Origin of the sequence: Kitasatospora sp. NPDC058048, from assembly GCF_042885555.1 — a bacterium.
Classification (GTDB): domain Bacteria; phylum Actinomycetota; class Actinomycetes; order Streptomycetales; family Streptomycetaceae; genus Kitasatospora; species Kitasatospora lactacystinica.
On sequence record NZ_JBHVRT010000007.1, the window covers coordinates 54,147 to 169,489 of the forward strand.

Consider the following 115,343-nt stretch of genomic DNA (forward strand, 5'->3'; position numbering starts at 1 on the left):
GCCGGCCACTCCTACGAGGAACTGGCCGCCGGAGTGCTCCGCGAGGCGCTCGCCGAGGACGAGCCGGCCGACCTGCTGATCCTGGCCTTCGACACCCCGGACGTCCGGCCCGGCGCGCCGTCCTCGCTGGCGCTCAGCCGGTCCGTCCCGGGCGGCCCGCTCGCCTTCGCGGTCTGCGACCAGGGCGGCGCGGCGGCCTTCACCGCACTGCGGCTGGCCGCCGGCCACCAGCGCACCGGCGGCTGCCGTCGGGCCGTGGTGGTGCTGGCCGAACAGACCGCGCTGCACTACGAGCCGCCCGGACCGGTGTCGCTGCCGGAGCGGCACGCGGTGGTGGTGCTGGTCTGCGAGGAGGCCCCCGGCGAGGGCCTGGCCGTCCGGCAGACCAGGGGCGCGGTCTCCCCGGCCGAGTCGGTCCGGGCCGCGGCCGGGGAACTCGGGCCCGAGACGGCACTGCTGCTCGGCCCCGGCTTCGGCCCGCCGGAGCCCCCGCCGGCCCAGCCGTTCACCGGGCTCTGGGCGGAGCTGGCCGAACACCTCCCGCAGTGGCGGGCGGCCGGCCGGCCCGCGCTGCTGGCCGGGTTCGACCGCCGGCTCGGGGTGCTGAGCACGCTGACCCTGCCGTGACGGCGATCGACCTCTGGCTGATCGACACGCGTCAACCGGCCGTTCCGGCCGGGGAGCTGTGGCAGTCGCTCGACCGGGGCGAGCGCGCCCGGGCCTCCGGGATGGACCCCGGGGCGCGCGAGCGTTTCACCGTGGTGCGCGGTGCGGTCCGGCAGCTGGTCGCCGCCCGGCTCGGGGTGCACCCGGCCGACGTGGTCTGGCGGTACGGGCCGAACGGCAAGCCCGAGCCGGCGGGGGACGGCGCGCTGCGGGTCAGCTGGTCGGCCTCGGACGCCGTCGCGGTGCTGGCCCTCGCCGAGGGGCGGGCGGTAGGTGTCGACGTCGAACGGCTCCACGACCCGCGGACGGCCGAGCGGATGGCCGCCCGCTGGTTCCCGGTCGAGGAGGCGCGGTTCGTCGCCGAGCCCGTCGAACCGGCCGAGCGGGCGGCGCGGTTCACCGCGCTGTGGTGCCGCCGGGAGGCCTGCGTCAAGGCGTACGGCGGGCGCGTCGTGCAGTCCTTCGGCGTGCCCGTCGCCGGTCCGTCGCCGGTGCTGGTGGCCGACCCGGGCGCGCTCGGCGCCGGCCCGGCCCGGCTCTGCGACGTCCCCGTCGCGGAGCCGTTCCGGGCTGCCGTCGCCGCCCTCGGGGGATCGCCAATACATGTCAACTCGCATGACTGGCAGGGGAATTGACGAAACGCTCGATCAGGTTCGGTTTGGTCTGGACCAGCTGACGAGGGCGCTGGTAGCGTCCCGATCACACCCCCTGCCGAGCCCACCCCGGCCCTCCCCGGCAAGCCGAAAGGCGTGTACGACGTGGCACCGCACGACGCTCCACCGCAGGACCCGGCGTCACTCGGCGCTCCATCGCACGACCCGGCGTCGCTCGGCGCTCCATCGCAGGACCCGACGCTACTCGGCGCGACACCGTGCGGCACGAACCCGGCCACCAGGCGGGTCACCGTGCGGTACGCCACCGAGAGCAGCGGCTCCGGACCGCTCACCCGCGGCCAGGACAACATGATCCGCTGCATCCGGGCCAGTGCCCCCGAGGCGATCAACAAGGAGTCCGTCTGGCCGGTGCCCGACGGCATCTCGGTCCCCTCCGGGCTGGTCGCCCTCCGCCGGCTGGTCGAGCGGCACGAGTCGTTGCGGACCTCCTTTCCCGCGGGTCCCGGTCCGGACGGATTCCCGGACCGCCAGGTGGTGCACCGGCAGGGCCGGTTCGCCGTCTCCGTGGTCGAGGCCGGCTGCCGCTCGGACGCCGAACTGAACGCGATGGCCGAGGAGTTGGGCCGGGTCGATGTCGCCGTTCCGGTCGGCCTCGACCTGCCGCCGAGGATCCGGTTCACGCTGATCGCCGCGGGCGAGCGGCTGCTGCGGCTGGTCGCCGTGGTCTGCCACGCGGGCGCCGACGGCGCCGCCACCGCGGTGCTGATCGAGGACTGGTGCGCCCTCGCCGCAGGGAAGGAGCTGCCGCCGGTCACCGCGCCGACCCCGCTGGGGATCGCCGTGGCGGAGCAGAGCGCCCAGGGCCGCCGCAGGTCGGCGGCCGCCCTGCGGCACTGGGCCCGGATCCTGGCCGCCGGTCCGGTGGGCGTCTTCTCCGACGCGCGGATCAGCGGCCCGCCCCGCGACCACAGCGCCCTGCTGGTCCGCTCGCGCACCGCCGCCGACGACCTCGCCGCGGTCTGCCGGCGCACCGGTGCCAGCCCCTCGGTCGTCCTGCTCGCCGCCTTCGCCGCGCTGGTCGCCCACCGCGCGGGCCGCTCCGAGCTGGTGTTTTCGGCGCTGTCCGCCAACCGTCAGCGCGCCGCCCTGATCGACCACGTCGGGACCCTCGCGCAGGACGCCCTGATCCTGCTCGACGCCGGCGCGGCCGACCTCGACCAGCTGATCGGCCGCGCCAAGTCGGCCTCGCTGAGCGCCTACTGGCACAGCACCCTGGACGCCGAGAAGGTCTGGCAGCTGGTGGACGACGCGGCCCATGTGCGCGGCGCCCGGTTCGCCCGCCAGGTGGTCGTCAACGACCTGAGCCTCACCATCCCGGCCTCCGTCGCCGCCGTCCAGCCGCCCTCGGCCGCCGACCCCGAACTCACCGTGCTGCCCGCCCCGCCGCTGCCGGTCCGGCTGATGCTCACCGTCCTGCGGATCACCGGCAGCCTGGACTTCGCCCTGATCGCCTGTCCCCAGGTGCTCGACCCCGAGGAGGCCGAGAGCTTCGCCCGGGCGCTGCCGGCCGTGCTCGCGGCCGCCGCCGAGGGCCCGGTGCTGCTGGCCGACCTGCCCGCGGCGCTCGGTCCGCCGGGGGCCGGCCGGGGCGGTGAATGGAGGCTGGTCGACGACTCCTGGATCGATCTCGCGGCCGTCCGCGAACTCCTGCACGCCGCGCTCGGGGACCACCGGCTCTCGGTGAGCGAAGGAAGGCTGGTGGCCGAGGTGGCTGCCGTCGACCCCTCGTTCGGCCCCGCCGAGGCCCACCGCGCCGTGGTCGCCGCCCTGGCCGGACGCGACACCGCGATGGCACCGCACCGGTACGTCGTCCGGCACACCACGCCGACGGGGGAGCGGACCGAGACCGGGAGCGGGCGCGACCGGGCCGTCGTCGCCCGGCTGTCGGCGCTCACCTGAACGGATGATCACGGCAGCCCGCGGGACACTCACTCCCACGGGGCGCCCTGATCGTCCCCGGCTCCCAACGGAAGGTCCGTCCAGGAGCAGCCGGAGGTCGCCCCCGAGGTGAGCCCCCACGGGCTCGGCACCTCCTCCTCGTCCCTGTCCTGCACCGGCAGCCGGTCGATCACCGCGACCAGCGCCGGCGGCAGCTGCGGGGCGAGTCCCCGGTGCACCCGGGACAGGATGTCCCGCCGTACGTCGTCCGGCAGCAGCGGCCGGTTCATCCGCAACACCCGTGGTCCGGGCGGTCGTTCGACCGTCGCCAGCTGGTCCGACCAGGCCCGCCAGTAGTCGGCGTCGTCCGTCTCGCCGAGCATCAGGTGGTGCAGGTGCAGGCAGTAGGCGGCCGTCCCGCTGCCCGAGCCCGCCGCGAAGCGCCACCAGAACTCGGCGCCCTCCTCCTTGCCGGTGGCGTACAGCAGCGCGCCGAACACCTCGGCCCCCTCCGGCTCGATCCGGCGCGCGTTCACCAGCAGGTCGAGTCCGCGCGAGGCGTCCGGCGCACCCAGCACCAGGGCCACCACCAGGCCGAGTTCGAACGCCGCCTGCTCGTGCTCCGACGGCAGGTGGGCGGGCGCGGCGGTGATCCTGGCCCGGCGCAGCGCAGCGATCCGCTCCGCATGGGCGCGTTCGGGCCGGGGAACGCGGAACACCGTCCGGCCGCTGTTCGCCGGTTCCGCGCCGGCCGGGGCGCCGTCCGCCGGTTCCGCGCCGGCCGGGGCGCCCTCCTCCGGTCTCCCCGTCACAGCTCGCCCTCGTCGTCCGGGAGTTCGCCCACCCCGAGCCGGCGGGCCAGCCGTTCCCGGGCGTGCCGGAGGTTGGAGTGCACTGTCGCCACCGGCCGCCCCAGGTACGCCGCGATCACCTTGACGTGCAGGCCGAGCAGGTACCGCAGGATCACCACGTCCCGCTGCCGGTCCGGCAGTTCGAGGATCGCCGCGTACAGCCGCACCTCGTCGGCCTCGCTGTGCAGCAGCCCCTTCGCCACCTGCTTGAAGGCCCCGATCACCGCCGCGAAGGTGACCGCCTCCACCTCCACCGGCTCCTCGGCGGCCACCCAGTCGGAGACGTGCCGGTTGGCCAACCGCCAGGCGTAGGCGGCCGGTTCCTCGAACCGCAGGACCTGCGGCCAGCAGCGGGCCAGGTCGGACTTCACCGCCCCGACGACCAGCTCCGCGTCGGACCGGTTGCCTATCCGGGTCAACGCGAGCGCGTGCCAGGCGGGTTCGTGCGTCTCGCAGAAGGCGGCGTAGGCGAGGCCCAGGCGGAGTTCGGGGTCGGACCGGGGAGCGCGGTCGGAGCCGGCCGCCGGCGCCGTCTCCGCTCCGTGAAGGTGCGCCACGGCCGTTCCGCCCCGGAACCTGCGCGCCGGGGCACCCCTGTCGATCGTCATCGAGCCTGCTTTCCGTGGCCGTCGGCTGCTCACCCGGCCACCCGAGGGTCGGGCTGTCGGTGCCCATCCTCATTCCATCAGGCCCGTCACTCCAGGATGCAATCCGAATACAGATGGTCATCTCATGGGCGCCGTCGGTTGGTTGGAATGCTCCGAAGCTGTTCGGAACGCGACCGGTCCCGCCTATCGTGGTCAGGGGCGATCGGTCGGGAATGATCGGTCGGGAGCGGAACCGGGGAGAGCGCGATGGGTCTCTACGACGGGGTGGACCTGCGGCTGAACGTGCCGCACTCGGCCCGGATGTACGACTACTTCCTCGGTGGCTTCACCAACTTCGCCGCCGACCGCGAGGCCGCCGGACAGGCCCTCGCCGTCGCGCCGTGGCTGCGCGCCGCCGCCCGGGTCAACCGCGCCTTCATGCAGCGCTCGACCCGGGCGCTCGCCGAGGCCGGCTTCGACCAGTTCATCGACATCGGCACCGGCATCCCCACCTCGCCCAACCTGCACGAGGTCGCCCAGGGCGTCCGGCCGAACGCCCGCGTGGTCTACGCCGACAACGATCCGATCGTGCTCTCGCACGCCCAGGCCCTGCTCACCGGCACCCCCGAGGGCCGCACCGCGTACGTCGAGGCGGACGTCACCGACCCGCTCGGACTGCTCGCCGCCCCGGGCCTGCGGGAGACCCTCGATCTGGCCCGCCCGGTCGCGCTCTCCCTCAACGCCCTGCTCCACTTCGTCCCCGACACCCACGGCGCGTACGAGCTGGTCGAGCGCCTCAAATCCGCCCTCGTCCCCGGCAGCGCCCTGGTGCTGACCCACGTCAGCCCCGAGTTCGCGCCCGAGGACATCGCCCGGCTGACCCGGATCTACGAGGCCGCCGGCACCGCCGCCCAGGCCCGCACCCGGTCGGAGATCGTCCGCTTCTTCGACGGCTGGACGCTCCTCGACCCGGGGCTCGTCCCCATCGCGCAGTGGCGGCCCGCGCCGGACGAGAAGCCCGGGGCCGCCGAGGAGGTCTCGCTGTACGCCGCGGTGGCCGTCCGGCCTTGAACCACCGGCCTGCGCCCGGCCCGGCCCCTGGTGGCCCGCGTCCGTCGGTGCGGGCCACCAGGTCCGCGGAGTCCTCCCGGCGCTGCCGCTCGCTCCCCTCGTCCCACCCGTGCGCCCCCGTTCCCCCGGGCACAGACTGGTGGGGGACCGAATGCTGCCCCGCGAGGCAGGGAGAGGCATGCTGCTGGGACTCACCACCGCGTTGGCCGCGACCGTCTGCTTCGGCTTCGGGGCGGTCTTCCAGGCGCGCGGCGCGCGGTCGGCCCCGCGCGCCGACCGGGTGCGGGCGGGCCTGCTGGCCGCGCTGGTGCGGTCCTGGCAGTTCGTCCTCGGCACGCTGCTGGACATCGTCGGCTTCGTGCTGAGCATCGTGGCCCTGCGCACCCTCCCGCTCTTCCTCGTCCAGGCCGTCACCAACGCCAGCCTGGCCGTCACCGCCCTGGCGGCCGTCTGGCTGCTGGGCGCCCGGCTGCGCCGGGGCGATCTCGCGGGCATCCTCGCGGTGGTCCTCGGCCTGACCCTGCTGGCGCTCGGCTCCGGACAGGAGGGCCGCGACCACGCCGCGACCGTCTTCCACTGGGCGCTGCTCGCCACCACCGCCGCCATGGTGCTCGCCACCGTGGTCCTGGTGCGCCGGGAGGGCAATGCGGCCGCGGCCGGCCTGGGCATGCTGGCCGGGGTCGGCTTCGGCGTGACCAGCCTGGCCGTGCGGGTCCTGGACGTCTCCGGCCCGGTCGCCGTGCTCACCGATCCGGCCGCCTACGCCCTCGCCGTCGGTGGCCTCGGCGGCTACCTCGCCTACGCCCTGGCGCTGCAGCGCGGGACGGTGACGGCCGCGACCGCCGCCGGGACGGTGACCGAGACCTTCGGTCCGGCGCTGATCGGCGTGACGGTGCTCGGGGACGCCGCCCGGCCCGGGTTCGAGTGGTGCGCGCTGACCGGCTTCGTGGTCGCGGTGGGCGGCACCTTCGTGCTCTCCCGCTTCGGTGAGCTGGAGGGCGAGTCCGCCGAACTGGTCGCTCCGCACCGGGACACCGAGGCGGAGCCCGCCGCCCCGCCCCGGTAGCCCGGACGGCTCCGCCGTGCGAAGGTGACTTGCCGGACAAATCGGACGGCGACACGGCCACAGAGCGGCAGGTGCCCGATGGCGGAGGAGTCCCACTCCCGACCCCGGCGGTCAGGCCCGAAGGCCCGCACGGACCCCTCGGACTCCTCGGACCCCAAGGAGCCCTCGGCCCCGGAGGCCCCGGAGACCCCGGAGGACCGGACCGCCCCGGCCGCCCCGGCCGACCGCCCGGTCGCGCTGATCACCGGCGCCTCCTCCGGGATCGGCCTCGCCACCGCCATCCGCCTGGCCGACGCCGGCTGGCACACCCTGCTCTCCGGCACCGACCGTGCCCGCCTCGACGAACTCGCCGACCGCACCGGCGGCCGCGCCCTGCCCGAGGACCTGAGCAAGCCGGACGGCCCGGCCCGCCTCGCGGACGCCGCCCTGGCCGCGGCCGGCCGGGTGGACGCCCTGATCGCGAGCGCCGGCCTGGGCTGGCGCGGCCCGTACGCGCAGACGCCCTCCGACACCCTGGACCGGATGATCGAGGTCAATCTCGCCGCCCCGCTGCGCCTCGTCCGCCTGCTGCTGCCCGGCATGCTGGAACGCCGCCGCGGCCGGATCGTGCTGCTCGGCTCGATGGCCGGCCAGGTCGGCGTGCGGGACGAGTCGGGGTACGCCGCCACCAAGGGCGGGCTGACGATGTTCGCGGAGAGCCTCTGGTACGAGCTGCGCGGCACCGGGGTGGGGGTACGCCTGGTGCTGCCGGGGGCCGTGGACACCCCGTTCTTCGACCGGCGCGGCACGCCGTACCAGCGCGAGCGCCCGCGCCCGGTCCCGGCGGAGCGGGTCGCGGACGTCGTGGTCGCGACCATCACCACCGAGCGCGACCGGCTCTACGTCCCGCACTGGCTCGGCTTCCCGGCCCGCGTCCACGGGGTGGCCCCGGGCGTGTTCCGCCGGATGGCCTCCCGCTTCGGGTGAGCGCCGCCGCCCGGCGCCCGGGGGCGCTCACCGCCGGGGCCCTCGCCGTCGCCGCCGGGGCCGAGTTCCTGCACCTGGCCCCGGCCGCCGTCCGGCTGCCGCCGCTGCGCCGCACCCTGGCACGCCGCACCGCCGGCCACGGCACCGCGCCCGGCCACGTCGCCCTGACCTTCGACGACGGCCCCGATCCGCGCAGCACCCCGTACGTCCTCGACGCGCTGGACGAACTCGGTGCGCGCGCCACCTTCTTCCTGCTCGGCGCGATGCTGGAGCGGGCCCCCGCGCTCGGCCGGGAGCTGGTGCTGCGCGGCCACGAGGTGGCCGTCCACGGCTGGCACCACCGGCGGCAGTGGTACCCGGCCCCCGTCCGCGACCTGCGCGAACTGCGCCGCGCCGCCGAGGCGGTGACCGGACTCTGCGGCGCCCGTCCGCTCTGGTACCGCCCGCCGTACGGCGTCCTGACCGCGGGCCCAGCCCTGGCCGCCCGCCGCCTCGGCCTGCGCAGCGTGCTGTGGACCGCCTGGGGCCGCGACTGGACGGCCGAGGCCACCGGCGCGTCCGTCTACGCGACCGCCTGCCCGGGCCTCACCGGCGGTGCCACCCTCCTGCTGCACGATTCCGACTGCACCTCCGCCCCCGGCTCCTGGCGCGCCACCCTCGCCGCGCTCCCCCTGATCGCCGCGCACTGCCGCACCCGCCGCCTCACCCTCGGCCCCCTCCGCGACCACCGGGTGCCGCCGCCCGCCGGCCGGAACCGCCCGGTGTGACCGGCACGCCGGCCGACCCCCGTTCCCGCCCCCGCGGCTACCCCAGCCCCATCCGCCGCAGCGCCGCCCCGAACCCCGCCTGCCACGCCTCCGGTGTGGCGCCGGCGGACGGTGCGGGCTCCGGGCGGTGGAGCGCGGCCAGGGCGTTGCGGACCACCTCGGCCGGGTGGGCGGTGGCGACGTCGGCGTGTCCCAGTTCCAGCTCGTGCTGGAGGTTGTCGCGCCCGTGCCCCTGCACCACGTCGAGGAGCAGCAGCCGCCGGCCCAGCGCCCGGGCCTCGCTGCAGGTGTCGCCCGAGCTGGTGACCACCAGGTCGGCGGCGGCCATCAGCGCGGGGACGCGGTCGGTGTAGCCGAAGGGGTGCAGCCGGGGCTCCCGGCGCGCGGCGGTCCGCAGCCGGCGCTCCAGTTCCCGGTTGCGTCCGGCCACCGCGAGGACGTGCGGCCCGGCGGCGGCCAGCGAGGCGGCGGTGCGGGCGAGCGGACCGAGCCCCCAGGAGCCGGACATCAGCAGGACGCACGCGGCGCCCGCCGGCACGCCCAGCTCCGCCCGCGCCGCGGCCCGTCGCGGCGGCCGGTAGAACGGCCGGCGCAACGGTGCCGGCAGGACGGCGATGTCGGCCTCCGGCCGGTACCGCCGGACCGCGCACGCGGCGACCTCGGAGGTGACCAGGAACAGGTCCGTCCCCTCCTGCACCCAGAGCCGGTGCGGCGTCACGTCGGTGCAGAACACGAAGTGCCGGAACTCCCGCTCCGGCGCCTGCCGCAGCAGCCGGTTGACGGCCGAGGTCGCGGTGGCGAACACCGAGACCACCAGCTGGGGCCGCAGCGCCTCGATCAGTTCCCGCAGCGCCGGGACCAGCCGGCCGCGGGCCGCCGCGTCGGCGAGCAGGGCGATCCGGGCACCGGGCCGCAGCGCCGAGAAGTGGAAGGCGTCGTACACCCCGGGCAGGTCGAGCAGCCGGCGGAACACCGCCTCCCCGGCCGCGCCCGAGCGCGGCCCGAGCAGGGCCATGGCGTCGACGGTGCTGGTGGTCCAGCCGCGTTCCCGCAGGGTGTCGGCGCAGGCCTGGGCCATCACGTCGTGGCCCTGTCCGAGCGAGCCGGAGACCAGCAGGGCGTGCGGCATCGGGCGGCCCGTCAGGCGCCGGCGGCGGTGCCGACGGTGGCCCGGTACCAGTCCGCGTACCGCCGCACGCCGTCGGTGAAGTTGGTGCTCGGCGACCAGCCCAGCAGTCGTTTGGCCTGCGCCGAGGAGATCCGCCGCCCCGCGTAGTCGGCCTTCCGCCCGTCGATGTGCTCGATGGTGACGGGTCCCAGCAGGCCGTCCACCGTGTCGGCGATGTCCCGCACCGAGACGGCCGTCGAGCCCTCCAGCGCGAAGGTCTGGTCCTCGGCGGCGGGGGACAGGGCCCGGACGTGGGCGTCGGCGAGGTCCTCGACGTAGACGAAGTTGCGGCTCTGCCGGCCGTCCCCGGCGATGGTGATCGGCCGGCCGGCCAGCGCGGCCTGGACGAACCGGGCGACGACCAGCTCGTCCCGCATCCGGGGGCCGTACGGGATGCCGTAGCGCAGGATGGTGAAGTGCTGCCCGTAGAGCTCGCGGTAGCTGTGCACCAGCATTTCGGCGGCGAGCTTGGTGGCCACGTACAGATGGCCGCTGTGCTCCAGCTCGATCGGTACGTGCTCGTCCAACTCCTGCTCACTGCTGTCGAGTTGCTCGTCGGTGAGGGCGGCGCCGTAGACCCAGACGGTGCTTGCCAGCACCGTGCGGCTCAGGCCGCTGCGCCGGGCGGCCTCCAGGACGGCCTCGGTGCCGTCGATGTTGGTCCGCACCGCGCGGACCGGGTCGGCGGTGACCTGCTCGACGTCGGCCATGGCGGCCAGGTGGTAGACCACCTCGCTGCCGGCCAGCGCCGCGGTGAGGGCCTTGAGGTCGAGGACGTCGAGCCGCGCGTGCTCGGCGTCCGGGTTGAGGTACTTGTCGGTGGTGTCCACCGCGAGGACGTCGTGGCCGGCCGCGATCAGGTGGTCCACGACGTGTGAGCCGATGAACCCGCAGCCCCCGGTGACGGCTATCCGCACGATCTTGCTCCCTTCGCTCCGGCTACCCGGCCAGTCGCCGGTACACCGCGGAGACGGCGTCGACCACCTGCTCCGTCTCGTCCTCGGTCATGTCGGAGTGCACCGGCAGGCAGACCTGCCGGGCGCAGACGTCCTCGGCCACCGGCAGCGGCCCGCGCCGGTAGGGGGCGAACACCGGCTGGAGGTGCAGCGGCAGGTCGTAGACCTCGCCGGACAGCCGCACCGCGTGCTCCTCAGCCACCGCCCGCTTGAACTCGGCGCGGTCGACCCCGGCCGGCAGCAGCGCCACGTACTTGTAGTAGTTGCCGCGGCAGCCGGGCGGTTCGGGCACCGGGTCGAGCCCGTCCAGCCCGGCGAGCGCCGTGTCGTAGCGGCGGGCGACGGCCCGGCGGGTCTCGATGAACTCCTTCAGCCGGCGCAGGTGCACCGCGCCGATCGCGGCGTGCGGTTCGCTCATCCGCCAGGAGTAGCCGGGCTTCACGTGGTGGTTGGTGGTGAAGGAGCCCTTGCCCTGGTCGCGGTAGATCCGGGCCCCGTCGCGCAGCTCGGGCGACTCGGTGAGGATCATCCCGCCCTCGCCGCTGGTGGTGACCTTGGTCGGGTAGAAGGAGAAGGCCCCGGCCAGGCCGAAGGTGCCGGCGGCGCGCCCGTCGAAGCTGCTGCCGTGGGCGTGGGCGGCGTCCTCGACCAGCGGGACGCCGCGCCGGTCGCACAGCGCCCGCAGGGCGTCGACCTGCGGGCCGACCAGCCCGCCGATGTGCACCAGGACGACGGCGGCGGTGTCCGGGGTGAGCGCCGCCTCCAGGGTCTCGGGGGAGAGCGCGAGGGTGGCCGGATCGACGTCGGCGAAGACCGGCCGCCCGCCCGCGTGCACCACCGCCCCGGCGGTCGCGTAGAACGTGACGGCGGGGACGACCACGTCGCGGCCCCGGACGCCGACGCTGCGCAGGATCACCTCCAGCGCCGCCGTGCCGCTGCTCACCGCGATCGCGTGCGAGGCGCCGTGCTCGGCGGCGAAGGCCTGCTCGAAGCGCTCTGTCCACGGGCCGAGGGTCAGCGCGCCGGTGGTGAGCATCTCGGTCACCGCTTCGGCGACGGCCGCGCGGTCGCTCTCGTCGAACACGATGCGGGCGGCTGGAACGCCCATGGGCACCTCCGGCGGCGGGCTGCCGGAGCAGCACCGATCGGGTCGAATCCTCCCGAACCGCACGTCAGCGGACGGGTCAGGCACATCACGCTACTTCGCCCACCGGCCCCCGGCCCGCCGTCGCCGACCGCACGGGTGACCGGATCTACTGCCGTCGCAGGTCCGGGGGCTGCGTCCGGCGCAGGGCGTGCGCTCCTCCGTGCGGGGGACGGCACTACTGCGTCCGCAGTACGCAAACGGCCTGCACAGGGACGACGACGGAGCAGGGGTCGGCGATCAAGGATGGGTCATGCTGCGGGGGACCGCGTCCACCAGGACGTCCGGTCGGCCGCGGCGCTTCCTGTTCCCGAGAACCGCATCCGAAGGAGTCCGCTCTCCCGTGGCCACGTTCCTGTACCGCCTGGGCCGATGGACCTTCGTCCGGCGCCGGCTGGTGACCTTCCTCTGGGTCGCCGTGCTGGCAGCCGTCGGAGTCCTGGCGGCCAAGGCGCCCGCCGCACCCGACGACGGCTTCGCGATGCCCGGCACGGAAGCGCAGAAGGCGTTCGACCTGATGAACGAGCGCTTCCCCGGCGGCCACGCCGACGGGGCCTCGGCGCGCCTGGTGTTCGTCGCCCCCTCCGGCCAGAAGATCACCGCCGCGCCCAACCAGCAGGCGGTCGAGCGGACGGTCGGCGAGCTCGCCGGCTCCGAGCAGGTCACCGGCGCGGTGAGCCCGTTCAAGATGCCGGGCGCCGTCTCCTCGGACGGCACCACCGCCTACGCGACGGTGAGCTACTCCGCCAAGGCCGGAGAGGTGTCCAAGACCGCCACCGACACCCTGGAGCGGGCCGCCCAGCACGGCCGGGACGCCGGGCTCAAGGTCGAGATCGGCGGCACCGCGCTGATGGCCAAGGCCGACGCCGGGGGCAGCAGCGAGGCGATCGGCATGGCGCTGTCCGCCGTCGTGCTGGTGATCACCTTCGGCTCGCTGGTCGCGGCCGGCCTGCCGCTGCTCACCGCGGTCGTCGGCGTGGGCCTCGGCATGGCGCTGATCACCGCGCTCGGCAGCACGCTCGGGCTCTCCACCACCACCGGCACCCTCGCCATGATGCTCGGCCTCGCGGTCGGCATCGACTACGCGGTGTTCATCGTCTCCCGCTACCGCGCCGAACTCGCCGAGGGCCGCGCGCCCCAGGAGGCGGCGGGCCGGGCGGTCGGCACCGCCGGGTCCGCGGTGGTCTTCGCGGGCCTCACCGTGGTGATCGCGCTCGCCGGCCTCTCCGTGGTCGGCATCCCGATCCTGGCCAAGATGGGCATGGCCGCCGCCGGGACGGTCGTCATCGCCGTGCTGGTCGCCCTCACCCTGGTGCCCGCCCTGCTCGGCTTCCTCGGCCGCAAGGTGCTGCCGCGCAAGGCCCGCAAGGCCCGCGGCGGGGCGGCCCCGGCCGCGAAGGAGAACGGCGGAGCCCGCTGGGCCCGCTTCATCCTGCGCCGCCCGCTCGCGGTGCTGCTCGGCGGTGTGATCGGCCTCGGCGTGCTCGCCGCCCCCGCGCTCGACCTGCGGCTCGGCCTGCCGGGTGACGAGTCGAAGCCCACCTCCACCACCCAGCGACGCGCCTACGACCTGCTCTCCGAGGGCTTCGGCCCCGGCTTCAACGGCCCGCTGACAGTCATGGTGGACGTCAAGGGCGTCGCCGACCCGAAGGCCGCCGCGAACGAGGTCGCCAAGAAGGTCTCCGGGCTGCCGGGGGTCGTCGCGGTGACGCCGCCGATGTTCAACCAGGCGGGCGACACGGCGCTGCTCAACGCCGTCCCGGCGACCGGTCCGAGCGAGGCCGAGACCAAGGACATCGTGCACGCCATCCGCCACGACGCGGCCGGCCTGAAGACGGCCACCGGGGCGACGGTCCTGGTCAGCGGCACCACGGCGATGAACATCGACGTCTCGCAGAAGATGTCCGACGCGCTGCTGCCCTACCTCGCCGTGGTCGTCGGCCTCGCCGTCGTCCTGCTGATGGTGGTCTTCCGCTCGATCCTCGTGCCGCTGAAGGCGGCCCTCGGCTTCCTGCTGTCGGTGGTCGCCGCGCTCGGCGCCGTGGTCGCGGTCTTCCAGTGGGGCTGGCTGGCCGATCTGATCGGCGTGGAGCAGACCGGCCCGGTGATGAGCATGATGCCGATCTTCATGATCGGTGTGGTCTTCGGCCTTGCCATGGACTACGAGGTGTTCCTGGTCACCCGCATCCGCGAGGGCTACGTCCACGGTGAGGAGCCCGGCGAGGCGATCGTCACCGGCTTCCGGCACAACGCCCGGGTGGTCACCGCCGCCGCGTTCATCATGATCGCCGTCTTCGCCGGCTTCATCGGGATGAGCGAGCCGATGATCAAGATGATGGGTCTGGGCCTCGCCACCGCCGTCGCCTTCGACGCCTTCATCGTCCGGATGACCATCGTCCCGGCCGTCCTCGCCCTGCTCGGCCGCCGTGCCTGGTGGCTGCCGCGCTGGCTCGACCGCCTGATACCCGACGTGGACGTCGAGGGCAGCAAGCTGGAGACCCCCGCCCCCGAGCAGGCCCCGGTCCGGGAGTCGGTCACCGTCTAGGACACTGCCGCCCGGCCCCGGCCCCGTCCCGACACCGCGCGGGGCCGGGTCGGCGCCAAACCGCTCGGACACCGGTTCGAGCCCAACCGTTACCGTTGCTGTCGGGGGCCACCGCGCGTGCGGAGGTCCCCGCCGCGGCCCGCCGCGCCCCCGATCGGGATCGGCGCGGCTCGAACCCAGGCTGCCCGGTTGCGGGCGTGGCCAGTGTCCCCCGACCGGAGAGCACGAGCATGAGCGACTTCTGGCAGCGCCTGCGCCGCGACCATCCGCGGCTGCTCGACGTCGCCGGCGGCACGGCCATGGTCACGATCACCGCCCTCGGCGCCACCATCGACCAGAACGGCGGCCGCTTCACCCCGTTCGCCGCCCCCACCTTCGTCATCGCGCTGGTCTCCGCCGTCACTCTGTTCGCCCACCGCCGCCACCCGCGTGCGGTGGTCGCCGTCACCCTGCTCTGCACGATGGCGCTCGCCATGGTCAGCCCCCGGCTCACCCCGACCCTGGCCACCCCGCTGCTGCTCGCGCTCTACTTCCTCGCCATCCGCACCGACCGCGCCACCGCGCTGCGCGCCTCGGTCGTCACCGCCGTCCTGCTCACCGGGATCGCCCTGCTGTTCGGCCCCGGCGGGCCGGTCAGCGAACGGCTCGGCGTGCTGGCCTGGGCCCTGCTGCCCGGCGCCCTCGGCGACTCGATCCGCAACCGCCGCGCCCACCTCGCCGCCATCGAGGAGCGTGCCGAACGCGCCGAGCGCACCCGCGAGGAGGAGGCCCGTCGGCGGGTCGCGGACGAGCGGATCAGGATCGCCCGCGACCTCCACGACGTCGTCGCCCACCACATCGCCCTCGCCAACGCCCAGGCCGCCATCGCCGTCCACCTCATGGACAACCACCCCGTCCAGGCCCGGGAGGTGCTCAGCCACATCACCGACGCCACCGGCTCGGCCCTCCAGGAACTGCGCGCCACCGTCGGCCTGCTGCGCCGCGCCGAGGACCGCGCCCCGCTCGAACCCGCCCCCGGCCTCGACCGGCTGCCCGAACTGATCACCACCTTCGAGCGGGCCGGCCTGCCGATCCGGCTCTCCGTCGAGGGCGAGGCCCGCCCGCTGTCGCCCGGCGTGGACCTCACCGCCTTCCGGATCGTCCAGGAGTCGCTGACCAATGTGGCCAAGCACGCCCACGGCGCCGACGCCGAGATCACCCTCGCCTACAGCGGCAGCCGGGTCGCGGTCAGCGTCGCCAACGGCCGGCCGACCGCGACCGGCCGCCGCCGCGCGGTGTCGCTGCCCCAGCACCCGCCCAGCGAAGGAGGCTTCGGCCTGATCGGCATGCGCGAGCGGGCCGGGGCGGTCGGAGGCCGGCTCAGTGCCGACCGGCGGCCCGACGGGGGCTTCCTGGTCACCGCCGAACTGCCGCTGCGCACCGGCGCCCGCGACGACGGCCCCGAGTCCGCGGGCGCCTTCACCGCCGCCGACGTCGCCCGGGCCGCCCGGGCCGCGCGCACCACCCGTACCGATCGCCCGACACCGGCCGAACGACAGGAGCACGCCGCCCGAGCGGACGGCGCGCTCCGAGAGGACAGGGACAACGCATGACCATCCGGGTACTGCTCGCCGACGACCAGGCCCTGCTGCGCGGTGCCTTCCGCCTGCTGATCGAGGCGGAGGAGGACATGGAGGTGGTCGGCGAGGCCGCCGACGGCCGGGAGGCCGTCGCGCTCGCCCGGGCCACCAAGCCCGACATCGTGCTGATGGACATCCGGATGCCAGGCGTCGACGGTCTCGGTGCCACCGCCGAGATCTGCGGCGACGAGGAGCTGTCCGGCACCCGGGTGCTCATCCTCACCACCTTCGAGATCGACGAGTACGTGGCCCAGGCGCTGCGCGCGGGCGCCGGTGGATTCCTCGGCAAGGGCGCCGACCCCAAGGAACTGCTCGCCGCCGTGCGCACCGTCGCGGCGGGCGAGGCGCTGCTCTCGCCCGCGGCCACCCGGGCCGTGATCGACCAGTTCCTGGCCCAGCCCGAGCCGGCGTCCGCCACCCCCGCGAGCGAGCGGTTGGCCGTCCTCACCGCCCGTGAGCGGGAGGTGATGTCGATGGCCGCCACCGGCCTCACCAACGAGGAGATCGCCGAGCGGATGTTCGTCAGCCCGTTCACCGTCCGCACCCACGTCCACCGGGCGATGTCCAAGCTCGACGCCCGGGACCGGGCCCAGCTCGTCGCCATCGCCTACCAGACCGGCCTGGTCCCGCCCGGCCGTCCGGTCTGAGCGTGCGGCGGGCGCGGCGGGGCCGGGGTCAGGCCGTGGGCCGCCCCGCACCCGCCCGCGGGGCGCGGACACGGGGGAGCCCGAAGGCGGACATCTCCTTCTCCTCGTAGGAGAGGAAGCCCAGCGAGCGGTAGAAGGCGTGGTTCCGCACGCCCTCCGGGGTGGACTCGTGGTCGGTGGAGAGCAGGAAGAAGCGGCAGTGCGCGTAGCGGTCCATGAGGTGCTCCATCAGCGCACGGCCCACGCCCTCGCGGTGGTGGCGCGGGTGCACCAGGACGTCCTGGACATAGCAGACCGCCTCGTCGTCCGAGATGGTGCGGGCCAGCCCGAGCAGTTCCCCCGACTCGTCGCGCGCGGTCACGACCAGATGGGAGTTGGCCAGGCCGCGCATCAGTTTGTCGACGTCGCTGGTGTAGCCCTCCCACTCCACTGCGTCGTACAGCTCGAACATCTCGTCGCGGTCGAACTCCACCTCGCGGGCGATGATCACACGGCCTCCCCGATCGCGCGGCTCTCCCCGAGTCGCGGTACCTGACGTATCCGAACTGCCCATCGTTCCAGGCCGGCCCGCTCCGCTCAAGGCGGTGCGGGCCGCCTGCCCCGGGGCAGGTCAGCCCGTTCGCGCGCGATCGCACGGGGCCGACAGCCGGATCTTCCCGCGCATCGGCCGACCGGCCCGGGCCTCAGGGCTTGCGGGCCACCGCGCCGTACATGCTGACGCGGTCGGCGCCGGGCTCGGGGGTGGTGTCGGGGCGCCAGAGGGGGACGGTGGTGACGCCGGGTTCGAGGAGGTCGAGGCCGTCGAAGAAGGCCCGGACCTCCTCGCGGGAGCGGCCGACGAGGGGAGCGGTGGCCCTGTCGTAGACGCCGGTGACCCGGTCGCGCGTCGTGGACGGGATGAAGTCGGCGGTGCCGTGCGACAGGACCAGGTGGCTGCCGGAGGGCAGGGTGTCCAGCAGCGCTGCGAGCACCCGGTGGGGCTGGTCCTCGTCCCGCAGGAAGTGGAGGACCGCGGCGAGGACGAGCCCGACCGGGCGGGAGAAGTCGAGCAGCTCCACCGCCCGGACGGCGTCCAGCAGATCGCCGGGCTCGCGCAGGTCGGCCTGGATGACGGTGGTGCGGCCGGCGCCCGAGCCGGCCATCAGGGCCCGGGCGTGGCTGAGCACGATCGGGTCGTTGTCCACGTAGACGACCCGGGCGCCGGGCCTGGCCGTCCGGGCGATCTCGTGGGTGTTGCCGGCCGTGGGGATGCCGGTGCCGATGTCGAGGAACTGGTCGATGCCGAGGTCGGCGACGCACCGCACCGCGCGGGTGAGGAAGGCGCGGTTGGCGCGGGCGGTGGAGCGGAACTCCGGGTTGGCGGCGAGCGCCTTCTCGGCGGCGGCGCGGTCGGCGGGGAAGTTGTCCTTGCCGCCGAGGTAGTAGTCGTACATCCGGGCCGGATGCGGCACGTCGGGCCGCAGGTCGGCCGCGATCCCGGCCCCGCCGGACTCCCACATGTTCTCGTACCCCACGGCTGCCGCCCCTTCGCCCGGACACCACTGACACCACTGACGATCCACTCGCGGTCCTGCTGCCGGACAGCCTAAAGCCCAGGTCACGGCCCCCGTGGCGGTTGGCCGGGTCACCCCCGTATGTCCCTTTCGTCGGGCCGGGGGCCGGTGGCCCCGCCGCGCGTCCCGGCCGCTCCCGGCGCAGGATGGGAGACCGGGGCGGGGGAACAGCCGGGGACGGGAGGTCGGACCGTGGGCATCGCGATGGCGGACATCCGCGAGTGGCGCGGCCACGCCGTGGTCGACGAGAAGAGCCACCGCATCGGTTCGCTGGAGTCGGTCTACGTGGAGACGGCCAGCGACGAGCCGTTCTTCGCCACCGTCACGGTTGGGTTCGCCGGTCGGCGCCGCCTGGTGTTCGTCCCGCTGGAGGGCGCGGTGGCCGGCCCGGACTACCTCCGGGTGGCGTACCCGCGCAACCTCGTCAAGCAGGCGCCGGCGATCGGCACCGACGACGTGCTGCCCGCCGAGGACGAGCCCGCCGTGTTCGCGCACTACGAGCTTCCGTACGCGACCGGCGCGGGCGGGGAACGCCGCCTGGCCCGCCGCTGAGCCGCGTCCTGGCCCTCCGCCGGCCCCGCCGCCGGCCCGCGCCCGCCCCCGCCGCCGACCCGCGTCCGGCGCGGGCGGGTCGGGTACGACGTTCGCCACCCGGGAATGAATACCCCGCCGGGTACACTTGTCCATCGACAGTCGATGTGAAAGGCGGCCCGACATGCAGGTGGACGAGGAGGCGGTCGGCGCGGTTCTGAACCGGCTGCGTCGCGCGCAGGGCCAGTTGGCCGGGGTGATCGCGATGATCGAGGCGGGCCGGGACTGCAAGGACGTGGTCACCCAGCTCGCCGCCGTCTCGCGCGCGCTCGACCGGGCCGGGTTCAAGATCGTCGCGAGCGGCATGCGCCAGTGCATGGCCGCCGCGGACGAGGACGCCGCGCCGATGAGCGAGGCCGAGCTGGAGAAGCTCTTCCTCGCCCTGGCCTGACCGGCGCTCCGCGCCTCGGGAGCACGGCCCGACGGGGGCCGCGGTGGACCGGTCCACCGCGGCCCCCGTCGCATGTCCGCAGGTGCGCCCACCGAAGTTCCCGCACCGCCCGACGCCCCGTCATGCTTCGTTCATGAGCCGGTCGCCGGCTTTCGGGTGAATGAGGCCGCCCGCAGTTGTACAGCCAACTGCGCGAGCTCCCTTCTCCCAGCCTCCGTGACCAGCCGTACCCGGCCCCGGCGAACCGTCCCCCGGCGGCCCGGTCCCGGACGGCGGACAGGACAACCGTGGCCGCAGGCAGCGCCCTGACGCTCAGTTCCTCCACCAACCCCACCGAAGGCGACCGGCTCACCTTCCACTGGACCACCGACGCCCCCGACGCCAAGAACTGGGTCGGGATCTACGACGGCGGCCGCCAGCCCGGCAACGGCAGCTCGCTGCTGTGGAAGTACATCCCGGGCACCTCGGGCGACGTCCAGCTCGACACCTCCGCGCTGACCGGCGGCCCGTACACCGCCTACCTGCTCGCCAAGGACGGCTACGGCATCCTCGCCAGGACCGAGCCGTTCTCCTTCCGCCCCAAGCCCGCCGTCGTCCGCCCGCACGCCGCCGTGGACGCGTTCACCGCCACGCCCGTCGCCCCGGGCGCCGCCGTGACGGTCCGGCTCGGCGGCCTCTGGTCCCGCCCGGCCGGCAACCCGGCCGGCTCCGCCACCTACCGCAAGGTCGGCGGCCCGGCCTGGGCCGCCGTCAGCGCCGACGGCACGCTCACCGGCACCGCCCCCGCCGCCGCCGGCAAGAACCCCGAGCCGGTGGTCGTCGGCGTCAAGGACAGCACGGGTGCCACCGACACCGTCACCGTCCTCGTCCCGGTGGTGGACCCGGCCGCACCAATGCGCCTCAAGGCCGCCAGCTGGAACCTGCACGACGCGGGCTCGGCCCACACCGACGCGCTGGAGAAGCAGTTGCGCGTGGTCCTCGCCCAGGGCCTGGACGTGCTCGCCCTGCAGGAGACCGCGGGGGAGCGGGCCAGGACCCTGGCCGACGCCCTCGGCTGGTACGCCTACCAGAGCCCGGGCAGCGTCGGCATCCTCAGCCGCCACCCGCTCACCGACGTCACCGCCCCGACCGCCGAACTGCCCGCCGCCGCGGCCACCCTGCGACTGCCCGGCGGCCGCAGCGTCCGCTTCTGGGCCGCCCACCTGGACGAGGCGGGCTACGGCCCGTACGCCGTCCAGGACGGCCGCACCGCCGCCGAGGTGGAGGCCGCCGAGAACGGCTCGCTGCGGCTGCGGCAGGCCCGGGCGCTGGCCGCCGCCGTCCGCACCGACATCGCCCGGCGCACCCCGGTGGTGCTGGCCGGCGCGCTCTCCTCGCCCTCGCACCGCGACTGGACGGCCGCCACCGCCGCCGCCCACCAGGGCGTCGGCGCGCTCGCCTGGCCGGTCACCGTGGCCCTCCAGGGGGCCGGACTGACCGACACCTTCCGCGAGGAGTGCCCCGATCCGGTCAAGGCCCCCGGCAACACCTGGTCGCCCACCCGCAAGCGGCGCGGCGACCGTCCGGAGCCGCAGGACCGCGTCGACTACGTCCAGTACGCGGGCCCGTTGAAGCTGGTCGAGGCGCACACCCTGGTCGCCGACTGGCCGCAGCCCGACCCCGGCACCGCCGCCAACGAGTGGCCCTCCGACACCGCCGCCGCGGTCGCCACCTTCCGGCTCTGAGCTCCCCGGCTCCCCATCCCCCAGCTCCGAGAGGCCAGTTCGTCATGCCCGAGCTCTCCCGCCGCACCTTCGTCGGCGCCACCGCGGCCGCCGGCGCCACCGCCCTGACCGGTCTGGCGGCCGCCCAGGCCGTCGCCGCCCCGGCCCCGGCCCCCGCCGCCGATGCCAAGCCCGCCGCCCCGCTCACCGGGACCATCAAGGACGTCAGGCACGTCGTCGTCCTGATGCAGGAGAACCGTTCCTTCGACCACTACTTCGGCACCCTGGCCGGTGTCCGCGGCTTCGGCGACAAGCAGGCGCTCCAGTTCCCGGACGGCACCGACGTCTTCCGCCAGCCCGACAGCCGGCGCAGCGACGGCGGCGCGATGCTGCCCTACCGGATGGACACCGCCAAGTACAACGCCCAGAACGCCGGCGGCCTCCCGCACGACTGGGCCACCGGCCACCAGGCCATCAACAACGGTGCGATGAACAAGTGGATCGCCGCCAAGGGCGAGCGCACCATGGGCTACTTCACCCGCGACGACATCCCCTACCAGTACGCCCTGGCCGACGCGTTCACCGTCTGCGACGCCTACTTCACCTCGCTGGCCGGCCCCACCGACCCCAACCGCCTCTACCTGTGGACCGGTACCGCCGGCCCCGGCCGGGACGGCACCACCGGCCCGTGGATCGACAACACCCCGGTCACCGACAACCCCGTCGCCGACTGGACCACCTACGCCGAGCGCCTGGAGGCGGCCGGCGTCAGCTGGCGCGTCTACCACAACCCCAGCAAGGACGACCGCACCGGCGACTACGACGACAACGCGCTCTCCTACTTCAAGCAGTTCCACGAGTTCCCGCACGACGACCCGCGGTACGTCAACGCGATGACGAAGTTCGACCCCGCCGACTTCGACCGCCACTGCAAGGACGGCACCCTGCCGACCGTCTCCTGGCTGGTCGCGCCCTACCTGTTCTCCGAGCACCCGGAGGCCGGTCCGGCCTACGGCGCGCACTGGGTCGACCAGGCCCTGCAGTCGCTGATGTCCAACCCGGAGGTCTGGCAGCACACCGTCTTCCTGGTGATGTACGACGAGAACGACGGCTACTTCGACCACATGGTCCCGCCCACCCCCGAGCCGGGCACCCCCGAGGAGTTCACCCAGGGACGGGCCATCGGCCTCGGCAACCGGGTGCCGCTCTGGGTGATCTCGCCCTGGTCGCGCGGCGGCTGGGTCAACTCCCAGGTCTTCGACCACACGTCGGTGCTGCGCTTCATGGAGCTGGTCACCGGGGTTGCCGAGCCCAACATCTCGGCCTGGCGCCGGGCCGTCTGCGGCGACCTCACCAGCTGCTTCGACTTCGCCGCCCCCGAGCACGCGATCCCGGCGCTGCCCGACACCAAGGCCCTGATGGCCAGGGCCGACGCGGGCACCAAGCTGCCCGGCGTCGCGCTGCCGGCCGTCGGCGCCCAGGCGATGCCGGTCCAGGAGCGCGGCGAACGCCCGCACCGGCCGCTTCCGTACCAGCCGTGGGCCGACGTCGAGGTGGACCGGAAGACCGGCAGGGTCACCTGCACGATGAGCAACGACGGCTCGGTGGCCTTCCCGTACACCGTCTACCCGAACATCCTGCTCCCCTTCGCCGGCACCCCGTACACCGTCGCCCCCGGTGCCACCGCCCGGTACGTCTGGGACGCCGCCGCCACCGGCGGCCGCTACGACTTCACCGTGCACGGCCCGGACGGCTTCGTCCGACGCTTCGCCGGCACCGTGGTGCGCGACGGCCAGGACGGCCAGAACGACATCGGCGTGCCGATCGTCACCGCCGACCTGCGCGGCAACCGCAGGCTCACCCTCCAGGTGGCCAACGACGGGATGACCGACGTGGCCTTCACCGCCGCGCCCAACGACTTCGCGGGCACCGCGCAGACCGTCCAGGTCAAGCCCGGCAAGCAGGCCGACCTGGCCTGGCCGCTGGACAAGCAGGGCCGCTACGACGTCGTCGTGACCGCCCACACCGGTCAGCGCTTCGTTCAGCGCTACGCGGGCTGGGTGCACTGAGCCCCGGCCGGCCCGGCCGGGGGCGCCGATCCGGTGACCCCCGGCCGTGGCTCGGCCGCCGTGCCGGAGCCCGCCGTTACCGTCGGGCGCATGCAGAAGATCACCACCTTCCTCTGGTTCGACGACCGGGCCGAAGAGGCCGCCGCCTTCTACACCACCCTGTTCCCGAACTCCCGGGTCACCAGGACCACCCGGTACGGCGAGACCGGCCCCGGCCCGGCGGGCTCGGTGATGACCGTCGAGTTCGAGCTCGCCGGCCGCGAGTACACGGCCCTCAACGGCGGTCCGGCGTTCCACTTCACCGAGGCGATCTCGCTCCAGGTGGAGTGCGAGGATCAGCAGGAGATCGACCGGCTCTGGGCGGAGCTCAGCGCGGACGGCGGTGAGGAGGGACCGTGCGGCTGGCTCAAGGACCGCTACGGCCTCTCCTGGCAGATCACCCCCCGGGTGCTGCTCGACCTGGTCGCGGGCGAGGACCGGGCCACCGCGGACCGCGTGTTCGCGGCCATGCTGCGGATGCGGAAGATCGAGATCCAGCCGCTGCTCGACGCGGCGAAGGGGTGAGGTCGTGACCGCCTTCGGCCACCGCGGCATCACCTACCTGCGGGCCACCCCCGAGCGGGTCTGGCACGCGCTCACCAACGCCGACGAGTCCGGCCTCTACTGGGGCCACCGCAACGTCTCCACCTGGCTGCTCGGCGCGCCCTGGGAGCACCAGCGGACCGACGGCTCCGGGACCGCCGACGTCATCGGCACCGTCGAGGCGGTCGACCGCCCGCACCTGCTGGTCACCACCTGGGCCGGCCCGCAGGAGCAGCACGCCGCCTTCCCCTCCCGGGTCACCTTCGAGCTCCAGGGCTGGCAGGACCTCACCCGGCTCACCGTCACCCACGCGGACCTCGCCGACGAGGCCGCCCGGGCGGACGCCGAACAGGGCTGGTCGGCGGTGCTCGCCAACCTCAAGACCTACCTGGAGACCGGCCACCCGCTGCCGCAGCAGCCCTGGCTGATGCCCTGACCCCTGCCCCGTGACCCCGGACCGCGGCCACTGGCCCCCGGACACGCCCTGCCCGCGGCCCGTGGCGCCCGGCGCCTGGCCAGGGCGTGTCCGCCACGGCGGAGCGCCCTACGCCGCCGGGCGCTCCGCCGTGGCGGACCGGCCGCCGCGGGCCCGCTCGCCGCGCAGCAGGCGGCGCAGCGCGGCGTAGCGGGAGAACCGCTCCCGGTTCGCCACCGAGGCCCGGTCCAGCTCCTCCATCAGCCGCCGGCTGCGGTGCTCCAGGTCCATCTCGTCCAGGATGCGGTCCACCTCGGCCAGTATCGAACCGTGCAACTGCCAGGCCTCCGGGTGCTCCTGGACCTTGCGCAGCAGCACCTGGGCGACGTTCTCCCGGCAGGCCCAGGCCGCCGCCAGCTCGGTGGTCAGCCTGTCCTCGGCCTCCTCGGCGTTGCGGCTCACCTGCGTGGTCACCAGCACCGCGTAGCTGACCATCGCATCGCCCACGTGCGCCAGCAGCTCCTCCAGCCCCGACGCGACGTCCGGCGGGAAGAGCCGTTCGCCGGGCGCGCGCCGCTTGGCCAGGTCGGTCAGCGAGCGGGCCAGCACCCGGATCACCACGACGCAGATCTCCAGGGTGTCCAGCCCGGTGCGCAGCACCAGCCGGGACAGCAGCCCCTCGCTGATCCGCGGGTTGAAGCGCAGGCTGTCCTCCGCCTGGCGCAGCGCCGCGTCCACGTCGGCGATCGCCTGGTCCAGCCGCCGGGCCTCGTGCAGCCGTTCGGCGGCCCGGGCCACCAGGGTGGGGCGGCCCAGTTCCTCGGAGATGTCCAGGAGCAGCTGGCGGGCCCGCCGGGCGAGGTCCTCGATCGACTCCCCGGCGGTGTCCACCCAGACCGGCGGCGCGAACAGCAGGTTGAACAGCAGGCCGACGGCGGCGCCGATGAGCGTCTCCAGCACCCGGTCCCAGGCCTGCGAGGCCAGCTTGGTCACGCCCAGGATCAGCATCGCGCTGATCGCGACCTCCTGGACGAACTCCTCGACCCGGACGAACCGGCCGACGACCAGCGAGGCCAGGATGATCAGCCCGAGGCTCCACCAGGAGAGCCCGACCACGGCGCTGAACCCGATCGCGATCAGCACCCCGACCACCACCGAGTTGACCCGGCGGATGCTGGTCTTCAGCGTCGAGTAGACGGTGACCTGGACGACCAGCAGCGCGGTCAGCGGCGCCGTCAGCGGGGCGGGCTCGCTGCTCAGCTGCGTCGCCACCGCGTAGGCGATGGTGGCCGCCACGGTGGCCCGGACGGTCTGGACCACGAAGGGTTCTCGGGCGCTGCGGCGGACCAGGTCCGCGAGGGACTCCGGGAGAAGGGCCATGTCGCCCTTCTTTCCCCGCATCCGCCGTTCACACCGCTCCCGGGGCGCTCCGGCACCCGTACGCCCGCATCGGCCCGGGCCGGCGCGCCGCCGTCGCCGGGGCCCGCCGGCTCAGTTGTCGCGGTTGAAGCGCAGCTTCCAGGGCGCCAGCGCGGACTCGACCTGCACACCCATGCTCATCTTCGAGGCGCCCTCGATCCGCTCCTCGAAACGGATCGGCACCTCGCGGATCGACAGGCCCTGCTTGACGACCCGGTAGTTCATCTCGACCTGGAACGAGTAGCCGTTGCTCTGCACGGTCGGAAGGTCGATGGCGCGCAGGGCGCTCGCGCGCCAGGCCTTGAACCCGGCGGTGGCGTCCCTGACCCCGAGGCTCAGGATCGCGTTGACGTAGAAGTTCGCCCAGGCGGACAGCGCCTTGCGGTGCCAGGGCCACTCCTCGGCGGTCGAGCCGCCGGGGACGTAGCGCGAGCCCAGCACCACGGCGGTGTCGTCGGCGAGCAGCGTCTCGACCATCACGGGTATCACCGAGGCCGGGTGGGACAGGTCGGCGTCCATCTGCACCACCACGTCGGCGCCCTCGTCCAGGGCCTTGGCCATGCCGGCCAGGTAGGCGCGGCCGAGGCCGTCCTTCTCGGTGCGGTGCAGCACGCCCACGGTGCCGCCGGAGTCCGCGGCCAGCTTGTCGGCGATCTCGCCGGTGCCGTCGGGGGAGTTGTCGTCGACCACCAGCAGGTGCAGGTTGGGCACCGGAAGCTCCGCGAGCATGCCCGCGAGGACCGGGAGGTTCTCCCGCTCGTTGTACGTGGGGACGACCACAACGACCTTGGGGGAGGCCTCGACCATGTTCTGTTTCCCTCGTGCCTGCTCCGGATGGGACCGTGCGAGTCTATCCGGCGTGTCGGCCGGCTCCCGCCCCGGCTGGGGGCGGAAACCCGTTCGACCGCGATGGGCCGATGTGGGAGGCTGCCGCCGCCGTTTCCGAACGCCGACCCGGAGCCCTCCTTGACGATCCGTCGCAGCACCGTCCTGCCCGTCACCGCCCTGGTCCTCGCACTGGCCACGCTGACCGGCTGCGGCGCCGACAGCGCCGCTCCGCCGAAGGCCGCCCCCACGACCGGAGCGTCCACCGGCGCCACCGGCGCACCGGCCGACGCGACCGGAGCACCCGCCGACGCGACCGGAGCCTTCGACCCCGCGGTCGCGATCGCCCACCGCTCCCGGGAGCCGTACGCCGCGACGTTCGAGATGACCGTCGAGAGGGGCGAGGGCGGCGAGAAGGAGCTGACCACCGTCACCGCCCGGTCGAACCACAACACTCCGGCCGAGGGATCCCGTACGGAGGCGAAGATGGTCCGCGGGTCCTCCGTGCTGGCCTGGGAGGAGACGGTGATCATCGACCAGGCCGTCTACCGGCGGAACAAGGAGAGCGGTGAGACCCGGTGGACGACCGATCAGAAGCCCCCGGCGAGCGTCGGGGTCGGCGCATACGACGACGACGGCTACGCCAAGGTCCTGCTGGACGCCGGGCCCGCCGCCCGCAAGGGCATGGAGACCGAGGCGGGCGTGCCGGTGTTCCACCTGAGCGCCCGGCTCTCACCGGCCGAGCTGCGCCGCGCGGACCCGAGCTACGGGGTCGGGCGCCAGAACGAGGGCACGGACGCGGCCGACTGCCAGCTGTGGATCGACCGGCTCGGCCGGACCGTCCGCAGTGAACGGTCGACGGTGGTCGCCGGCAAGCCGGTCGTGACGAAGGAACGCGTCTCGGACTTCGGCCCCGCGGAGACTTTCACCCCGCCGGCCACCGGCTGAGCCGCCCCCAGCTACGCCGTGCCGTAGACGGCGGCGAGGTTGTCCTGGGCCGGGCGGGCCCGGCCGGCCGGGCCGGCGGCGAAGGCGCGCAGGACGTTCTCGGTGACCTGGCGGACCAGGTCCCCGGCGTGCGCGTCGATGCCGTGGTCGGCCCTGCCGCCGCCGGGGCCGCGGGCGTCCAGCGCCTCGACCCAGCGCATCGTCCCGGTGGCGAACACCCCGGCGCCGCCCGGCAGGGTGCAGTAGGCGGTGTCGGAGTGGGAGCGGCGGCCGTCGCAGACCACGGGGGAGTGGGCGATCACCTCGATCGGGCGGGGGGTGGGGAAGCCGGTGTCCACCCGGTCGTACTCGACCCCGACCAGGTGCGGGAACGAGGCCCCGGCCGCGACGCCCGTCCCCTCGAAGGCCCAGTGCCCGGGCGAGGTGACCACGTACGGGGCGTCCACCGGGTAGCCGTCGTAGATGACGCCGAGCATCGAACTCTCCGGGTCGGCGCCCGGGCCGGCCCGGAAGTCGGTGGTCGCCGGGCCGCCCGACAGGTGGCCCGGGTCCTGCGCCCAGGCGTCCTTGTAGCAGACCACCGTGCGGTCCGGCCCGAGGTCGGTCGGCTCGAACCTGACCCGGCGGAAGCAGCAGTTGGCGCCCAGGATCGCCAGGTTGGTCCCGGCGTCGCGGGCGGCGACCACGTTGGCCCGCTGCTCGGGGGACCAGTACTCGTCGTGGCCGAGCGACAGGACGGCGGCGGCCCCGGTCAGCAGGCCGGGCTCGCGGGCCACGTCGATGCCGGTGGTGTAGGCGAGCGGCAGGCCGAGCCGCTCGGCGAGGGCGACCAGGGGCGCCTCGTAGACCAGGAACAGCCCGGCGCCGTGGTCGTAGTCGTACGGACGGTCGAAGACGGCCTTCAGCGAGCGGGTGGCCAGGCCGCCGGTCGGACCGTTGTAGAGGCTGTAGCCGCCCCACTCGTTGTAGGCCTGCCAGGTCGCCGGGGCGCTCATGATCACGGTCCTGCCGGCGGTGCTCGCCGAGCGGACGGTGAGCGGGACGTAGCGCCGGCCGGAACCGTCCTCGGCGTCCAGGCGCAGCAGGTAGGCGCCCTCGGGCCAGCCGGCGGTGTCCACCGCGAGGGTGCGCTGCCAGCCGGTCAGCACGGTGCGGGTCACCGGGTCCACGTGCGGCGCGGCCTGCCGGCCGCCCGGGACGTGCTCGCGGCGCCAGACCAGCCGGGCGCGGGCGCCGTCGTACCAGCCCATCCGGTAGGCGGAGACGGTGAAGGCCGCGGCCGGGGTGGAGACGTGCAGGCCGAAGGGCTCGCCGGGCAGGACGCTGACCCGGTCGGCGAACCCCGCGATGGCGTCGTCCGGGCCGGGGTCGGTGATCTCCCAGTCGGGGTTGCCGGGGCGGGAGCGCTCGCTCGTCGTCCCGGTGTGCCCGTCGGCGGCCGGGCTGCCGGGGGCGCTCGGGGCGGAGGAGGCCGCCGTGGCCGCCGCGGCGGACGGCTGCGCGGCGGCGGCCGGGGCCGGGCGGGGGTGGCCGCAGGAGGTGACGGCGGCCGCCATCAGGCCCAGGCCCAGAATCCTGCGCCGGCTCGGCTCCGCCACCGCGACCTCCGTGTTTCCTCGTGCGTGCCCGTACCCGTGCCCGTGTCCGGGGCCGTGTCCCGGGCGCGTGGGCGCGTCGACCCGGTCGGTGGCGGCGCGCTGGGGGCGCCGGCCCGGTGTGTCGGTCGCGCGGACATCCTCGCGTGTTTCGTGAGCCCCGCGCAGGCCGCCGCGCCGGGCCGCGGCCGTCGCCGGGCTCCGTGGGGGCGCCACGGGGGAGCTTCAGGAGCGCCGCAGGGGCGCCGCAGGGCGTCGGCGAAGGCGGCCGGGGACGGCCCGCGACCGGGCAGGGCCGTACGGGCGCACCCGGGCGTGTCGACCGGCGCGGTGGCCCGGCCCCGGCGGGCCGGTCCCCTAGCCTGACCAGGCGCGCCGCCCGGCGGCCGCAGGGGATCCGGAGCCGTCCGCGCCCGGCCGAGTCGTGGACAGGGGTGCACGTGGTTTCGTCGGGGTCGGCCGAAGCGGGGGCGGGGCCGGTCTCCCGGCGCGAGCGGTTCCGGGCCTGGATGCTGGAGGGCCTGGCCGACATGGCCAAGCAGCACCCCGGTCCGCACGCCGAGGTCCCGCACGAGGAGGGCCGGCGCTGGTGGCGGGTCATGTGCCTGACCGGCCTGGACTACTTCTCCACGCTCGGCTACCAGCCCGGCATCGCCGCGCTCGCGGCCGGGCTGGTCTCGCCGCTGGCGACCATCGTGCTGGTGGCCGTCACCCTGCTGGGCGCGCTGCCGGTCTACCGGAGGGTGGCCCAGGAGAGCCCGCACGGCCAGGGTTCGATCGCGATGCTGGAACGGCTGCTGTCCTTCTGGCAGGGCAAGCTCTTCGTGCTCACCCTGCTGGGTTTCGCGGCCACCGACTTCATGATCACCATCACCCTGTCCGCCGCCGACGCCAGCGCGCACCTGGTGGAGAACCCGCACCTGCACAGCGCGCTGACCGGCAAGCAGATCATGCTGACCATGATCATGATCGCGCTGCTCGGCGCGGTCTTCCTCAAGGGCTTCAGCGAGGCGATCGGCCTGGCCGTGGTGCTGGTCGCGGTGTACCTCTCGCTCAACGTCGTGGTGGTGGCCAACGGGCTGTGGCACGTGTTCAGCGAGCCGCAGCTGTTCACCGAGTGGACGGACGCGCTGACCGTGGAGCACGGCAACGCGATCGCGATGATCGGAGTCGCGCTGATTGTCTTCCCGAAGCTGGCGCTCGGCCTGTCCGGCTTCGAGACCGGCGTCGCCGTGATGCCGCACATCGAGGGCGACCCGGACGACACCGAGGAGAAGCCCACCGGCCGGATCCGCGGCGCCCGCAAGCTGCTGACCACCGCCGCCGCGATCATGAGCGTCTTCCTGATCACCACCAGCTTCATCACCACGCTGCTCATCCCGCCGGACCAGTTCGAGCCCGGCGGCCAGGCCAACGGGCGGGCGCTCGCCTACCTCGCCCACGAGTACCTGGGCAGCACCTTCGGCAGCGTCTACGACCTCTCCACGATCGCCATCCTCTGGTTCGCCGGGGCCTCCGCGATGGCCGGGCTGCTCAACCTGATGCCGCGCTACCTGCCCCGCTACGGCATGGCCCCGCACTGGGCCCGCGCGGTGCGGCCGACCGTCGTCGTGCTCACCCTGATCGCCTTCCTGGTGACCTGGATCTTCGACGCCAACGTGGACGCCCAGGGCGGCGCCTATGCGACCGGCGTGCTGGTGCTGATCAGCTCCGCCGCCATCGCCGTCACCATCGCCGCCCACAAGGCCGGGCAGCGCCGCTGGCGGGCCGGCTTCGCGGTGATCGCCGCGGTGTTCCTCTACACCACGGCGGTGAACATCGCCGAGCGGCCGGACGGGGTCAAGATCGGCGCCTGCTTCATCGCGGGCATCATGCTGGTCTCGTTCCTCTCCCGGCTCAAGCGCGCCTTCGAACTGCGCGTCACCGACGTGGTGCTGGACGACGTCGCGGAGCGGTTCGTCCGGGACTACACCCACCGCCCGCTGCGGCTGATCGCCAACGAACCGAACAGCCGGGACCTCGCCGAGTACCGCGACAAGATCCACCAGATCCGGCGGGACAACGACATCCCGGCCGAGGACGACCTGGTCTTCGTCGAGGTCACCGTGCTCGACCCGTCCGACTTCGAGGCCGAACTGACCGTGCGCGGCGAGGTGCTGCACGACCGCTACCGGGTGCTCACCCTGGAGAGCTCCAGCGTGCCCAACGCCCTGGCGGCCCTGCTGCTCCGGGTGCGCGACCTCACCGGGCAACAGCCGCACATCTACTTCGAGTGGACCGAGGGCAACCCGTTCGCCCAGTTCCTGCGGTTCTTCCTGTTCGGACAGGGCGAGATCGCCCCGGTCACCCGCGAGGTGCTGCGCGAGGCCGAGCCGGACCGCTCACGCCGGCCGGCCGTCCACGTGGGCTGAGCGGGCCCGGCCGACGGCGGCCCGCACGGCGCGTCGGCCGGTCAGCGGTTCTGATGGGATCTGCTCCACGCGGGGGCGACGAAGGCCACCAGGGCGACGGCGAAGACGATCTGCAGGATGTGGCGGATCCAGTCGATCCCCGAGGTGTGGCGGACACCGATCCAGCCGGAGACGGCGTTGCCGAGCCAGGCCCCGGCGGCGCCGAGCAGCATGGTCAGCCACCAGGGGATCGACTGCGGTCCGCGCAGGATGAGTTTGGCGATCACGCCCAGCACGAAGCCGATGAGCAGGATCCACAGGAGCTGGAACATCGCAGTCCACCTTCCGGGCGCACCCGGGCCGACGGCCCGGTGCGCCGAATCGCCGATGACACGGTTCGTCCCATGATCACCCGGATCGGGCGAACGGGCACGTCGACCGGAGACCGCGCAGGTCGGCGGCGCGCCGACGGGCCGCACGGAGAGGAATGGGCGGGGCGCGGACGTGCCGGCACCCGTGAACGACCCGGCGCCGGCGTACGACCCGACGGCGGCCGGGACCTCAGAGGTCCCGGACCGCCGTGACGGCCTCGCGGACCCGCGGGTGCGGATCCTCCGCCAGGCCGTCCAGCAGTTCGGCGACGCCCGGGGTGGACCAGCGGCCGACGGCCCACACCAGGTCCCCGCGCACCTCCGGTGCCGGATGGGAGGCCAGCCGGGCGAGCAGGTCCACCGGGCCGCGCCGGCGCATTCCGAACCAGTGCAGCGCCGAGCGCAGTTCGGCCGGGTCGCCCGGTTCGCCGGCCGCCGCGATCCGCGCGAGCAGCACGGGCACGGGCGGGGGCGGGCCGTCCAGCGGGTGCGGGTGGCGCTCGCGCAGCCGGCGGCCGCCGTACTCGCCGTAGATCCGGCAGCCCTGACAGGTGCAGGGCCGGGTGCCGTGGGCGCCCGGCAGGTAGCGCCAGCCGGTGACCTGCGGCACGGCGCGGACCCGGTGCACCTCGCGGGCACCCACCGCTCGCGGCAGGAACACCTCCCAGCCCCGCGGGTCGGCCAGTGCGCCGATCCGTCGGACCGCCTCGGCCGCGCGCAGCGGCTGCTGGACGCCCCGGGCCCGGTCGCGGTAGTGGCCGGCCAGGACCTCCTGCTCGTCGTCCAGCCGGAGGTGCACCGCGACCAGCGCGCCCTTGGGGCCGAACCGGGCCAGCTCGCGCAGCCACTGGTGGGTCAGCGTGTACGAGGGCAGCACGGGGAAGCAGTACACCCCGCGCGCGCCGCCCTGGCCCCGGCTGTCGGCGCGGATCCCGGCGCGGCGGATGCGCGGCGCGTTCGCCGCGGCGGTCAGGTGCACGAACATCGCCATGGGGCGCGATCCTAGGGCGTGTCTGACCATTCCCGCCGGGTGCGCGGCGTCGGGGCACGCACCTCGCCGCGTTGTCGTCGGTCGCCAATGCTCCGCAGTGGCTCCCTCCTCCGCCTTGCGATGCACGCACCCCAACGCCGCGCCCTGATCCGACGCGAATGGTCAGACACGCCCTAGCGAGCGACCGTCGGCGCTCCGAGCGATTTTCCGGGTGCCACTGCCGGGCGGGGAGGCGGCCCGGCGGTCCGGGGAGGCCCCGCGGGTCAGGCGGTGTCCGCGCGGCGCTCGATCAGGGCGGCCAGTCCGTCCAGGATGCGCTCCAGGCCGAACTCCAGCGCCTGGTCGCGGCCGCCCGGGTCGGCCATGGCGGCGGCGACCGCGGGGAAGCGGTCGGCGTGCTCCTGGACCACGGCGCCGAGGGCGGCGAGGAGTTCGGCCTCGGGGGTGGCGGCCGGCCCGGCGGCGCGGGACTGCGCGGCGATCCCGCGCACGTGCCCGGTGAGCAGGACGGCGGCGTCCATCCGTTCGGGGCCGGTCAGCCCGTGGCCGTCGAGTACCGTCACCACCCTTTCCAGCCAGCCGAGTTCCTTCGGGCCGATGACCCGCGCGCCGACGGTGGCGTCCAGCAGCCACGGGTGGCGGGCGAAGGACTCGGCCAAGTGGTGGGCCCAGGCGGTGAGTTGATCCCGCCAGTCGGTGCCCTCCGAAATGTCCGGGGGTGCGTCGACGGCCGACTCGACCATCAGGGCGATCAGTTCGGCCTTGCCGGGGACGTAGCGGTAGAGCGACATCTTGGTGAAGTCGAGCAGCCCGGCCACCTTCTGCATGGAGACCGCGGCGAGCCCCTCGGCGTCGGCGACCTCGACCCCGGCCGCGGCGATCCGCTCCAGGCTCAGGGCCGGCTTCGGCCCCCGGGTGGGTCTGGCCGGCGGCCCCCAGAGCAGTCGCACCGTGTCGTTCGCCGCCTCGGCCATCATCCGCTCCGTCCTGGGCCGCGGCCTGGGGGGTTGTCCTTCCAGGCCAACTGTGTCTACCGTACACAGCAACGAACAGTGTCCGCGAGACACAGTTTTCTGATCCCCGGACGGAGTGGTTTCCATGAGCACCAAGGTCCTGATCTCGGGCGCGAGCATCGCCGGCCCCGCGCTGGCCCACTGGCTGGGCCGGTACGGCTTCGAGGTGACCGTGGTCGAGCTGGCCCCCGCACTGCGCGACGGCGGCCAGGACGTCGACTTCCGCGGCCGCACCCACCTGACCGTGCTGGAGCGGATGGGAGTCCTGGAGGAACTGCGCACGCTCGGCACCGGCGGCAGCCCGATGACCTTCGTGGGCCCCGACGGGCGCCGGCTGCTGCACCTGCCCGCCGAATTCGCCGGCGGCGACCTGGAGGTGCCGCGCGGGGAGCTCGCCCAACTGCTCCACCGGCACAGCAGCGCCCGCGCCGAGTACGTCTTCGGCGACTCGGTCACCGCACTGGAGGAGACCCCGAGCGGAGTCCGGGTCACCTTCCGGCACGCGGCACCACGCGAGTTCGACCTGGTGATCGGCGCCGACGGGCTGCACTCCACCGTCCGCCGGCTCGCCTTCGGCCCCGAGCGGCGCTACGTCCGCCACCTCGGGTACTACGCGGCCACCTGGCAGCTGCCCAACGACCTCGGGCTGCCGACGGGCGCGGTCGGCCTCAACGTCCCCGGTCGGCTGATGTCCGTCGGTGCCGCCCACCGCGACCCGGGCCGGGCCGGCGCGTTCTGCCTCTTCGCCTCGCCCGAGCTGCGCCACGACCGCCACGACCCGGCGCGGCAGAAGGCGCTGGTCCGGGCCGCCTTCACGGGCCTCGGCTGGCGGGTGCCGCAGCTGCTGGAGAGCCTGGACGCCGCCCCCGAGCTGTACTTCGACTCGATCAGCCGCGCCGACGTGCCCGCCTGGTCGACCGGCCGGATCGCCCTGATCGGCGACGCCGCCTGCGGGGCGACCATCGGCGGCATGGGCACCGGCACGGCGGTGGTGGCCGCGTACGTCCTGGCGGGCGAGCTGGCCCGGGCGCGCGGCGACCACCGGGCCGCGTTCGGGCGGTACGAGCAGCTGCTGCGCGGCTACGCGCAGGGCTGCCAGAAGGGCGGGGACCGGACCGGGCCGTTCCTCGCCCCGCGCACGGCCGCGGGCCTGCGGTTCCGCAACGCGCTGCTCAACCGGCGCTGGGCGCTGCAGCGGATGCTGGAGCTGGGAAAGCAGGTCAGCAGCGTCGAACTGCCGGACTACGAGCGCGACTCGCGGCGTCCGCGGCAGCTCGCCGGCTGACCGGGGACACCCGGTGCGGCGCCAGGGGGCCCCGGACGGTCCCGCGAGTCGATCGTGCGACGGCCGCGCCCCCCGGGTGGCCGGCGGACATCCGACGGACATCCGGCGGGCCACCGCTGGAAGAACGTTCCACGAGCGGCGGCCGCCCTCCCGCCGCCGACCAGGGGGTCTGCCCGCCCGCCCGGTTCGGCGGGGCTGTCGTGGAAGGCCCGGACCCCGGAGGATCCCGATACCGCCCCGCCGACCTTCCAGGGACCCCGCATGCCTCGCCTCGCCACCCGGGCCGGCGCCGCCGCCGCACTGGCCGCCGCGTTCGCCCTCGCCACGGCCGCCCCCGCCCCCGCCGACCCGCCGGCGCCCGTCAGCGCCGACCTGGTCGGCATGGGCGCCCCCGCCGCCGACGCGCTCCTCAACAAGCTCGCGGCCGACTACAACGCCTCGCTCTCGGCGGCCGGGGACACCATCTCGCCCCGGCTGTACAGCTGGGACGCCCGGGGATCCGGCACGATCACCTCCAAGGCGGGGGCCACCACCGTCTTCCGGCCGACCAACACCAAGCAGGCCCTGAGCACTCTGGTGGCCAACACCGGCGCCACGGTCGACTTCGTCCGGCTGAGCCGGCCGCCGCAGCAGACCGACCCGATCTCGGTCGACTTCATCCCGTTCGTGAAGGACGCGGTGACCTGGGCGGCCCCGGCGGGTGGCAACGCGCCGAACAACCTGACGAGCTTCCAGCTGCGGTCGATCTACGCCTGCGACATCACCAACTGGCGGCAGATCGACTCCCGGCTGCCGGACGCGACGATCAGGCCGGTGGTGCCCGGCTACTTCTCCTCGGACTCCACCTACCGCCGTTCGACCTACACCTCCGACGAGATGAGCGCCTTCGCGTCCGGCGCTGTGAACGGCGGCGATCCCGGTGCCTTCTACGCGGGCCCGTGCGTGACCTCCGGTGTCGCGGACGACCAGGGCGAGGACGCGGTCCTGCACGATCCGAACGCGATCGTCCCGTACTCGGTCGGCCGCTGGCTCGGCCAGGTGACCGGCGGGCACCGGAAGCCGGGCGACGACCCCGGGGTGCTGGTGCCGAAGAACCTGGACGGAGCGGCCCCGACGGACGGCGGCGAGATCAGCGAGTACCTCCTCCAGGGCTGGTACGGCCGGGTCCTCTACCTCGGGGTGCGGGACGGCGACTGGAGGGGCGTCGGCACGCAGGGCCGGGCGCTGCGGAACGTGTTCGGCCCGGAGGGCTGGTTCTGCACCTCCCCGGTCGCCGAGGCGGACGTCCGGAGCTACGGCTTCCTGCCGATGGTCCCCTTCGCCTGCGGGACGACCGTGCACGCGTGATCCCGTCGGGGGCGTGGTGCCGGGGGAGGTGCGGCCGGGGTGCGCTCCGGCGGACCCGGTGTCGGGAACGCGTTCGCGGGCCGGGGTGTCGGGAACGTGTTCGCGGGCCGGGGCCCAAGGTCCCACCCGTTCGGCCCCTTGGCCCCTGGCGATCGGCGCCGCCGCGAGCGATGCTGCCGGTACCGGCCGGGACGATCCGCGTCCGGTCGGAGCAGGATCGTTGGACGAGGTGAACCGGCGTGCGGCATGCCACCGTCGAATCCGTGATGACCAGCCCCGTCGTCCTGGTCTCCCCCGAGACCGGATTCCGGGAGATCGTGACGCTGCTGAGCGAGTACGACATCACCGGCGTGCCGGTGGTGGACCCGGAGGCGCGCCCGCTCGGCGTGGTCTCGGAGGCCGACCTGCTGCGGACCCTGGCCGCGCAGGAGGACCCGGCCAGCCTGCTGCCCGCGCCCGAGTCGGCGCAGGCCGGCCCGAACGGCGAGGTGACCGCGGCCGATCTGATGACGGCGCAACCGGTCTGCACCACACCGGACACCAGCGTCGTCGCGGCGGCGCGGCTGATGAGCCGGCACGGCCTGAAGCGGCTGCCGGTGCTGGACGAGGAGGGGCGGGTCATCGGCATGGTCAGCCGCGGCGACCTGCTGCGGGTGTTCCTGCGCGAGGACGTGGTGATCCGGCGCGAGATCGTCGAGGAGGTGCTCGGCCGGATCGACGGGGTCAGCCCGGCGCAGGTCGGGGTGGAGGTCAACCAGGGGCGGGTGGTGCTCAGCGGCACCGTGCCCGAGCAGCACCTGGTGCCGATCGTGCTCAACCTGTGCCGCTCGGTGGACGGGGTGGTCTCGGTGACCGACCGGCTCGGGGCCGAAGGGGCGGCGCCGGTCGGCTGACCGGCCGCGCCGTCCCCGATTCGCACGTTCGTCCCGACCCGAACGATCCGCCTCGCATACTGCGGAGGGTATCGGGTAACTCACCCTGTGTGCCCGTCAGTGCGGACTGCCGGGACGGCGGAGCTTCGGGGAGGCGGCCGTGGCAGTCGTGTTCGACGCGGACTTCACTTCGACCAGTCAGTGGATCGCCGGGCGCAGCAGCGCCTATCCCCGGATGGGGCCGACCAACCGGAGCGACCACAAACTCGACTACCTCAACCGCGACTACTGCCCCGACGGGGTGTTCGCGGCGGTCCGGCGGCACAGCGGCGGGCTGTGGAGCTGCAACCTGCTGACAACCGAGGGCAGTCCGGACGGCTTCCAGCTCCGTGCCGGGGACGTGCTGTCGGCCAGCGTGACACTGCCCGTCGAGCTCGGCGCCTGGCCGGCGATCTGGACCTGGCGGGACGGCGGCAACGAGGTGGACGTCTTCGAGTACCACCCGGACAACCCCGACCTGCTGGAGATCTCCAATCACGTTCGGGGCGGCTACCGGTACTGGCACGGCGCGGGCTCCGGGATCGGGCTGGGGGCGACCTTCGATCTGCGGGTGGTGCTCGGCGCGAACTCGGTGGACTGGTACGTGGAGGACGAGCTGGTCTACGCGGACCTGCACGGCGTCGGGTCCGGGTGGCACGCGTACCTGATCGTCAACATGTCGGTGGCGGACGGGACGTACCACGACCGGCCGCCCTACGGCGGGCCGGACCGGCTCAGCTGGGTCTGCCGCGGCCTCCGGGTCGAGCGCTGAGCGGGCGCGCGGGCTCACGGGTGCCCGAGGTGACGGCGGTCCGTGGGGCTCCTGCGGCTCGCGGGGTGCCTACGGCGCGTGGGGTGCCTACGGTTCGCGGGGAGCGAAGGCGGCGGTGATCGGGCCGCGCGCGGCGTACCCGCCGCGCGGGTCGAGCGGGGTGAGCAGGGTGTGCGGATCGCGTGGGCCGTACAGGCCGTTCGCGCCCGGTGGGCCGGGCCGGCCGGAACGCTGGAACCAGACCGCCCGGCGGTGCGGGCCGATGTGGGCGGGGTCGGTCACGTACAGGTCGTCGCGCGGGGCGCGCTCGTTGCCGGGGGCGAGCGCCGCGTCCACGGCGCGGTCGGCGATCGCGCGCAGCAGCGCGGCGGCGGTGGTCTCTGCGGCGGCCGGCGCGATGGCGAGGGCGGTGAGCTCGGCCCAGAGCGCGGTGGTGACGTAGCCGATCGGGGAGTGGCCGAGCGCCGGGACGGGGCGTGCGTCCGGGTGGCGCCGCAGCACCCCGGCGGCGACGAGCTGCTCGGGGGAGCGGTCGTCGTCCGGCGGTCGGAAGGCCGTGGGTGGCTGGTGAGCCGTGGGCCACTGGGGGTGGGACACGGGCGGCGGATGGTGGGTCACGAGCGGCACGCTACCCCGGTGGGCGCCGTGCCGGGCGCCGGACCGTTTTCTCAGGCTTCCCTCATGCCGCTTTCGCCGGTGGCGGGCGCACGATGGTGGTAGGCGCTGCTCACCTCGGCGGGCCCCGACGGGGCCGGAGGAGGAGGTCCTGATGAGGTACTGGCACGGACACGGCCACGTCGTGGGTGGCTGGGGCATGGGGCTGATGGCGTTCGGGACGCTGCTGCTCCTGGTGATCGTCGTGCTCCTGGCCGTGGCCCTGTTCCGCTATTTCTCGCGCTCGCGGCAGCCGATCCCGCCCGGTCGGGCGGCTCCGGGCACGGGCGGATCCGGGGCGGGAGGCCCGCAGGGCTGGGGCCAGGCGGGGCAGGGGAGCCAAGGGGGCGGGTGGACGCCACCGGAGCAGGTGCTCGCGGAGCGGTTCGCGCGGGGTGAGATCGACGCGGAGGAGTACCGGCACCGACTGGAGACGCTGCGTTCGGCGAACGGTCCGGGCGGCGATTGACCCCGGGTGCCGATCGGTCCGGTGGCGATCGACCCCGGGACGACACGGAGCGGGCCCGCCGCACTTCGGGTGCGGCGGGCCCGCTCCGTCGCCGGGGGCGGGGCCGTGGTCGGCCGGTCGGTGGGTCTCGGTGACCGGCCGATGGCCGGGTGCCTACTCGACGACCAGCTCGACCGGGATGTTGCCCCGGGTGGCGCGGGAGTACGGGCAGACCTCGTGCGCCTGCTTGACCAGCAGCTCGCCGGTCTCGCCCGCGAGGGACTCGGGCAGCTCGACGCGCAGCACGACGGCGAGGCCGAAGCCGGCCCCGTCCTTGCCGATGGACACCTCGGCGGTCACCGAGACCTCGCTGGTGTCCACCCGGGCCTGCCGGCCGACCAGGCCGAGGGCGCTGGCGAAGCAGGCGGCGTAGCCGGCGGCGAAGAGCTGCTCGGGGTTGGTGCCCTGGCCGCTGCCACCGAGCGCGGGCGGCATGGCGAGGGCGAGGTCCAGCTGGCCGTCGGAGCTGACGGCACGGCCCTCCCGGCCGTTGGCGGTGGCGGCTGCGGTGTAGAGCGCGTCCATGGTGGCGTCCCTTCAGGTCCTGGGTGTTCCTGCGGCCGGTGGTCCGGGCGGTTGCCGGTCCGGCGTGCTTCGCGGCGGCCGCTGGGTCGTCGCTGCGCTGAGACCAGTAGAGCACGCAATTCAATTGCGCACAACTCAATGGTGTGATGGTGATCGGTACCATGGGTCCATGACCACCCATTCCGGCATGGCCGACGAGGAGCTGCTCCGCCTCGACCGGCAGATCTGCTTCTCGCTCAACGCGGCCTCACGTGCCTTCGGAGGCGTGTACCGGGTGCTGCTGCGGGACCTCGGGCTGACCTACCCGCAGTACCTGGTGATGCTGGTGCTGTGGGAGGAGGGCGAGCTGCCCGTCAAGCGGATCGGCGAGCGGCTGCGGCTGGACTCCGGGACACTCTCCCCGCTGCTCAAGCGACTGGAGGCGGCCGGACTGGTGCGCCGCGAGCGGAGTGCGGAGGACGAGCGGTCGGTCACCGTCCGGCCGACCCCCGAGGGGACGGCGCTGCGTGAGCGGGCCGGGCAGGTCCCGCGCCGGCTGCTCGCGGCGACCGGACTGCCGGTCGAGGACCTGGCCGCGCTGCGCGGACTGCTGGACCGGGTGACCGCCGCGCTGGATGCGGCGGAGGTGGAGCCGGCCCCGTAGGGGGGTGAAGCGGCCCGTGCTCGTGCGCGGGGGTGGCGCGGCGGCTCGCCGGGTGGGTCGGTGGGTCGGTGGGTCGGCGGGTCGGTGGGTCGGGCCGGTGGGGCGTGGGAGTCGGGGGTGCGGTCGTGGGGCTTGTCAAGCCATCCGCCCGCACCCTGTGATCTGGGTCACATTGTTGCCCCTCGGGCCGGGCTCGTGAGGGCGAAGCGGCAGGTCAGCCACGCTGTTCGGAAGTGAACGGAAACGTTCGGCAATTGTCCGCCCGATCCGGTCAACAACCCGGAGCTCCCGGACGGTTACACCACGAGCCCCCAAGGGGCCGTCGGCGTGCCACCCGGTGGGCCGGCCAGCCGACCGATGAAAGGGGGGCCGCGTGAGCACTCCCGGGCCGGGCGAGGAGCGGGGCCTGCGAGCCGACCCGCTCGGCGACCTGCCGAACGACTTCGAGGCCTTCTTCACTCGCGAGAACTCCGGGTACCTCCGTTACGCCCAGCAGCGGCTGCGGCACCGTGAGGACGCCCAGGACGCCGTCCAGAACGCGGGCACCACGCTCTACAAGAACTGGCGCCGGGCCCTGGCCAGCCCCGATCCGCAGGCCTTCGCCTTCAAGATCGTCAAGGACGCGGTCGTGGACGTGCTGCGCGAGCGCCGCCGCGCCGAACGCAAACGACTGCGGGTGATCGCCCAGCGCCGTCCCGACACCAGCCAGGACGAGCTGAACGAGCTCGCCGAACTGGACGCCCTGGACTGGGCGATGGAGGAGCTCGCGCGGGCCGCCCCGGTCCAGGCCGACGTGGTCCGGCTGCGCCAGGCGGGACTGTCCTACCACGACATCGGACGGTCCCTCGGCATCGCGCACACCACCGCCCGCACCTACTACAGCCTCGGACGGCGCCACCTGGAGTACCTGTTGGAGCACCCGGACGACGACGGGGCGCGGACATGAAGGTCGTGGACCTGCTGCGCGTGCACGCCGGTGAGTTGGCCCGGGAGTTCGACGACCACGATCCGGTGGACTTCACGCGCCGGCTGGCCGAGCGGCTCGCCGCCGTTCGACGGCCCGCCCCGGCCGTGCGCGAACGCCCCGCCAGGCCGCCCGCCGGTGCCCGGCCGCCGCACGCGCCGGCCTCGGGGCCGAGCCCGGGACCGGTGGCGGGGACGGGGACGGGGACGGGCGCCGGGCCGGCCACGGGTGCCGGGGCGGGCGCCGGCTCCGGTCCGGGGGCGGGACCCGGTCCCGGGGCGCTCCCCGGGCAGACCAGGTGGGCCGGAGGGCGGGCGGAGCTGCGGCGCGACCTGCGGCACCTGTGCGCGGGGGTGGCGGGCGCGGTGGAGCCGGGCGAGCTGGCCCTGGACCTCGAACTCGCCGAGAAGACCGCCTTCCGCACCCTGGGCTGCCTGCTGTACGGCATGGGCCGCACGGCGGACGGCGTCTTCTGGTGGCGGATAGCAGCCCAGTACGGGGACCAGCTGGCCGTGCACTGCCTGGCGGTGCACTACACGGCCGAGGGCGAGCGGTGCGACGCGGCCCACTGGGCGGCCCAGGCCCAGGACCTCAGCGCCCCGGGCCGGCTGCCGGAGCTGGCGCCGGACGTCCGGCCGGGCGGGGCGGCGGAGCTGGCGCGGGTGCTGGCGGAGCGCTACGACGGCGAGATCCTGCTGACCGTGCGGGAGGCGGTCGCGGCGCGGCCGAGGGCCGACCCCGGGCGGTTGGCGGTCCGGGCGGTCCGGGGGCGGGGAGTGGTGCGGATCCGGTGACCGGGTGCGGCTGCCGGGGCGGCCGGGGTCGGGGGCGGGGCGTGTCCGGGAGAGCGCGCGGGCCGAGGCCGTCGCCGGGGGCCGGGGGCCGGAGGCAGGGGGTCAGGTGAGCCCGGAAACGGCGGCGCCCAGGTACTCCGCGCCGAGCAGCAGCGGGACGACGACCATGATCGCCGCGTTGTGGGTGGCCGTCCAGGCCCGCAACTCGCCGAGGGAGCGCCGCGCGCGGTCGTCGGCCCGCAGGTGGACCGCGAAGGGCACCAGGGTGCCCAGCGAACCGAGCAGCACCAGCACGGCGGCCGCCACCGCCGCTTCCCGGCCACCGGTCGGGACGGCGGCGATGGAGGCGGCCCCGCCGACGGCCGGGACGAGGGTGTTCGGACGGGTCATGACCAGGACCACGGCGAGACCGGCGGACCGGGCGGCGGACAGCCGGTCGATCGAGAGCAGCCAGACCGGCGGCGCGGTGACCCGGCCGGGGCGCGGCCGCTCGCGCCACTGCCGGGCGGCCAGCAGGAGGAGCACGACACCGAGGGCGAGCTTCAGCCAGGACGGCCAGGTCGGCGTGGTGCGGGTGGGGTTCCACGCGGTTCCCGCCGCCACGACGGCGGCTACCACCGCGGTCAGGCCGAGCAGCCAGCCAGCCGTGAAGGCGACCCCGTTGGCCCGGCCGCGCGGTGAGGCGAGGATCAGGAGGAGGGCGATCAGCGGCAGCGGGGAGAGCGCGACCGCCACCGCGGAGGCCAGCATCGGGCCGATCGCCTCGCCCATCCCCGCACCTGCCCTTCCCGCCGCCGGGCGCCGTCCGCCATTCAGCTACCGACGGGCGGGCGGCGCACGGCCGGTGCCGCCGTTCGGGTGAGGGCGGAGCGGAGCGCGGGTTCGGGCGGGTGCGGGGGTGGGCGCCGAGGCGTGCCGACGGGTGCGGGCTGGTGCGGGCGGAGGGTGCGGCGGAGAGCGACGGAGGGCCGCCGCACCACCGGGGTGCGACGGCCCTCCGCGGGCACGGGCTGCGTCAGTCGGTGCCGGACTCGATCGCCGCGAGGTCGAGCGCGGTGGGGTCCTTCTCGTCACCGCTGCCGGCGGCGATGGGAGCCGCACCGCCCGGGGCGAGCTCGCCGATCAGTCCGCTCCACGGCGCCAGCTGGCCGTGCACCGCGTACTGCTCCAGCTTGCTGCGCGAGTCGGCGATGTCGAGGTTGCGCATGGTCAGCTGGCCGATCCGGTCGTCCGGGACGAAGGCGGCGTCGACGCTGCGCTCCATCGACAGCTTCTCCGGGTGGTAGCTGAAGTGGGGGCCCTGGGTGTCGAGGACCGAGTAGTCCTGGCCGCGCCGCAGCCGCAGGGTGACGCTGCCGGTGACCGGGTGGCCGATCCAGCGCTGGATGCTGTCCCGGAGCATCAGCGACTGCGGGTCGAACCAGCGGCCCTCGTACAGCAGCCGGCCGAGCCGCCGACCCTGGGTGTGGTACGTGGCGATGGTGTCCTCGTTGTGGATGGCGTTGAGCAGCCGCTCGTAGGCGATGTGCAGCAGCGCCATGCCGGGGGCCTCGTAGATGCCCCGGCTCTTGGCCTCGATGATGCGGTTCTCGATCTGGTCCGACATGCCCAGACCGTGCCGGCCGCCGATGGTGTTGGCCTCGCGGACCAGGTCGACGGCGCTGGCGAACTCCTGGCCGTTGATCCGGACCGGGCGGCCGAACTCGAACTCGACGGTGACGTCCTCGGTCAGGATCTCGACCTCGGGGTCCCAGAAGGCCACGCCCATGATCGGGCTGACGATCTCCAGGGAGGTGTCCAGGTACTCCAGCCGCTTGGCCTCGTGGGTGGCGCCCCAGATGTTGGCGTCGGTGGAGTAGGCCTTCTCGGCGGAGTCCCGGTACGGAAGGTCGCGCTCGGCGAGCCACTCGGACATCTCCTTGCGGCCGCCGAGCTGGTCGACGAACGCCTGGTCCAGCCACGGCTTGTAGATCCGCAGGCTGGGGTTGGCCAGCAGGCCGTAGCGGTAGAACCGCTCGATGTCGTTGCCCTTGTAGGTGGAGCCGTCGCCCCAGATGGAGACGCCGTCCTCCTGCATGGCACGCACCAGCAGGGTGCCGGTCACCGCGCGCCCGAGCGGGGTGGTGTTGAAGTACGTCTGCCCGGCGGAGCGGATGTGGAAGGCGCCGCAGGCGAGGGCGGCCAGGCCCTCCTCGACCAGCTCGGCCCGGCAGTCGACCAGTCGGGCCTGCTCGGCGCCGTACGCGCGGCCACGGGCCGGGACGTCGGCGAGGTTCGGCTCGTCGTACTGGCCGATGTCGGCCGTGTAGGCGTAGGGGAACGCACCGTGCTCGCGCATCCACGCGACGGCGACGGAGGTGTCCAACCCACCGGAGAATGCGATGCCGATCCGTTCACCGACCGGCAGCTTGCTCAAGACCTTCGACATGGATGCACCCTTGACCCGCGTAGCGGGCCCCTGATCTAGCGATGTGTGACGGGAATCGGCGTAATCGATCCGATGCCCGAACTCTGGCATAGATTTGCAGAGCAATGCAAGAGCATACGAAAGCCTGGGTGGCTGCAGGGGGCTGCCCGGCCGCCGCGCGTCGGGCGGCGATCCGGCCGACTCGCTTGGCCGGACAGGTAGTTGGGGCCGATCAGGAGGTCAGGGCGGGCGCCCGGGTGCGCAGCCAGACGGTACGGGAGGCGAGCGCGCCCAGCCCGAGGGCGACCAGGTGGCCGGCGTCGGCCAGCTGCTGATCCAGCGCCCAGGCGGCGGCCAGGGCCAGGGCGAGCGCCGACAGTCCGTAGCGACGCAGCGGACGCGGGCCGAGCGCGAGGAGGCAGGCACCGGTGGCGACCAGGCCGTAACTGATGCCCACGTCCCGGGCGCGGGAGAGCGCGCCCGGGATGCGGGCCGTCACCATCACCCACATGGCGCCCTCGGTGAGCAGGGTGGCGCCCAGGTGCCCGAAGACGAAGACCGCACCGGCCCGGGCCGGACCCCAGCGCCACTCGGCCAGGCCCAGGACGACGGCGACCGCCGCGATTCCCGCCCAGGACGGGACCCCGTCGACCACGAGGCCGCTGGTGAACAGGGTCCACCACTTGCCTACTTCCATGTGATGGACGTTGCTGCTGTTGTGCCGCACGAAGCGGGCCCGCTCGGCATGGCCCTGGCTCGCCAGCCAGGAGGCCGTCACGGTCAGCAGCAGGACGTACGCCGTGGTGAGGCGCAGCCGGACGGCGGCTCTCAGCGCCGGGTGCCGGGAAGCCGCGGGGCCGGTCGGTGTCCTCGTGGCGAGGCGATCGCTCATCGTGCCTGGTGCCCTTGTTCGGCGGTTCCCGGAACCGGCTCGCCCGGTGCGCGGCGGGGAAGGCCGCGGCCGGGACGGTCCGAGCGTCAGCGTACGCGAACGGCCGGAAGGCGCCGGGGTCGGAGGCGGGGGCCGGGAGGCGCGGTTCTCTCGTGCGGCTACGTCGTGGTGGCAGGACGTTGCGGGTGGCGGGCGACCCGGCGACCCGGCGACCGGTGGCGGGGTGGCGGGTGGCGGCGGGGCCGGGCGGGGGTGAGGGTGAGGGGGATGCTGAGGAGTGTCGCGAGGAGGCGTCGATGGCCGGCAGCACCGTCAAGGGCCCCGAGGCACACCGGCGGCCACGGTGGGCGCGCGCCGCCCACGCGGTGTGGGCCTATGTCCGGCGCGCGCCGGGCACCTACATCTGGCTGGCGATCCTGCTCGTCACCACGCAGGTGATCCGGCACGTCGATCCGGCGACCGCCGACCGCATCCTGGAGCGGCGTTCGACCAACCTCCACCACCTCCAGGTCTCGCCGGTCCGTGTCCTGGTGACCAGTGCCCTGTGGATCGCGGGCGGCGGCTGGCTGTCCTACTTCCTGCTGTACAACCTCTTCCACGTGCCCGCCGAACGATGGCTCGGCACGCTGCGCTGGATCTCGGTGGCAGCGCTCGCGCACGTCGGCGCCACGTACCTCAGCGAGGGCGTGCTCGGCTGGGCGATCCACCGCGGGCTGGCCTCGCCGAGCGCCGTCTACACCCTGGACTACGGCGTCAGCTATGCGCTGGCCGGAGTGGTCGCGGTACTCACCTATCTGATCGTCCGGCCCTGGCGGTACCTGTACGCGGCCGGGGTGTTGGTGGTCTACGGGCTGGGCGTGCTGCAGAGCAGGGACTACACCAGCATCGGCCACTTCAGCGCGGCCCTGATCGGCTTCGCCTGCTACCCACTGACCCGGGACCGCCCGGGTTCTTTCGACCCGGTCGCCTCGGCCCGCACGGTCTGGCGGCGGGCGCGCCGACGGTGACCGACGGCCGCCGGTGGGACGGGTCGGCGGGCGGGTTCGCGGGGCCGTCCGCCGACCGGGCGGGTGGCGGCGGGCGGCGGGACGACTAACGGCCGATTCGCTGGGACACGCAGAGGATGTTGCCTTCGCTGTCCTTGAACCAGGCCGCGCGCATGCCCTCGCCCTCGGCGACGCCGTTGACGGTCTTCAGACCGGGGAAGTCGTACTCCTCGAAGGTGATGCCGCGGTCGCGGAGGCCGGCCATCTCGGTGTCGAGGTCGGCGACCTTGAAGCTGGCCAGGGTGTGGGCGGCCTGACCCCCGCTGGGGGTGTGGTAGACGGTGACCTGGGTGCCGCCGGTGTCGCAGACGAACTCCTCCTCACTCTCCTCGGCGAGCTTGAGGCCGAGGGTGTCGGTGTAGAAGGCCTTGGCGCGGGTGAGATCGGCGGCGGGGATGACTGCTTGCAGCGGAGCGTCTCCAAGCATGGTGTTTCGCCTCCTCCCTGTCACCACCAGGCTAGGGATGTGCGGGCAGTACCGCCCGGTGGACGCGGAACGGCTTCGGACTGTGCGCGGGAGATTGCCGGACGTCATGCGGGGCCGGCCTCCGGAGCGAGTTGACCTCGGCGGCGCGGGCGAAGTGAGGCCTTCACCCGGGGTGGCCGGCCGGCCGCGGAGGTGTCACCGGCCCCGTGGCCACCCGTGCGGCACACGTTCCAGTACTCCCGCACCGAACAGCTCGTACAGCGGCAGGGTCTCCAGGTGGACGTAGCCGATGTGACAGTCGCAGACCGGCAGCGGACAGGCCCGCGCCCGCAGTCGGGTGCGGTAGCTGCCGTCGTACAGGTTGCCGAGGACGTCCCGGACGAAGTGGCAGCGGCGCACCGTGCCGTCGCCGTCCACCGACAGCACGGACTCGCCGGTGCGGCACGGCAGCCCGGCGCTGGGATGGGCGTGCCGGCTGTAGCCGAAGTGCGGGTCGAGAGCGGCCCATCGGGCGGCCTCGGCGTCGGTGTAGTCGAGGCCCTCGGCGGCGTTGACCCACAGGTAGACGTTCTCGGAGAGCTCGGCGCGCAGTCGGCCGGCCTCGTCGAGGTGTTCGGGCCGGCCGACGACGCCGACGCTGTACCGCACACCGAGTGCGTCCAGCTCGCGGCACTTGGCGAGGAAGCGGTCACGGGTGACCTGGCCGGGATGGAAGGTGACCCAGAGGGCGAGGGCGTCGAGGTCGGCCTCGGCGAGCCAGCCCGTGCGACAGCTGAGGTTGGTCTGGATCGCGACGCGGCGGACGTGCGGCAGGCGGCTCAGCTCGACCAGCGCGCGGCGGTACCAGGACCGCACCAGCCCCTCGCCCCAGGGCGTGAACAGCAGCGACAGGGTGTCGCCGGTGCCCGCGCGCCCGGCGGCCCAGCCGGTGAAGCGCTCCAACGCGGCCCGGTCGGCCCGCAGTTGTCCGGGGCTGTCGCGCCGCTTGGCGAACGGACAGTACGGGCAGTCGTAGTCGCAGGAGGAGAGCGGACCGCGGTAGAGCAGGGTGAGGTCCCGCGCGCCGTCCTCCTCCGGTGGCCGCGAGGCGGAGGGCATGCCGAGGAAGGTCATTTCGCCTCGTACGCCGCCATCAGGGCCCGGACCCCGGGCGAGAACAGCATCGGCCCGACGGCGTCCGAGTGCGCCAGGCCCTCCGGGCTGAGCCGCAGGAACGCCGGGTCGCCGTCGGCGAGCCAGCCGCGCTCGGCGAACCGGGCCAGCTCCGCCGGGAAGTCCTCGGCCGGGGACCCGCCGAACCGGGCACGGTAGTCCGCCAGCGACATGCCCTCGGCCTGGAGCAGCGACTGCACCAGGTGCCGTCGGCGCGGCTCCGCACCGCCCATCCAGTGGCCCACCTCGGCACGGTGGAAGTCCTCGGTGGCGACGTAGTCGTCGATGATGCCGCGCACCTCGGTGGCGTTCACCGCGTAGTCGAAGGAGTAGTGCAGCCGCGAGGTGTAGGAGCGGGCGCCGCAGCCCAGGCCGACCATGCCGTCGGTCTGGCAGGCGTACTCGCCCGCCCCGGCCTGCGGGGAGGCGGCCCGGCGGAACATCCGCATCGACACCTGCTGGTAGCCGTGGGCGAGCAGGTGGTCGCGGCCGGCCCGGTAGAGCGCGAGCCGCCGGGTGTCCCAGGCGGACCGGCTCTCCTGCTCCCCGCGCCGGGCCAGGCCGGTCAGCGGGCGGACGTACAGCGGGTAGAGGTACAGCTCCTCGGGCCGCCACGCGAGCGCGGTGTCCAGCGAGCGGAGCCAGCTCGCCTCGGTCTGGCCGTCGATGCCGTAGATGAGGTCGATGTTGAGCACCGGGAACCCGGCCGCGCGGATCCGGCCGAGGGCGGCCTCCACCTCGGCCCGCTTCTGCGGGCGGACGGCGGAGCGCGCCTCGGCGTCGTCGAAGGACTGCACGCCCAGGCTCAGCCGGGTGGTGCCCCGGGCGGCCAGCACCTCCAGCCGGTCGGCGGTCGCGGTGGCGGGCGAGGCCTCCACCGAGAGCGGTACCGCCCGCAGGTCGGCGGCCATCCGCCGCTCGGCTATGTCGCACAGCCGTTCCAGCTCGCCGGCCGTCAGGTAGGTGGGGGTGCCGCCGCCGAAGGCGGCCAGCGCGAACCGGGCCCCGTCGTCCAGCGCGGCGCGCACCGCCGAGGCCTGACGCTCCAGGGCGTCCAGGTAGGCCGTGGTCAGGCCTTCCGGGCTGCCGATCCGGGTGAACAGGTTGCAGAAGCCGCAGCGGACCTCGCAGAACGGGATGTGCAGGTAGAGCGAGAGCGCGTGCTGCGGTTCGCCGGCCCACAGCTCGCGCAGCGGCGGACGTTCGGGCAGCGGGCGGTAGGCCGTCTTGTGCGGGTACGCGTAGACGTACGACTGGTACGGCGAGTCCGGGCGCGGGGGCGCGGTGGGCGCGGTGGTCATGCGGGCTCCTCGGAGGTCGCGGCGGCGCCCGCCGGTCGGGCGGGGAGGGTGAAGTGCGCGTACGGGACCGTCCAGACCACCTCGTGGCCGATCCGGTGCCCGGTGTAGCCGTCCTCGCCGTAGGCGGTGCCGTGGTCGGAGCAGACGATCGCGAAGCAGGGGCGGCGGGCGCTCATCGCGGCGAACAGCCGGCCGATGTGCGCGTCCACGTACTCCAGGGCGGCGGCGTGGCTGGCCCGCGAGTCCCCGTGCTCGCGGGTGGCGCCGGGCAGGTGGAACCAGTTCGGCTGGTGCAGCGCCGAGACGTTCAGGAAGAGGAACAGCGGCTGGTCGGCGGGCTGTTCGGCGGCGACCCGCTCGGCCCGGGCGACCTGCACCTCGAAGGACGTCGGCGAGGCCACGCCGGACTCGGGTGCCCAGTGGCTCTCCTGGAAGAGGCCGGGGAGCACCGAGCCCAGGGGGCCCTGCTTGTTGAAGAACCCCACACCGCCGATGCACACCGTGCGGTACCCCGCCGCGGCCAGGGCCGTCGGCAGGTCGGGGGCGTCGAAGACCCAGGTGCGCGGGGCGGTGCTCTCGGATCCGGCGAAGCGGGCCGCGAACAGGCGCGGGTGCGGTCCGTCCGGGGAGGCCGGGGTCGGCAGGAAGCCGGCCAGGATCGCCTGGTGGGACGCGTAGGTGAAGCTGCCGGGCGCGTGCCGGCGCTCCCAGCGGCCGCCGGGGAGGACAGCGGCGAGGTGTGGGATGCGGCCGGCGGCGGCCAGTTCCTCGGCGACGTCGAAGCGGAGCGTGTCGAGGGTGACGAGCAGCAGGTCGTGGCTGCCGACGACGGCGTTCATGTCGGGGGTGGGAACGGGGGCCGGGGTGTGGTCCGGGGTCGGGGTGTGGGCCGGGGCCGGGGTGGTGGTCAGGTGGTTCATCGAGCGGGTTCCGTGATCTGGTGGTCCGTCGTCGCGGGCGACGACGGGGAGGGGGTGGTGAGGGCGGCCAGCTGGGCGCCGTAGGTGTCCAGGCCCTCGGCGGGGCCGCCGGGCAGGCCGGTGAGGCGGGGGAGCAGGTCGCCGAAGGCGTTCACCTCGCCGACCAGGGCGCGCCGCCAGCCGGCCGTGGGCAGCACGTCGACGCCGACCATCGGCGAGCCGGGGAAGCAGGCCGCCGCGCGCTCGGCCGTCTCCAGCAGGGCCGGCCAGGCAGGCCCCGCGGCCTCCCGGACCTGGTCGATGCTGCCCCGGGCGCCGCCGAGGTGCAGGTTGGTCATCGGCTGGGTGCTGGTGCGCACCACGGCGTGGGTGGCCCGGCCGGCGACCACCACCACCCGCAGGTCCGCCGAGCGCCCCGACTGCGAGGCCTTCGGGATCCACTGCTCGACGTGCAGGCCGTCCGGTGCCAGGCCGTCGACGATCGCGGCGACCTCCCGCTCGCCGCGGTAGCGGCGCACCCGCAGCGAGTTGTGCAGGCCGCCGTCGGTGAGCTCCACCGAGGTGGTGGCCTGCACTTGCCCGCGCGGCCCGAACTCCAGGGCCATCACCCCGGAGGCGGAGGAGCCGTGCGCCGGCTTGACGAAGACCCGGTGCAGGCCGGCCGCGGCGAGGCGCTCGCGCAGCTGCTCCCAGCCGGTGACCTCGCCGCCGAGCGCCCTGGGCACCGGCACCCCGGCCGCGGTGAGCAGCGCGTGCGCCCGGCGCTTGTCGAACATCACGGCGATCTCCTCCGGATCGCCGAGCAGCCGTACGCCGGGCCGGGCGGCCAGCCCGCGCAGCGCGGCCATGACCCCCGCGTACCAGACGGCCGTGCCCTCGACCCTGGTCGGCGCGTAGCCGGGGCCGAGCGCCGGGCCGCGCAGCAGCCGGTCGACCTCGGGATCCTCGCCGGGAGACTCGATGCGCAGCAGGCCGTCCTCGGGCAGCCGGTACCGGCCGCGCAGCACGTCCAGCCAGGGCAGAACGGCGGGCTCGGGCAGTCCGGCGGCCCGGGCGGCGGCCGCGAACAGCGTCACCCGTCGGTGCCCCGGGTTGCCGAGGACGGTCAGTCGCACGGTCATCGCCTCCGTGTCCGGCTACTCGGAGACCGAGACGTAGCGGTCGTCCTCGTCGTCCATCTCGTCCGCCTCGGCGTCGTTGAGGTCGAGCTCGACCCCGGGCAGGGCCTCGTGCAGACGTTCCTGCATCGCGTCGCTCAGGTAGTGGTGGTGCAGGTCGAGGGAGCGCAGGTGAGTGAGCGGCTGGCCCTCCAGCAGGGCGGTGGCGCCCTCGTCGGAGAGCACGCCCATCGAGATGTCGAGCGACTCCAGCCGGGCCACCACGGGGGCGTGGGCGAGGGCGGCGGCGATCTCGTCCTGGAGTTCGCTGTTGGCCAGCCCGAGGTGGCGCAGCTTCGGCAGCCGGGAACCGTCCAGGAACGGCGCCAGATCGTCCATCGTCGCGTCACCGCCGTACTCGTCCACACCGAGCCAGAGGGTCAGGCGCTCCAGCACGGGCAGTTCGGAGCCGGCCACCGCGCGCACCACGGTGGCCGGAAGGCCGCCGGACTCGAAGCGCAGGCTGGTCAGCCGGTCGTGCCGCACCGGCTCCAGGGCGAGGTCCGTGCCGCCGCGCACGGCCAGCGACCGCAGCCCGGGGAAGGCGTTCAGCAAGGGGGTGACGTCGTCCATCTCCAGCCAGGAGATCTCGCACTCGTCGAAGGTCACCTCGCCGAGGAACAGCGCCTCCAAGGCGGGCAGGCGCCGCGCCTCGGCCGTGACGGCCTCGACGGCGGAGCGTACGGGCGTGTAGCCGTCCTGCCACCAGGCGCCGATCACCACGGCGCGGACACCGGCTGGGTCGACCTCCTCCAGGAAGGACTGCCAGAGCTGGACGAAGTCCTGCTTGGAGCCGTACTCGAGGGACAGCCGCCAGGCGACGGCGCCCGCGGCGGGCCGCGGCCGGGCGTCGGCGGGCGTGAACTCGTGGACCGGCAACTCGTGGAAGCGTTCGATGTGGCGGGAGACGGTCATGGAGGATCCTGGTGGGTCGAGTGGTCGAGTGGTCGAGTGGTCGAGTGGTCGGTCGGGCGAGTGCGTGCGTGCGGGAGGTGACGGTTACTCGGCCACGGCCACGTAGCGCCACCGGTCGTCGGGCTTGCCGGGCTCGGAGAGGTCGACCTCGACCCCGGTGAGGGCCTGGCGCAGGCGCTGCTGCATCTCCTCGGTCAGGTAGTGGTGGTGCAGGTCGAGGGAGCGCAGGTGGGTGAGGGGCTGGCCCTCCAGCAGGGCGGTGGCGCCCTGATCGGTCAGCACGCCCATCGAGAGGTTGAGCGACTCCAGCCTGGCGACGACGGGCGCGTGCGCCACGGCGGCCGCGATGTCGTCCTGAAACTCGCTGTTCTGGAGGCCGAGGTGGCGCAGGTCGGGGAAGCGGGTGCCGTCCAGGAACAGCGCGACGTCGGCCATCGTCGCGTCGCCGCCGTAGTTGTCCACGCCCAGCCAGAGCTCCAGCCGCTCCAGGGCCGGGAAGTCGCAGCCGGCCACCGAGCGCACGACCGAGCCCGGCAGGCCGCCGGCCTCGAAGCGCAGCGCCTTGAGCGCCTCGTGCCGCAGCGGCCGCAGGGCCAGACCGCCCTTGCCGTCCCAGTCCTGCGAGGCGCCGCGCACCACCAGCTCGGCCAGCCGCGGGAAGGCCGTCAGCAGCGGTGTGATGTCGCACTGCTGGATCCAGGAGATCTCGCACTCCTCGTAGGTGATGTCGCCGACGAACAGCGCGCGCAGGGCGGGCAGCCGGCCGGCGGCGGCGACGATCGCCTCCATCGGCTCCTGGAAGCCGTCCGGCTCGTCCGGGGACCACTGGCCGATCACCAGGGCGGTGACCCGCTCGGCGTCGACGGCGGCGAGGAACTGCTCCCAGCGCTCGGCGAACGTCGCCTCGGACTCGTAGTCGAGCTTGACCCTCCAGGCGGCCGAGGCCGCGTCCGGCAGCTCGACGGCGCCGGATCCGCCCTTCTCCTCGGCCTCCTCCAAGGCCTCCACGAAGTCGAAGACGGGGAGACCGTGGAACCGCTCGATGTGGTCGTTGACAGTCATGCGCTGCTCCTCCGGGATCTGGGCCGAACAACTGTCTACCAGCCGGGACTGACAATCCGGCGGCCGGGTCGCCGCCCGGGCGCGTTGTCAGACCCTTGCTCTATGTTCGGGTCCTGGCTCCGGAGAGTGACCGCGGCAGACGCGGCGGAGCCGTGGGTTCCGGCGTCCGCCGGGGTCCGGCCGTACGGCGAGGGAGGACTGATGTACCGCCAGGGCGATGTGCTGATCGTGCCGGTAGAGGAGAGCGCGGTGCCGCCGCGGGTGGCGGGGCTGGCCGTGCAGCCCCGGGACGCGCGGGGCCGGATGGTGCTGGCGCTCGGCGAGGTCACCGGGCACGCCCACGCCGTGGTCGGCCCCGGCGAGCTGCGCCGCGAGACCGGGCCGTTCGGCGCGGGCTGGCTGCACCTGCCCGAGGGCGGCCGGGTGGTGCACGAGGAGCACGCGGCGATACCGCTGCCCAAGAGCTGGTACCGGGTGGTCCGCCAACGGGAGTACGCGCCCGGCGCGGTGCGGGTGGTCGCGGACTGACGACCGCTCCGCCCGCCGTACGGGGGCGGCACGCGGGTGGGGCACGAGGGCAGGGCGCGGCCGGGGCCGCGGCACGGGAACGGGAACGGACGGCCGGGCGGGGAGCCCGGCCGGGAACGGAGCAGGGATGGAAACGGTGATCCACGACGAGGCCCACGGCGACCGGGCACAGGCGCGGGAGCTGTCCGGGCCGGCCGAGGCGACGGCCCGTTGGCGGGCGGCCGGGGCGGCCACCGGGCCGGCGGACAGGGCGGCGGCCGAGCGCGCCGTCCGGGCCGCCTACCGGGCGGCCGGACTGCCCGAGCCCGCGGCCGTCCGCTGGTTCGGCTCGCCGCTCGCCGCGACCGAGGCGGCCCTGGACTTGCGGGCCGCCGGCGCGCAGAGCGTGCGTGAGGCCGTGCGCACCCGGCCCTGGGAGGAGGCCCGCCGGCGGGCCGTCGAGCAGGTCGGCACCAGCGGGTGGGCGGGCCACTGGGCGCTCACCGGTGGCGAGCTCGGACCGGTCACCACCCCGCTCGCCGACCGACTGCGCAACGCCGTGCTCGACCGGCTCGCCCCCGAGGCCGACCGGGAGGCCGACGCCGCCGTGGCCGAGGAGGCACGGGACCGCCGCACCACCGTCCGGCTCGCCCTGCTGGACGCCGTGCGCGGCCAGCACGACGCGCCGTGGTTCGCCGCCTTCGAGGCCGCCGGGGCGAGTGCCGACGCCGTCGCACCGCTCGCCGAACTGGCCCGGGAGGCCGGCTGGTGGTGGCCGTACCGGGAGGTGGTCCTGCTCAGCGAGCGGCCGGCCGTCCTGCACCGCGACGAGGCCGGACGGCTCGACCGGGCGGACGGGCCCGCCCTGGAGTACGCCGACGGCTTCGCCCTGCACGCCTGGCGCGGCATGCCCGTCCCGCCGGAGTTCCTGGCCGGCCTGGCCGAGGTGACCGTCGAGCGGATCCGCACCGAGGAGAACGCCGAGCTGCGCCGGGTCCTGCTGGAGCACTACGGCTACGAGCGCTACCTGGCCGACTCCGGCGCCGAGCCCGTCCACCGGGACGAGACCGGGGTGCTCTGGCGGATCGTCCTGCCCGACGACGAGCCGGTGGTGATGGTCGAGGTGGTCAACTCCACCCCCGAACCGGACGGCACCCACCGCACCTACTGGCTGCGCGTCCCCCCGAGCACCCGCACCGCGCGAGCCGGGGTCGCCTGGACCTTCGGCATACCCGAGAGCGCCTACCACCCGCAGCGCGAGACCTGATCCAGGGAGCCTCCAGCCATCCGGAGCGGGCCCCTGAGCTGCGCGTGTTGACCCTCACCCCACGTCAGGCCGCACGGTGGGGCGCAGCGAACGAACGGATGATCGGAGGGACGCATGAGCTGGTCGGTGGGCCAGGTCTCCGGCTTCGCCGGGGTCACGATCCGGACCTTGCACTACTACGACCGGTCCGGGCTGCTCGCGCCCAGTGAGCGCAGCCCGGCCGGCTACCGGCTCTACAGCGGCGCGGACCTCGCCAGGCTCCAGCAGATCCTCTTCTACCGGGAGCTCGGCTTCCCGCTCGACGAGATCGCCGACATCCTGGCGGATCCGCAGGCCAACGCGCTCGACCACCTGCTGGCGAGGCGGCAGGCCCTCACCGAGCAGATCGGACGCCTGCAGAAGCTGGTCGACGTCGCCGAGCGGGCCATCGAGGTCCGGCGCACCGGGGTCGAGCTGACGCCGCAGGAGCGCTTCGAGGTCTTCGGGGACGTGGTCTTCGACCTCAGCTACGCGGCCGACGCCCACCTCAAGTGGGGCGAGCGGGACAGCCACCGGGAGGCCCTGGCCCGCGCCGCCACCCACTCCAAGGAGGACTGGCAGCAGCTGATGGCGGAGGCCGCCGAGTGGCGCGGCCGGCTGCTGGAGGCCTTCGACGCGGGGCTGCCGGTCGACCACCGGACGGTGCTGGACCTCGCGGAGCGGCACCGGCAGCACATCACCCGGTGGTTCACGCCCTGCCCGCCGGAGATGCACTGCCGGATCGCCGACGACTACGAGGCGGACGCCCGGGCCTTCGCCCTGGTCGTCCCGCCGGCCGAGCAGCGCCCGGGCCTGGCCGGTTACCTCCGTGCGGCCATCGGCGCCAACGCCGAGCGGCGTGACGCGAACGACCTCGATGCGACCGACCTCGACGGCAACGACGTCGACGGCGACGACCTCGACGGGGCGGCCCGATGAGGATCCTCGTCATGGCCGCCGGATCGTACGGCGACGTCGCCCCCTACACCGGGCTCGGGGCGCACCTGCGCGGTGCGGGGCACGAGGTCGCGCTCGCGGCGCCCGAGGCCTTCCGCGAGCTGGTGGCCGGCAGCGGCCTCGACTTCCGGCCGCTCCCGGTCGACCCACGCGGCGCGGGTGCCGGGCCCGCGCGCGGGCGCTCCGAACTGCTCGCGCGGGCCGCGGCGTTCATCGGGCAGCTGGGCGACGGGCTCGCGGACGCCACCGCACCCGGCGCCGATCTGCTCCTGCTGAGTATCACCACCGCGCCGCTGGGCTGGCACCTCGCGGAGGCGATGGACGTTCCCAGCCTGGGGGTCTACCTGCAACCCACGCTGCCGACACGGGAGTTCCCTCCGGTCGTCGGGGGCGGCCGCTCGTTGGGGAGCTGGGGCAACCGGGCGGCGGGGGCGCTCGGCCAGCGGGTCGTCGATCGTCTGCACGCCGAGGCCGCCCGCCGGATGCGGTCGCGGCTCGGACTCCCGGCGCTCTCCCAGACCGCGCGCCGGCGGGCCGTGGAACGGGCGCGCTGGCCGGTGTTTCACGGCTTCAGCCCGACCGTCCTACCGCGCCCGGCCGACTGGCGGGAGGGGCTGCGGGTGGTCGGCAACTGGTGGCCGTACGTACCGGACGACCACCGCCTCCCGGCCGAGGTCGAGGACTTCCTGCGGGCGGGACCGCCACCGGTGTTCATCGGCTTCGGCAGCATGGCGGCCGGGCAGGGCGAGCGGCTGAGCACCCTCGCGGTGGAGGCCCTGCGGCGGGCGGGCGTCCGGGGCGTGCTGCAGGCCGGCTGGGCCGGGATCGCGGGGGAGGGCGACGACGTGCTGACAGTCGGCGAACTCCCGCACGCCCGGCTGTTCCCGCACATGGCGGCGGTCGTGCACCATGCGGGCGCGGGCACGGCGGCCGCGGCCCTGCGCGCGGGCGTGCCGAGCGTCCCCGTCCCGGTGACGGCGGATCAGCCGTTCTGGGCCGGTCGGCTCGCCCGGCTCGGTGCCGCCACCACGCCGGTGCGGTTCGCCGACCTGACCGCCGACCGGCTGGCGGAGGCCGTCCGGCAGGCCGTCGAGGAGCAGCGGCTGAGGGACGGGGCGCAGGAGGCGGCCCGCGCGATGGCGGAGGAGGACGGCGCGGCCCGGGTCGCGGAGGCGGTGGCGGCATTGGACCGGTAGGGGAGGAGCGGACGGGCCGTCGCGGGGCTCGGGCCAGGGCCCGCTCCAGTCGGTTGAGCACCACGGCGGTGCGCAGTTGCGGCGCGACGGGGGCGCAGTGGTCCCCGGCGCCCCAGACCGGCGCCCCAGACCGGCGCCCCAGACCGGCGCGCGGACCCGCGGCCACTGCGGTGAGACGGGGTTCGAGGCCCGAGCGGCGCGGATGGTCGGGATGCCGCTCGGGCCGCGGCCGCGGGGACCGTGCCGGAGTCTTTCGGGAGGTCAGGATGCCCGGGCGATCAGGACGGGCTGGAAGAAGCCGGTGTCGACGGGCTGCTCCCAGCGGATGCCGGACAGGCCCGCCTCGGCGGCGAAGGCGCTCAACTGGTCCTGGGTGAGCGCCCAGTAGGTGGAGCGGCGAACCGCGACCTGCCACTCGCCGGCGTCGTCCGGAAGGAGGCGGAAGAGTTCCAGGTCGTACCGCTCGCCGTCCTCGCGCCACTGCCAGAGCTGGAAGAGGACCGACCGTCGGCCCTCGTAGTCGGCGGTCTGCGGCGACGTGGAGGCGGGCCGGGTGCGGCGCAGCTCGTCGTACGGGCGGGTGGTGACGAGCAGCAGTCCGCCGGGACGCAGGACCCGTCGCATCTCACCGAGCGCGGCGCGGACGTCCTCGGCTGTGAGCAGGTGGGGCAGCGCGTTGTCGGCGCAGACGACGACGTCGAACCGTCCGTCCGGGAAGGGGAGTTCCTGCATGTCGGCGGCGGCGGTGGGCAGCCGGACACCGCGCTCGGCGGCCTCGGCGGTGGCGCGGGCGGCGGAGACCGGGCTGAGGTCGCTGCCGGTGACGTGGTGGCCGAGCGCGGCCAGGCCGATCGCCTGGGTTCCGATGCCGCAGGCGCAGTCCAGCACCTCGGCCGGGCGGTCACCGAGGTGCCGGCGGATCAGGGCGTCCAGCGCGGCGCCCTGGCGGGCGACGGAGGCGTTCCAGTCGGGGTAGAGGAGGTGGTAGTCGTCGGCGAACGCGTCGTAGAAGCGGCCGAGGGCGGAGTCGGTCATGGCGTCAGGGTCTCCATGGGAGGCGGGAGGCGGGAGGCGGGAGGCGGGCGGGCGCGGGCGCGGCGACCGGCACGTCCGCCACGGCGCTATCCTCGCCCGGGCACACCGGCACGGAGTACCGGTTTTCCGGAGCCACCGAGGGGCGGCAGGGTACGGCCACCGGACGGTGACGCCCGGTCGGACGGACCGCCGCCGGTGCAGCCGATCAGGCCGTCGGCGAGGTTCTCCAGCGCGCCGAGCCGCACGCCCCACTGGTCGTCCAGCCAGGCGGGCCCGGGTGGATCGGTGCTCGGGTCCAGGGCAGCCAGGCCCACCCGGGCATGCCGCAGCCGCAACGGCAGCCCGCACCAACGCCCTTGCCTCACGAGCCTCGGAGTGCCCGCCCGGCGCGGGGACTGCCGCAGCGCATCTGGAGCGTGCGCGGATGGTGACGGAGTGGTGCGAGTCCGGCTGATAGGCATCGTCTGCGGCCGAGTTCGACAGGTGTCCCGAGACGCGTTCGGGTCGTCGGCGGCGCGAGTTCCTGGAAGCCGAGGGGTGAGGACGGTCAGGGCCCGCGCTGCCGCAGTGGCGCCCGGCTGGGCGGCGCGGATCGCGGTCGCTCCTCATCGGGTGCCTCGGTGGGCCGTTGGAGGGACCGAGGGCGTCCGAGACGGCCGGGCGCGTCCACCACCGGTACCGGCCTTCCGTGCCGAAATGCCCCTGTGGATCTGCTGCTTCAGGGCCGTCCGCGGCCGGGAGCGACACGCGGCGTACCGCCGGGCGGAGGTGGTTTCTAGACGAACGGCGTAGCTGCGGGCGCGGTTCTTCGCGGGTCGGGACGTACTGGTGAGGGCGCAGCGCCCGGGGGTCCCATCGCACGGAAGGAAGCGGGACATGGCCTCGCAGAACATCAAAGAGCTCAAGGAGAAGGTCGAGAAGCTCTACGATGACGAGGAAAGCGATTTCAGGCGCAAGTTCGACGCGGCGATCAGGGGTTTGACGCCGCCCACGGTGTACCCGGACTCCGACGTCTACAAGGACTGGCGAGGGGCGACCGGAAAGACCCTGGCGGAATTCTTCGTCGAATGGTACGACTGGGATTGGAAGCAGCCCATCTCCGACGGGCTGAGATACATCCGTAAATTCAGCTGGATCAGCTATGAGAACGCCGCGGGGCTCGCGTTCGTGACCAGCGAATCAGGACGTGAGGTGCTGGCTGACTTCACGCAGCTGCAGGGCCGGCAGATGGACTCAACGGATTCCGAGAAACTGGTCCAGAAGTGGATCGATGAACTCGGCCCGAAGCGGATGGCCGATTTCAAGAAGGGGGACTGGTCGACCCTCAACAAGTTCTTCATCAGGGAACTGAAACCCGGCAAGCGGCCGATCGACTACCCCGACGACCCCAGCGTCGTGACCGCCCCGACCGACTGCATCGTCAACATGATCGTCGACAATCTGGCGCCCGACACGCCGCTCCCGATCAAGGCGGCCGTGACCATGAGTGTCAGCAGGCTGCTCGACGGCTCCAAGTACGCCGAGAAGTTCATCGGTGGCACGGCCGTGTCGTGCATCCTCATGCCCGACACCTACCACCGCTACCACGCCCCGGTCGGCGGCCGGGTGGTCGAGGCCCGCGACGACATCGGCGGCGTCTACTACGGGATCCGGGACTTCCCCGACCTGCTCAACAAGGGGAACGTCGGCTACGGGTACGACTACAGCCTGTTCGAGGACTTCCGCCGCGGATACGCCATCATCAAGACGCCGTACGTGGACCACAACGGGGATCCGGACGGCGAAGGCTTTGTCGCCCTGGTACCGGTCGGCCTCAACTCGATCGGCTCCGTGAGGTTCCTCGATCCGTTCCGGAGGATCACGGAGGAGTCGACCCCGGTCGAGGTGAAGAAGGGCGACGAGATCGGCTACTTCCAGTACGGCGGTTCACTGAACATCCTGCTGTTCGAGGAGAAGCGGTTCCCCGCACTCCAACTCCTCCTGGGCCAGCGCATCGGAGTCCTCCAGGAGGTCGCGCACACCGAGCGCTACATCGAGCGCTACGTCCGCCCGCTGCCCGGGCGCGTTACGCCGACGTCCTGACCTCCCTCCCGAAACGGAAGGTGAACCATGCCCCGTCAGCCCGTTTACGCGATCCCGGCGAACGCCTTCAACACGCAGACGATCCACTTCTGTCCCGACCCCGGGAAGAAGGAGGAGGAAGGAGCCCCGAAGACGGTCCGGTCCTACGCCGGGTACGCGGACGTCGACGGCCCCGGCACCGAAAGGAGCCGCTTGTTCCACTGGTTCTTCGAGAGCCAGACCTGCGACCCCCACGTCGACGCCGACGAGCAGAAGGACCTGATCGAGAAGACCCCTCTGTTGATCTGGCTCAACGGCGGTCCCGGCGCCTCGTCGCTCCTGGGTCTGTTCCTGGAGAACGGGCCGCTGCGCGTCGGTGACGACGCCGCCGGGACCATTTCGGTCAGCCCCGACACCTGGAACCAGGAAGCCCACGTCCTCTACTGGGACCAGCCGGTCGGCTCGGGATACAGCTACTGCAGGACGTCGGAAACGTACGTCGAGGACGAGGACGAACTCAGCGAGATGTTCCACCGGGCGCTGGTTCAGTTCTTCGAAACGTACCCGGAGTACCAGAAGTGCCCCCTCTACGTCTGCGGTGAGAGCTACGCGGGCAAGTACGTGCCGTACATCGCCCGGAAGATCCACCAGGAGAACCTCAAGAGGCCCAGGAAGCACCTCAATCTGCAGGGGATCGCCGTAGGCAACGGCTGGATCAGACCGGAACTCTCGATCCGCGTCATGATCGACTACGCCTATGCGTCCGGATTCCTCGGCAAGGGCCAGAAGGACGTCCTGGACTCCTCGTACAAGCACTTCCAGGACGTCCTCAAGGCCGGCGAGATGAAGAAGGCCACCGATCTCGGCAACGGCCTGGTCAACGCGATCCTGGCCTACGGAGGCGACTTCGACGTCTACGACGTACGGCGCTGGGAGGACCTGTCCGCGGGTGCGCTGCCCGTCTACCTCAACACCGCCGCCGTCAAGGAGGCCCTGCACGTCGACCACGCGTGGGAGTCCGCGGACAACTCCGGTCCGGTGGCCACCGCACTGAAGGCCGACAACATGGCGGATGCCTCGTCGCTGTACGCCGAGCTCATCCACGCGAAGGAGAACTACAGGGTCCTGCTCTACACCGGGGACTTCGACACCGCCTGCGGCTACCAGAGCACAGAGGAGATCCTCGACGAGATCATGAAGGACGGCTGGCAGGAGGTCCCGCGGTTGATCTGGAAGCAGGCGCAGGGCAACCCGAAGGGCTTCGTCCGCAGCCTCAACAACGTCACCCAGGTCGCGGTGCCCGACGCCGGGCACGAAGTACCGGCCTACCAGCCGCGGATCTCCCGGGAGATGCTCTACAACTGGCTGTTCGACCGCCCCTTCCACGGCCAGGACCCCGAGAGCGCGGCCCGGGCCATCCTGGCCAAGGCCCTGGAGGACGCCAACGAGGAGAGAGGATGAGCGGTCACTTCAAGAGGACGAAGGAGACGGCCGACCTGGCGGCGGCCACGGCCGTCCTCAAGCAGGGCTACGTCTGCACCCTCGCCCATGTCGACCCCGAAACGGGCCGGCCGAGGTGCGTGCCCATGGTCTACGCGTACCACGAGGAGGGGGACGAGCGGCTCCTCTATCTGCACGGCTCCATCTACTGGCCGCCGCAGACCGAGCTGGCGCCTTCGCTGCGGCAGCTGTGGAACGACGCCGGGGTCCACGTCTGCCTGGCCGTCACCCTGCTCGACGGCCTCATCGTCGGGCGGGCGGCGATCAGTACCTCCCTCAACTACCGCTCCGTGGTGGTGGACGGCATCGCGCGGAAGGTCGATCCGGCGGACCGGGCGAAGGCGTTCGAGGCGCTCAGCAACCAGGTCATCCCGGGCCGGTGGCCCGAACTGCGCCCGATCAAGGACGGCAAGGGCGGCGAACTGGACTCGGACGGGGAGCACACCCCCACCACCGGGGTCCTCTCCGTCAGCCTGACGGAGGACGCGACGGTGAAGGTCAAGCGGCACCACGCCGCCGAGCCGGAGCACGAGAACCAGCAGGACTGGGACTGGGACCACGGCAACGCCTGGGGCGGTGTGCTCCCGATGCGCCAGGTGTACGGGCCGGCGGTTCCCGACTCGCACGTCAAGGACAAGGACGCCGACCCGCCGGACCCCGTCCAGCGAGTCATCGGCAGGACCACCTAGGTTCTCTTCGTTCCGGTCACGTCGGATCAGCGGGCGTCGTTGGAACGCGTGCATTCGCGGTGCGGAGGAGGGAGTCCACGCGGAGCATCGGCGACCGACGACAAGCCGTCGAGGTGCGTGCTCCGGCGACGCCCGCCCGGCGTGATCCGAAAGAAGAGGATCTTCATATTCCGGTTCAGGCTGCGACCTTGAGCAAAGAGCTCAACTGGTCGGGGACGGCCCGGGCGCGAATTCCGCTGGCCGGAGGGCATCGTCGCCGCGATGATGCGGACATGCGCACCTTCGAAGAGCTGATCGCCGAGGCCGAGGCCGTGTCCGTGGACGGCTGGGACTTCTCCTGGCTGGACGGCCGGGCCACCGAGGAGCGGCCCTCCTGGGGCTACCAGCGGCTGCTGGCCGGGCGGCTGGGCACGGCGACCGCGGCCCTGGACGTCCAGACCGGTGGCGGCGAGGTGCTCGCGGGCGCCGTACGGCTCGGCGGGCGCCCGCCCGTGCTCGCGGCCACCGAGTCCTGGCCGCCCAACGTGGCCCGCGCCACCGACCTGCTGCACCCGCTGGGCGCGGTGGTGGTCGCGGACCCCGACGAGCCGCCGCTGCCGTTCGCCGACGGGGCCTTCGACCTGGTCAGCAGCCGGCACCCGGTGCGGGCCCGGTGGACGGAGATCGCCCGGGTGCTGCGCCCCGGCGGCACGTACTTCGCCCAGCACGTGGGCCCGGCGTCGGCCTTCGAGCTGGTCGAATACTTCCTCGGGCCGCAGCCGGAGGCGCGCGAGGGCCGCCGCCCCGAGCGGGAGAGCGCCGAGGCGCGGGCGGCCGGGCTGGAGGTGGTGGACCTGCGGTCCGAGCGGCTGCGGATGGAGTTCCGGGACATCGGTGCGGTGGTGTACTTCCTGCGCAAGGTGATCTGGATGGTCCCGGGCTTCACCGTGGCCGGGTACCGGGACCGGCTGCGCGAGCTGGACGCCCGGATCCGGGCCGAGGGCCCGTTCGTGGCCCACTCGGCGCGCTTCCTGATCGAGGCGCGCAAGCCGTAGCCGGCCCACCGGACGCCGGCCCACCGGGCAGCGGCCCGGCGGGCCGGCGTCGAAGCTCAGGACTGTGCGACCAGGTCCAGGTACGCGTCGTGCCAGAGGTCCTCGTCGCCGTCCGGCAGGAGCAGCACGCGGTCGGGCCGGAGGGCCTCGATGGCGCCGGGGTCGTGGGTGACCATCACGATCGCGCCCGGGTAGCTGCCCACCGCCGTCAGGACCTCCGTGCGGGAGGCCGGGTCGAGGTTGTTGGTCGGCTCGTCCAGCAGCAGGACGTTGGCGCCGGAGTGCACCAGGGCGGCCAGGGCGAGCCGGGTCCTCTCACCGCCGGACAGCACCCGGGCCGGCTTGTCGGCGTCGTCTCCCCGGAAGAGGAACGCGCCGAGCACGTGCCGCAGTTCGCCGTCGGTCAGGCCGGGCGCGGCCGCGGCGAGGTTGCCGTGCACGCTGAGTGCCGGGTCGAGGGTGTCGTGCTCCTGGGCGAAGTAGCCGAGTCGCAGACCGGAGCCGGGGACGACGCGGCCGGAGTCCGGTGTCTCCCGGCCGGCCAGGATGCGCAGCAGGGTGGTCTTTCCGGCCCCGTTCGGGCCGAGCACGACCAGCCGGCTGCCGCGGTCCACGGCCAGGTCCAGTCCGGTCAGCACCGGCCGGCCGCCGTAGGACTTGGCGAGGCTGATCGCCCCGAGCGGCATCCGGCCGCACGGGGCGGGCTCGGGCAGCCGGATCCGGGCGGTGCGCTCGGCCTGCCGGACGGGTTCGAGTTCGGCGAGCATCCGGTCGGCCCGGCGGGCCATGCTGCGGGCGGTGGTCGCGGTGGCGACGTTGGCCCGCATCCGGTCGGCCTGCACGTGCAGGGAGGCGGCCTTGCGTTCGGCGTTGGCCCGCTCCCGGGTGCGACGGCGCTCGTCGGCGGCGCGCTGGGTCAGATAGGTCTCCCAGCCGGTGTTGTGGATGTCGATCGTGGCGCGCTGGGGATCCAGGTGGAAGACCCGGTTGACGGTCTCCGCGAGCAGCCGCAGGTCGTGGCTGATCAGTACCAGCCCGCCCTGGTGGGTGGCGAGGAAGCCGCGCAGCCAGGCGACGGCGTCGGCGTCCAGGTGGTTGGTCGGCTCGTCCAGCAGCAGGGTGCCGTGGTCGGCGAACAGGATGCGGGCCAGCTCGACCCGGCGGCGCTGGCCGCCGGAGAGCGTGCCGACGGGCGAGCCCATCAGGTGGGTGGGCAGGCCGAGCCCGGCCGCGACCCGGGCCGCCTCGGCCTCGGCGGCGTAGCCGCCGCGGGACTGGAACCCGGCCTCGGCCCGGACGTACGCGTCCATCGCCCGGCGTTCCTCGGCCGGTGACCCGGCGTGGGCCATCGCCGCCTCGGCGGCGCGCAGCACGCGGACGGCGGTGTCCAGGCCGCGGGCGGACAGGATGCGGTCGGTGACGGTGACCGACGGGTCGGCGGCGCGGGAGTCCTGCGGGAGGTAGCCGACGGCTCCGGTTCGGGTGACGGTGCCGGCGGCGGGTGCCAGCTGCCCGGCCAGGGTGGCGAGCAGCGTGGTCTTGCCGGCACCGTTGCGGCCGACCAGGCCGATCCGGTCGCCGGGGGCGATGTGCAGGGTGACGTCGGACAGCAGGAGACGGGCGGCGACGCGCACGTCGACACCACGGGTGGTGATCACGGGATGACGCTCCGAAAAGGCTAGCGAACAGACGGGTGGCGTGGAAGCGGTCCGTCGGCTAGGAAATTCGGGGCGTGGACATGGGGCCACGGTAGCGGGAGGGGTGGACCGGACGCATCCGAATTAACGGGGCGGCGCGGGGTGGTCGGCCGCGGCGGGGCCCGGAGGGCCGGCCGGTCCGCCCGGGGCGGACCGGTTTTCGGCCATGCCGGAGGCGGATGGCGCGCGGGGCCTCCTTGTCATGGTCGCGGCGCAATCGCTTGCATGTCCGCATGGGCCGACGCGATCTCGTACTCCTGACCGACCACAGCTCGACCGAAGGCAGCCGGCAGGTGCTCGCCGCCGCCGCGCGGACGCTGACCGGCCGGGAACCCGTCCAGCTGGACGCCCGGCACTTCATGACCGGCGGCAGCGGTCTGATCGAGAGCGACGACGCGGGCGGAATCCGGCTGGAGGCGGGCGGCCGGGCGGTGACCGCCGACACGGTGATCGTCTACGAGATCCCGCCGCACCGGCGCCGCGCGTTCGAGGGCTGCCAACGGCGGCTGCGCGGCTTCGGCGCCCGCTCGCTCGGTACCGACGCCGAGGCGTGGCGGGCGGCCACCGAGAAGGACGCCACGGTCGCGAGCTTCGTCCGGGACGGCGTGCCGCACATGCCGAGCATCGCGCTCTCCAGGCCGAGCCCGGAGGCCGCCACCGACGCCTTCGCGGCACTCGGCGGCGACGTCTGGGCCAGGCCCTGCATCGGGATGGGCGGCGACGACGTCTTCCACCTCACCACCCGCGCGCAGCTCGACGCCGCCTTGCGGCACTACGCCCGGGCGGGCGCGGACTGGCTGATAGCCCGCGACGCCCGGAACGTCCTCCCGGACGGGCGCCGCCACCAGTACCGGGTGGTGGTGCTGCAGGGGCGCGTGGTCCGGGTCGTCGAGCACGTCCAGGCGGACCCGGACGCGCCCTGCAGCGAGAGCCGGGGGGCCGTCTCCACGCTGCTCGACTACACCGAACTGCCGGACGGACTCGCGGAGTCGGCCATCGCGGCGGCCGCCTCCACGGGTCTCGACCTCGCCGGGGTGGACCTCGCCGCCGAGAGCGGCGGCGTGGTCTTCGAGGTCAACGTCCACCCCGCCTTCGGCCGGCGCGGCCTGGAGCAGGTGGCACTGCCGTACGTCGCCGCGCACCTCGGCGAGTAGCGCCGGGGGCATCCCGCCGGTGCCCGGAACGCCCTGGTGGCGCCCGGAAGGCTCCGGTGCCCGGAACACCCCGCCGGTGCCCGGAAGGCTCCGGTGCCTGCCTCAGGCCCGCAGGACCGCCGCGAGCACCGACGGCCGGAACAGCGCCGACGGGGGCGCCACCAGCGACATCACCTCGTGGAACACCGCGGTGACCGCCGTGTCCAAGGTGCTGGCCGCCAGCACCTTGTCGAAGAAGCTGTGCTGGAGCCCGATCAGGGCGCCCGAGGGCGCGCCGGTGGTGGCGGGGAAACGGGCGTCCTCGGCGCAGGAGATCACCCAGGGGATCTTGGACGCCACGGCGACGGCGCGCCGCGCGGCCCGGGCGGTGGCGTGTCCGATGCCGCCGTGCCGCTTCGCGGTGCGGCGGAGCTCCCGGGCGCAGAACAGCGCGACGGTGACGCCCTGCCCGTACACCGGGTTGAAGGTGCTCGCGGCGTCGCCGACCACCACCAGCCCGTCCGGGCAGCTGCGCTCGTAGTGCCGGCGCACGCCCGGGCCGGGGTGGAAGCCGCGGACCTCGCCCGCGGGTTCGGCGTCCCGCAGCATCTCGTGCAGGAGCGGGTCGCGCAGCAGGCGCAGGTGCTCGGTGAAGCCCTCCTCGCCGGCCGCCGGCTCGGCGCCGCGCATCCCGGCGAGGCTGACGATCCAGCGGTCGCCCTCGACCGGCAGCAGCACGCCCATGCGCTGCGCGTCCGGCGCCTTGGTCTGGAGGTAGGCCGCCCGGCCGACGGTCTCGGACCCGTCCGGGCGGTGGAACATCCGGGAGACGTACGCGACGCCCGCGTCCACCCGCTCCTCGGGCACCGGCGGGCAGCCCAGCTCGGCGAGCCACTTCGGCACCGAGGTCGAGCGGCCCGTCGCGTCCACCACCAACTCGGCGGGTATCTCCCGGACTTCGCCGCGCTCCTGGCCGCGCTCGCGGACCTTCACCCCGGTCACCGCGGTCGCCGTGCCGAGCAGTCCGACCGCGTCCGTGCCCTCCAGGAACTCGATCGCGGGATGGGCGCGGACCCGGTCCAGCACGAACGAGTCCAGCAGCGACCGGGTGCAGGAGAGGAAGCTCACCTGCGCCGGGTACTCGGCCAGCCACCCGGCGGAGCAGAGCCACTTGACGTCCGAGGCGGCGACCCGCTGCGCGCCCGCGGCCACCAGCTCCTGCTTGATGCCGGGCATCATCTCCTCCAGCAGCCGGTGCCCGGCCTCCAGCACCAGGTGCGCGTGCCGGCCCTGCGGCACCCCCGCCCGGAACTCCGCCCCCGCCGGGTACCGGTCCCGCTCCACCACCACGATCCGCTCGGCGAATCCGCGCAGCGCCCACGCGGCCGCCATTCCCGCGAGCCCGCCGCCGATCACCACTGCCGTACCCCGCCCCGGGGCCCTGTCCGAAGAAGTCATGACACGTAGCGTAGTGGCGTGCTCGCCTCCCCGTGATCACTTCGCTGCCGACGAACAGCCCTGCCCGGCGGGGCCGTTGACGGCGCACGGCGGCACCGGACGGTCCGCGGGGCGTGCATGGGGCGTGCGCGGGGGCGGCATGCGCGGGCGGCGGACACGGTCCGGGGGCACGGGCCACGGCGGGCCCCGGCCGTAACCCCGACTGTGACCCCGGCCGTAGCCCCGGTCGGGGCCCGGGTCGTGCGGGTACTAGACTCGACGGGATTGTGCTGGCGCCCCTCCCGGTGCGCAGGCGCGCGGAGGCGAGGAGGTGAGGGCCGTGGAGTGCAGTAGTACGGGTCGAAGTCGGCCCCGCCCCCGGTTGTCCCGCACCACTCGCGGCCCCCGGCACACCTCCTCCCGTACGGCTCCCGCGCGGCACTGACCTCGTCCTCCCGGCGAGGCGCCGCCGGTCGCGCCGTGCGCGTGGCGGCCGGCCGGGCGCCTCCGGTCCGCCGTGTCCCCTTGCGGCGGCCGGGCATCCACCGTGGAGGTCCCGCCATGTCCGACTGGCGTGTGCGCGCCGTGCGCGCGAGCAAGCGTCCGTTCTCCCGTTCCGTCGTCCGGCCCACGGACACCCAGCCCGCGCCCGAGCACTCGATGGACCCCCGGCCCGACCAGCCCGTCGAGCCGGTGACGCTGGAACGCTCCGTGGTGGACGCGGCCGTCTACCGGGACGGCCGCCGGACGGACGCGCCCACCGACCTCGCCGACATCTACCGCACGCTGCCCGACCGGCCCGGCACGATGGCCTGGATCGGGCTCTTCCGCCCCGCCGAGGCACAACTGCTGGAGGCCGCCGACCGGTTCGACCTGCACGAGCTGGCCGTCGAGGACGCCATCGTCGCCCATCAGCGGCCGAAGCTGGAGCGCTACGGCGACACCCTGTTCGTGGTGCTGCGCGCCGCCCGTTACCTGGACGAGGCGGAGGAGGTCGACTTCGGCGAGATCCACCTCTTCGTCGGCCCCGACTTCGTGCTCACCGTCCGGCATTCCCAGGCCCCGGACCTGTCGGCGGTGCGCCGCCGGCTGGAGGCCGACCCGGAGCTGCTGGCGCTCGGCCCGGAAGCGGTGCTGTACGCGGTGCTGGACGCCGTGGTCGACGGCTACGCGCCGGTGATCGCCGGCCTCCAGCACGACATCGACGAGATCGAGACCGAGGTGTTCGGCGGCGACCCGCAGGTCTCCCGCCGCATCTACGAGCTCTCCCGCGAGGTGATCGAGTTCCAGCGGGCCACCCGCCCGCTGCTGGAGATCATGAAGAGCCTGGAGGCGGGCTTCGGCAAGTACGGCACCGACGAGGAGCTCCAGCGCTACCTGCGCGACGTCGCCGACCACGCCACCTACGCCGCCGAGCGGGTGGACGGCTTCCGGCAGATGCTCCAGAACATCCTGACCGTCAACGCGACACTGGTCTCGCAGCGGCAGAACGAGGAGATGAAGCAGCTCGCCGAGGCGGGGCACGCGCAGAACGACGAGATCAAGAAGATCTCCTCCTGGGCGGCCATCCTTTTCGCGCCGACACTGATCGGCACGGTGTACGGGATGAACTTCGAGACGATGCCGGAGCTCAAGTGGGTCTTCGGCTACCCGTTCGCGATCGGGCTGATGGCGCTGGTGTGCACCGGACTGTACCTGGTGTTCAAGAAGCGGGACTGGCTGTAGGCCGGAGCCCCGGGCCCCGCTGATCCGGGCTCCGCTGACCCGGGCCCCGCTGACCCGGGCCCCGCTGACCCGGGCCCCGCGCCCCCGGGGCCCGGGGCCGCTTCTGCGCGTCGGCCCCGCACTCCGCTTTCCTCACCGGACGGTGACGACTCGGCCTCGTTCCAAGGACGTTCGGTGCCGACCCGGGATCGGAGGGGGACCCTTCCCCGGGAGCGGGGAGGGGGTCCGGATGCGGGCGATCGCGGGGATGATGACGGCGGCCGTGGTGATGGGGTTGCTGCTGGGCGGGGCGGTGAGCCTGCTGCTGTTCGCCTTCACGGACTGGTTCGACCCGATCGCGCGGTGGGTGCACGTGCACGGCTTCCTCCTCTGGGGCCACGGCAGAACCTAGGCATCAGCCGGGCAGCAGTCGCTCGTACTCGGCTTCCGGGTCCAGTTGGCGCCGGTACTCGACGTGCAGCCGGACGGTGCCGTCCGTTCCGGCCAGGCGGTCGAGCGGGCCGGCGCCGGCCGGGAGCGGGTGGGGCTGCGGCCACTGCTGTGCGAGGACGGCCAGCGGGGTGCCGTCGGCGGTGCGGACCACCCAGGTGGCGCGGCCGCCGCCGATCAGCGGGAGCCGGGGCCGGGGGAGGCCGAGGGCGGTGAGCGCCGCCGGGGTGTCGAGGTGGTCGGGGAGGCTGAGGGTCTCGGCGTGCGGGGCGTCGGCGTCGTCGCCGGCCGCGACGCTGTCCCGGGTGAGGAGGATGCGCATGGCGGGAGGATAGGCCGGAGCCGTGGGCGAGCGCCCGGAGTGTGGCCCGCGTGGGTGGCGGCGGGGCCTCACCCGTGTGCCGGATTGACAAGGGGCATTGCCGTACCGGCAAATGGCAGGCATGGCCGACGAAGACTTCGAGAACGTCCTCACCACGGTGGGCCCGCGGCTGCGGGCGCTGCGGCGGGAGCGCGGCACCACGCTCGCCAAACTGGCCGCCGTCACCGGCATCTCGCTCAGCACGCTGTCCCGGCTGGAGTCCGGGCAGCGCAAGCCGACGCTGGAGCTGCTGCTGCCGCTGGCCCGGGAGTACCGGGTGCCGCTGGACGAACTGGTCGGCGCCCCGGCCACCGGCGACCCGCGGATCCACCCGCGCCCGGTGACCAGGAACGGCCAGACCATCGTCCCGCTCACCCGCCACCTGGGCGGCCTGCACGCCTACAAGCACATCGTGCCGCCGGGCCGGAACGCCGGACCCGAGCTGGAGCTGAAGGTCCACGAGGGGTACGAGTGGCTGTACGTGCTGTCCGGACGGCTGCGGCTGGTCCTCGGCACCCACGACCTGGTGCTGACGGCGGGTGAGGCCGCCGAGTTCGACACCCGCACCCCGCACGCCTTCGGCAACGCGGGGCAGCAGCCGGTGGAGTTCCTCAGCCTGTTCGGGCCGCAGGGGGAGCGCATCCACGTCAGGGCGCGCCCGGGAACCTCTGTTCGGTAGGTTCGTTCCTGACAGGGGGTCTTCCTACCGGCTCCCGCCAGGCCATCGGGAGGGGCCGAGGAAATGACTGTGCAGCAGAGCGCGGAGTCCGGCGAGAGCGGCGGAGCCGGGGAGCGTGCGGAGGCCGGGTACGGCCGGGCGGAGCCGGGTGCGGGCAGCGCGGTGGCGGAGGGTGCGGGCGCGGGCGCCGGTGCTCCCGGCGGGATCGGTGCACCCGGGAGCGCGGGTGCTCCCGGGAAAGCCGCTCCCGGGGAGGGCGGTGCCCCCGGGACGACCGTCGCTCCCGGGGAGGCCGACGCTCCCGGGACGGCCGACGAGGAGGCCGAGCGCCCCCGGAAGAAGCGCCCGTTCTGGCAGGAGCTGCCGATCCTGCTGGTGGTCGCGCTGCTGCTCTCGCTCGGGATCAAGACCTTCTTCGTGCAGGCCTTCTCCATCCCCTCCGGCTCGATGGAGCAGACCCTCGCGATCGGCGACCGGGTGCTGGTCGACAAGTTCACCCCGTGGTTCGGCGCCAAGCCCGAGCGCGGCGAGGTGGTGGTGTTCCGCGATCCGGGCGGCTGGCTGGAGGGCACGCCGACGGCCTCGGGCGACTCCGTGATGGGGACCGTCCAGAAGGCGCTCAGCACCGTCGGCCTGATGCCCTCGGCGGACGAGAAGGACCTGATCAAGCGGGTGATCGCGGTCGGCGGTGACACCGTCGAGTGCGAGGCGGGCTCGCCGCTGAGGGTGAACGGCGTCGCGCTGGACGAGCCGTACCTGTTCCCGGGTGCGACGCCCTGCGACAACGACCCGGTCGGCACCGTCACCGTGCCCAAGGACAAGCTGTGGGTGATGGGCGACCACCGCAACAACTCGCGGGACTCCCGGTGGCACCACAACGAGACCGGCGACGGCTTCGTGCCGGTGGACAACGTGGTCGGCCGGGCGTTCGTGGTCGCCTGGCCGTTGTCCGACTGGTCCACGCTGCCGGTCCCGGACACCTTCGACAAGGTGCCGGCCGGGGCGGCGGGCGCGGCCGGCGCGCCGTTCGAGGCGCCGCCGGCGCCGGAGGCCGCCGCACTGGCCGGCGTCGTGCCGCTCGCCCTGTGGCAGCGGCGGCGCTCGGCGCGGAAGGACCGCTGAGGCCGGCTCGCCCTCCCGGAACCCGGCCGACCGGCTTCGATCGGGTTCGATCGGCCTCGACGGAACTCCTCCCACTGACATCTACACGCCTGTAGAGTTCAGGAGGTGAGCTGAACGCCCGGCCGTCGGCCGCCCCGAGCGGGGCGCCCGGCGGCCGGGTCCGGGTCGGGAGGCGGAGCCGTGATGGAGAATCAGTGCAGCCCCGGGGACGCCGGAGGTCCGGCGGGGCCGGAGCCGGCGGGAACGGATCAGACAGGACCGGAAGCGGCGGCCCGGGACGTCCGCTGGGTCTACCAGCCGGTCGAGGTTGACCTCGGGGACGGCGGCTGGGCGCTCGGCCGGATCAGCGCGTGGTGGCAGGACGCGGCCGGGCAGCGCTGGTGCCGGCTGCGCATCGGCCGCGGCGGACAGCCCGCGCTCTGGCAGCCGTTCGACCCGGCGCGGGTGCTGCTGCTGCCGGTGTCCGGGCTCTGAGCAGGCCGGTCGGACGTTCCCGGTGGAACCGTTCGGCGGGCCCCGTCGTCCCTGGGATCGACCGCTGACAGGCCATTTAGCGACCGGGGACGATGTGACGTCGGAGATCTACTTCAGCAGCAACTACCGCGACCTGTGCGAGCAGCACGGCACCGGCGCGGGTTTCCAGTTCGAGTTCTCCTGCTACCGCTGTTCGGACACCTGGCGTTCGGCGTTCGAGCCGTTCCGGACCGGTCAGGTGGCGGGCTGGATAGGCAAGGGCGTCAGCGCGGCCTGGAACCTCATCGGCGGCAACGCCAACACCATCAGCAACGCCGCCGACGGTCTGGCCGGCCAGACCTGGGGCACCTCGCGGGACGAGGCCTTCCAACGGGCCATCACCAACGCCCAGTCCCACTTCAACCGCTGCGCCCGGTGCACCCATTACGTCTGCGGCCGCTGCTTCGACCCGGCCCAGGGCCTGTGCCACACCTGCGCCCCGGACACCGCGGCCGAGGCGGTGGCGGCACAGCACCGCGGCCTCAACGACACGGTCACCGAGCGCGCGTACAAGTCCGGTCAGCAGTCCGGGGCCGAGTTCGACGTCAACGCGCCGCGTCAGCTGGTCTGCCCGCAGTGCCACACCGAGACCCACGGCACGCCGTTCTGCCCCGGATGCGGCTTCCGACTGGCGCAGCCCGTCCAGTGCACGAGCTGCCACAAGGACGTCCCGGACGGCGCCGCGTTCTGTCCGTCCTGCGGGACGAGACGCTGACACCTCGTCCGCAGGACGGCGGGGCGCCCCCGGAGCGACGGTCCGGAGGCGCCCCGCCGTCGTGTGCGCGGGACGGACCGGCTCAGCCGTACGAGAGGTTGGCGCAGGGATCGTCGTCGGCCGAGCGGGCGGCGCCGCTGACGCTGGTGGGCAGCGGGGCCGGGGCGGTGGGGGCGCCGCCGGGGGCCGCGGTGGCGGGGCCGGCCGGGTTGGCGGCGGCGAAGTCGTGGCCGAGGACGACGCTGACGCCCCGGCCGCCGGGCTGCACGGTCGCGCCGGGGAACAGCTTGGCGACCGCCTCGGCGGCGGTGCGCTCGCCGGTGCCGTACTCGACGACGGTGGTGCTGCGCGGCTTGCCGACCGCGTTGCCGACGCCGGCGACGGTGTAGCCGGCGCCCTTGACGGTCTCCGCGGCCCGGCCGCCGAGCCCGGACTCGCCGGTGCTGTTGAGCACGGAGACCTTCACCTCGGCGGCCTTGGCGTCCGGGGCCGGGGCCGGCGCGGGCGCGGCCTCGGCGGCGGGAGGGGCGGAGGGGGTGGCGGCGTCGGCCGGGGCGCTCGCGTCCTGGCCGTCGATGGTGCGGTCGGCCTTGAGCGCGGCCCACAGCTGGTCCACGTCGGGGTGCACCAGGGCGACCCTCGGGCCCTCGTAGCGCCAGGGCACGGTGAGGAACTTGATGTCGTGCAGGTTCACGTCCTTGAGTTCCATGGCGAAGGAGAGCAGCTTGGCGGCCGAGCCGAGGCCGGGGTCGACGGTCAGTGACCTGGTGGCCGCGTCGGCCAGCGGCAGCAGCGTGGTCGGGTCCATGCCGCGGGACTTGACCTCCTTGATGAGGGAGGACATGAAGGCCTGCTGGCGCTTGGTGCGGCCGATGTCGGAGCCGTCGCCGATGCCGTGCCGGACCCGGACGTAGTCCAGCGCGGCCTGGCCCTCGACCTTCTGTTTGCCCTTGGGGAAGAGCAGCTTCCCCTTGTGGCCGAGGTTGGGGTTGAGGTCCCCCTCGTGGATGTCGTTCGGCAGGCAGACCTCGACGCCGCCGACCGCCTTGGTCATCGCGGCGAAGCCGTTGAAGTCGACCACGATGGTGTGGTCGACGCGCAGGTTGGTCAGCTTCTCGACGGCGTTCTGGGTGCAGGCCGGGTTGCCCTGGTCGCTGTCGCCGACCGAGAAGGCGCTGTTGAACATCACATTGGTCTGCTCCTTGGTCCACTTGCCGTTGGGGAGCTTGCACGGCGGGATGGTGACCAGGGAGTCGCGGGGGATGGAGATGCCGACGGCGTGCTTGTGGTCGGCGTAGACGTGCAGCAGGATCGCGGTGTCCGAGCGGGCGCCGCCGTCCCCGCCGCCGCCCAGGTCGCTGTTGCCGTTGCCGCGGCTGTCCGAGCCGATCATCAGCACGTTGACCGGGGTGCGGCCCTGGGCGTCCGGGGTCGCGGCCTCCGGGCGGTCCTTGCTGAGGGCGTCGCCGTCGAAGGTGTTGATGTTGCTGTTCAGCCGGTAGTAGAGGCCGGCGCCGCCGAGGACGGCGAGCGCGGTGCAGCCGGCGGTCGCCCAGAGCACCTTCTCCTTGGTGCTGCGCTTGGGCTTCTTGCGCGCCCGGGCCGCTGAACGGCCGTCCGATATGCTCGCACTGTCCGGGTTCCGGTCGTTCTTCTGGCCGGTTCTCCGGCCGGTGGCCCGGCGTCCGCCCGCACGGTGCGGCGAATTCTCGGCTTCGGGGGAACCCTTTCGGCCAGACACGTCGTCATCCTCCACAGTTGCCACGCGAGCCCCCGTCGAAAAGCGGCGGGTTCGCGTGGCCCGGGGCCGGAGCCGATCCGGGCGTGACCCGTCGCTAAACTTTTACACCGCTGTAGAACTTCAGTGGAGCATACTAGGCGCGGATGGGAAAACCAGCTGGTCAGACCATGAGAAATTGGTCAGAGCGGCTGTTCCGCGCTGCTCCGGACCCGTACGAGGAGCACGATGACTGATCGGATAGCACGTTCGATAGCCGGCGCCCTGGTGGCCCTGCTGGCCGCCGCCGGCCTCACCGCGGCGGCATCGGGCGCGGCGGCGGTGGCCGCACCCCGAACCGTCGCGGCCGCCGCCGCGCATCCGGGAGCCCCCGCGGGTGCCGCCGCGGACGGCGGCGCGCAGATCGGCACGGAGGCGCGCGCCGCCTCCGCGATCGCCGCCACGGCCGCCACCTCCGCCACCTCCTCCGCCGCCGATGTCGCGCACCTCGCGGCCAAGGACGAGAAGAAGAAAAAGGGCTTCTTCGCCAAGCTGGGCAAGTTCCTGCTGGTCGTGGTCATCCTGCTCATCCTGCTCGCCGTCCTGCTGATCGTCGGGATCGTCTACGCCGCCAAGCGGATCTTCAGCCGCCGCAAGTAGCCGCGCGCCGCCAGCACCGGCCGTGCACCGCTGTGCACCGGTCGTTTGCTGGCCGAGCGCACCGCGCAGCGCGCACGGCCGCGACCCGGGCGTTCGCCGCCGCCAGCCGGGCGGTGGAGCCGGAACGACCGCCCGGGGCGGGCCACTTGACGCCGATTGGCCCTGGCCGGGGTGCCGGGGCCCCCCGAGGATGGGCGCCATGAGCGACTTCCACACCCAGGAGAGCCCCGAAGGGCTGCGCCCCGAGAGCCGGGTCGTCCACCCGCCGCTCGCCGACGTCACCGGCAGCCGTCCGCTCGGCGTCCCGCTGCACCAGGGCCACCTGTTCGCCTTCGACACCGGCGACGCACTCGCCGGGGCCCACGACGGACCGGGCGGTGCCTTCCTCTACAACCGCTTCGGCAACCCCACCGTCCGCTCGCTGGAGCAGGCCGTCGCCGGACTGGAGGGCGGCACCGGCGCCCTCGCCACCGCCTCCGGCATGGGCGCGATCAACACCGCGCTGCTCTCCCTACTGCGCGCCGGCGACCACGTGATCGCCCAGCGCAGCCTCTACGGCGGCACCGTCGGCGCGCTGACCGACCTCACCGAGCGTTGGGGCGTCGAGGTCGACCACGTGAGCGGCGACGACCCCGCCGGGGTGACGGCCGCGCTGCGGCCCCGCACCCGGGTGCTGCTCCTGGAGACCGTCTCCAACCCCACCACCCGGGTCACCGACCTGCCCGGGCTGATCGCCGCCGCCCGGCGGGCCGGGGTGGTGAGCGTCGTGGACAACACCTTCGCGACCCCGCTGCTGTGCCGCCCGATCGAACACGGCGCGGACATCGTGATCCACTCCGTGACCAAGTACCTGGGCGGGCACTCCGACGTGCTCGGCGGAGTCGCCGTCTTCGCCGACCCGGAGCTGCACCGGCGGGTCTGGCGGCGCTCGCTCGAACTCGGCGCCTCCGCCGACCCGTTCGCCGCCTGGCTGACCCTGCGCGGCATGCAGACCCTCGCCCTGCGGGTCCGCCGCCAGTGCGAGACCGCGCTCGACCTGGCCGGCCGGCTCGCCGCCCACCCCGCGGTCACCGCCGTCCACTACCCGGGCCTGCCCACCCACCCCGACCACGACCTCGCCCGACGGCTGCTGCCCGACGGCCACGGCGGCGTCCTGGCCTTCGACCTGGCCGGGGGCCGGAAGGCGGCCGGCACGTTCACCGAGTCCGTCCGGCTCGCCTCGCTGGCACCGTCCCTGGGCGACGTGCACACCCTGGTGATCCACCCGGCCAGCACCTCCCACCGGCAGCTGTCGGACGAGGAACTCGCGGCGGCGGGCATCGGGCCGGGGACGGTGCGGCTGTCGGTGGGCATCGAGCACCCGGAGGACATCTGGGCGGACGTCGCGCGGGCGCTGGCGAAGGTGTGAGCCCGAGCGGTGCGGCCGCCGGCGCGGGTGGGTCCGTCGGCGCTGCCGGGGCCGCCCGGTCGGTCAGCGCTGCCGGGGCCGGGCCACCAGGAGCGCGATGTCGTCCTCGGCGGCCGGGGCCGGTGGCGGGGCGAGGGAGCGCAGGACGGCGTCGAGCAGGTCGTCGAGGTCTCCGGCGGCGGGCAGCCGCAGCGCCGCCAGCCGCTCCAGCGAGACGTCGATGTCCTCGCCCCGGCGCTCGACCAGGCCGTCGGTGTAGAGCAGCAGGGCCTGCTCCGGCAGGAGCGGGTGGGCGGTCTGCTCGTAGCCGCCGAGACCGGTGCCGAGCGGCGGGCCGGTGGGGACGCGCAGCAGCTCGGTCGGCCGGCCGGGGGTGATCAGGGCGGGCGGCAGGTGGCCCGCGCTGGAGAGGGTCCAGCGGCCGCGGCCCGGGTCGGCGAGGGCCAGGAGGCAGGTGGCCGGACGGGCGGAGTCGTCGGCGGAGATGATGTTGTCGAGCTGACGCAGGATCCGGTGCGGGGGCAGGTCCATCCCGGCGAGGTCGCGCAGTGCCGAGCGGTAGTGGCTCATGTCGACGGCGGCCTCGACGCCGTGCCCCATGACGTCGCCCATGGCGAGCAGGGTGCGCCCGAACGGCAGCCGGACCGTCTCGAACCAGTCGCCGCCGACCACCGACGCGCTCCCGGAGGGCAGGTAGCGGGAGGCGAGGACGAGGTTCTGGTGCGGGTTGCCGGGTTCGCTCAGCAGCGCCCGCTGGAGTTCGAGGGCGATCTCCTGGGAGCGGGCGAAGCGCCGGGCGTTGTCGAGGGCGGTGGCGGAGCGGGCGGCGAGGTCGCCGAGCAGGGCGGCCTCGTCGGGGGTGAAGGCCGGGCCGGAGGCGGTGCGGCCGAGGGTGAGCAGCCCGATCAGGCGGCCCCGGGCGGCCAGCGGCAGGACCAGCAGCGAGGCCGTCCCCGCCGGACAGCCGTCCTCGGGGCCGGGCTCGGTGAGCACGGCGACACCGCCGGCCAGGCTGCGGGCGGCGGCCGAGCCCTCCCGGTGGCGGATCGATTCTCCGGACCGGGGCAGCTCGGCGAGGGCGGCGGCCAGCGCGGGCACGGACCGGGCGCCGGCGCGGCGCAGCCGCTGGGGCGCGCCGTGGCCGGCCCGGGCGGGTTCGGCCTCGGGCGGCAGCAGGTCCACGACGGCGAGTTCGGCGAGCCGGGGCACGGCGAACGCGGCGAGCTCGGCGCCGGTGGTGGCGATGTCGAGGGTGGTGCCGATCCGTTCGGTGGCGGCGTCCAGCAGGGCGAGCCGGGCCCTGGCGCGTTCCAGCTCGCGGAGTTGGTCGCGGGCGGGGTCGGGGTCGTCCAGGACGACGACGACCACCCCGGTGGTCCGCCCGGAGCGCCGCAGTGCCCGGTAGCGCACCCGCAGGCCGGGCGGCACGGGGGCGCCCGCGCCGTCCGGGCCTCCGGTGGCGTGCTCGCGGGCGAGCCCGTCGGCGAGCACCCGGCGCAGGATGCCGAGGGCCCCGGCGAAGGCGGTGGTCCCGGCGGCCCGGCCGAGCAGGTCCGCGCGGCGCAGCCCGGTGGCGGTGGTGAACGCGGCGTTCAGGTACTGCCAGCGCAGGCGCTCGTCGAGCAGCGCGACACCGACGGGGGCGGCGGCCAGGACCTCGCGAAGCCGCTCCGGATCGTCGCCGCCGGTGTCACCGCCGCTGTCACTGCCGCTGTCACCGCCGGTGATCGCGCCGAGCCGGGCGGCGAGGGCCGCCGCGGTCGCCGCCAGGGACCGGGTGTCCGGTGTCGCGGGCCGCGGACCCTCTGCTCGGTTGCCGTGCCGGAAGTGCATACGCCCATGATCACGCGCCCGCGCGCGGCACGCCCACAGGTGGGTGAAACGTTGACCGGCCGGAGACGGTGCTGTAACGGAACACCCGGACGGCCCGGACGGCTGCGGGGCCGACCGCGCGGACATCCGCGCCGCCGTACGGATACGGCAGGCGAACGCCGGATGATCACCGGTCATACTTGGGCGGCGGCGCCCGACCCCGGACGCCGCGGGCCGGGCCGGGCCCACCCGGCCGTACCGACCCGGCCCGTGCCCGAGCACCCAGACCGGAGGAACCCGATGAGCCCCCACCAGCCGACCAGTCGCCCGGCGGCCGGGGCCCCCGGGGTGCCGTGGAACCGGCAGCGGCTGCGCAGCAACAACGAGTGGCTCCTGCTGGAGCTGCTGCGCACGGGCGGCGGATCCTCGCGCGCCCAGCTGGCCCGGGACACCGGGCTGTCCAAGCCGACGGTCTCGGCCGCCCTGGCCGAGCTGGAGCGGGCGGGCCTGGTCCGGGAGGCCGGGCGACTGGCCCCCGAGCGGGGCCGCACCGCCGTGCTGTACGAGGTCGACCCGACGGCCGGGCACGTGCTCGGCGTGGACATCGGCCGGGCCCGGCTGCGGGTGGCGGTGGCCGACCTGGCCGGGACGGTGATCGCCCGCCGGGACGTCGCCAACCGGGGCCGCTCGGCGAACGCCGTCGCGCACGCCGTGGTCGCCGCCGCGCACGAGGCGATCGCCGAGGCGGGCCTGGCCGCCGGGGACATCGTGCACGCGGTGATCGGCACCCCGGGGGTGTGGGACGAGCAGCGGCGCGGGGTGCGCTACGCCAGCAGTCTGCCCGGCTGGGGCAGGCCGGGACTGTTCGACCGGATAGGGGAGGGCCTGGGAACGGCCGTCTCGGTGGCCAACGACGCCAACCTGGCCGCGCTCGGCGAGTACACCCTGGGTGCCGGCCGGGGCAGCCGGATGTTCGCGTACCTGCTGGTCGGCACCGGCCTCGGGCTGGGTGTGGTGAAGGACGGCGAGCTGCTGCTCGGCGCGCACGGCGCGCTGGGCGAGATCGGCCTGGTCCCGCTGCCCGGGCGGCCCGGCGAGCCGGGCGCGACCATCGAGCAGGACGCCGCCGCGGACGCCGTGGTGCGTGCCGCCCGGGACTTCGGGCTGGACGGGGAGTCCGCGACGCGGCAGCTGACGGCGAAGCAGGTGTTCGAGCGGGCCCGGGCCGGGGAGCCCGCGGCGGTCCGGGCGGTGGAGCGGGAGGCCGAGCGGCTCGCCTACGCGGTGGCCGTGCTGTCGGCCGTCCTGGACCCGGACCTGGTGGTGCTGGGCGGCGGGATCGGCAGCAGCGCCGACCTGCTCCTGGAACCGCTGGAGCAGGCCCTGCACCGGCTCGCCCCGATGCGCCCGACGCTCGCGCCGAGCCTGCTGGGGGAGGAGGCCGTGCTCCTCGGCGCGGTCTCCACGGCTCTGGAGACCGCCCGCCCCGAGGTGTTCGAGCGCCGGACGGCGGGGCTGCGCTGACGGTCGATCGGCGGGGCCGGCCGGGCGGCCGCCGCGCTCGGCCGGGTTGTCCGGCCGCTGTCTTCGGCTGCTGTGTTTCGGCCGTTGCGCCCGGCCGGTGGCCGGAAGGTCTCGATCTGCCAACGAGTGGGGGTTCGGTGGACGGTGCGTGTGCGGTTCCTGCTTGAATCGCACGACTCATCCATACGGAACGGAGCGTTCTCCTCCCATGCCTTCACGGATAGCCGGTCGCCGTCGGGCCGGCCTGGCCGGATTCGCCGGACTCGTCCTCACCGTCGGTCTGGCACTGACCGGGTGCGACCCGTCGGCGGCCGACGGCGGTGCCACGGCCTCGGCCACGCCGACCGTCGCCACCACCACGACCGCGGTGACCACCCCGCCGGCGGCACCCGCCGCCCCGGCCCCTGCCCCGGTCAGCAGCCCGCCGGCCCAGCCGACGCCCGCGGCGCCGGTGGCCACGCCCCCGCCCGTCGCGCCTCCGGCCCAGCCGAGCGCCCCCGCGCAGCCACCCGTCACCAAGGCGCCGCAGCCGAAGGTGACCACCGCCCAGCCGCCGACCGACCCGGAGCCTCCGGCGGCGGCCGGCGCCGGGTGCGACATCCGCTCGGCCGCGGGCAACTGCTACGAGGCCGGGCAGTTCTGCCGCACCGCGGACCTGGGCAAGAGCACCCACGAGGCCGGCGGCCGGGTGATCTACTGTCGGATGGTCAGCGGGAAGCCGCACTGGCAGGCCTGAGGCTCCGCGGGCACGGGGCACTCCGGGCTCAGGCGCCGATGACACCCAGGGTGTCCCGGAACAGGTGCCCGTAGGCCTGGAGCAGCAGCCCGTACTCGTGTGCGGGCCTGGGGTGGTTGGGGTGCGAGCGTCAGCTGGGGTCGGTGGTGAAGCGGTCCTGGGCGGTGAGGACGGCGTCCGCGTAGGTGGCGGACCAGGCGCCGAGGGCGCGGATCGGGGGGAGGAGGGCGGCGCCGGCTTCGGTGAGGGTGTAGTCGACGCGGGGCGGGCTCTCGGCGTAGCGGTGGCGTTCGACCAGGCCGTTGTACTCCAGCCGGCGCAGCGCCTCGTTCAGCACCTTCGGGCTGATGCCGCCGATCCGGTCGAGCATCGCACGCGGGCGCAGCGGGCCGTTCTCGCCGAGGATGTAGACCACCACGCTGTCCCAGCGGTTGGCCAGCACCTCGAAGGCGACCCGGGCGCGGCAGTCCGCGGCGAAGTCGTCGCCGCCCAGCTCGGGCAGGTGTGCGTCGGTCGCGTCCACGGGTTCCGCCATGGGGACATCCTGCCCGGTCGATGCCTACCGGATGGTGTGCAACGGACTGTCTAGCGTTCGGGGCACGGCGGTTGCGCCGGACGACACGACATGGAACGGGGGGACGCATCATGCGGATCGGGATTCTGGGTACGGGTGCGATGGCGGCGGCGCTGGGCGGGTCCTGGGTGCGGGCCGGGCACGAAGTGATGGTCGGCGGGCGGGACTCGTGGGCGGCGGCGAAGCTCGCGGGTGAGCTGGGGGCCGCAGGGAGCGGGGGATTGGCGGAGGCGGCGCGGTTCGGGGAGGCGGTGCTGGTCGCGCTGCCCGCCGAGCAGGCGGTGGCGGTGGTCGGGCCGCTGGCCGGGGAGTTGGCGGGGCGGGTTCTGCTCGACTGCACCGTCCCGATGGCGCCGGGCGCGGCCGGCGAGGGTGGGCCGGTGCTGACGACGGCGGGGGCCGGTGACTCGGTCCCGGCCCGGCTCGCGGTGGTTGCGCCGGAGGCGCGGGTGGCGAAGGTGTTCGGCTTCTGCCACGAGAGCATCTGGACGCTCCCGCGCCCCGCCTTCGAGGGCGGTGTGCCGCTGGCCGTCCCGTACTGCGCGGACGACGCGACGGCGGCCGAACTGGTCGCCGGGCTGGTCGGGTCCATGGGCTGCACGGCCGTGCCTTGCGGCGGCCTGGCGCGTGCCGGACTGCTGGAGGCGGCGGCGGTCTTCGCGATCGGCGTGTGGTGGGACGGCGGCGAGGCCCGCCACGTCTTCCCGTCCCCGGCCCTGGCCCCTGGCGCGGTGGACGACACGGAGCAGTAGCGATGGGGGTGCGGATGGTGCCCTTCCCGATCAACGGCCGGGAAGGGCACCAATGTCATCGGCTTGAGGGTTGCGGCAGTCGGATGCCTCGACCGTTCCGGTCAGCTCACCTGGGCCTCGGCGGACCAGCACTGGTTCGCGTTGTGTTGCACTGCCAAAGTCCGATCGGCGTGCGAGTTGGTCGTTCGTGGGGCGCCCAAGGGGGGCGACGGGCCGTCAGATCATTGTGCTGAGACACCCATCCCGCCTTTCGGCGAGACTCCCTGGCGGCCCTGCGCGTGCCGTCTGCGTGGCGTGGACTGGTACCGGATGCCCCGGGAGAGCTTTCGGGCCGCATCGATGACCACGCGGGGCGTTGCCTCGGCACTGTTCATCGCGGCACTGGACGGGATCCGGCGGGAGCTGGGGGTGGCGCGAACTCCGGGCCCGCAGCGGTCCGCCGGAACGGACGGTTGACCCGGCCCACGGGGTGCGCGCGGCTCTCCCGCTGCGCCGCGAACCGCCCGTTCCCCGTACCGGCACCGTGTCGCGGCCTGCGCTATCGGGACGCTATGCGACTTGGGCAAGATCGACGTCGCACGTCCGGTGGCGGTACACGCCGGGCATGACGAAGGCGTCCCGGTCGGCGCGCGACCCGTGGGAGCGGGCGCCCCGCCACGGTCCGGCGACTGATGGTCCTGATCGCCGTGAAGGAGTCCGAAGTCACGATGACGCACCCCGACGGTACGGAAGCACCGCTGCTGTGGACACTGGCCGGCAGCGGCAAGGAGTCGCTGGCGGCCGGCGCGCGCGGCCTGCACGCGTACCTGGCCGGTCGTGACGACTGGAGCCCCCAGGACATCGCGTTCACCCTCGCGCGCACCGCTTCCGAGGGGAGCCGGCGGGCGGCACTGGTGGCGGACGGCCGTGACGGATTCCTGCAGCGGCTGGACGCGCTCGCCGACGGCAGGAGCATGCCCGGCCTGCTGGAGGGCGCCGCAGGGACAGGCGGGCGGGTCGCCTTCGTGTTTCCCGGGCAGGGCGCGCAGTGGCCCCGGATGGCGGTGGACCTGTTGGACACCTCCACGGTGTTCCGCGACCGGATGGACGCGTGCGCGCAGGCCCTGGAACCGTTCGTCGACTGGTCGCCGATCGACGTGCTCCGCGACCCGGACGCGTCGGGCGCACCCGCGGGGGACCGGGCCGACGTGGTGCAGCCCCTGCTGTTCGCCGTGACGGTGTCGCTCGCCGCGCTGTGGCGCTCCCACGGCGTGGAACCGGCCGCGGTGCTCGGGCACAGCGTCGGCGAGGTCACCGCCGCCGCGGTCTGCGGCGCGCTGTCCCTGGACGACTCCGCGCGGGTGGTGGCCCTGTGGAGTCAGGCCCAGGCGACCCTGGCCGGGCGGGGCGACATGGTCTCCGTCATGGCCCCGGCCGGCGAGGTCGAGCCGCGGTTGCGCCGCTGGGACGGCCGCCTCGTCGTCGCCGCGCACAACGGCCCGCGGTCCGTGATCGTCTCCGGCGACCGCGACGCCGCGGCCGAACTCCTCGCCGACCTGGCCTCGGACGCGGTGCACGCACGGCGGATCGCGGTGGGCCTGGCCGCCCATTCCCCCCACATCGACGCGATCGTCCCCCGGATGCGCGCCGACCTCGCACCGATCCGCCCCCGCACACCGCATCTGCCCTACTACTCCGGACTGACCGGGGGACGACTGGACGTCCCGGTCCTGGACGCCGACTACTGGTGCCGCAACCTGCGCAACACGGTCAGGTTCCATCAGGCGGCCGGGGCCCTGCTGCGGGACGGGTACGGGGTCCTGCTGGAGGTCAGCCCGCACACCGTGCTGACCTCTGCCCTCGCGGACTGTGCGGAGGAACACGGCGCGCAGGCCGCCGTCCTCGGGACGCTGCGCCGCGACCAGGGCGGTCCGGGCCGGTTCCTGACCTCGCTCGGTGACCTGTACGTGCACGGGGTCACCCCGGATCGGGAAGCGCTGTTCTCCGGGCAGCAGGCCCGGGTACGGGAACTGCCGGCGGCTGCCCTGGCGGCGCTCGCGGAGCCCGGCCCGGCGGACGTGAACGGGCCGGACGGCTCGGGCGGTGACCGGGATGCCGGTACCGCGTTCCGCGCGGAGCTGGCCGGATCGGACGTACCGGAACGCCGTGCCGCGCTGGCACGGCTGGTGGGCGAGGAGATCGCCGCGCTGACCGGCCGGTCCGGTCCGGTCCCCGCCGACCTGGCCTTCCTCGACCTGGGATTCGACTCCGTCACCGCCGTGGAGCTGCGCAACCGGCTGAGTGCGGCGACGGCGCTGCGCATCCCGGCGACGGTTGTCTTCGACTGCCCGACCCCGGCGGCCCTGACCGAGTATCTCTGCGCCGCGATCGGCGGCGGCCGAGCCGACAGGAACACGGACGCGGACGAGCCGGTGCGGCGGGCCGAGGACGACGACCCCGTGGTGATCGTCGGCATGGGCTGCCGCTACCCCGGCGGGGTCGGTAGCCCCGACGAGCTCTGGGAGCTGGTGTCGGAAGGTGCCGACGCCGTCTCCGCGCTGCCCGACGACCGCGGTTGGGACACCGCCGGTCGGTACGACCCCGCACCGGGGACGCCGGGCCGGTACTACCAGCGAGAGGCGGGTTCGCTCGCCGGCGCGGCGGACTTCGACGCGGAGTTCTTCGGCATCTCGCCGCGCGAGGCCCTGGCCATGGACCCGCAGCAGCGGCTGCTGCTGGAGACGACCTGGGAAGCGCTGGAGCGGGCCGGGATCGACCCGGCCACCCTGCGGCGGACCCCGACGGGCGTCTACGTCGGGGCGATGACCATGGACTACGGGCCCACTCTCGAACAGGGCGCCGACGAGGGCGGCCACCTGCTGACCGGCAACACCGGAAGCGTCGCGTCGGGCCGACTGGCCTACACCCTCGGTCTGGAGGGAGCGGCGGTCACCGTCGACACGGCGTGCTCGTCCTCGCTGGTGGCCCTGCACCTCGCGGTACGGGCGCTGCGGACGGGTGAGTGCTCGCTGGCGCTGGCGGGCGGCGCGACCGTGATGTCCACGGTCGGCATGTTCGTGGAGTTCAGCCGTCAGGGCGGTCTCGCCCCGGACGGCCGCTGCAAGGCCTTCTCGGCAGCCGCCGACGGCTTCGGCCTGGCCGAGGGCGTGGGGATGCTGCTGCTGGAGCGCTTGTCGGACGCGCGGCGCAACGGGCATCCGGTGCTGGCGGTGGTGCGGGGTTCGGCCACGAACCAGGACGGTGCGAGCAACGGACTGACCGCGCCGAACGGTCCGTCGCAGCAGCGGGTGATCCGGGCGGCGCTGGCGGACGCGGGGCTGGTGGCGTCGGACGTGGACGTGGTGGAGGCGCACGGTACGGGGACGCGGCTGGGCGACCCGATCGAGGCGCAGGCACTGCTGGCGACATACGGGCAGGACCGTCCGGCGGACCGTCCGGTGTGGATCGGCTCGCTGAAGTCGAACATCGGCCATGCCCAGGCCGCGGCGGGGGTGGGCGGTGTCATCAAGTCGGTGCTGGCGCTGCGGCACGGCGTGATGCCCAGGACGCTGCACGTGGACGGGCCGACGCCCGAGGTGGACTGGTCGGCGGGCGCCGGGCGGTTGCTGACGGAGGCCCGTGCGTGGGACGACACGGGCCGCCCGCGCCGGGCGGGTGTGTCCTCCTTCGGCATCAGCGGGACCAACGCTCACGTGATCTTGGAGTCTGCGCCGGCCGAGGCTCCGGCCGAGGCGGTGGAGGGCGCCCGGCGTCCTGGGCCGGTGGTGTGGCCGGTGTCGGCGCGCAGTGCGGAGGCCCTGCGGGCGCAGGCGGGGGCGTTGGCGGCGCAAGTGGTGGCGGAGCCCGGGCTCGACACGGCGGACGTGGGTTATTCGCTGGCGGTGGGGCGTGCGGCCTTCGAGCACCGTGCCGTGGTGGTGGGCGGGGACCGGAGCGAGTTGCTCGACGGCGTGAAGGCGCTGGCGGAGGGGCGTTTGGCACCGGGGTCGGTGTCCGGCGGCGGGTTGGTTTCCGGTCGTTCGGTGCTGGTGTTCCCGGGTCAGGGTTCGCAGTGGGTGGGGATGGCCGCGGAGCTGCTGGCCGGATCGGCTGTGTTCGCGGGGCGGATGGCGGAGTGCGAGCGGGCTCTGGCGCCTTACGTGGATTGGTCGTTGGCGGAGGCGCTGGGCTCGGAGGCGCTGCTGGCGCGGGTCGACGTGGTGCAGCCGGTGCTGTGGGCGGTGATGGTGTCGCTGGCGGAGGTGTGGCGCGCGTTCGGGGTCGTCCCGGACGCGGTGGTCGGCCACTCCCAGGGCGAGATCGCCGCGGCCGTGGTGGCGGGTGGCCTGAGCCTGGAGGACGGGGCGCGGGTGGTCGCGCTGCGTTCCCGTGCGGTGGGTGCGCTGGCGGGCCGTGGCGGGATGGCGTCGGTGCCTTTGCCGGTGGAGGCGGTGCGGGAGCGGATCGCGGGCCGGTTGTCGGTGGCGGCGGTGAACGGTCCGTCGTCGACGGTGGTGTCGGGTGACGCGGACGCGGTGGCCGCGCTGGTGGAAGAGCTCGTGGGGGAGGGGGTGCGGGCGCGTCTGATCGAGGTCGACTACGCGTCGCACTCCGCGCACGTGGAGGAGGTCCGTGAGCGCCTGCTCTCCGATCTGGACGGGATCGCCCCTCTCGCGGGTTCTGTGCCGTTCTTCTCGACGGTGACGGGCGGCTGGCTGGACACGGAGGTCCTGGACGCCGAGTACTGGTACCGCAACCTGCGGGAGACCGTGGAGTTCGGGCGGGCCACGGCGGCGTTGCTGGGGGAGGGTTTCCGGTTCTTCGTCGAGTCCAGTCCGCATGCGGTGCTGGGTGTGGCGGTGGGGGAGTCGGTGGAGGCCGCGGGTGTGGATGCGGTGGTGCTGGGGACCTTGCGCCGGGGGGAGGGCGGTCCGGCGCAGGTGTTGCGTGCGGTGGGTCGTGCGTGGGAGTGCGGGCTGGGAGTGGACTTCTCGGGTGCGTTCCCGGGGGCGCGGCGGGTGGACCTGCCGACGTACGCCTTCCAGCGGCGGCGTTACTGGCTCACGGCCCCCGCCGCCGTCCCGGCCGCCCCCGCCGAGGACCGCTGGGACGACCCGGAACTGCAGGACCCCGCCCAGCTCGCCGAAACCCTCGGGGTCGGCCGGGAAGCCCTGGACGAAGTCCTGCCCGCGCTGGCCACCTGGCGCTCCGTCAGAAGCCGTGAACGGAGGGCGGACTCCTGGCGCTACCACGTTGCCTGGGCGCCCCTGTCGGTCGCGCCGGCGGACGGCCTTCCCGGTCGCTGGCTCGCCCTGCGTCCCGAGGGCGACGACGCGGCGGCCGTCCTGGACACCCTCGGCGAGGCCGGAGCCGACCTCCTCCCGTGCGTCGTCGACGATCCGGGCGCGACCCGCGAACAACTGGCCGCCCTGCTCACGAAGACCGTCGGGGAGCAGCCGATCGCCGGCGTGCTGTCCCTGCTGTCCTGGGAGGAGCGCCCCCATCCCGACCACCCCGACCTGCCCGGTGGCCCGGCGCTGACCCTCGCGCTGGCCCAGGCGCTGGAGGACGCGGGCATCCAGGCCCGGCTCTGGACGCTGACGAAGGGAACGGCGGTCCTGGGCGGCGCGGAGCGGCCCGGACACGTCGGTCAGGCCGCGTCCGCCGCCCTGGGCCGGACGCTGGCACTGGAGCACCCGCATCGCCGCGGCGGTCTGATCGACCTGCCCGAGGTGCTGGACGTACGGGCCGCCCGCCGCTTGTGCGCGGTGCTCGCGGGAGCCGCGGCCGACGAGGAACAGGTGGCGGTGCGCTCCACCGGGGTCCACGGACGCCGTCTCCGGCCCGCGTCGTCCGTGTCGCCGAAAGCCGGTCAGGGTGGTGCGGCCGTGCGGAAGCGACCGCGATGGCGGGGCACGGTCCTCGTCACCGGTGGCACCGGTGGCGTCGGCTCGCACACGGCGCGCTGGCTCGCGGGCCAGGGCGCGGAGCGGCTGCTGCTGGTCAGCCGCCGCGGCGCCGACGCACCCGGTACGGACGCGCTGCGGACGGAACTGACGGCGCTGGGCGCCGAAGTGACCTTCGCTGCCTGCGACGTCGCAGACCCGGCCGCACTGGCGGCGCTGATCGCCGACATCCCGGCGCGATGCCCGCTGTCCGCCGTCATCCACGCGGCAGGCGTCCTCGACGACGGTGTGCTCGACGCGCTGGACCCCGCGCGGCTCGCCGTGGTGCTGCGCGCCAAGCTGACCGCCGCCCGGAACCTGCACGAGGCCACCGCGGGTCTCGACCTGTCGGCCTTCGTGGTGTTCTCGTCCGTGATGGGCGTCGTGGGCAACGCCGGGCAGGGCAACTACGCGGCCGCCAACGCGGCCGTCGACGCACTCGTCGCCGCCCGCCGGGCCGCCGGGCTGCCCGGCACGTCCGTGGCCTGGGGCGCCTGGGCCGGGCCGGGCATGCTGGCGGACGAGGTCGCCGCACGGCTGCGGGACTTCGGCATGCCGGTGATGGAGCCCGAAACGGCCGTCACCGCGATCGGCCGGGCACTCGCGGAGGACGACGAGCTGGTCGTGGTCGCCGATGTCGACTGGAGGCACTTCACCACGGGCAGGGGCCTGTGGTCCGCCGCCCTCCTCCACGGGATACCGGACCCGGCTGCCGAGAGGCCCGTCCCGGATGACACCGCACCGTCGGCGGCCCGGGAAGGCGGCGACTCCGCCGACGCCCTGCGGCAGCAGATCGCCGTACTGCCGCGCCACGAGGACCGGGTCAGGACCCTCACCGAACTGGTACGCACCCACGCGGCGACGGTCCTGCGCCACCCCGACGTCGACACGGTCCAGCCCGGAAAGGCGTTCTCCGCGCTCGGCTTCGACTCGCTGACGGCGGTGGAGATGCGCAACCGGCTCGCCGCCGTCACCGGACTGGCCCTGCCCGCCACCGTCCTGTTCGACCATCCCACGCCGTCGGCACTGGCCGACCGGCTGCTCGCGGACCTGGACCTGCCGGACGCCGCGAGCGGCACCGCCGGGCCCGCCGGCTCCGTCGATGCCGGGGCGAGCCGGGCGGCGGCACCCGGCGGCAACGAGCCGATCGCGATCGTCGGCATGGGCTGCCGCTTCCCCGGCGGGGTCGCAGGGCCCGAGGACTTCTGGCACCTGCTCTCCAAGGGCACCGACGCCGTCGGCGACTGGCCGTCGAACCGGGGCTGGGACACCGAGGGGCTGTACGACCCCGACCCCGACCACGCCGGCACCACGTACAGCATGCAGGGCGGCTTCCTGCACGACGCCCCCGAGTTCGACGCGGAGTTCTTCGGCATCTCGCCGCGCGAGGCCCTGGCCATGGACCCGCAGCAGCGGCTGCTCCTGGAGACCGCCTGGGAGGCGGTCGAGGGCTCCGGGCAGGACCCGACCGCGCTGAAGGACCGGCAGGTCGGCGTCTACATCGGCACCAACGGCCAGGACTACTCCGCGCTGCTGCAGGGCGCCGAGGGTGTGTCCGAGGGCCATCTGCTGACCGGGAACACGGCCAGCGTGCTGTCCGGGCGGCTGTCCTACGTCCTCGGCCTCCAGGGACCCTCGCTCACCGTCGACACCGCGTGCTCCTCGTCGCTGGTGGCGCTCCACCTGGCCGTGCAGGCACTGCGGCGCGGCGACTGCGAGCAGGCCCTCGCGGGCGGGGTGACGGTGATGAGCACTCCGCGGCTCTTCGTGGAGTTCAGCCGGCAGCGCGGGCTCGCCGCCGACGGACGGTGCAAGGCGTTCTCGGCGGACGCGGACGGCACGGGCTGGGGCGAGGGCGCCGGAGTGCTGCTGCTGGAGCGCCACAGCGACGCCCTGCGCCGCGGCCACCCCGTACTCGCGCTGATCAGCGGCACCGCCGTGAACCAGGACGGCGCCAGCAACGGGCTCACCGCCCCCAACGGCCCGTCCCAGCAGCAGGTCATCCGCGCCGCGCTGGCCGACGCCGCGCTGCGCGCCGACCAGATCGACGCGATCGAGGCCCACGGCACCGGCACGAGGCTCGGCGACCCCATCGAAGCGCAGGCGCTCCAGGCCGTCCACGGGCCGGCGCGCCCGGCGGACCGGCCGTTGTGGCTCGGCTCCGTGAAGTCGAACATCGGGCACACCCAGGCGGCGGCCGGGGTGGCCGGGGTGATGAAGATGGTGCTGGCCATCCGCCACGGCGAACTGCCGGGAACCCTGCACGCCGGGACGCCGAACCCGCACGTCGACTGGTCCGACGGCGCCGTCAGGCTGCTCACCGCGCACACCCCGTGGCCGGAGACCGGGAACCCGCGCCGGGCAGGCGTGTCGTCGTTCGGCATCAGCGGCACCAACGTGCACGCGATCATCGAGCAGGCACCGGCTGTCGCGCCCGCCCCGGAGCGGACCGACACCTCGGCCGCGCCCGCCCCGGACACCGCCGCCCCGGACCCCGCCGCCCCTGACACCGCCACGACGGCCACCGTGCGCCGGGCCGCCCCGCCCGTGCCGCTGCTGCTCTCGGCCGGCACACCGGAGGCCCTGCGGGCACAGGCCGGCCGGCTGGTCAGCCGGCTCGATGCCGACCCGGACGCCGAACTGGCGGACGTCGCCTACTCGCTCGCCACAGGACGGGCCCCGCTCGAACACCGGGCCGCCGTCCTGGGACGGGACCGGGCATCCGTCCGACGCTCGCTCACCGCACTCGCGCGCGGCACGGCAGCGGGCCACCTGCTCACCGGAGGCGCCGTACGCTCCGGCCGGACCGCCTTCCTCTTCCCGGGACAGGGCAGCCAGCGGGCCGGAGCCGGCGCGGAGCTCTACCACGACGACCCGGTGTTCGCCGACGCCCTCGACGAGGTGCTGACCGGCCTGGACCCGCACCTCGACCTGCCCCTGCGCGACATCCTGTTCGCCGAGCCCGGTACCCCCGGTGCGGCGCTGCTCGACCGCACCCGGTACACCCAGCCCGCGCTGTTCGCCCTGGAGACGGCGCTGTTCCGGCTCGTGCGGCACTGGGGTGTGCGGCCCGACCTGCTGATGGGGCACTCCATCGGCGAACTCGCCGCCGCCCACGCGGCGGGCGTGCTGGACCTGCCCGATGCCTGCGCGCTGGTAACGGCCCGGGGCCGGCTGATGGACGAACTGCCCGAGGGCGGGGCGATGGTGGCGGTGGAGGCCACCGAGGAGGAAGTGCGCCAGGCCCTGCTGGACGACCGCACCGGGCACCCCCTCCCGGAGACGGAAGCGGACCGCGACCCGGGCCGGGACGCGGTGGACATCGCCGCCGTCAACGGGCCCACCTCCGTGGTCCTGTCCGGTGACGCGGACGCGGTGCTGCGCCTGGCCGGGGCGTTCCGCTCCCGTGGACGGCGCACCCGCCGGCTGAGCGTGAGCCACGCGTTCCACTCCGCCCGGATGGACGGGATGCTCGACGCGTTCCGGGACGTGGCCGAGTCGCTGACCTACCACGCGCCCGGCATCGAGATCGTCTCCAACCTGACCGGGCGCACGGCCACGGCCGCGGAACTCCGTTCCCCCGAACACTGGGTGCGCCACGTCCGGGGCACCGTGCGCTTCCTGGAAGGGGCCCGCCGGCTGCGGGCCGAGGGCGCGACGACGTACCTCGAACTCGGACCGGGCGGCGTGCTGTCCGGCATGCTCCACGCCTGCCTCCCCGACGCCACCCCCACCCCCGGCGGCCCCGGCGGCCCCGGGACGGTGCCGCTGCTGCGCGACGGCCGCGGCGAGCCGGACGCGGTCCGCACCGCACTCGCCTCGCTGCACCTGCGCGGCGTGGCGGTGGACTGGTCGGCGGGCTGGAGCGGCACCGACGTGCGGCGGGTCGACCTGCCCACCTACGCCTTCCAGCGCAGGCGCTTCTGGCCGGTGGCCGCGCCGGACCCGGCCCCCGCCGCCCGGCGCTCCCGGGAGACCGAGGTCCCCGCCGGCCCCCGCCGCTACCGCATCGCGTGGGAGCCGCTCACCGCGCCCGCGGAGCCCCGCCTCTCCGGCCGCTGGCTGCTCGTCACCCCGGACGGGCCCGGTGCCGAGGACACCGCACTCGCCTGCGAACAGGCGCTCGCCGGACACGGCGCCGACGTGGCCGTGATCCGGGTCGGTGCCGCCGCCGAACGCGCCGAACTGGCCTCGCTGCTCCCGGAGTTCGGCTCCTTGGAGGGCGTCCTGTCGCTGCTGGCCCTGGCCCGGGGCCCCCGCCCGGGCCTGCCGATGCTCGACGCCTGCCTGAGCGGGACCCTGCTGCTGCTCCAGGCCCTGGGCGACAGCGGCATCGACGCACCCCTGTGGTGCGCCACCCGCGGCGCGGTGGCAGCCGACGGCACGGAGGAGGTCCGCCCCGAGCAGGCCCAGGTGTGGGGCCTGGGCCGGGTGGCGGCACTGGAGCACCCGCTGCGCTGGGGCGGCCTGGTCGACCTGCCGGACCTGCTGGACGGGCCCGCGCTGGACGGGCTGTGCGCGGTGCTGGCCGGACGGGACGGCGAGGACCAGGTGGCCGTACGCGCGCCGGCACCGCTGGGCCGCCGGCTCGTCCCCGCGCCGGAGCCCGCGACACCCGCGCCCGCACCGTGGACGCCGCGCGGCACGGTCCTCGTCACCGGCGGCACCGGAGGCCTCGGCGCCCAGGTGGCGCGCTGGCTCGCGGAGCGCGGCGCGGAACACCTCGTCCTCCTCGGCCGGCGGGGCCCCGAGGCCCCCGGAGCCGACGCGCTGGTCGACGCCCTGGCGGCGCTCGGCGCCCGGAGCACCCTGCTGGCCTGCGACGTCGCCGACCGCACCGCGCTGGAGCGGGTCCTGGAGCGGCTGCGCGACGAGGGCGACACCGTACGGGCCGTGGTGCACACCGCCGGACTCACCTCGGACACCGCGCTGATGGACTGCACGCCGGAGGAACTGGCCCGGCGGACGGCGGCCAAGACGCGTGGCGCGGCCCACCTCGACGCCCTGTTCGAAGACCGCCCGCTGGACGCCTTCGTGCTGTTCTCCTCGATCTCGGGCACCTGGGGCAGCGGCGGCCAGGGCGCCTACGCGGCAGCCAACGCCTACCTGGACGGCCTCGCCGCGGCGAGGCGCGGCCGGGGCCTGACGGCGACCTCGGTGGCCTGGGGCCCCTGGGCCGGCGCGGGTATGGCCGAGGGCGCGGTCGGCGACGGCCTGCGCCGCCACGGGCTGGTGCCGATGGCCCCGGCAGCGGCGCTCTCCGCGCTCGGCCTGGCGCTGACCCTGGACGAGGGCGAACCGGTCGTCGCCGAGCTGGACTGGAGCCGCTTCGCGCCGATCTTCGGCTCGGTCAGGGACAGTGCGCTGCTGCGCGGCCTGTCGGCCGCCCCGGAGCCCCGGGCGGCGGGCGGCGACCCCGCGGACGCGGACACCTCCGCCGGGTCCGGACCCGGCACGGGCGGCGACCCGTCGTGGTTGCACCGGCTGCACCGACTGTCCGAGCCCGAGGGCCGCAAACTGCTGACGGAACTGGTGCGGAGCGAAGCGGCCGCCGTGCTGGGCCACGAGTCGGCCGCCGGCCTCACGACCGACCGCCCGTTCCGCGAGCTGGGCTTCGACTCGCTCACCGCCGTCGAACTCCGCAACCGGCTGGTCGCGGCCACCGCTCTGCCGCTCGCGTTCACCACCGTCTTCGACCACCCGACGGCAGCCGCCCTCGCCGCCCACCTCTTCGCCGGGCTGGGCGGCACCGAACCGGACGCCGACGGCACGACCGGCACGGCCGCGACGGACTCCGCGGCCGCCGCCGGCGGCGCGGCCGGGCCCGCGACGGCCGACGAACCCCTGGCGATCGTCTCGATGGCCTGCCGGTTCCCGGGCGGCGTCCGCTCGCCCGAGGACCTGTGGCAGCTGGTGGCCGACGGAGTGGACGCGGTCGCCGCGCTGCCCGCCGACCGCGGCTGGCCGCTGGACACCCTCTACGACCCGGACCCCCTGCACCCGGGCACCTTCTACACCACCGGCGGCGGCTTCCTGGACGGCGCGGCCGAGTTCGACGCGGAGTTCTTCGGCATCTCCCCGCGCGAAGCACTGGCCATGGACCCGCAGCAGCGACTGCTGCTCGAAACCAGCTGGGAGGCACTGGAGCGGGCCGGACTCGACCCCGCGTCGGTCCGCGGCAGCGAGGGCGGCGTCTACGTCGGCGTCGCCGCCCAGGGCTACGGCACCGGCCCGCAGAACCCGTCCGACGAGATCGAGGGGCACCTCCTCAGCGGCACGGTCACCAGCGTCGCCTCCGGCCGCGTCGCCTACACCCTCGGACTCGGCGGCCCCGCCGTGACCGTGGAGACGGCCTGCTCGTCCTCGCTGGTGGCACTGCACCTGGCCGGCCAGGCACTGCGCGCCGGCGACTGCTCGTTCGCCCTGGTCGGCGGCGCCGCGGTGATGGCGAGCCCGGACGTCTTCGTCGAGTTCAGCCGTCAGCAGGGCCTGTCGCCCGACGGCCGCTGCCGCTCCTTCGCCGAAGGGGCGAACGGCACGGGCTGGGGCGAAGGGGTGGGCGTCCTGCTCGTGGAACGCCTCTCCGACGCGCGCCGCCTCGGACATCCGGTCCTCGCCCTCGTACGGGGCACCGCGGTGAACCAGGACGGTGCCAGCAACGGCCTCACCGCTCCGAGCGGCCCCGCGCAGCAGCGGGTGATCAGGACCGCGCTGGCCGCGGCGGGACTGTCCGGCGCCGATGTCGACCTGGTCGAGGGGCACGGCACCGGCACCGTGCTCGGCGACCCCATCGAGGCGCAGGCCCTGCTGGCCACCTACGGCCAGGACCGGCCCGCCGACCGCCCGCTGTGGCTGGGATCGCTGAAGTCCAACATCGGGCACACCCAGGCCGCCGCCGGGGTCGCCGGCGTCATCAAGACGGTGCTCGCACTGCGCAACGGCGTACTCCCCGGCACCCTGCACGCACAGGAGGCGTCCAGCCGGGTGGACTGGTCGGCCGGCGCGGTCCGGCTGCTCGCGGACGCCCGCCCCTGGGACGCCCCGGACGGGGACCGGCCGCGCCGGGCCGGTGTCTCCGCGTTCGGCATGAGCGGCACCAACGCCCACGCCGTCCTGGAGGAAGCACCCGCCGCCGACGCCGGCCCGCTGCCCGACGGCACGGACGGCGAACCCTCCGAGGACACCGGGACCACCGTGCCGTGGCTGCTCTCCGCCATGACGCCCGCGGCCCTGCGCCGACAGGCGCGCCGACTGGGCGAGCACCTGCGGGCCGGCCCCGACGGGGGCGCCGCCGCCCCGGCCCGTGCGCTCGCCACCACCCGCCCCGCCCTGCCCTTCCGGGCAGCAGCCGTCGGCCGCGACCGCGACGCGCTCCTCGGCCGGCTGGACGCCCTCGCGGCGGGCGAACCCGCGCCCGACGCCGTGCAGGACCGGGCGCGCGGCGGCCGTACGGCCTTCGTCTTCCCCGGCCAGGGCTCGCAGTGGGCCGGCATGGCCGTGGCGGCGCTCGACGCCTCCGCGCCGTTCGCCGCCGCCATCGCCGCCTGCGAACGGGCGCTCGCCCCGCACACCGACTGGTCCCTGACCGAGGTGCTGCGCGGCGCGCCCGGCGCGCCGACGCTCGACCGCGTGGACGTCGTCCAGCCGGTGCTGTTCGCCGTGATGGTCGCGCTGGCCGCGCACTGGCGCGACACCGGGGTCACCCCGGACGCGGTCGTCGGACACAGCCAGGGCGAGATCGCCGCCGCCCACGTGGCCGGAGCGCTGTCGCTCGACGACGCGGCCCTCGTGGTGGCGCGGCGCAGCCGGGCGCTGCTGAGGCTGGCGGGACGCGGCGGCATGGTGTCGGTCGCCGCCTCCGCCGAGCGGACCACGAGCCTGATGCCCGCCGGCGGACGCCTCTGCGTGGCGGCGGTGAACGGCCCCGACGCCGTGGTCGTCGCCGGGGAGCCCGAGGAGCTGGCCGCCCTGCTCGCGGCCTGCGACCGGGAAGGTGTACGGGCCAAGGCGATCCCGGTGGACTACGCGGCCCATTCGGCCCAGGTCGCCGAGATCGAGGACGAACTGCGCGAAGCCCTCACCGGGATACGCCCCCGTGCCTCGGCCGTCCCGCTCTACTCGACGGTGACCGGCGAACCCGTCGCCGGAGAATCGCTCGACGCCGCCTACTGGTACCGCAACCTGCGCGAGCAGGTCGACTTCGTCGGAGCGACCCGCGCCCTGCTGGACTCGGGTCACACCCTGCTCGTCGAGGTCAGCCCGCATCCGGTGCTGCTCGCCGGGATCGAGGCGGTGGCCGCGGAGGCCGGGCGGGAGGTGTCGGCGGTCGGCACGCTGCGGCGCGGCGACGGCGGCCGGGACCGGCTGCTGGCCTCACTGACCGAGGCGTGGGCGGCCGGCGGCGGTCCGGTGGACTGGGCGCCCTGGACGGGGGCCCCCGGGCCGGGCGGCCCGGCACCCGTCCTGCTGCCGACGTACCCCTTCCAGCGCGACCGGTACTGGCTGCCCACACCGGGCCGGACGGCCGCCGCGGCCACCACCGCGGCGCCGGCCGAGGAGACTCCGCAGACCGCAGGCGACGAGGACGGTACCCCCGCCGCACGACTGGCCGCCCGGCTGGCCCCACTGGACCGGCCGGCACGCCGTCAAGTGGTGCTCGACCTGGTCGTCCGGCACGCGGCCGCGGTCCTCGGCCATTCCGGAACCGGTCCGGTGCGCCCGGAACGCGCCTTCTCCGAGATCGGCTTCGACTCGATGCTCGCGATGCGGTTCAGGAACGCGCTGTGCGAGGCCACCGGGCTGGCCGTCCCGCCGACGGTCGTCTTCGACCACCCGACGCCCGAAGTGCTCGCCGCCCACCTGGACGCGGAGCTGTCCGCCGCGCCCGAACCGCCCTCGCCGCTGCTGGCCGAGCTGGACCGGCTGGCCGCGCTCCTCGCGGCCGTCCCGCCCGGAGCGGCCGACACCGACGGGGTCGGCGAACGACTGAACGAACTGCTGCGCGGCTGGGGCCGGCGCGCCGGCGCACCGGGCGGCGAGGCACCACCGCCAGGACCGGTGGGCGACATCGCCACGGCGATGGAAACGGCGACAGCGGACGAGCTGTTCGCCCTGATCGACAACGACTTCGGCAACGCCTGAGAGAGAGCTGGCACTGATGTCCGACGACAAGAAGCTGCTCGACTACCTCAGGCGCGTCACCGCGGACCTCGGTGACGCCAGGAGGCAGCTGCGCGAGGCCGAGCAGGCCCGCCACGAACCGATCGCCATCGTCTCCATGGCCTGCCGCTATCCCGGCGGCACCGACACGCCCGAACTGCTGTGGGACCTGGTCTCCCGGGGCGCCGACGCGATCTCCGCCTGGCCGGTCAACCGCGGCTGGGACCTGGAGGGCCTCTACGACCCGGACCCCGAGCGGTCCGGCACCTCCTACACCCGCAACGGCGGCTTCCTGCACGACGCCGCCGAGTTCGACGCGGAGTTCTTCGGCATCTCGCCGCGCGAGGCCCTGGCCATGGACCCGCAGCAGCGGCTGGCCCTGGAGACCGCCTGGGAGGCGGTCGAGCGGGCCGCGATCGACCCCCGCACGCTGCGGCGCACCGGCACGGGTGTCTTCCTCGGGGCGATCGGCAACGGCTACGGCGCGGGTTCGCGCCACCTCCCCGAGGTCCAGGGCCTGCTGGACACCGGGACCGCGAGCAGCGTGGTCTCCGGCCGGATCGCCTACACCCTGGGCCTGGAAGGGCCCGCGGTGACCGTGGACACGGCCTGCTCCTCCTCGCTGGTCGCCCTGCACCTGGCGATCCGGGCCCTGCGGGCCGGCGACTGCACGCTGGCCCTGGCCGGCGGGGTGTCGGTGATGGCGACACCCGACGCGTTCGTGGCGTTCAGCCGCCAACGCGCGCTGTCGGCCGACGGCCGCTGCAAGGCGTTCGGGGCCGACGCGGACGGAACCGGCTGGTCCGAGGGCGCCGGCGTCCTGGTGCTGGAGCGCCTGTCGGACGCGCGGCGCAACGGGCACCCGGTGCTGGCCGTCGTCCGGGGTTCGGCCACGAACCAGGACGGTGCGAGCAACGGACTGACCGCGCCGAGCGGTCCGTCGCAGCAGCGGGTGATCCGGGCGGCGCTCGCGGACGCGGGCCTGTCGGCGTCCGAGGTGGACGTGGTGGAGGCGCACGGCACCGGCACCACCCTCGGCGACCCGATCGAGGCGCAGGCCCTGCTGGCCACCTACGGCCAGGGGCGGCCCGCCGAACGGCCTTTGTGGCTGGGCTCGTTGAAGTCGAACATTGGCCACACCTCGGCGGCGGCCGGAGTGGGCGGCGTCATCAAGATGGTGCTGGCGATCGAGCACGGCGAACTGCCCAGGACCCTGCACGCGGACCGGCCGACGCCCATGGTGGACTGGTCGTCGGGAGCCGTGGAAGTCCTCTCCGAGGCCCGCGCCTGGGACGACACCGGACGCCCGCGCCGGGCGGGCGTGTCCGCCTTCGGCGTCAGCGGCACCAACGCCCACCTGATCCTGGAACAGGCCCCGGCGGAGGAAGCCGAACCGGTGGCCGACACCGCGGCCGGCGGCGACGCGTACCCGCTGCCCTGGGTGCTGTCGGGGCGCACCGACGAGGCGCTGCGCGACCAGGCGGCCCGGCTGCTGGCACACCTGAGCGCCGACCCCGCAGCCCTGCGGGCCGCCGACACCGGCCGCGCCCTCGCCCTCACGCGGACCGCCTTCGAACGGCGCGCCGTGGTGGTGGGCACCGACCCGGACCGGCTGATCGACGGCGTGAAGGCGCTGGCGGAGGGCCGCTCGGTGCCGGGGCTGGTACAGGGCGACGGTGTGTCCTCGGGCCGTTCTGTGCTGGTGTTTCCGGGTCAGGGTTCGCAGTGGGTGGGGATGGCCGCGGAACTGCTGGCCGGATCGGCTGTGTTCGCGGGGCGGATGGCGGAGTGCGAGCGGGCTCTGGCGCCTTATGCGGACTGGTCGTTGGCGGAGGCGCTGGGTTCGGAGGCGCTGCTGGCGCGGGTGGACGTGGTGCAGCCGGTGCTGTGGGCGGTGATGGTGTCGCTGGCGGAGGTGTGGCGCGTGTTCGGGGTCGTCCCGGACGCGGTGGTCGGCCACTCGCAGGGCGAGATCGCCGCGGCCGTGGTGGCGGGTGGCCTGAGCATCGACGACGGGGCGCGGGTGGTCGCGCTGCGTTCCCGTGCGGTGGGTGCGCTGGCGGGGCGTGGCGGGATGGCGTCGGTTCCCCTGCCGGTGGACGTGGTGCGGGAGCGGATCACGGGCCGGTTGTCGGTGGCGGCGGTGAACGGTCCGTCGTCGACGGTGGTGTCGGGTGACGCGGACGCGGTGGCGGCACTGGTCGAGGCCTTGGTCGGGGAGGGGGTGCGGGCGCGGTTGATCGAGGTCGACTACGCGTCGCACTCCGCGCACGTCGAGGAGGTCCGCGAGCAGCTGCTCTCCGACCTGGACGGCATCGCACCCCTGTCCGGCACGGTGCCGTTCCTCTCGACGGTGACGGGCGGCTGGCTGGACACGAAGTCCCTGGACGCCGAGTACTGGTACCGCAACCTGCGGGAGACCGTCGAGTTCGAGCAGGCCACGGCGGCGCTGCTGGCGGAGGGCTTCCGGTTCTTCGTCGAGTCCAGCCCGCACCCCGTGCTCACCTTCGGCGTCCAGCAGACCGCCGACGCGGCCGACACCGCCGGCTCCGCGCAGGGCCCCGCCGTGGTCGTGGGCACGCTGCGGCGCGGCGAGGGCGGCCCCGACCGCTTCCTGACGTCCCTGGGAGAGGCCCACGCGGGCGGCCTGTCGCCCGACTGGGACCGGGTGTTCGCCGGACACCGTCCGGACGGCATCTCCCTGCCCACCTACCCCTTCCAGCGTCGCCCGTACTGGCTGGAGGACACCGGCCCCGCGGCGGGCGGTCCTTCCGGAACGTCCTCGGACGGCGACGACTTCTGGGAGGCCCTGGGCGGAGGCGACCTGGACCGGTTCACCGCGACCCTGGGGGTGACGCCCGAGGACCCGCTGAACGTGGTGCTCCCCGCGCTCGCCACCTGGCGCACCGAGCGCACCGAGCGTTCGGTGGTCGACTCCTGGCGCTACCGCGTGACCTGGCGAGCCCTGCCCGAGGGTCCCCCGGTCGCACTGGACGGCAACTGGCTCGTGCTGTCGTCGGACGGTTTGCCCGAGGACGGGGTGCGCCGATCGGAGACGACCGTCCAGGTCATGGAGCAGGCCGGGGCTTCGGTGGTCCACCTACGGATCGCCGAGGCGGAGGCCGACCGCGCCGTGCTGGCCGACCGGGTCCGCGCGTCCCTCGACGCGCTGCCCGGCCCGGTGACGGGAGTGCTGTCGTTGCTGGGCCTCGACGAGCGCCCGCACTCGGCGCACCCCTCCGTCCCGCTGGGCGCCGCGCTCAACCTGGCCCTGGTGCAGGCCCTCGGAGACGCCGGGATCGACGCGCCCCTGTGGTGGGCGACCCGGGGTGCGGTGTCGGTCGGGGGCACGGACACCGGGAGCGCGGTCAGCGCCGCGCAGAACCTGCTCTGGGGTCTGGGCCGGGTCGCCGCGCTGGAGTTCCCGCAGCGCTGGGGCGGTCTGATCGACCTCCCGGAGGTCCTGGACACGGACACCGCCCCGCAGCTGTGCCGGGTGCTGGCCGGCGGCGCCGGGGACGAGGACCAGGTCGCCGTACGGGCCACCGGCTGCCACGGCCGGCGGCTGGTCCGGTCCGCCCTGGGCGACACCGCGCCGCGGCGCAGCTGGCGGCCCGGGGGCACCGTGTTGATCACCGGCGGCACCGGTGGGATCGGCGCGCAGATCGCGCGCTGGCTGGCCCGGCGGGGAGCCGGGCACCTGGTGCTGGTCAGCCGGCGCGGCACGGATGCGCCGGGTGCGCCGGAGCTCTCCGAGGAACTGGCCGCCCTCGGCACCCGGGTCACCCTGGCCGCGTGCGACGTCGCCGACCTGGAGGCCCTGCGCGAGCTCAAGGACGGCCTCGAACAGGACGGCCACCGGATCAGCACCGTCTTCCACGCCGCAGGGGCCGGGCTGCTGGTGCCACTGCCCGACACCGACGCGGACGAGTTCGCCGACACCCTCCACGCCAAGGTCGGCGGGGCCAGGAACCTGGACCTGCTCTTCGACCGGGACACACTCGACGCGTTCGTGCTGTTCTCCTCCATCTCCGGGGTGTGGGGCAGCGCCGTCCACGGCGCCTACGCCGCCGCCAACGCCTACCTCGACGGCCTCGCCGAGGACCGCAGGAGCCGCGGCCTCGCCGCGACCTCCGTGGTGTGGGGCATCTGGAGCCCCGAGGGCGGGGCCGGCGGGATGGCGGCCGAACTGGCGGAGGAGACCCTGCGCGGCCACGGCGTGCTCTTCATGCCGCCCGCGGTCGCGATCACCGGGCTCCAGCAGGTCCTGGACCACGACGAGACGGTGGTCGTGGTCGCCGACATCGACTGGGACCGCTTCGCGACGGTCTTCACCTCGGCCCGTCCCAGCCCGCTGATCGGGGAACTCCCCGAGGTGCGCACCGCGCTGGCCGCCGAGCCGGAGACCGGCGGGACCGGGGCCCAGGGAACGCCCTCGGCGCTGCGCGACCGGCTGGAGCCGCTCCCGGCGGCCGAGCGGACCCGGGTGCTGGTCGACCTGGTCCGGACCCACGCGGCCGCCGTTCTCGGCCACGACTCGCCGGACGCGGTCGCCCCCGGCCGTGCCTTCCGCGACCTGGGCTTCGACTCCCTGACCGCCGTGGACATGCGCAACCGGCTCAACACCGCCACCGGCCTGCGGCTCCCGGTCACCGTCGTCTTCGACTACTCGTCGGCGACCGCGCTGGCCCGGCGCCTGGAGACCGGACTGCTGGGCGCCGCCGAGGAGCCCGCCACCGTCCGGCCGCTCCCGTCGTCGGCACCCGCCGCGGACGACGACCCCGTCGTGATCGTCTCCATGAGCTGCCGCTACCCCGGCGGCGTCCGCACCCCCGAGGACCTGTGGCGCCTGGTCGCCGACGGACGCGACGCCGTCTCCGGGCTGCCGTCCGACCGGGGCTGGGACCTCGACGCGCTGTACGACGCGGACCCCGACCGGCCCGGCCGGAGCTACGCCGCCGCGGGCGGATTCGTCACGGACGCGGACCGGTTCGACCCCGGGTTCTTCGGGATCTCGCCGCGCGAGGCCCTGGCCATGGACCCGCAGCAGCGACTGCTGCTCGAAACCTCCTGGGAGGCGATCGAGCGCGCCGGCATCGACCCGGCGACCCTGCACGGCACCCCGACCGGCGTCTTCGCCGGCGCCTCCTACCAGGGCTACGGCGGCACCCTGCGCGACGTCCCCGAGGAACTGGAGGGCCTGTTCATCGCGGGCATCTCCACCAGCGTCCTGTCCGGGCGGGTCGCCTACCAACTCGGCCTCCAGGGGCCCGCCGTGACCGTGGACACGGCCTGCTCCTCGTCCCTGGTGGCGGTCCACCTCGCCGCGCAGTCGCTGCGCTCGGGCGAATGCGCGCTGGCCCTGGCGGGCGGCGCCACGGTGATGGGCACCCCGCTGTCGTTCACCGGCTTCAGCCGGCAGCGCGGGCTCGCCGAGGACGGGCGCTGCAAGTCCTTCGCCGCCTCGGCGGACGGCTTCGGCATGGCCGAGGGCGTGGGCCTGCTGCTCCTGGAACGGCTCTCGGACGCCCGCCGCAACGGCCACCCGGTGCTCGCGGTGCTGCGCGGCTCGGCGATCAACCAGGACGGCGCGAGCAACGGGCTGACCGCGCCCAGCGGCCTGGCCCAGCAGCGGGTGATCCGCGACGCGCTGGCGAACGCCGGGCTGACGGCCGCCGACGTGGACGCCGTCGAGGCGCACGGCACCGGCACCCGGCTGGGCGACCCGATCGAGGCCGACGCGCTGCTGGCCACCTACGGCCAGGAGCGGCCGGCCGACCGGCCGGTGCGGCTCGGGTCGCTGAAGTCGAACATCGGGCACACCCAGGCCGCCGCCGGAGTCGGCGGCATCATCAAGATGGTGCTGGCGATGGGGCACGGCGAGCTGCCGCGGACCCTGCACATCGACCGGCCGTCCCCGAACGTCGACTGGACGGCGGGCGCCGTCGCCCTGCTGACCGAGGCCGCCCCCTGGCCGGAGACGGGACGGCCGCGCCGGGCCGGCGTGTCCTCGTTCGGCCTGAGCGGCACCAACGCCCACGTCGTCATCGAGCAGCCGCCCGCCGAGCCCGAGCCCGAGCTCGCACCCGTACCCGCGCCCGTACCCGGGGCGTCCGCCGTCCCGTGGGTCCTGTCCGGGCGGACCGCCGAGGCGGTGAAGGCCCAGGCGGAGCGGCTGCACGCGTACCTGACGGAGCACCCGGAGCTGTCGTCCGTCGACGTCGGCCACTCCCTGGCCACCACCAGGACCGCCTTCGAGCACCGCGCAGCCGTCGTCGGTGACGACCGCGCGGCCCTGCTGGGCGGCCTGGCCGCGCTGGCCGCGGGAGACCGCGCACCCGGCCTGGTCGAAGGCGCCGTCGCCCGATCGGCCCGGACCGTCTTCGTCTTCCCCGGCCAGGGATCGCAGTGGGCCGGCATGGCCCGGGAACTGCTCGACCACGCCCCGGTCTTCGCCGACCGGATCGCGGCCTGCGCACGCGCCCTCGCCCCGCACCTGGACTGGTCGCTGCTCGCCGTCCTGCGGGACGAGCCCGACGCGCCCCCGCTGGACCGGGTGGACGTGGTGCAGCCGGTGCTGTGGGCGGTGATGGTGTCGCTGGCCGAGCTGTGGCGGGCGCACGGGATCGTCCCGGACGCCGTGGTCGGACACTCCCAGGGGGAGATCGCCGCCGCCTGCGTGGCCGGCGCGCTCTCGCTGGACGACGCGGCCCGGATCGTCGCCCTGCGCAGCCGGGCCCTGCTGGCCCTGACCGGACGCGGCGGCATGCTGTTCGTGCCGCAGCCGGTCGAAGCCGTCCGCGAAGCACTGTCCGCCCACGACGGGGCACTCGACGTCGCCGCGGTCAACGGGCCGACGTCGGTGACGGTCTCCGGCGACCCGGCGGCACTGGAACGACTGCGCGAGCAGTACTCCGAGGCGGGCGTCCTGGCCTGGCCGGTCCCCGGCGTGGACTTCGCCGGGCACTCGCCCCAGGTGGAGGAGCTCCGGGAGGAACTGCTCACCCTCCTCGGCGGCACCGCGCCGCGGACGTCCGACATCCCGTTCTACTCCACGGTCAGCGGCGGCCCCGTGGACACCCTGGGCCTGGACGCCGCGTACTGGTACGAGAACCTGCGCCGGCCGGTCGAGTTCGGACGGGCGGTCGAGGCGCTCATCGCCGACGGACACCACACCTTCGTCGAGTGCAGCACCCACCCCGCGCTGACCGTCTGGCTCCAGGAGGCCGTCGAAGCGGCCGGAGCCGGCGACGGAGCCGTCGTCGGCACCCTGCGGCGCACCGAGGGCGGCCCCGGCCGCTTCCTCTCCGCGCTCACCGAACTCCACGTCCGCGGACTGCCGGTGGACTGGGGCACGGTGTTCGCCGGAACCGGCGCGCGCAAGCGGCCCCTGCCCACCTACGCCTTCCAGCAGCAGCGCTACTGGCTGGACACCACCCCCGGCCGCCCCGCCGACGCCCTGACCGGCACCGACGCCACGACCGGCGCCGGCCCGGCCGACTCCGGCTTCTGGGAGGCGGTCGACCACGGCGACCTGGACGCCCTCGCCACCACCCTGCGGGTCGAGGACGGGGAACTGAGGGCCTCCCTCGCCTCCCTGGTGCCCACGCTCGCCGAGTGGGCGCGCGGCCGGGCCGGCGACCGGACCGCCGACAGCTGGCGCTACCGGGTCGCCTGGAAGCCCCTACCGGCACCCGAGCGGCCCCGGCTCACCGGCAGCTGGCTCGTCGTCGCCCCGGCCGGCGCCGCCGACGACCCGGCCGTCGCGTTCGCCGCGGACTCCCTGCGCGGACACGGCGCCACACCCGTGCTGGTCGAGGCGGGCCCCGACGCGACCGACCGGACCCGGTTCGCCGCACTGCTCCGCGAGGCCCACGACCACCCCGACGGGCCGCCCGCCGGAATCCTGTCACTGCTCGCCCTGGCCGAGGAACCGCACGGCGACGGATCGGCGCTTCCCCGCGGCCTCACCCTGACGGTCGCACTCCTCCAGGCCCTGGGCGACCTCGGCACCGACGCCCCGCTCTGGTGCGCCACCCGGGGCGCGGTGTCGGTCGGCCGCTCCGACCGGATCGACAGCACGCTCCAGGCCCTGGTCTGGGGCCTCGGCGGGGTCGCCGGTGTCGAGTACCCGCAGCGGTGGGCCGGCCTGGTCGACCTGCCGCGCCGGCTCGACGACCGGGCCGCGACCCGGCTCGCCGAAGCACTGACGAGCCCGGACGGCGAGGACCAGCTGGCGGTGCGCGCCACCGGCCTCTACGGCCGCAGGGTCGTCCACGCCGGACTCGGCGGCACCGCCCCCGTACGCGACTGGACACCCGAGGGCACGGTCCTGATCACCGGCGGCACCGGCGGCCTCGGCGCCCAGATCGCCCGCTGGCTCGCCCGCACCGGCACCGCGCACCTGCTGCTCACCAGCCGGCGCGGCGCACAGGCCCCGGGCGCCGACGCCCTGCTGGCCGAACTGCGCGGACTCGGCGCCGCCGCCACCGCGGTGGCCTGCGACGTCGCGGACCGCGACGCACTGGCCGAACTGCTCGCCGGCATTCCGGCCGAGCGCCCGCTGCGCGCCGTACTGCACACCGCGGGCGTCCTCGACGACGGGGTGATCGACTCGATCACCCCCGAACGCGCGGCCGGCGTCCTGCGCCCCAAGCTCGACGGCGCACGCAACCTCGACGAGCTCACCCGTGAACTCGACCTGACCGCCTTCGTGCTGTTCTCCTCGCTCGCCGGCACGCTCGGCGGCACCGGCCAGGGCAGCTACGCCGCCGCCAACGCCTACCTCGACGCCCTGGCCCGGCAGCGCCGCGACCTCGGACTGCCCGGCACCTCGGTGGCCTGGGGCCTGTGGGGCGGCGACAGCCTCGCCTCCGGAGCGGTCGCCGAACGGCTGATCCGCGACGGCCTGCCCGCCATGGATCCCGCCACGGCCACGACCGCGCTGCGCCAGGCCCTCGACCACGACGAGACGGCGGTCCTCGTCGCCGACTTCGCCTGGGACCGCTTCACCCGGGCGTTCACTGCGCTCCGGCCCAGTGCCGCCCTCGGGGACCTGCCCGAGGTACGGGACGTGCTCGCCGCCGCGGGCGGGTCCCGGGGCACGGCCGACGGCGCCGAGCCGCCGGCCCTGCGGCTGGCCGCACTGCCCCCGGCGGAACGGGACCGGGCCCTGCTGGACCTGGTCCGCTCCGAGGTCGCCGCCGTGCTCGGCCACCCCGGGCCCGAGGCGGTGGGACCGGACCAGGCGTTCAAGGAGATCGGCTTCGACTCGCTGATCGCCGTCGAACTGCGCAACCGGCTCGCCGCGGTCACCGGCCTGCGCCTGTCGGTGACCCTGGCCTTCGACTACCCCACGGCCACGGTCCTGGCAGGACACCTGCGCACCGAACTGCCGGGGGCGCCCGCCACGGAGACGACCGACGCTCCCGGGCAGGGGCCCGCGGCCGCCGCGGTGCCCGAGGACGAGGCGATCGCCGTGGTCGGCATGAGCTGCCGCTACCCCGGCGGCGTCAGCACCCCCGAGGAGCTGTGGGAGCTCGTCGCGGGCGGGCAGGACGCGATCACCGGCTTCCCCACCGGACGCGGCTGGGACCTGGACGGCCTCTACGACCCGGACCCGGACCGGGTCGGCAGCACCTACGCGCGGGAGGGCGGCTTCCTCCACGACGCCGACCGCTTCGACCCGGCCTTCTTCGGGATCTCCCCGCGCGAGGCGCTGACCATCGACCCCCAGCAGCGGCTGCTGCTCGAACTCTCCTGGGAGGCGTTCGAGCGGGCCGGCATCGACCCGCTGTCACTCAAGGGCAGCGCGAGCGGCGTCTTCGTCGGATGCAGCCACCACGACTACGGGTCGCGCGTCACCGAACCCTCCGAAGAGTTCGAGGGCTACCTCGGCATCGGCAGCGCGGGCAGCGTGGCGTCCGGGCGGATCTCCTACAGCCTCGGCCTCGAAGGGCCCGCGGTGACCGTCGACACGGCGTGCTCCTCGTCGCTGGTCGCGGTCCACCTCGCGGCCCGGTCGCTGCGGGCCGGCGAATGCTCGCTGGCGCTCGCCGGCGGGGTGACCGTGATGTCGACACCGGGCGCGTTCGTGGAGTTCAGCCGGCAACGGGTGCTCGCCGAGGACGGCCGCTGCAAACCGTTCGCCGCCGCCGCCGACGGCACCTCCTGGGCCGAGGGCGCCGGACTGCTCGTCCTGGAGCGCCTCTCGGACGCCCGGCGCAACGGCCACCCGGTGCTCGCCCTCGTACGCGGCTCCGCCGTCAACCAGGACGGCGCCAGCAACGGCCTGACCGCCCCCAACGGACCGTCCCAGCAGCGGGTCATCCGGGCGGCCCTCGCCGACGCCGGACTGACCGCCTCCGAGGTCGACGCGGTGGAGGCGCACGGCACCGGGACCCGGCTGGGCGACCCGATCGAGGCCCAGGCACTCCTGGCCACGTACGGCCGGGAACGCGGCGCGCAGCCGCCGCTGTGGCTGGGGTCGCTGAAGTCGAACATCGGGCACAGCCAGGCCGCCGCCGGAGTCGCCGGCATCATCAAGATGGTGCAGGCCATGCGGCACGGGGTGCTTCCGCGCACCCTGCACGTCGACACGCCGACACCCCATGTCGACTGGTCGGCCGGCGCGGTCCGGCTGCTCACCGACGACACCCCGTGGCCGGAGAGCGGCCGCCCCCGGCGGGCCGCGGTGTCCTCGTTCGGAGTCAGCGGCACCAACGCCCACACCATCCTCGAACAGCCCACCGAACCGGCCCCGCCCGCCGCGCCCGCGCCGACCCCGGCGACCACCCCCGACACGCCCGCCCTGCCCTGGCTGCTCTCCGCCCGTGGCGCGGACGCGCTGCGGGAGCAGGCCGCCCGGCTGCTCCGGCACGTGGAGCAGGCCCCGACCCTCGCCGTCGCGGACCTGGGCCGCTCCCTGGCGCTGAACCGCAGCGCCTTCGAGTACCGGGCCGCCCTCACCGGCACGGACCGGCAGAGCCTGCTCCAAGGGCTCACCGACCTCGCCGCCGGCGAGCCGTCGGCGGACCTGGTGACCGGTGTCACCGGCCCGGCCGCGAAGACCGCCTTCCTGTTCCCCGGCCAGGGCAGCCAGCGCACCGGGATGGGCGCCGAACTGTACGCGCGGTTCCCGGTCTTCGCCGACGCCTTCGACGCGGTCTGCGCGGAACTCGACCCGCTGCTCGACCACCCGCTGCGGGAGGTGATCGACGCGGCCCCCGGCGACCCCGGCCACGGCCTGCTGGACCGCACCGAATACACCCAGCCCGCCCTGTTCGCCCTCGGCGTCGCACTCTTCCGCCTCGTCGAGCACTGGGGCGTGCGTCCCGACCGGCTGCTCGGCCACTCCGTGGGAGAGCTGGCCGCCGCCCACGTCGCCGGGGTGTTCGCGCTGCCCGACGCCGCGAGGCTGGTGGTCGCGCGGGGACGGCTGATGCAGGCCCTCCCGGCGGGCGGCGCGATGGTCGCCCTCGCCGCCGGGGAGGAGGAGGTGCTGCCGCTGCTCGCGGGCCGCGAGAGCGCCGTCGGCCTCGCCGCGGTCAACGGCCCGGCCTCGACCGTGATCTCCGGCGACGCGGCGCTGGTGGACGAGATCGCCGCCGTGCTCGCCGCGCGCGGCCGCAAGACCCGACGGCTGCGGGTCTCCCACGCCTTCCACTCGCCCCTCATGGAGCCGATGCTCGCCGAGTTCCGCGAGGTCGCGGCCCGGATCGTCCCGGGGGAGGCCGCCATCCCCGTCATCTCCGACCTGACGGGCGAGCCGGCCACCGCCGAGCAGCTCGGCTCACCCGACTACTGGGTGGAGCACGTGCGCGGCACCGTCCGCTTCCAGGACGGCGTACGCCACCTGGAGCGCGACGGCGTCACCGCGTTCCTCGAACTCGGACCCGACGGCGCGCTCACCGCCATGGGCCAGGACTGCCTGACCGGCGCCACCGGCAGCCCCGTACTGGTGCCCCTGCTGCGCAAGGACCGGCCCGAAGCCCCCGCGGCGACGGCCGCCCTGGCCCGGCTGCACGTCACGGGCGTCCCCGTGGACTGGAACGCCGTCCACTCCGGCGGCCCGTCCCGCTCCGCCGTCGACCTGCCGACCTACGCCTTCCAGCGCGGCAGCTACTGGCTGCCGGCCGGCCCGGCCAGGGCCGGCCTGCCCGCAGCCGGACTGCTGACGGTCGACCACCCGCTGCTCGGCGCCGGAACGGAACTCGCGGACTCCGACGGCTTCCTGTTCACCAGCAGGTTCTCGGTCCGCAGCCACCCCTGGCTGGCCGACCACGGCGTCTACGAGGGCGTGCTGTTCCCCGCCACCGCGTTCCTGGAACTCGCGGTCCGGGCGGGCGACCAGGTCGGCTGCGACCAGGTCGAGGAACTGACGCTGGAGGCGCCGCTGGTGCTCCCGGCGGGCGGAGCCGTCACACTCCAGCTCACCGTCGGAAGCCCGGACGCCTCCGGCACCCGCCCGCTGAGCGTTCACGCCCGGGCCGCCGACGACGGCCCCGACGCCCCCTGGACCCGGCACGCGAGCGGCCTGCTCGGCTCCGCCGCAGCCCCCGAACCGGCGGACCCGGTCGACCCGGTCGACCCCGAGGCGTGGCCGCCGCCCGGAGCCGTCCCCCTCGACACGGAAGGCCTGTACGACCGCTTCGCGGGCGGCGGATTCGCCTACGGCCCCGCGTTCCAGGGCCTGCGCGCGGCCTGGCGGCTCGGCGACGAGGTGTACGCCGTCGCGAGCCTGCCGGAGGAGCAGCAGCCGGACGCCGCCGCGTTCGGCCTGCACCCGGCCCTGCTCGACGCCGCCCTGCACGCGCTGGTGTTCGACGTACTGGAAGGACCCGGGCAGGGCTGGCTGCCGTTCTCCTGGAACGGGGTGCGCCTGCACGCCTCCGGTGCCACCGAACTCCGGCTGCGGCTGACCCCCACGGGCCGCGACGCCGTCGCCGTACGGGCGACCGACGCCATCGGCCGGCCGGTGGTCTCGGCCCGCTCCCTCGTCCTGCGACCCGTCACGGCCGACCGCTTCAAGGCCACCCGCGCCGGACACCACGAGGAACTGTTCCGCCCCGAGTGGCAGGCCCTGCCGGAGCACGCCGCGACGGGCACCGCCTCCGGCCCGGAGTCCTGGACCGTGCTCGGCACCGGGACGCCCCTGCCCTCCGGCGCCGCGCCGCTCCCCGGCCGTACGGTCGCCGACTTCGCCGCGCTGTCCGCACTGCTCGACGCGGGCACCCCGGCGCCCCGGCTGGTCCTCGCCGCCTGCCCGCCCGTCCCGGCGCCGCCCGGCACCCTCCGCGACGCGGTCCACGACGGCCTCGGCACGGTCCTCGCCCTGCTGCGCGACTGGCTGGCCGACGAGCGCCTGACCGGCTCCAAGCTGGTCCTGGTCACCGCGGGCGCGGTCCCGGTGACCGGCGACGACGTCCCGGACCCGGCCCTGGCCGCGCTCTGGGGCCTGGTCCGCTCGGCGCAGACCGAGAACCCCGACCGCTTCGTCCTGCTGGACCTGGACGCCCACGACACCCCGCCGGCCGTACTCGCCGAAGCCCTCGCCTCCGGGGAACCCCAGCTCGCGATCCGGGCCGGCGCCGTCCACGTCGCCCGGCTGGCCCGCGTACCGCTGGCCGCCGCCGGGCGCACACCCGGCTGGGGCGGCGACGGAACCGTCCTGATCACCGGCGGCACCGGCGCCATCGGCGCCCACGTCGCCCGCCACCTGGCCGCCGAACACGGCGTCCGGCACCTGCTGCTGACCAGCCGCAGCGGCCCCGCCGCCGACGGCGCGGCCGAACTCCTCGCCGAGCTCGCCGCGCTGGGCGCGCACGCCGAGATCGCCGCCTGCGACGCCGCCGACCGCGACGCCCTCGCGGCCCTGCTGGCCGCCCTGCCCCCCGCGCACCCGCTGACCGGGGTGGTGCACGCAGCGGGCGTCCTGGCCGACGGCGTCGTCGCCACCATGACGCCCGAGCAACTGGCTCTCGTCCTGCGCCCCAAGGTGGACGCGGCGATCAACCTGCACGAACTCACCGCCGGCCTGGACCTGTCCGAGTTCGTCCTGTTCTCGTCCATCGCCGGAATCTTCGGCGGCATGGGCCAGGGCAACTACGCCGCCGCCAACGCCTTCCTGGACGCACTGGCCCACCGGCGCCGCGCCGACGGGCTGCCCGGCCGCTCCCTCGCCTGGGGCCTGTGGGCCAACAGCACCGGGATGACCGGCGGGCTCACCGAGGCCGACCTGCGACGGATCGCCCGGGGCGGGATCGTCGCCTTCGACCCGGCCCAGGGACTGGCCCTGTTCGACACGGCCAGCACCCTCGACGAGCCGGTCGTCCTCCCGCTGCGGCTCGACACCGCGGCCGTCCGCGCCCAGGCCGGCGCCGGCGGCGTCCCCGCCCTGCTGCGCGGACTGGTGCGCCCCGGCGCCCGGCGCGGCGCCGCGGGCCCCGCCGCCGGCGCCGGCCCCGACGGGCCGGACGCCCTGAAGCAGCGCCTGGCGTCCCTCAACGACACCCAGCGCGGCCGGGTCCTCCTCGACCTGGTCCGCTCCCACGCCGCCCTGGTGCTCGGCCACAGCGGTCCGGCCGCGGTCGATCCCGGACGCGGTCTGCTGGAGGTCGGCTTCGACTCGCTGACCGCGGTGGAACTGCGCAACCGGCTGCGCGCCGCCACCGGCCACCCCCTCCCGGCCACCCTGCTCTTCGACCACCCCACGCCGACCGCGATCGCCGGACACCTCGCCGCCGAACTCGTCCCCGAAGGCGGGCCCGGCCCGGTCCCCGGCCTCGCCGAACTGGACGGCCTGGAAGACGCCCTCGACGGCGCCCTCGACGACCCGGCGGACCGCGAACGGCTCGCCGACCGGCTCCGGGAACTCCTGCGCCGCGTCGACCCGGCGGCCACCGCGGCCGACGGCGACGGCACGGCGGCCGACTCCATCGAGGACCGGATGGACGGCGCCAGCGACGACGAACTCTTCGACCTCATCGACAACGAACTCGGCCTGTCATGACACCGACCCGACACCCGAACCAGGACGGCGGCTCCCGATGGTGAACGACGACAAGCTGAGGGACTACCTCAAGCGCGTGACGGCGGACCTGCACCACACCCGCCGGCGCCTGACCGAGGCCGAGGAAGCGGGCCGCGAACCGATCGCGGTCGTCGCGATGAGCTGCCGCTACCCCGGCGGCGTACGGTCCCCCGAGGACCTGTGGCGCCTGGTCACCGACGGCACCGACGCCATCACCGGCTTCCCCGGCGACCGGGGCTGGGACCTGGACCACCTGGACGACCCGGACCAGCTGCGCGAGGGCACCAGCCACACCGCCCTGGGCGGCTTCCTCGACGACGTCGGGCACTTCGACCCCGGATTCTTCGGGATCTCCCCGCGCGAAGCGCTCGCGATGGACCCGCAGCAGCGGCTCCTCCTGGAGACCACCTGGGAGGCCTTCGAACGGGCCGGCATCGACCCCGCGACCCTGCGGGGCAGCAGGACCGGCGTCTTCGCCGGCGTGATGTACCAGGACTACGCGGTACGGCTGCGCCAGGTCCCCGACGACGTGGCCGGCTACATCGGCAACGGCAGCTCCGACAGCGTCGCCTCGGGCCGCGTCGCCTACACCTTCGGCCTGGAGGGCCCGGCGGTCAGCATCGACACCGCCTGCTCCTCCTCGCTGGTCGCCATCCACCTCGCCGCCCAGGCCCTGCGGGCCGGCGACTGCACCCTGGCCCTGGCCGGGGGCGCGATGGTCATGTCGACACCCGTCCCGTTCGTGGAGATGAGCCGCCAGGGCGGCCTGGCCCGGGACGGCCGCTGCAAGTCCTTCGCGGCCGCCGCCGACGGCACCGGCTGGGGCGAGGGCGTCGGCATGCTCCTCCTGGAGCGCCTCTCCGACGCCCGGCGAAACGGCCACCCGGTCCTCGCCCTGATCCGCGGCACCGCCGTCAACCAGGACGGCGCCAGCAGCAGGCTCACCGCCCCCAACGGCCCCGCCCAGCAGCGCGTCATCCGCCACGCCCTGGCCAACGCCGGACTCACCCCCGCCGACGTGGACGTGGTCGAGGCGCACGGCACCGGCACCCCGCTGGGCGACCCGATCGAGGCCCAGGCCCTGCTGGCCACCTACGGGCAGAACCGCGCCGACGGGCAGCCGCTGCTGCTCGGCTCGCTGAAGTCCAACATCGGGCACACCCAGGCGGCGGCCGGCGTCGGCGGCGTCATCAAGACCGTCCTCGCCATGCGGCACGGCACCGTCCCGCCCACCCTGCACGCGCAGGACCCGTCCCCGCGGATCGACTGGACCGCGGGCGCGGTACGCCTGGTCACCGTGAACACCCCCTGGCCCGAGACCGGACGGCCCCGCCGGGCCGCGGTGTCCTCCTTCGGCGTCAGCGGCACCAACGGACACGTCGTCCTGGAACAGGCGGACGAACCCGTCCTGGAACAGGCCGACGAACCCGCCGCCCCCGCCGCCCCCGCCGTCCTCCCCTGGGTGCTCTCCGGACGCACCGCCGAAGCGCTGCGCGCCCAGGCCGCACGGCTCCGCGACCACCTCGACGCCCACCCCGGCCCCGGCCCGGCCGAGGTCGGCCACGCCCTCGCGACGACCCGCGCCGCGCACGAGCACCGGGCGGTCCTGATCGGCGCCCACCCCGACGAGTTCCGGGCCGGTCTCGACGCCCTGGCGGACGGCCGCACCGTCCCCGGCCTGGTCCTCGGTACCGCCGGAACCGGCGGCGAAGTCGCCCTGGTGTTCCCCGGACAGGGCTCCCAATGGGCCGGCATGGCCGTCGAACTCCTCGACTCCGCCCCCGCCTTCGCCGCCCGCGTCGCGGACTGCGAACGCGCCCTGACCCCCTTCGTCGAGTGGTCCCTGGAAGCCGTCCTGCGCGGCGCCCCCGGCACCCCGCCGGCCGACCGCGTCGACGTGGTGCAGCCGGCGCTGTGGGCCGTCATGGTCTCCCTGGCCGAACTGTGGCGCTCCCACGGCATCACCCCCGGCGCGGTCGTCGGCCACTCCCAGGGCGAGATCGCCGCCGCCGTGGTGGCGGGAGCGCTGAGCCTGGAGGACGGGGCGAAGGTCGTCGCCCTGCGCAGCCGCGCCATCCGGGCGCTGTCCGGCCGCGGCGGCATGGCCTCGGTGGCCCTGCCCGCCGAACAGGTCGCCGAACACCTCGCCCCCTGGGACGGCCGGCTCTCCGTCGCCGCCGTCAACGGACCCGCCTCCACCGTGGTCTCCGGCGACACCGACGCGCTCGACGCGTTCCTCGACCGGACGGCGGCCCTGGACATCCGCAGCCGGCGCATCCCCGTCGACTACGCCTCGCACAGCGCCCACGTCGAGGACATCCGCACCGAACTGCTCGCCCGGCTCGACGGACTGACCCCCCGCCCGTCCGCCGTCCCCTTCTACTCCACTCTCACCGGCGGCCTGCTGGAGGACACCACCGCCCTGGACGCCGACTACTGGTACCGCAACCTCCGCGGGACCGTCCGCTTCGAACAGGCGACCCGCGCCCTGCTCGCCGACGGCTACCAGGTCCTCCTGGAGAGCAGCCCGCACCCCGTCCTCACCGTCGGAGTCCTGGAGACCGCCGAGGACGCCGGCGCCGACGCCACCGCCGTGGGCACCCTGCGCCGCGACGACGGCGGCCCGCGCCGGTTCACCGAGTCCCTGGCCGAACTCCACCTGCGCGGAGTCTCCCCGGACTGGGACACCGTCTTCGCCGACCGCCGCCCCGGACGGGTGGAACTGCCCACCTACGCCTTCCAGCGCGACCCGTACTGGCTGGAGGACGGCGCCGCGCCCGACGCCGACGTCACCTCCGCCGGACTGACCCCCGCGGACCATCCGCTGC

Annotated in this window: 82 protein-coding genes (2 of these 82 cut by a window edge); 50 read left to right on the top strand and 32 right to left on the bottom strand. The window is 74.7% G+C overall.

The window, feature by feature from the left end:
• The 3 genes from ACFVVA_RS09660 to ACFVVA_RS09670 all read left to right on the top strand — a co-directional run.
• A protein-coding gene (locus tag ACFVVA_RS09660; RefSeq protein WP_387687528.1) for a hypothetical protein crosses the window boundary here: on the top strand, positions 1–627 show its 3' portion. Its footprint begins 159 nt before the window's first position; the window shows 627 of its 786 coding nt (coding positions 160–786); the start codon falls outside the window, past its left edge; the stop codon is at positions 625–627.
• Positions 624–1,301: a 4'-phosphopantetheinyl transferase family protein gene (locus ACFVVA_RS09665; RefSeq protein WP_387687530.1), complete on the top strand. Its 678-nt coding sequence runs from the start codon at positions 624–626 to the stop codon at positions 1,299–1,301. The genes ACFVVA_RS09660 and ACFVVA_RS09665 overlap by 4 nt, the downstream gene beginning before the upstream one ends.
• Positions 1,302–1,571: 270 nt before the next feature.
• Positions 1,572–3,239 carry a condensation domain-containing protein gene (locus ACFVVA_RS09670; protein WP_387687532.1) on the top strand — a complete coding sequence of 556 codons (1,668 nt, stop codon included), beginning with the start codon at positions 1,572–1,574 and terminating at the stop codon, positions 3,237–3,239.
• Between the two features lie 29 nt (positions 3,240–3,268).
• Here ACFVVA_RS09670 and ACFVVA_RS09675 read toward each other — a convergent pair whose 3' ends face one another.
• Positions 3,269–4,030, bottom strand: coding sequence for a hypothetical protein (locus tag ACFVVA_RS09675; RefSeq protein ID WP_387687534.1), 762 nt, complete (start codon positions 4,028–4,030; stop codon positions 3,269–3,271).
• Complete coding sequence (locus ACFVVA_RS09680; protein WP_387687536.1) at positions 4,027–4,626, bottom strand: RNA polymerase sigma factor; 600 nt, start codon at positions 4,624–4,626, stop codon at positions 4,027–4,029. The genes ACFVVA_RS09675 and ACFVVA_RS09680 overlap by 4 nt, the downstream gene beginning before the upstream one ends.
• Before the next feature lie 297 nt (positions 4,627–4,923).
• Between ACFVVA_RS09680 and ACFVVA_RS09685 the strand changes: the two genes are divergently transcribed.
• From ACFVVA_RS09685 to ACFVVA_RS09700, 4 genes are all read left to right on the top strand, one after another.
• Positions 4,924–5,727 carry an SAM-dependent methyltransferase gene (locus tag ACFVVA_RS09685; RefSeq protein WP_387687538.1) on the top strand — a complete coding sequence of 268 codons (804 nt, stop codon included), beginning with the start codon at positions 4,924–4,926 and terminating at the stop codon, positions 5,725–5,727.
• A 178-nt stretch (positions 5,728–5,905) separates the two neighbouring features.
• Entirely contained in the window at positions 5,906–6,793 is an 888-nt protein-coding gene (locus ACFVVA_RS09690) for a DMT family transporter (protein WP_387687540.1), read from the top strand.
• A 78-nt stretch (positions 6,794–6,871) separates the two neighbouring features.
• Positions 6,872–7,759, top strand: coding sequence for an SDR family NAD(P)-dependent oxidoreductase (locus ACFVVA_RS09695; protein ID WP_387687542.1), 888 nt, complete (start codon positions 6,872–6,874; stop codon positions 7,757–7,759).
• Positions 7,756–8,526: a polysaccharide deacetylase family protein gene (locus ACFVVA_RS09700; RefSeq protein WP_387687544.1), complete on the top strand. Its 771-nt coding sequence runs from the start codon at positions 7,756–7,758 to the stop codon at positions 8,524–8,526. Before ACFVVA_RS09695 ends, ACFVVA_RS09700 begins: the two co-directional genes overlap by 4 nt.
• 37 nt (positions 8,527–8,563) lie before the next feature.
• Here the strand turns inward: ACFVVA_RS09700 and ACFVVA_RS09705 are convergent, their stop codons facing one another.
• The 3 genes from ACFVVA_RS09705 to ACFVVA_RS09715 are packed head-to-tail and all read right to left on the bottom strand — an operon-like array spanning position 8,564 to position 11,758.
• Entirely contained in the window at positions 8,564–9,655 is a 1,092-nt protein-coding gene (locus tag ACFVVA_RS09705; RefSeq protein WP_387687546.1) for a hypothetical protein, read from the bottom strand.
• An 11-nt stretch (positions 9,656–9,666) separates the two neighbouring features.
• The gene (locus ACFVVA_RS09710; RefSeq protein WP_387687548.1) at positions 9,667–10,611 is read right to left on the bottom strand and encodes an NAD-dependent epimerase/dehydratase family protein; all 945 of its coding nucleotides are present in this window, start codon (positions 10,609–10,611) and stop codon (positions 9,667–9,669) included.
• 22 nt (positions 10,612–10,633) lie between these two features.
• A complete protein-coding gene (locus tag ACFVVA_RS09715; RefSeq protein WP_387687550.1) occupies positions 10,634–11,758 on the bottom strand; it encodes a DegT/DnrJ/EryC1/StrS family aminotransferase in 1,125 nt (374 codons plus the stop codon).
• 379 nt (positions 11,759–12,137) lie between these two features.
• Here ACFVVA_RS09715 and ACFVVA_RS09720 point away from each other — a divergent pair, with 379 nt between their 5' ends.
• The 3 genes from ACFVVA_RS09720 to ACFVVA_RS09730 all read left to right on the top strand — a co-directional run bounded on the left by ACFVVA_RS09720 (position 12,138) and on the right by ACFVVA_RS09730 (position 16,605).
• Positions 12,138–14,339: an MMPL family transporter gene (locus tag ACFVVA_RS09720; protein ID WP_387687552.1), complete on the top strand. Its 2,202-nt coding sequence runs from the start codon at positions 12,138–12,140 to the stop codon at positions 14,337–14,339.
• Between the two features lie 230 nt (positions 14,340–14,569).
• Positions 14,570–15,931, top strand: coding sequence for a sensor histidine kinase (locus ACFVVA_RS09725; RefSeq protein WP_387687554.1), 1,362 nt, complete (start codon positions 14,570–14,572; stop codon positions 15,929–15,931).
• The gene (locus tag ACFVVA_RS09730) at positions 15,928–16,605 is read left to right on the top strand and encodes a response regulator transcription factor (RefSeq protein ID WP_359914739.1); all 678 of its coding nucleotides are present in this window, start codon (positions 15,928–15,930) and stop codon (positions 16,603–16,605) included. Before ACFVVA_RS09725 ends, ACFVVA_RS09730 begins: the two co-directional genes overlap by 4 nt.
• A 28-nt stretch (positions 16,606–16,633) precedes the next feature.
• On the opposite strand, the gene ACFVVA_RS09735 is transcribed toward ACFVVA_RS09730, so the two are convergent.
• Both ACFVVA_RS09735 and ACFVVA_RS09740 read right to left on the bottom strand, forming a co-directional pair.
• Positions 16,634–17,095 (bottom strand): GNAT family N-acetyltransferase, encoded by a 462-nt coding sequence (locus ACFVVA_RS09735; RefSeq protein WP_387687556.1) that lies wholly within the window; start codon positions 17,093–17,095, stop codon positions 16,634–16,636.
• Positions 17,096–17,288: 193 nt separating this feature from the next.
• A complete protein-coding gene (locus tag ACFVVA_RS09740; RefSeq protein ID WP_387687844.1) occupies positions 17,289–18,104 on the bottom strand; it encodes an SAM-dependent methyltransferase in 816 nt (271 codons plus the stop codon).
• 258 nt (positions 18,105–18,362) lie between these two features.
• On the opposite strand from ACFVVA_RS09740, the gene ACFVVA_RS09745 reads away from it, so the two are divergent.
• From ACFVVA_RS09745 to ACFVVA_RS09770, 6 genes are all read left to right on the top strand, one after another.
• On the top strand, positions 18,363–18,710 hold the full coding sequence (locus ACFVVA_RS09745) for a PRC-barrel domain-containing protein (protein WP_387687846.1): 348 nt from the start codon (positions 18,363–18,365) through the stop codon (positions 18,708–18,710).
• A 163-nt stretch (positions 18,711–18,873) separates the two neighbouring features.
• Positions 18,874–19,140: a metal-sensitive transcriptional regulator gene (locus tag ACFVVA_RS09750; protein WP_188303232.1), complete on the top strand. Its 267-nt coding sequence runs from the start codon at positions 18,874–18,876 to the stop codon at positions 19,138–19,140.
• A 287-nt stretch (positions 19,141–19,427) separates the two neighbouring features.
• Complete coding sequence (locus ACFVVA_RS09755; protein ID WP_387687559.1) at positions 19,428–20,864, top strand: endonuclease/exonuclease/phosphatase family protein; 1,437 nt, start codon at positions 19,428–19,430, stop codon at positions 20,862–20,864.
• 44 nt (positions 20,865–20,908) lie between these two features.
• On the top strand, positions 20,909–22,912 hold the full coding sequence (locus tag ACFVVA_RS09760; protein WP_387687561.1) for a phosphocholine-specific phospholipase C: 2,004 nt from the start codon (positions 20,909–20,911) through the stop codon (positions 22,910–22,912).
• Between the two features lie 90 nt (positions 22,913–23,002).
• Complete coding sequence (locus ACFVVA_RS09765; RefSeq protein ID WP_387687563.1) at positions 23,003–23,476, top strand: VOC family protein; 474 nt, start codon at positions 23,003–23,005, stop codon at positions 23,474–23,476.
• 4 nt (positions 23,477–23,480) lie between these two features.
• Complete coding sequence (locus ACFVVA_RS09770; protein ID WP_387687565.1) at positions 23,481–23,930, top strand: SRPBCC domain-containing protein; 450 nt, start codon at positions 23,481–23,483, stop codon at positions 23,928–23,930.
• 108 nt (positions 23,931–24,038) lie between these two features.
• Here the strand turns inward: ACFVVA_RS09770 and ACFVVA_RS09775 are convergent, their stop codons facing one another.
• Positions 24,039–25,289, bottom strand: a complete 1,251-nt coding sequence (locus ACFVVA_RS09775; protein ID WP_387687567.1) for an aromatic acid exporter family protein — start codon at positions 25,287–25,289, stop codon at positions 24,039–24,041.
• A 111-nt stretch (positions 25,290–25,400) separates the two neighbouring features.
• Positions 25,401–26,135 carry a polyprenol monophosphomannose synthase gene (locus tag ACFVVA_RS09780; RefSeq protein WP_380544782.1) on the bottom strand — a complete coding sequence of 245 codons (735 nt, stop codon included), beginning with the start codon at positions 26,133–26,135 and terminating at the stop codon, positions 25,401–25,403.
• A 159-nt stretch (positions 26,136–26,294) separates the two neighbouring features.
• On the opposite strand from ACFVVA_RS09780, the gene ACFVVA_RS09785 reads away from it, so the two are divergent.
• Positions 26,295–27,101 (top strand): hypothetical protein, encoded by an 807-nt coding sequence (locus ACFVVA_RS09785; protein WP_387687569.1) that lies wholly within the window; start codon positions 26,295–26,297, stop codon positions 27,099–27,101.
• Positions 27,102–27,112: 11 nt separating this feature from the next.
• Here ACFVVA_RS09785 and ACFVVA_RS09790 read toward each other — a convergent pair whose 3' ends face one another.
• Positions 27,113–28,699: a N,N-dimethylformamidase beta subunit family domain-containing protein gene (locus ACFVVA_RS09790; protein ID WP_387687572.1), complete on the bottom strand. Its 1,587-nt coding sequence runs from the start codon at positions 28,697–28,699 to the stop codon at positions 27,113–27,115.
• 506 nt (positions 28,700–29,205) lie between these two features.
• Between ACFVVA_RS09790 and ACFVVA_RS09795 the strand changes: the two genes are divergently transcribed.
• A complete protein-coding gene (locus tag ACFVVA_RS09795; RefSeq protein ID WP_387687848.1) occupies positions 29,206–31,107 on the top strand; it encodes an amino acid transporter in 1,902 nt (633 codons plus the stop codon).
• 41 nt (positions 31,108–31,148) lie between these two features.
• On the opposite strand, the gene ACFVVA_RS09800 is transcribed toward ACFVVA_RS09795, so the two are convergent.
• From ACFVVA_RS09800 to ACFVVA_RS09810, 3 genes are all read right to left on the bottom strand, one after another.
• Positions 31,149–31,418, bottom strand: a complete 270-nt coding sequence (locus ACFVVA_RS09800; RefSeq protein ID WP_359903939.1) for a GlsB/YeaQ/YmgE family stress response membrane protein — start codon at positions 31,416–31,418, stop codon at positions 31,149–31,151.
• A gap of 229 nt (positions 31,419–31,647) precedes the next feature.
• Positions 31,648–32,448 carry a HEAT repeat domain-containing protein gene (locus ACFVVA_RS09805; RefSeq protein ID WP_387687574.1) on the bottom strand — a complete coding sequence of 267 codons (801 nt, stop codon included), beginning with the start codon at positions 32,446–32,448 and terminating at the stop codon, positions 31,648–31,650.
• A 263-nt stretch (positions 32,449–32,711) separates the two neighbouring features.
• Positions 32,712–33,425 carry a TetR/AcrR family transcriptional regulator gene (locus tag ACFVVA_RS09810; RefSeq protein ID WP_387687576.1) on the bottom strand — a complete coding sequence of 238 codons (714 nt, stop codon included), beginning with the start codon at positions 33,423–33,425 and terminating at the stop codon, positions 32,712–32,714.
• Positions 33,426–33,546: 121 nt separating this feature from the next.
• On the opposite strand from ACFVVA_RS09810, the gene ACFVVA_RS09815 reads away from it, so the two are divergent.
• The 4 genes from ACFVVA_RS09815 to ACFVVA_RS09830 all read left to right on the top strand — a co-directional run bounded on the left by ACFVVA_RS09815 (position 33,547) and on the right by ACFVVA_RS09830 (position 37,776).
• Complete coding sequence (locus ACFVVA_RS09815) at positions 33,547–34,746, top strand: FAD-dependent monooxygenase (RefSeq protein ID WP_387687578.1); 1,200 nt, start codon at positions 33,547–33,549, stop codon at positions 34,744–34,746.
• 261 nt (positions 34,747–35,007) lie between these two features.
• Positions 35,008–36,093 (top strand): substrate-binding domain-containing protein, encoded by a 1,086-nt coding sequence (locus tag ACFVVA_RS09820; RefSeq protein ID WP_387687580.1) that lies wholly within the window; start codon positions 35,008–35,010, stop codon positions 36,091–36,093.
• 239 nt (positions 36,094–36,332) lie between these two features.
• Positions 36,333–36,986, top strand: a complete 654-nt coding sequence (locus ACFVVA_RS09825) for a CBS domain-containing protein (RefSeq protein WP_387687582.1) — start codon at positions 36,333–36,335, stop codon at positions 36,984–36,986.
• A gap of 139 nt (positions 36,987–37,125) precedes the next feature.
• Positions 37,126–37,776 carry a beta-glucanase gene (locus ACFVVA_RS09830; RefSeq protein ID WP_387687584.1) on the top strand — a complete coding sequence of 217 codons (651 nt, stop codon included), beginning with the start codon at positions 37,126–37,128 and terminating at the stop codon, positions 37,774–37,776.
• Between the two features lie 87 nt (positions 37,777–37,863).
• Here ACFVVA_RS09830 and ACFVVA_RS09835 read toward each other — a convergent pair whose 3' ends face one another.
• Complete coding sequence (locus ACFVVA_RS09835) at positions 37,864–38,394, bottom strand: hypothetical protein (RefSeq protein ID WP_387687586.1); 531 nt, start codon at positions 38,392–38,394, stop codon at positions 37,864–37,866.
• A gap of 151 nt (positions 38,395–38,545) precedes the next feature.
• On the opposite strand from ACFVVA_RS09835, the gene ACFVVA_RS09840 reads away from it, so the two are divergent.
• A complete protein-coding gene (locus tag ACFVVA_RS09840; protein WP_387687588.1) occupies positions 38,546–38,899 on the top strand; it encodes an SHOCT domain-containing protein in 354 nt (117 codons plus the stop codon).
• A 153-nt stretch (positions 38,900–39,052) separates the two neighbouring features.
• On the opposite strand, the gene ACFVVA_RS09845 is transcribed toward ACFVVA_RS09840, so the two are convergent.
• Positions 39,053–39,463 (bottom strand): organic hydroperoxide resistance protein, encoded by a 411-nt coding sequence (locus tag ACFVVA_RS09845; RefSeq protein ID WP_355266881.1) that lies wholly within the window; start codon positions 39,461–39,463, stop codon positions 39,053–39,055.
• Between the two features lie 169 nt (positions 39,464–39,632).
• Between ACFVVA_RS09845 and ACFVVA_RS09850 the strand changes: the two genes are divergently transcribed.
• The 3 genes from ACFVVA_RS09850 to ACFVVA_RS09860 all read left to right on the top strand — a co-directional run bounded on the left by ACFVVA_RS09850 (position 39,633) and on the right by ACFVVA_RS09860 (position 41,864).
• Positions 39,633–40,106, top strand: a complete 474-nt coding sequence (locus ACFVVA_RS09850) for a MarR family winged helix-turn-helix transcriptional regulator (RefSeq protein ID WP_387687590.1) — start codon at positions 39,633–39,635, stop codon at positions 40,104–40,106.
• Positions 40,107–40,479: 373 nt separating this feature from the next.
• Positions 40,480–41,052 (top strand): RNA polymerase sigma factor, encoded by a 573-nt coding sequence (locus ACFVVA_RS09855; protein ID WP_387687592.1) that lies wholly within the window; start codon positions 40,480–40,482, stop codon positions 41,050–41,052.
• Positions 41,049–41,864 carry a hypothetical protein gene (locus tag ACFVVA_RS09860; protein WP_387687595.1) on the top strand — a complete coding sequence of 272 codons (816 nt, stop codon included), beginning with the start codon at positions 41,049–41,051 and terminating at the stop codon, positions 41,862–41,864. The genes ACFVVA_RS09855 and ACFVVA_RS09860 overlap by 4 nt, the downstream gene beginning before the upstream one ends.
• A 102-nt stretch (positions 41,865–41,966) precedes the next feature.
• On the opposite strand, the gene ACFVVA_RS09865 is transcribed toward ACFVVA_RS09860, so the two are convergent.
• The 3 genes from ACFVVA_RS09865 to ACFVVA_RS09875 all read right to left on the bottom strand — a co-directional run bounded on the left by ACFVVA_RS09865 (position 41,967) and on the right by ACFVVA_RS09875 (position 45,163).
• The gene (locus tag ACFVVA_RS09865) at positions 41,967–42,635 is read right to left on the bottom strand and encodes a GAP family protein (RefSeq protein ID WP_387687598.1); all 669 of its coding nucleotides are present in this window, start codon (positions 42,633–42,635) and stop codon (positions 41,967–41,969) included.
• Positions 42,636–42,879: 244 nt separating this feature from the next.
• Positions 42,880–44,292 carry an argininosuccinate synthase gene (gene argG, locus ACFVVA_RS09870; protein ID WP_387687601.1) on the bottom strand — a complete coding sequence of 471 codons (1,413 nt, stop codon included), beginning with the start codon at positions 44,290–44,292 and terminating at the stop codon, positions 42,880–42,882.
• 211 nt (positions 44,293–44,503) lie between these two features.
• Positions 44,504–45,163, bottom strand: coding sequence for a rhomboid-like protein (locus ACFVVA_RS09875; protein ID WP_387687603.1), 660 nt, complete (start codon positions 45,161–45,163; stop codon positions 44,504–44,506).
• Between the two features lie 296 nt (positions 45,164–45,459).
• On the opposite strand from ACFVVA_RS09875, the gene ACFVVA_RS09880 reads away from it, so the two are divergent.
• Positions 45,460–46,170 (top strand): rhomboid-like protein, encoded by a 711-nt coding sequence (locus ACFVVA_RS09880; RefSeq protein ID WP_387687605.1) that lies wholly within the window; start codon positions 45,460–45,462, stop codon positions 46,168–46,170.
• 85 nt (positions 46,171–46,255) lie between these two features.
• Here ACFVVA_RS09880 and ACFVVA_RS09885 read toward each other — a convergent pair whose 3' ends face one another.
• From ACFVVA_RS09885 to ACFVVA_RS09915, 7 genes are all read right to left on the bottom strand, one after another.
• Complete coding sequence (locus tag ACFVVA_RS09885; protein ID WP_387687607.1) at positions 46,256–46,636, bottom strand: VOC family protein; 381 nt, start codon at positions 46,634–46,636, stop codon at positions 46,256–46,258.
• A gap of 195 nt (positions 46,637–46,831) precedes the next feature.
• Positions 46,832–47,734: an STM4011 family radical SAM protein gene (locus ACFVVA_RS09890; protein WP_387687609.1), complete on the bottom strand. Its 903-nt coding sequence runs from the start codon at positions 47,732–47,734 to the stop codon at positions 46,832–46,834.
• Positions 47,735–47,745: 11 nt separating this feature from the next.
• A complete protein-coding gene (locus ACFVVA_RS09895) occupies positions 47,746–49,089 on the bottom strand; it encodes an STM4012 family radical SAM protein (protein WP_387687611.1) in 1,344 nt (447 codons plus the stop codon).
• On the bottom strand, positions 49,086–49,928 hold the full coding sequence (locus ACFVVA_RS09900) for an STM4013/SEN3800 family hydrolase (protein ID WP_387687850.1): 843 nt from the start codon (positions 49,926–49,928) through the stop codon (positions 49,086–49,088). Before ACFVVA_RS09900 ends, ACFVVA_RS09895 begins: the two co-directional genes overlap by 4 nt.
• 77 nt (positions 49,929–50,005) lie before the next feature.
• A complete protein-coding gene (locus ACFVVA_RS09905; RefSeq protein ID WP_387687613.1) occupies positions 50,006–51,130 on the bottom strand; it encodes an STM4014 family protein in 1,125 nt (374 codons plus the stop codon).
• A 15-nt stretch (positions 51,131–51,145) separates the two neighbouring features.
• Positions 51,146–52,081 (bottom strand): STM4015 family protein, encoded by a 936-nt coding sequence (locus tag ACFVVA_RS09910; protein WP_387687616.1) that lies wholly within the window; start codon positions 52,079–52,081, stop codon positions 51,146–51,148.
• Positions 52,082–52,165: 84 nt separating this feature from the next.
• The gene (locus ACFVVA_RS09915; protein ID WP_387687618.1) at positions 52,166–53,143 is read right to left on the bottom strand and encodes an STM4015 family protein; all 978 of its coding nucleotides are present in this window, start codon (positions 53,141–53,143) and stop codon (positions 52,166–52,168) included.
• A 201-nt stretch (positions 53,144–53,344) separates the two neighbouring features.
• Here ACFVVA_RS09915 and ACFVVA_RS09920 point away from each other — a divergent pair, with 201 nt between their 5' ends.
• The 4 genes from ACFVVA_RS09920 to ACFVVA_RS09935 all read left to right on the top strand — a co-directional run bounded on the left by ACFVVA_RS09920 (position 53,345) and on the right by ACFVVA_RS09935 (position 57,088).
• Complete coding sequence (locus ACFVVA_RS09920) at positions 53,345–53,671, top strand: hypothetical protein (RefSeq protein WP_359904002.1); 327 nt, start codon at positions 53,345–53,347, stop codon at positions 53,669–53,671.
• 127 nt (positions 53,672–53,798) lie between these two features.
• On the top strand, positions 53,799–54,917 hold the full coding sequence (locus tag ACFVVA_RS09925) for a DUF6745 domain-containing protein (RefSeq protein ID WP_387687620.1): 1,119 nt from the start codon (positions 53,799–53,801) through the stop codon (positions 54,915–54,917).
• A gap of 114 nt (positions 54,918–55,031) precedes the next feature.
• On the top strand, positions 55,032–55,874 hold the full coding sequence (locus ACFVVA_RS09930) for a MerR family transcriptional regulator (RefSeq protein ID WP_387687622.1): 843 nt from the start codon (positions 55,032–55,034) through the stop codon (positions 55,872–55,874).
• On the top strand, positions 55,871–57,088 hold the full coding sequence (locus tag ACFVVA_RS09935) for a glycosyltransferase (protein WP_387687624.1): 1,218 nt from the start codon (positions 55,871–55,873) through the stop codon (positions 57,086–57,088). Before ACFVVA_RS09930 ends, ACFVVA_RS09935 begins: the two co-directional genes overlap by 4 nt.
• Positions 57,089–57,349: 261 nt before the next feature.
• Here the strand turns inward: ACFVVA_RS09935 and ACFVVA_RS09940 are convergent, their stop codons facing one another.
• On the bottom strand, positions 57,350–58,123 hold the full coding sequence (locus ACFVVA_RS09940) for a methyltransferase domain-containing protein (protein WP_387687626.1): 774 nt from the start codon (positions 58,121–58,123) through the stop codon (positions 57,350–57,352).
• Positions 58,124–58,999: 876 nt separating this feature from the next.
• On the opposite strand from ACFVVA_RS09940, the gene ACFVVA_RS09945 reads away from it, so the two are divergent.
• The 4 genes from ACFVVA_RS09945 to ACFVVA_RS09960 all read left to right on the top strand — a co-directional run bounded on the left by ACFVVA_RS09945 (position 59,000) and on the right by ACFVVA_RS09960 (position 63,407).
• Entirely contained in the window at positions 59,000–60,205 is a 1,206-nt protein-coding gene (locus ACFVVA_RS09945) for a phosphatidylserine decarboxylase (RefSeq protein ID WP_387687628.1), read from the top strand.
• A gap of 27 nt (positions 60,206–60,232) precedes the next feature.
• Complete coding sequence (locus tag ACFVVA_RS09950; protein WP_387687630.1) at positions 60,233–61,645, top strand: hypothetical protein; 1,413 nt, start codon at positions 60,233–60,235, stop codon at positions 61,643–61,645.
• Positions 61,642–62,373, top strand: a complete 732-nt coding sequence (locus ACFVVA_RS09955) for a pyridoxamine 5'-phosphate oxidase family protein (protein ID WP_387687632.1) — start codon at positions 61,642–61,644, stop codon at positions 62,371–62,373. The genes ACFVVA_RS09950 and ACFVVA_RS09955 overlap by 4 nt, the downstream gene beginning before the upstream one ends.
• A 272-nt stretch (positions 62,374–62,645) precedes the next feature.
• Positions 62,646–63,407: a class I SAM-dependent methyltransferase gene (locus ACFVVA_RS09960; protein ID WP_387687634.1), complete on the top strand. Its 762-nt coding sequence runs from the start codon at positions 62,646–62,648 to the stop codon at positions 63,405–63,407.
• Between the two features lie 56 nt (positions 63,408–63,463).
• Here ACFVVA_RS09960 and ACFVVA_RS09965 read toward each other — a convergent pair whose 3' ends face one another.
• The gene (locus ACFVVA_RS09965) at positions 63,464–65,065 is read right to left on the bottom strand and encodes an ABC-F family ATP-binding cassette domain-containing protein (RefSeq protein WP_387687637.1); all 1,602 of its coding nucleotides are present in this window, start codon (positions 65,063–65,065) and stop codon (positions 63,464–63,466) included.
• A 272-nt stretch (positions 65,066–65,337) separates the two neighbouring features.
• Between ACFVVA_RS09965 and ACFVVA_RS09970 the strand changes: the two genes are divergently transcribed.
• The gene (locus ACFVVA_RS09970; RefSeq protein ID WP_387687640.1) at positions 65,338–66,258 is read left to right on the top strand and encodes a RimK family alpha-L-glutamate ligase; all 921 of its coding nucleotides are present in this window, start codon (positions 65,338–65,340) and stop codon (positions 66,256–66,258) included.
• 102 nt (positions 66,259–66,360) lie between these two features.
• Here the strand turns inward: ACFVVA_RS09970 and ACFVVA_RS09975 are convergent, their stop codons facing one another.
• A complete protein-coding gene (locus ACFVVA_RS09975; RefSeq protein ID WP_387687643.1) occupies positions 66,361–67,695 on the bottom strand; it encodes an NAD(P)/FAD-dependent oxidoreductase in 1,335 nt (444 codons plus the stop codon).
• 540 nt (positions 67,696–68,235) lie between these two features.
• Here ACFVVA_RS09975 and ACFVVA_RS09980 point away from each other — a divergent pair.
• Complete coding sequence (locus ACFVVA_RS09980) at positions 68,236–69,399, top strand: magnesium and cobalt transport protein CorA (RefSeq protein WP_387687645.1); 1,164 nt, start codon at positions 68,236–68,238, stop codon at positions 69,397–69,399.
• A gap of 229 nt (positions 69,400–69,628) precedes the next feature.
• Entirely contained in the window at positions 69,629–69,790 is a 162-nt protein-coding gene (locus ACFVVA_RS09985) for a hypothetical protein (protein ID WP_387687647.1), read from the top strand.
• Between the two features lie 3 nt (positions 69,791–69,793).
• Here ACFVVA_RS09985 and ACFVVA_RS09990 read toward each other — a convergent pair whose 3' ends face one another.
• On the bottom strand, positions 69,794–70,150 hold the full coding sequence (locus tag ACFVVA_RS09990; protein WP_387687649.1) for a hypothetical protein: 357 nt from the start codon (positions 70,148–70,150) through the stop codon (positions 69,794–69,796).
• 121 nt (positions 70,151–70,271) lie between these two features.
• Between ACFVVA_RS09990 and ACFVVA_RS09995 the strand changes: the two genes are divergently transcribed.
• The 4 genes from ACFVVA_RS09995 (at position 70,272) to ACFVVA_RS10010 (ending at position 73,218) form a co-directional block, all read left to right on the top strand.
• Positions 70,272–70,868: an XRE family transcriptional regulator gene (locus ACFVVA_RS09995; RefSeq protein ID WP_359900727.1), complete on the top strand. Its 597-nt coding sequence runs from the start codon at positions 70,272–70,274 to the stop codon at positions 70,866–70,868.
• A gap of 63 nt (positions 70,869–70,931) precedes the next feature.
• Positions 70,932–71,990: a signal peptidase I gene (lepB, locus tag ACFVVA_RS10000; RefSeq protein WP_387687652.1), complete on the top strand. Its 1,059-nt coding sequence runs from the start codon at positions 70,932–70,934 to the stop codon at positions 71,988–71,990.
• Between the two features lie 180 nt (positions 71,991–72,170).
• Positions 72,171–72,464 (top strand): hypothetical protein, encoded by a 294-nt coding sequence (locus ACFVVA_RS10005; protein ID WP_387687655.1) that lies wholly within the window; start codon positions 72,171–72,173, stop codon positions 72,462–72,464.
• 94 nt (positions 72,465–72,558) lie between these two features.
• Positions 72,559–73,218: a zinc ribbon domain-containing protein gene (locus ACFVVA_RS10010; RefSeq protein ID WP_359900736.1), complete on the top strand. Its 660-nt coding sequence runs from the start codon at positions 72,559–72,561 to the stop codon at positions 73,216–73,218.
• 82 nt (positions 73,219–73,300) lie between these two features.
• On the opposite strand, the gene ACFVVA_RS10015 is transcribed toward ACFVVA_RS10010, so the two are convergent.
• The gene (locus tag ACFVVA_RS10015) at positions 73,301–74,959 is read right to left on the bottom strand and encodes an LCP family protein (RefSeq protein ID WP_387687657.1); all 1,659 of its coding nucleotides are present in this window, start codon (positions 74,957–74,959) and stop codon (positions 73,301–73,303) included.
• Between the two features lie 225 nt (positions 74,960–75,184).
• Between ACFVVA_RS10015 and ACFVVA_RS10020 the strand changes: the two genes are divergently transcribed.
• Both ACFVVA_RS10020 and ACFVVA_RS10025 read left to right on the top strand, forming a co-directional pair.
• Positions 75,185–75,595, top strand: coding sequence for a hypothetical protein (locus tag ACFVVA_RS10020; RefSeq protein WP_387687659.1), 411 nt, complete (start codon positions 75,185–75,187; stop codon positions 75,593–75,595).
• 199 nt (positions 75,596–75,794) lie between these two features.
• The gene (locus ACFVVA_RS10025) at positions 75,795–77,003 is read left to right on the top strand and encodes a trans-sulfuration enzyme family protein (protein ID WP_387687661.1); all 1,209 of its coding nucleotides are present in this window, start codon (positions 75,795–75,797) and stop codon (positions 77,001–77,003) included.
• Between the two features lie 63 nt (positions 77,004–77,066).
• Here ACFVVA_RS10025 and ACFVVA_RS10030 read toward each other — a convergent pair whose 3' ends face one another.
• Entirely contained in the window at positions 77,067–78,836 is a 1,770-nt protein-coding gene (locus tag ACFVVA_RS10030; RefSeq protein ID WP_387687663.1) for a SpoIIE family protein phosphatase, read from the bottom strand.
• Between the two features lie 279 nt (positions 78,837–79,115).
• Here ACFVVA_RS10030 and ACFVVA_RS10035 point away from each other — a divergent pair, with 279 nt between their 5' ends.
• Together ACFVVA_RS10035 and ACFVVA_RS10040 are read left to right on the top strand one after the other, a co-directional pair.
• Positions 79,116–80,339 carry an ROK family protein gene (locus tag ACFVVA_RS10035; RefSeq protein ID WP_387687665.1) on the top strand — a complete coding sequence of 408 codons (1,224 nt, stop codon included), beginning with the start codon at positions 79,116–79,118 and terminating at the stop codon, positions 80,337–80,339.
• A gap of 208 nt (positions 80,340–80,547) precedes the next feature.
• Positions 80,548–81,075: a hypothetical protein gene (locus ACFVVA_RS10040; RefSeq protein WP_387687667.1), complete on the top strand. Its 528-nt coding sequence runs from the start codon at positions 80,548–80,550 to the stop codon at positions 81,073–81,075.
• Positions 81,076–81,205: 130 nt separating this feature from the next.
• Here the strand turns inward: ACFVVA_RS10040 and ACFVVA_RS10045 are convergent, their stop codons facing one another.
• Positions 81,206–81,610 (bottom strand): winged helix-turn-helix transcriptional regulator, encoded by a 405-nt coding sequence (locus tag ACFVVA_RS10045; protein ID WP_387687669.1) that lies wholly within the window; start codon positions 81,608–81,610, stop codon positions 81,206–81,208.
• 110 nt (positions 81,611–81,720) lie between these two features.
• On the opposite strand from ACFVVA_RS10045, the gene ACFVVA_RS10050 reads away from it, so the two are divergent.
• The 4 genes from ACFVVA_RS10050 to ACFVVA_RS10065 form a co-directional block, all read left to right on the top strand.
• A complete protein-coding gene (locus tag ACFVVA_RS10050) occupies positions 81,721–82,401 on the top strand; it encodes an NADPH-dependent F420 reductase (protein WP_387687671.1) in 681 nt (226 codons plus the stop codon).
• Positions 82,402–83,108: 707 nt separating this feature from the next.
• Positions 83,109–97,466 carry a type I polyketide synthase gene (locus ACFVVA_RS10055; RefSeq protein ID WP_387687673.1) on the top strand — a complete coding sequence of 4,786 codons (14,358 nt, stop codon included), beginning with the start codon at positions 83,109–83,111 and terminating at the stop codon, positions 97,464–97,466.
• Positions 97,467–97,479: 13 nt separating this feature from the next.
• Positions 97,480–112,494, top strand: a complete 15,015-nt coding sequence (locus ACFVVA_RS10060) for a type I polyketide synthase (RefSeq protein ID WP_387687852.1) — start codon at positions 97,480–97,482, stop codon at positions 112,492–112,494.
• Between the two features lie 40 nt (positions 112,495–112,534).
• Positions 112,535–115,343, top strand: partial view of an SDR family NAD(P)-dependent oxidoreductase gene (locus ACFVVA_RS10065; protein WP_387687854.1) — the beginning only. 9,011 nt of this gene lie beyond the right edge of the window; the window shows 2,809 of its 11,820 coding nt (coding positions 1–2,809); its start codon is at positions 112,535–112,537; its stop codon lies off the right edge, out of view.

What these genes read in the sequence shown, in the direction of transcription:
- ACFVVA_RS09685 (WP_387687538.1), top strand. Translation starts at nt 4,924, where the DNA reads ATGGGTCTCTACGACGGGGTGGACCTGCGGCTGAACGTGCCGCACTCG.
- ACFVVA_RS09690 (WP_387687540.1), top strand. Translation starts at nt 5,906, where the DNA reads ATGCTGCTGGGACTCACCACCGCGTTGGCCGCGACCGTCTGCTTCGGC.
- ACFVVA_RS09695 (WP_387687542.1), top strand. Translation starts at nt 6,872, where the DNA reads ATGGCGGAGGAGTCCCACTCCCGACCCCGGCGGTCAGGCCCGAAGGCC.
- ACFVVA_RS09705 (WP_387687546.1), bottom strand. Translation starts at nt 9,655, where the DNA reads ATGCCGCACGCCCTGCTGGTCTCCGGCTCGCTCGGACAGGGCCACGAC.
- ACFVVA_RS09715 (WP_387687550.1), bottom strand. Translation starts at nt 11,758, where the DNA reads ATGGGCGTTCCAGCCGCCCGCATCGTGTTCGACGAGAGCGACCGCGCG.
- ACFVVA_RS09725 (WP_387687554.1), top strand. Translation starts at nt 14,570, where the DNA reads ATGAGCGACTTCTGGCAGCGCCTGCGCCGCGACCATCCGCGGCTGCTC.
- ACFVVA_RS09730 (WP_359914739.1), top strand. Translation starts at nt 15,928, where the DNA reads ATGACCATCCGGGTACTGCTCGCCGACGACCAGGCCCTGCTGCGCGGT.
- ACFVVA_RS09740 (WP_387687844.1), bottom strand. Translation starts at nt 18,104, where the DNA reads ATGTGGGAGTCCGGCGGGGCCGGGATCGCGGCCGACCTGCGGCCCGAC.
- ACFVVA_RS09745 (WP_387687846.1), top strand. Translation starts at nt 18,363, where the DNA reads ATGGCGGACATCCGCGAGTGGCGCGGCCACGCCGTGGTCGACGAGAAG.
- ACFVVA_RS09750 (WP_188303232.1), top strand. Translation starts at nt 18,874, where the DNA reads ATGCAGGTGGACGAGGAGGCGGTCGGCGCGGTTCTGAACCGGCTGCGT.
- ACFVVA_RS09760 (WP_387687561.1), top strand. Translation starts at nt 20,909, where the DNA reads ATGCCCGAGCTCTCCCGCCGCACCTTCGTCGGCGCCACCGCGGCCGCC.
- ACFVVA_RS09765 (WP_387687563.1), top strand. Translation starts at nt 23,003, where the DNA reads ATGCAGAAGATCACCACCTTCCTCTGGTTCGACGACCGGGCCGAAGAG.
- ACFVVA_RS09775 (WP_387687567.1), bottom strand. Translation starts at nt 25,289, where the DNA reads ATGGCCCTTCTCCCGGAGTCCCTCGCGGACCTGGTCCGCCGCAGCGCC.
- ACFVVA_RS09780 (WP_380544782.1), bottom strand. Translation starts at nt 26,135, where the DNA reads ATGGTCGAGGCCTCCCCCAAGGTCGTTGTGGTCGTCCCCACGTACAAC.
- ACFVVA_RS09795 (WP_387687848.1), top strand. Translation starts at nt 29,206, where the DNA reads ATGCTGGAGGGCCTGGCCGACATGGCCAAGCAGCACCCCGGTCCGCAC.
- ACFVVA_RS09800 (WP_359903939.1), bottom strand. Translation starts at nt 31,418, where the DNA reads ATGTTCCAGCTCCTGTGGATCCTGCTCATCGGCTTCGTGCTGGGCGTG.
- ACFVVA_RS09805 (WP_387687574.1), bottom strand. Translation starts at nt 32,448, where the DNA reads ATGGCGATGTTCGTGCACCTGACCGCCGCGGCGAACGCGCCGCGCATC.
- ACFVVA_RS09810 (WP_387687576.1), bottom strand. Translation starts at nt 33,425, where the DNA reads ATGATGGCCGAGGCGGCGAACGACACGGTGCGACTGCTCTGGGGGCCG.
- ACFVVA_RS09815 (WP_387687578.1), top strand. Translation starts at nt 33,547, where the DNA reads ATGAGCACCAAGGTCCTGATCTCGGGCGCGAGCATCGCCGGCCCCGCG.
- ACFVVA_RS09820 (WP_387687580.1), top strand. Translation starts at nt 35,008, where the DNA reads ATGCCTCGCCTCGCCACCCGGGCCGGCGCCGCCGCCGCACTGGCCGCC.
- ACFVVA_RS09840 (WP_387687588.1), top strand. Translation starts at nt 38,546, where the DNA reads ATGAGGTACTGGCACGGACACGGCCACGTCGTGGGTGGCTGGGGCATG.
- ACFVVA_RS09845 (WP_355266881.1), bottom strand. Translation starts at nt 39,463, where the DNA reads ATGGACGCGCTCTACACCGCAGCCGCCACCGCCAACGGCCGGGAGGGC.
- ACFVVA_RS09850 (WP_387687590.1), top strand. Translation starts at nt 39,633, where the DNA reads ATGACCACCCATTCCGGCATGGCCGACGAGGAGCTGCTCCGCCTCGAC.
- ACFVVA_RS09860 (WP_387687595.1), top strand. Translation starts at nt 41,049, where the DNA reads ATGAAGGTCGTGGACCTGCTGCGCGTGCACGCCGGTGAGTTGGCCCGG.
- ACFVVA_RS09865 (WP_387687598.1), bottom strand. Translation starts at nt 42,635, where the DNA reads ATGGGCGAGGCGATCGGCCCGATGCTGGCCTCCGCGGTGGCGGTCGCG.
- argG (WP_387687601.1), bottom strand. Translation starts at nt 44,292, where the DNA reads ATGTCGAAGGTCTTGAGCAAGCTGCCGGTCGGTGAACGGATCGGCATC.
- ACFVVA_RS09875 (WP_387687603.1), bottom strand. Translation starts at nt 45,163, where the DNA reads ATGAGCGATCGCCTCGCCACGAGGACACCGACCGGCCCCGCGGCTTCC.
- ACFVVA_RS09880 (WP_387687605.1), top strand. Translation starts at nt 45,460, where the DNA reads ATGGCCGGCAGCACCGTCAAGGGCCCCGAGGCACACCGGCGGCCACGG.
- ACFVVA_RS09885 (WP_387687607.1), bottom strand. Translation starts at nt 46,636, where the DNA reads ATGCTTGGAGACGCTCCGCTGCAAGCAGTCATCCCCGCCGCCGATCTC.
- ACFVVA_RS09890 (WP_387687609.1), bottom strand. Translation starts at nt 47,734, where the DNA reads ATGCCCTCCGCCTCGCGGCCACCGGAGGAGGACGGCGCGCGGGACCTC.
- ACFVVA_RS09895 (WP_387687611.1), bottom strand. Translation starts at nt 49,089, where the DNA reads ATGACCACCGCGCCCACCGCGCCCCCGCGCCCGGACTCGCCGTACCAG.
- ACFVVA_RS09900 (WP_387687850.1), bottom strand. Translation starts at nt 49,928, where the DNA reads ATGAACGCCGTCGTCGGCAGCCACGACCTGCTGCTCGTCACCCTCGAC.
- ACFVVA_RS09905 (WP_387687613.1), bottom strand. Translation starts at nt 51,130, where the DNA reads ATGACCGTGCGACTGACCGTCCTCGGCAACCCGGGGCACCGACGGGTG.
- ACFVVA_RS09910 (WP_387687616.1), bottom strand. Translation starts at nt 52,081, where the DNA reads ATGACCGTCTCCCGCCACATCGAACGCTTCCACGAGTTGCCGGTCCAC.
- ACFVVA_RS09915 (WP_387687618.1), bottom strand. Translation starts at nt 53,143, where the DNA reads ATGACTGTCAACGACCACATCGAGCGGTTCCACGGTCTCCCCGTCTTC.
- ACFVVA_RS09920 (WP_359904002.1), top strand. Translation starts at nt 53,345, where the DNA reads ATGTACCGCCAGGGCGATGTGCTGATCGTGCCGGTAGAGGAGAGCGCG.
- ACFVVA_RS09925 (WP_387687620.1), top strand. Translation starts at nt 53,799, where the DNA reads ATGGAAACGGTGATCCACGACGAGGCCCACGGCGACCGGGCACAGGCG.
- ACFVVA_RS09930 (WP_387687622.1), top strand. Translation starts at nt 55,032, where the DNA reads ATGAGCTGGTCGGTGGGCCAGGTCTCCGGCTTCGCCGGGGTCACGATC.
- ACFVVA_RS09935 (WP_387687624.1), top strand. Translation starts at nt 55,871, where the DNA reads ATGAGGATCCTCGTCATGGCCGCCGGATCGTACGGCGACGTCGCCCCC.
- ACFVVA_RS09940 (WP_387687626.1), bottom strand. Translation starts at nt 58,123, where the DNA reads ATGACCGACTCCGCCCTCGGCCGCTTCTACGACGCGTTCGCCGACGAC.
- ACFVVA_RS09945 (WP_387687628.1), top strand. Translation starts at nt 59,000, where the DNA reads ATGGCCTCGCAGAACATCAAAGAGCTCAAGGAGAAGGTCGAGAAGCTC.
- ACFVVA_RS09950 (WP_387687630.1), top strand. Translation starts at nt 60,233, where the DNA reads ATGCCCCGTCAGCCCGTTTACGCGATCCCGGCGAACGCCTTCAACACG.
- ACFVVA_RS09955 (WP_387687632.1), top strand. Translation starts at nt 61,642, where the DNA reads ATGAGCGGTCACTTCAAGAGGACGAAGGAGACGGCCGACCTGGCGGCG.
- ACFVVA_RS09960 (WP_387687634.1), top strand. Translation starts at nt 62,646, where the DNA reads ATGCGCACCTTCGAAGAGCTGATCGCCGAGGCCGAGGCCGTGTCCGTG.
- ACFVVA_RS09970 (WP_387687640.1), top strand. Translation starts at nt 65,338, where the DNA reads ATGGGCCGACGCGATCTCGTACTCCTGACCGACCACAGCTCGACCGAA.
- ACFVVA_RS09975 (WP_387687643.1), bottom strand. Translation starts at nt 67,695, where the DNA reads ATGACTTCTTCGGACAGGGCCCCGGGGCGGGGTACGGCAGTGGTGATC.
- ACFVVA_RS09980 (WP_387687645.1), top strand. Translation starts at nt 68,236, where the DNA reads ATGTCCGACTGGCGTGTGCGCGCCGTGCGCGCGAGCAAGCGTCCGTTC.
- ACFVVA_RS09985 (WP_387687647.1), top strand. Translation starts at nt 69,629, where the DNA reads ATGCGGGCGATCGCGGGGATGATGACGGCGGCCGTGGTGATGGGGTTG.
- ACFVVA_RS09990 (WP_387687649.1), bottom strand. Translation starts at nt 70,150, where the DNA reads ATGCGCATCCTCCTCACCCGGGACAGCGTCGCGGCCGGCGACGACGCC.
- ACFVVA_RS09995 (WP_359900727.1), top strand. Translation starts at nt 70,272, where the DNA reads ATGGCCGACGAAGACTTCGAGAACGTCCTCACCACGGTGGGCCCGCGG.
- lepB (WP_387687652.1), top strand. Translation starts at nt 70,932, where the DNA reads ATGACTGTGCAGCAGAGCGCGGAGTCCGGCGAGAGCGGCGGAGCCGGG.
- ACFVVA_RS10020 (WP_387687659.1), top strand. Translation starts at nt 75,185, where the DNA reads ATGACTGATCGGATAGCACGTTCGATAGCCGGCGCCCTGGTGGCCCTG.
- ACFVVA_RS10025 (WP_387687661.1), top strand. Translation starts at nt 75,795, where the DNA reads ATGAGCGACTTCCACACCCAGGAGAGCCCCGAAGGGCTGCGCCCCGAG.
- ACFVVA_RS10030 (WP_387687663.1), bottom strand. Translation starts at nt 78,836, where the DNA reads ATGCACTTCCGGCACGGCAACCGAGCAGAGGGTCCGCGGCCCGCGACA.
- ACFVVA_RS10035 (WP_387687665.1), top strand. Translation starts at nt 79,116, where the DNA reads ATGAGCCCCCACCAGCCGACCAGTCGCCCGGCGGCCGGGGCCCCCGGG.
- ACFVVA_RS10040 (WP_387687667.1), top strand. Translation starts at nt 80,548, where the DNA reads ATGCCTTCACGGATAGCCGGTCGCCGTCGGGCCGGCCTGGCCGGATTC.
- ACFVVA_RS10045 (WP_387687669.1), bottom strand. Translation starts at nt 81,610, where the DNA reads ATGGCGGAACCCGTGGACGCGACCGACGCACACCTGCCCGAGCTGGGC.
- ACFVVA_RS10050 (WP_387687671.1), top strand. Translation starts at nt 81,721, where the DNA reads ATGCGGATCGGGATTCTGGGTACGGGTGCGATGGCGGCGGCGCTGGGC.
- ACFVVA_RS10055 (WP_387687673.1), top strand. Translation starts at nt 83,109, where the DNA reads ATGACGCACCCCGACGGTACGGAAGCACCGCTGCTGTGGACACTGGCC.